General features: G+C 44.9%; 86 protein-coding genes, 2 tRNA genes, 1 rRNA gene and 1 riboswitch. Of the genes, 34 read left to right on the plus strand and 55 right to left on the minus strand.

Annotation, left to right across the window (positions count from 1 at the left end; all coding sequences use genetic code 11):
• From R7Q38_RS17485 to R7Q38_RS17520, 8 genes are all read right to left on the minus strand, one after another.
• A 16S ribosomal RNA gene (locus tag R7Q38_RS17485) occupies positions 1 to 67 on the minus strand; the annotation flags it as partial.
• A 549-nt stretch (positions 68 to 616) separates the two neighbouring features.
• Positions 617 to 1,870, minus strand: a complete 1,254-nt coding sequence (locus tag R7Q38_RS17490) for an HD-GYP domain-containing protein (protein ID WP_005381029.1) — start codon at positions 1,868 to 1,870, stop codon at positions 617 to 619.
• A 130-nt stretch (positions 1,871 to 2,000) separates the two neighbouring features.
• Entirely contained in the window at positions 2,001 to 2,999 is a 999-nt protein-coding gene (locus R7Q38_RS17495) for a LacI family DNA-binding transcriptional regulator (protein ID WP_005381031.1), read from the minus strand.
• Positions 3,000 to 3,103: 104 nt separating this feature from the next.
• Positions 3,104 to 3,859: a chitin disaccharide deacetylase gene (gene chbG, locus R7Q38_RS17500; RefSeq protein WP_238843939.1), complete on the minus strand. Its 756-nt coding sequence runs from the start codon at positions 3,857 to 3,859 to the stop codon at positions 3,104 to 3,106.
• An 18-nt stretch (positions 3,860 to 3,877) separates the two neighbouring features.
• Positions 3,878 to 5,200, minus strand: coding sequence for a 6-phospho-beta-glucosidase (locus tag R7Q38_RS17505; protein WP_054579417.1), 1,323 nt, complete (start codon positions 5,198 to 5,200; stop codon positions 3,878 to 3,880).
• Positions 5,201 to 5,212: 12 nt separating this feature from the next.
• On the minus strand, positions 5,213 to 5,524 hold the full coding sequence (locus R7Q38_RS17510; protein WP_031777269.1) for a PTS lactose/cellobiose transporter subunit IIA: 312 nt from the start codon (positions 5,522 to 5,524) through the stop codon (positions 5,213 to 5,215).
• A 51-nt stretch (positions 5,525 to 5,575) separates the two neighbouring features.
• The gene (locus R7Q38_RS17515) at positions 5,576 to 6,910 is read right to left on the minus strand and encodes a PTS sugar transporter subunit IIC (protein ID WP_005381064.1); all 1,335 of its coding nucleotides are present in this window, start codon (positions 6,908 to 6,910) and stop codon (positions 5,576 to 5,578) included.
• A gap of 87 nt (positions 6,911 to 6,997) precedes the next feature.
• Positions 6,998 to 7,303, minus strand: coding sequence for a PTS sugar transporter subunit IIB (locus R7Q38_RS17520; protein WP_025767645.1), 306 nt, complete (start codon positions 7,301 to 7,303; stop codon positions 6,998 to 7,000).
• Between the two features lie 247 nt (positions 7,304 to 7,550).
• Between R7Q38_RS17520 and R7Q38_RS17525 the strand changes: the two genes are divergently transcribed.
• Positions 7,551 to 8,834, plus strand: coding sequence for a carbohydrate-binding protein (locus tag R7Q38_RS17525; protein WP_151514326.1), 1,284 nt, complete (start codon positions 7,551 to 7,553; stop codon positions 8,832 to 8,834).
• A gap of 247 nt (positions 8,835 to 9,081) precedes the next feature.
• Here R7Q38_RS17525 and R7Q38_RS17530 read toward each other — a convergent pair.
• Positions 9,082 to 9,166, minus strand: a tRNA-Leu gene (locus R7Q38_RS17530).
• Between the two features lie 190 nt (positions 9,167 to 9,356).
• The gene (locus R7Q38_RS17535) at positions 9,357 to 10,022 is read right to left on the minus strand and encodes an SDR family NAD(P)-dependent oxidoreductase (protein WP_213886858.1); all 666 of its coding nucleotides are present in this window, start codon (positions 10,020 to 10,022) and stop codon (positions 9,357 to 9,359) included.
• Positions 10,023 to 10,249: 227 nt separating this feature from the next.
• On the opposite strand from R7Q38_RS17535, the gene R7Q38_RS17540 reads away from it, so the two are divergent.
• On the plus strand, positions 10,250 to 11,518 hold the full coding sequence (locus R7Q38_RS17540) for a DUF2254 domain-containing protein (RefSeq protein ID WP_262591872.1): 1,269 nt from the start codon (positions 10,250 to 10,252) through the stop codon (positions 11,516 to 11,518).
• Between the two features lie 184 nt (positions 11,519 to 11,702).
• Complete coding sequence (locus R7Q38_RS17545) at positions 11,703 to 12,182, plus strand: RDD family protein (RefSeq protein WP_005381070.1); 480 nt, start codon at positions 11,703 to 11,705, stop codon at positions 12,180 to 12,182.
• A gap of 87 nt (positions 12,183 to 12,269) precedes the next feature.
• Here the strand turns inward: R7Q38_RS17545 and lptG are convergent, their stop codons facing one another.
• On the minus strand, positions 12,270 to 13,340 hold the full coding sequence (lptG, locus tag R7Q38_RS17550; protein WP_005381071.1) for an LPS export ABC transporter permease LptG: 1,071 nt from the start codon (positions 13,338 to 13,340) through the stop codon (positions 12,270 to 12,272).
• A gap of 3 nt (positions 13,341 to 13,343) precedes the next feature.
• A complete protein-coding gene (gene lptF, locus R7Q38_RS17555; protein WP_005381072.1) occupies positions 13,344 to 14,444 on the minus strand; it encodes an LPS export ABC transporter permease LptF in 1,101 nt (366 codons plus the stop codon).
• 200 nt (positions 14,445 to 14,644) lie between these two features.
• Here lptF and pepA point away from each other — a divergent pair, with 200 nt between their 5' ends.
• The 5 genes from pepA to R7Q38_RS17580 all read left to right on the plus strand — a co-directional run bounded on the left by pepA (position 14,645) and on the right by R7Q38_RS17580 (position 21,301).
• Positions 14,645 to 16,153, plus strand: a complete 1,509-nt coding sequence (pepA, locus tag R7Q38_RS17560) for a leucyl aminopeptidase (RefSeq protein ID WP_005381073.1) — start codon at positions 14,645 to 14,647, stop codon at positions 16,151 to 16,153.
• Positions 16,154 to 16,268: 115 nt separating this feature from the next.
• The gene (locus tag R7Q38_RS17565) at positions 16,269 to 16,718 is read left to right on the plus strand and encodes a DNA polymerase III subunit chi (RefSeq protein ID WP_031777270.1); all 450 of its coding nucleotides are present in this window, start codon (positions 16,269 to 16,271) and stop codon (positions 16,716 to 16,718) included.
• Between the two features lie 96 nt (positions 16,719 to 16,814).
• Positions 16,815 to 19,673, plus strand: a complete 2,859-nt coding sequence (locus tag R7Q38_RS17570) for a valine--tRNA ligase (protein ID WP_318114304.1) — start codon at positions 16,815 to 16,817, stop codon at positions 19,671 to 19,673.
• A 202-nt stretch (positions 19,674 to 19,875) separates the two neighbouring features.
• The gene (locus tag R7Q38_RS17575) at positions 19,876 to 20,280 is read left to right on the plus strand and encodes a DUF2061 domain-containing protein (protein WP_005381078.1); all 405 of its coding nucleotides are present in this window, start codon (positions 19,876 to 19,878) and stop codon (positions 20,278 to 20,280) included.
• A gap of 115 nt (positions 20,281 to 20,395) precedes the next feature.
• Positions 20,396 to 21,301: a bifunctional helix-turn-helix transcriptional regulator/GNAT family N-acetyltransferase gene (locus tag R7Q38_RS17580; RefSeq protein ID WP_136976377.1), complete on the plus strand. Its 906-nt coding sequence runs from the start codon at positions 20,396 to 20,398 to the stop codon at positions 21,299 to 21,301.
• A 19-nt stretch (positions 21,302 to 21,320) separates the two neighbouring features.
• On the opposite strand, the gene R7Q38_RS17585 is transcribed toward R7Q38_RS17580, so the two are convergent.
• Positions 21,321 to 22,121 (minus strand): glycosyl hydrolase 2 galactose-binding domain-containing protein, encoded by an 801-nt coding sequence (locus R7Q38_RS17585; RefSeq protein ID WP_005381080.1) that lies wholly within the window; start codon positions 22,119 to 22,121, stop codon positions 21,321 to 21,323.
• Between the two features lie 154 nt (positions 22,122 to 22,275).
• Positions 22,276 to 22,689 carry a ribonuclease E inhibitor RraB gene (gene rraB, locus R7Q38_RS17590; protein ID WP_005381081.1) on the minus strand — a complete coding sequence of 138 codons (414 nt, stop codon included), beginning with the start codon at positions 22,687 to 22,689 and terminating at the stop codon, positions 22,276 to 22,278.
• A 583-nt stretch (positions 22,690 to 23,272) separates the two neighbouring features.
• Between rraB and arcA the strand changes: the two genes are divergently transcribed.
• From arcA to R7Q38_RS17620, 6 genes are all read left to right on the plus strand, one after another.
• Positions 23,273 to 24,493, plus strand: a complete 1,221-nt coding sequence (arcA, locus tag R7Q38_RS17595) for an arginine deiminase (RefSeq protein WP_005381082.1) — start codon at positions 23,273 to 23,275, stop codon at positions 24,491 to 24,493.
• Between the two features lie 156 nt (positions 24,494 to 24,649).
• Positions 24,650 to 25,654 (plus strand): ornithine carbamoyltransferase, encoded by a 1,005-nt coding sequence (locus tag R7Q38_RS17600; RefSeq protein ID WP_239938516.1) that lies wholly within the window; start codon positions 24,650 to 24,652, stop codon positions 25,652 to 25,654.
• Positions 25,655 to 25,753: 99 nt separating this feature from the next.
• The gene (locus tag R7Q38_RS17605; RefSeq protein ID WP_005381084.1) at positions 25,754 to 25,849 is read left to right on the plus strand and encodes a hypothetical protein; all 96 of its coding nucleotides are present in this window, start codon (positions 25,754 to 25,756) and stop codon (positions 25,847 to 25,849) included.
• A gap of 86 nt (positions 25,850 to 25,935) precedes the next feature.
• Positions 25,936 to 26,865: an aspartate carbamoyltransferase gene (gene pyrB / locus R7Q38_RS17610; RefSeq protein ID WP_005381085.1), complete on the plus strand. Its 930-nt coding sequence runs from the start codon at positions 25,936 to 25,938 to the stop codon at positions 26,863 to 26,865.
• Between the two features lie 15 nt (positions 26,866 to 26,880).
• The gene (gene pyrI / locus R7Q38_RS17615; RefSeq protein WP_005381086.1) at positions 26,881 to 27,342 is read left to right on the plus strand and encodes an aspartate carbamoyltransferase regulatory subunit; all 462 of its coding nucleotides are present in this window, start codon (positions 26,881 to 26,883) and stop codon (positions 27,340 to 27,342) included.
• A gap of 130 nt (positions 27,343 to 27,472) precedes the next feature.
• Positions 27,473 to 27,862 (plus strand): RidA family protein, encoded by a 390-nt coding sequence (locus R7Q38_RS17620; RefSeq protein ID WP_005381087.1) that lies wholly within the window; start codon positions 27,473 to 27,475, stop codon positions 27,860 to 27,862.
• 84 nt (positions 27,863 to 27,946) lie between these two features.
• On the opposite strand, the gene R7Q38_RS17625 is transcribed toward R7Q38_RS17620, so the two are convergent.
• The 8 genes from R7Q38_RS17625 to mlaF all read right to left on the minus strand — a co-directional run bounded on the left by R7Q38_RS17625 (position 27,947) and on the right by mlaF (position 33,388).
• Positions 27,947 to 28,672, minus strand: coding sequence for a 1-acylglycerol-3-phosphate O-acyltransferase (locus tag R7Q38_RS17625; protein WP_239938515.1), 726 nt, complete (start codon positions 28,670 to 28,672; stop codon positions 27,947 to 27,949).
• Between the two features lie 155 nt (positions 28,673 to 28,827).
• Positions 28,828 to 30,084, minus strand: a complete 1,257-nt coding sequence (gene murA, locus R7Q38_RS17630; protein WP_005388419.1) for a UDP-N-acetylglucosamine 1-carboxyvinyltransferase — start codon at positions 30,082 to 30,084, stop codon at positions 28,828 to 28,830.
• A 9-nt stretch (positions 30,085 to 30,093) separates the two neighbouring features.
• Positions 30,094 to 30,348, minus strand: coding sequence for a BolA family iron metabolism protein IbaG (gene ibaG / locus R7Q38_RS17635; protein ID WP_005381092.1), 255 nt, complete (start codon positions 30,346 to 30,348; stop codon positions 30,094 to 30,096).
• Positions 30,349 to 30,351: 3 nt separating this feature from the next.
• Positions 30,352 to 30,672, minus strand: a complete 321-nt coding sequence (locus R7Q38_RS17640) for a lipid asymmetry maintenance protein MlaB (RefSeq protein ID WP_005381093.1) — start codon at positions 30,670 to 30,672, stop codon at positions 30,352 to 30,354.
• On the minus strand, positions 30,672 to 31,310 hold the full coding sequence (gene mlaC, locus R7Q38_RS17645) for a phospholipid-binding protein MlaC (protein ID WP_033907408.1): 639 nt from the start codon (positions 31,308 to 31,310) through the stop codon (positions 30,672 to 30,674). The genes R7Q38_RS17640 and mlaC overlap by 1 nt, the downstream gene beginning before the upstream one ends.
• 2 nt (positions 31,311 to 31,312) lie before the next feature.
• A complete protein-coding gene (gene mlaD / locus R7Q38_RS17650; RefSeq protein ID WP_005381099.1) occupies positions 31,313 to 31,801 on the minus strand; it encodes an outer membrane lipid asymmetry maintenance protein MlaD in 489 nt (162 codons plus the stop codon).
• A 2-nt stretch (positions 31,802 to 31,803) separates the two neighbouring features.
• Positions 31,804 to 32,595 (minus strand): lipid asymmetry maintenance ABC transporter permease subunit MlaE, encoded by a 792-nt coding sequence (gene mlaE / locus R7Q38_RS17655; protein ID WP_025767616.1) that lies wholly within the window; start codon positions 32,593 to 32,595, stop codon positions 31,804 to 31,806.
• On the minus strand, positions 32,585 to 33,388 hold the full coding sequence (gene mlaF / locus R7Q38_RS17660; RefSeq protein ID WP_005388422.1) for a phospholipid ABC transporter ATP-binding protein MlaF: 804 nt from the start codon (positions 33,386 to 33,388) through the stop codon (positions 32,585 to 32,587). Before mlaF ends, mlaE begins: the two co-directional genes overlap by 11 nt.
• A 374-nt stretch (positions 33,389 to 33,762) precedes the next feature.
• On the opposite strand from mlaF, the gene R7Q38_RS17665 reads away from it, so the two are divergent.
• The 11 genes from R7Q38_RS17665 (at position 33,763) to mgtE (ending at position 42,525) form a co-directional block, all read left to right on the plus strand.
• Positions 33,763 to 34,728, plus strand: coding sequence for a calcium/sodium antiporter (locus R7Q38_RS17665; protein WP_005381102.1), 966 nt, complete (start codon positions 33,763 to 33,765; stop codon positions 34,726 to 34,728).
• Between the two features lie 29 nt (positions 34,729 to 34,757).
• The gene (gene kdsD, locus R7Q38_RS17670) at positions 34,758 to 35,729 is read left to right on the plus strand and encodes an arabinose-5-phosphate isomerase KdsD (protein WP_005381104.1); all 972 of its coding nucleotides are present in this window, start codon (positions 34,758 to 34,760) and stop codon (positions 35,727 to 35,729) included.
• 86 nt (positions 35,730 to 35,815) lie between these two features.
• A complete protein-coding gene (gene lptC / locus R7Q38_RS17675) occupies positions 35,816 to 36,379 on the plus strand; it encodes an LPS export ABC transporter periplasmic protein LptC (RefSeq protein WP_005381106.1) in 564 nt (187 codons plus the stop codon).
• Positions 36,360 to 36,854: a lipopolysaccharide transport periplasmic protein LptA gene (lptA, locus tag R7Q38_RS17680; RefSeq protein WP_005381109.1), complete on the plus strand. Its 495-nt coding sequence runs from the start codon at positions 36,360 to 36,362 to the stop codon at positions 36,852 to 36,854. The genes lptC and lptA overlap by 20 nt, the downstream gene beginning before the upstream one ends.
• A gap of 1 nt (position 36,855) precedes the next feature.
• On the plus strand, positions 36,856 to 37,581 hold the full coding sequence (gene lptB, locus R7Q38_RS17685; protein WP_005381111.1) for an LPS export ABC transporter ATP-binding protein: 726 nt from the start codon (positions 36,856 to 36,858) through the stop codon (positions 37,579 to 37,581).
• A gap of 50 nt (positions 37,582 to 37,631) precedes the next feature.
• Complete coding sequence (locus tag R7Q38_RS17690) at positions 37,632 to 39,101, plus strand: RNA polymerase factor sigma-54 (RefSeq protein WP_005381112.1); 1,470 nt, start codon at positions 37,632 to 37,634, stop codon at positions 39,099 to 39,101.
• 24 nt (positions 39,102 to 39,125) lie between these two features.
• On the plus strand, positions 39,126 to 39,413 hold the full coding sequence (gene hpf, locus R7Q38_RS17695) for a ribosome hibernation promoting factor (protein ID WP_005381114.1): 288 nt from the start codon (positions 39,126 to 39,128) through the stop codon (positions 39,411 to 39,413).
• A gap of 2 nt (positions 39,414 to 39,415) precedes the next feature.
• Positions 39,416 to 39,862 carry a PTS IIA-like nitrogen regulatory protein PtsN gene (gene ptsN / locus R7Q38_RS17700; protein WP_005381116.1) on the plus strand — a complete coding sequence of 149 codons (447 nt, stop codon included), beginning with the start codon at positions 39,416 to 39,418 and terminating at the stop codon, positions 39,860 to 39,862.
• A gap of 14 nt (positions 39,863 to 39,876) precedes the next feature.
• Positions 39,877 to 40,740: an RNase adapter RapZ gene (gene rapZ, locus R7Q38_RS17705; protein WP_005381118.1), complete on the plus strand. Its 864-nt coding sequence runs from the start codon at positions 39,877 to 39,879 to the stop codon at positions 40,738 to 40,740.
• 2 nt (positions 40,741 to 40,742) lie between these two features.
• Positions 40,743 to 41,018, plus strand: coding sequence for an HPr family phosphocarrier protein (locus R7Q38_RS17710; RefSeq protein ID WP_005381120.1), 276 nt, complete (start codon positions 40,743 to 40,745; stop codon positions 41,016 to 41,018).
• Between the two features lie 148 nt (positions 41,019 to 41,166).
• Complete coding sequence (gene mgtE, locus R7Q38_RS17715) at positions 41,167 to 42,525, plus strand: magnesium transporter (protein WP_005381121.1); 1,359 nt, start codon at positions 41,167 to 41,169, stop codon at positions 42,523 to 42,525.
• A 64-nt stretch (positions 42,526 to 42,589) separates the two neighbouring features.
• Here mgtE and pmbA read toward each other — a convergent pair whose 3' ends face one another.
• Positions 42,590 to 43,933, minus strand: a complete 1,344-nt coding sequence (gene pmbA, locus R7Q38_RS17720) for a metalloprotease PmbA (protein WP_238843935.1) — start codon at positions 43,931 to 43,933, stop codon at positions 42,590 to 42,592.
• A gap of 110 nt (positions 43,934 to 44,043) precedes the next feature.
• Here pmbA and yjgA point away from each other — a divergent pair, with 110 nt between their 5' ends.
• Positions 44,044 to 44,571 carry a ribosome biogenesis factor YjgA gene (gene yjgA, locus R7Q38_RS17725; protein WP_005381124.1) on the plus strand — a complete coding sequence of 176 codons (528 nt, stop codon included), beginning with the start codon at positions 44,044 to 44,046 and terminating at the stop codon, positions 44,569 to 44,571.
• 89 nt (positions 44,572 to 44,660) lie between these two features.
• Here yjgA and R7Q38_RS17730 read toward each other — a convergent pair whose 3' ends face one another.
• Together R7Q38_RS17730 and rluA are read right to left on the minus strand one after the other, a co-directional pair.
• A complete protein-coding gene (locus R7Q38_RS17730) occupies positions 44,661 to 45,623 on the minus strand; it encodes a D-2-hydroxyacid dehydrogenase (protein WP_151514342.1) in 963 nt (320 codons plus the stop codon).
• A 103-nt stretch (positions 45,624 to 45,726) separates the two neighbouring features.
• A complete protein-coding gene (gene rluA, locus R7Q38_RS17735; protein WP_239938514.1) occupies positions 45,727 to 46,479 on the minus strand; it encodes a bifunctional tRNA pseudouridine(32) synthase/23S rRNA pseudouridine(746) synthase RluA in 753 nt (250 codons plus the stop codon).
• Positions 46,480 to 46,821: 342 nt separating this feature from the next.
• Between rluA and R7Q38_RS17740 the strand changes: the two genes are divergently transcribed.
• A complete protein-coding gene (locus R7Q38_RS17740; protein WP_318114305.1) occupies positions 46,822 to 48,087 on the plus strand; it encodes a divalent metal cation transporter in 1,266 nt (421 codons plus the stop codon).
• Between the two features lie 108 nt (positions 48,088 to 48,195).
• Here R7Q38_RS17740 and rapA read toward each other — a convergent pair whose 3' ends face one another.
• Positions 48,196 to 51,105 carry an RNA polymerase-associated protein RapA gene (gene rapA / locus R7Q38_RS17745; protein WP_005381132.1) on the minus strand — a complete coding sequence of 970 codons (2,910 nt, stop codon included), beginning with the start codon at positions 51,103 to 51,105 and terminating at the stop codon, positions 48,196 to 48,198.
• 561 nt (positions 51,106 to 51,666) lie between these two features.
• Between rapA and R7Q38_RS17750 the strand changes: the two genes are divergently transcribed.
• Positions 51,667 to 53,043 (plus strand): PhoH family protein, encoded by a 1,377-nt coding sequence (locus R7Q38_RS17750; RefSeq protein ID WP_005381133.1) that lies wholly within the window; start codon positions 51,667 to 51,669, stop codon positions 53,041 to 53,043.
• A 66-nt stretch (positions 53,044 to 53,109) separates the two neighbouring features.
• Here the strand turns inward: R7Q38_RS17750 and tldD are convergent, their stop codons facing one another.
• From tldD to R7Q38_RS17880, 26 genes are all read right to left on the minus strand, one after another.
• Complete coding sequence (gene tldD / locus R7Q38_RS17755) at positions 53,110 to 54,555, minus strand: metalloprotease TldD (RefSeq protein ID WP_151514346.1); 1,446 nt, start codon at positions 54,553 to 54,555, stop codon at positions 53,110 to 53,112.
• An 11-nt stretch (positions 54,556 to 54,566) separates the two neighbouring features.
• Positions 54,567 to 55,388 (minus strand): carbon-nitrogen hydrolase family protein, encoded by an 822-nt coding sequence (locus R7Q38_RS17760; protein ID WP_158156919.1) that lies wholly within the window; start codon positions 55,386 to 55,388, stop codon positions 54,567 to 54,569.
• Positions 55,389 to 55,421: 33 nt separating this feature from the next.
• On the minus strand, positions 55,422 to 59,303 hold the full coding sequence (locus R7Q38_RS17765; RefSeq protein ID WP_154205006.1) for a YhdP family protein: 3,882 nt from the start codon (positions 59,301 to 59,303) through the stop codon (positions 55,422 to 55,424).
• Between the two features lie 12 nt (positions 59,304 to 59,315).
• Positions 59,316 to 60,785 carry a ribonuclease G gene (gene rng, locus R7Q38_RS17770; RefSeq protein ID WP_005381138.1) on the minus strand — a complete coding sequence of 490 codons (1,470 nt, stop codon included), beginning with the start codon at positions 60,783 to 60,785 and terminating at the stop codon, positions 59,316 to 59,318.
• An 18-nt stretch (positions 60,786 to 60,803) separates the two neighbouring features.
• Positions 60,804 to 61,373 (minus strand): Maf family protein, encoded by a 570-nt coding sequence (locus R7Q38_RS17775; RefSeq protein ID WP_005381139.1) that lies wholly within the window; start codon positions 61,371 to 61,373, stop codon positions 60,804 to 60,806.
• 4 nt (positions 61,374 to 61,377) lie between these two features.
• Positions 61,378 to 61,866: a rod shape-determining protein MreD gene (mreD, locus tag R7Q38_RS17780; RefSeq protein WP_005381141.1), complete on the minus strand. Its 489-nt coding sequence runs from the start codon at positions 61,864 to 61,866 to the stop codon at positions 61,378 to 61,380.
• Positions 61,856 to 62,752, minus strand: a complete 897-nt coding sequence (gene mreC, locus R7Q38_RS17785; RefSeq protein ID WP_005381142.1) for a rod shape-determining protein MreC — start codon at positions 62,750 to 62,752, stop codon at positions 61,856 to 61,858. Before mreC ends, mreD begins: the two co-directional genes overlap by 11 nt.
• Before the next feature lie 150 nt (positions 62,753 to 62,902).
• On the minus strand, positions 62,903 to 63,946 hold the full coding sequence (locus R7Q38_RS17790) for a rod shape-determining protein (protein WP_005381144.1): 1,044 nt from the start codon (positions 63,944 to 63,946) through the stop codon (positions 62,903 to 62,905).
• Between the two features lie 151 nt (positions 63,947 to 64,097).
• The gene (locus tag R7Q38_RS17795) at positions 64,098 to 68,240 is read right to left on the minus strand and encodes a DUF6701 domain-containing protein (protein WP_044129503.1); all 4,143 of its coding nucleotides are present in this window, start codon (positions 68,238 to 68,240) and stop codon (positions 64,098 to 64,100) included.
• 4 nt (positions 68,241 to 68,244) lie between these two features.
• A complete protein-coding gene (locus R7Q38_RS17800; RefSeq protein ID WP_025767605.1) occupies positions 68,245 to 68,679 on the minus strand; it encodes a hypothetical protein in 435 nt (144 codons plus the stop codon).
• A complete protein-coding gene (locus tag R7Q38_RS17805; RefSeq protein WP_239938511.1) occupies positions 68,669 to 69,382 on the minus strand; it encodes a PilW family protein in 714 nt (237 codons plus the stop codon). Before R7Q38_RS17805 ends, R7Q38_RS17800 begins: the two co-directional genes overlap by 11 nt.
• Entirely contained in the window at positions 69,382 to 69,963 is a 582-nt protein-coding gene (locus tag R7Q38_RS17810; protein WP_025767603.1) for a type II secretion system protein, read from the minus strand. The genes R7Q38_RS17805 and R7Q38_RS17810 overlap by 1 nt, the downstream gene beginning before the upstream one ends.
• Entirely contained in the window at positions 69,960 to 70,508 is a 549-nt protein-coding gene (locus R7Q38_RS17815; protein ID WP_239938510.1) for a type II secretion system protein, read from the minus strand. Before R7Q38_RS17815 ends, R7Q38_RS17810 begins: the two co-directional genes overlap by 4 nt.
• Positions 70,509 to 70,623: 115 nt before the next feature.
• A complete protein-coding gene (locus R7Q38_RS17820; RefSeq protein ID WP_005388453.1) occupies positions 70,624 to 70,857 on the minus strand; it encodes a type II secretion system protein in 234 nt (77 codons plus the stop codon).
• A gap of 77 nt (positions 70,858 to 70,934) precedes the next feature.
• Complete coding sequence (locus tag R7Q38_RS17825) at positions 70,935 to 71,387, minus strand: type II secretion system protein (protein ID WP_025525973.1); 453 nt, start codon at positions 71,385 to 71,387, stop codon at positions 70,935 to 70,937.
• Positions 71,388 to 71,678: 291 nt separating this feature from the next.
• A complete protein-coding gene (locus R7Q38_RS17830) occupies positions 71,679 to 72,140 on the minus strand; it encodes a hypothetical protein (protein ID WP_031781206.1) in 462 nt (153 codons plus the stop codon).
• A gap of 3 nt (positions 72,141 to 72,143) precedes the next feature.
• Positions 72,144 to 73,367 (minus strand): type II secretion system F family protein, encoded by a 1,224-nt coding sequence (locus R7Q38_RS17835; protein ID WP_005381186.1) that lies wholly within the window; start codon positions 73,365 to 73,367, stop codon positions 72,144 to 72,146.
• 8 nt (positions 73,368 to 73,375) lie between these two features.
• On the minus strand, positions 73,376 to 75,100 hold the full coding sequence (locus tag R7Q38_RS17840) for a GspE/PulE family protein (protein WP_158159799.1): 1,725 nt from the start codon (positions 75,098 to 75,100) through the stop codon (positions 73,376 to 73,378).
• Positions 75,097 to 76,191: a tetratricopeptide repeat protein gene (locus tag R7Q38_RS17845; RefSeq protein ID WP_239938509.1), complete on the minus strand. Its 1,095-nt coding sequence runs from the start codon at positions 76,189 to 76,191 to the stop codon at positions 75,097 to 75,099. Before R7Q38_RS17845 ends, R7Q38_RS17840 begins: the two co-directional genes overlap by 4 nt.
• A complete protein-coding gene (locus tag R7Q38_RS17850) occupies positions 76,188 to 77,033 on the minus strand; it encodes an ExeA family protein (protein ID WP_005381192.1) in 846 nt (281 codons plus the stop codon). Before R7Q38_RS17850 ends, R7Q38_RS17845 begins: the two co-directional genes overlap by 4 nt.
• A gap of 44 nt (positions 77,034 to 77,077) precedes the next feature.
• Positions 77,078 to 78,718, minus strand: coding sequence for a pilus (MSHA type) biogenesis protein MshL (gene mshL / locus R7Q38_RS17855; RefSeq protein WP_005388471.1), 1,641 nt, complete (start codon positions 78,716 to 78,718; stop codon positions 77,078 to 77,080).
• 20 nt (positions 78,719 to 78,738) lie between these two features.
• The gene (locus R7Q38_RS17860; RefSeq protein WP_005381196.1) at positions 78,739 to 79,071 is read right to left on the minus strand and encodes a hypothetical protein; all 333 of its coding nucleotides are present in this window, start codon (positions 79,069 to 79,071) and stop codon (positions 78,739 to 78,741) included.
• Positions 79,064 to 79,714 (minus strand): type II secretion system protein GspM, encoded by a 651-nt coding sequence (gene gspM / locus R7Q38_RS17865; protein ID WP_005381197.1) that lies wholly within the window; start codon positions 79,712 to 79,714, stop codon positions 79,064 to 79,066. The genes R7Q38_RS17860 and gspM overlap by 8 nt, the downstream gene beginning before the upstream one ends.
• Complete coding sequence (locus R7Q38_RS17870) at positions 79,711 to 81,156, minus strand: MSHA biogenesis protein MshI (protein WP_239938508.1); 1,446 nt, start codon at positions 81,154 to 81,156, stop codon at positions 79,711 to 79,713. Before R7Q38_RS17870 ends, gspM begins: the two co-directional genes overlap by 4 nt.
• Before the next feature lie 11 nt (positions 81,157 to 81,167).
• Positions 81,168 to 83,177, minus strand: coding sequence for an RNase E specificity factor CsrD (gene csrD / locus R7Q38_RS17875; protein WP_005381201.1), 2,010 nt, complete (start codon positions 83,175 to 83,177; stop codon positions 81,168 to 81,170).
• 242 nt (positions 83,178 to 83,419) lie between these two features.
• Positions 83,420 to 83,959: a single-stranded DNA-binding protein gene (locus R7Q38_RS17880; RefSeq protein WP_005387798.1), complete on the minus strand. Its 540-nt coding sequence runs from the start codon at positions 83,957 to 83,959 to the stop codon at positions 83,420 to 83,422.
• A 277-nt stretch (positions 83,960 to 84,236) separates the two neighbouring features.
• On the opposite strand from R7Q38_RS17880, the gene R7Q38_RS17885 reads away from it, so the two are divergent.
• The 4 genes from R7Q38_RS17885 (at position 84,237) to R7Q38_RS17900 (ending at position 90,734) form a co-directional block, all read left to right on the plus strand.
• Entirely contained in the window at positions 84,237 to 84,881 is a 645-nt protein-coding gene (locus R7Q38_RS17885) for a LuxR C-terminal-related transcriptional regulator (protein ID WP_005381237.1), read from the plus strand.
• A 159-nt stretch (positions 84,882 to 85,040) separates the two neighbouring features.
• Positions 85,041 to 85,913, plus strand: a complete 873-nt coding sequence (galU, locus tag R7Q38_RS17890; RefSeq protein ID WP_005381239.1) for a UTP--glucose-1-phosphate uridylyltransferase GalU — start codon at positions 85,041 to 85,043, stop codon at positions 85,911 to 85,913.
• A 149-nt stretch (positions 85,914 to 86,062) separates the two neighbouring features.
• Positions 86,063 to 88,885 (plus strand): excinuclease ABC subunit UvrA, encoded by a 2,823-nt coding sequence (gene uvrA / locus R7Q38_RS17895; RefSeq protein WP_005381241.1) that lies wholly within the window; start codon positions 86,063 to 86,065, stop codon positions 88,883 to 88,885.
• A 67-nt stretch (positions 88,886 to 88,952) separates the two neighbouring features.
• Positions 88,953 to 90,734, plus strand: coding sequence for a PglL family O-oligosaccharyltransferase (locus tag R7Q38_RS17900; protein ID WP_047103670.1), 1,782 nt, complete (start codon positions 88,953 to 88,955; stop codon positions 90,732 to 90,734).
• 59 nt (positions 90,735 to 90,793) lie between these two features.
• On the opposite strand, the gene R7Q38_RS17905 is transcribed toward R7Q38_RS17900, so the two are convergent.
• Positions 90,794 to 91,915, minus strand: a complete 1,122-nt coding sequence (locus tag R7Q38_RS17905; protein WP_318114306.1) for an alanine--glyoxylate aminotransferase family protein — start codon at positions 91,913 to 91,915, stop codon at positions 90,794 to 90,796.
• A 220-nt stretch (positions 91,916 to 92,135) separates the two neighbouring features.
• Positions 92,136 to 92,314: riboswitch (Lysine riboswitch) on the plus strand.
• A gap of 101 nt (positions 92,315 to 92,415) precedes the next feature.
• Between R7Q38_RS17905 and lysC the strand changes: the two genes are divergently transcribed.
• Positions 92,416 to 93,768, plus strand: a complete 1,353-nt coding sequence (lysC, locus tag R7Q38_RS17910) for a lysine-sensitive aspartokinase 3 (RefSeq protein WP_167415483.1) — start codon at positions 92,416 to 92,418, stop codon at positions 93,766 to 93,768.
• Positions 93,769 to 93,854: 86 nt separating this feature from the next.
• On the opposite strand, the gene metH is transcribed toward lysC, so the two are convergent.
• Positions 93,855 to 97,535, minus strand: coding sequence for a methionine synthase (metH, locus tag R7Q38_RS17915; RefSeq protein WP_318114307.1), 3,681 nt, complete (start codon positions 97,533 to 97,535; stop codon positions 93,855 to 93,857).
• A gap of 191 nt (positions 97,536 to 97,726) precedes the next feature.
• Between metH and R7Q38_RS17920 the strand changes: the two genes are divergently transcribed.
• Complete coding sequence (locus R7Q38_RS17920) at positions 97,727 to 99,058, plus strand: cation:proton antiporter (protein WP_053306797.1); 1,332 nt, start codon at positions 97,727 to 97,729, stop codon at positions 99,056 to 99,058.
• A 749-nt stretch (positions 99,059 to 99,807) separates the two neighbouring features.
• Here the strand turns inward: R7Q38_RS17920 and R7Q38_RS17925 are convergent.
• A tRNA-Asp gene (locus R7Q38_RS17925) sits at positions 99,808 to 99,884 on the minus strand.
• Between the last annotated feature and the right edge of the window lie 150 nt (positions 99,885 to 100,034).

The raw sequence follows: 100,034 nt of genomic DNA on the forward strand, positions 1-100,034 counted from the left end.
GCTCGACTTGCATGTGTTAGGCCTGCCGCCAGCGTTCAATCTGAGCCATGATCAAACTCTTCAATTTAAGATTTTGTCGGCTCAATGAATACTGAACATTACATAAAGTAATGTTTGAATTGACTGTGCTCTTATTGGTTTTCACTTTTGAAAAAGTAAAACAAAACAGCTCAAGGCTGCTTCCCAATTCGAATGGTCACTTCGTTTCATTGAAACCTAATTTGATACCGCTTTCCGTTAAGAAAGAAATATCTAATTGGATTATCATCAACGAGTGCCCACACAGATTGATAGGTCTATATTGTTAAAGAGCTTGCTTTACGAGAAGTTTTTCTCTCAAAGCGGAGGTGCATTCTAGCGATTTAGTTGTTAGTGTCAAACACTTTTTTAAACTAATTTTTTGTAGAAGCTTTTTACCTCTTCGACCCTGCTGAAGCCTTGTGACGTCTGCCGTGTCGATGGATGCGCATTATAGGGAGAAGATTTTCTTTGGCAATACTAAAAGTGCATTTTTTCTAAAAAAACATGCCAAATGGATACTTTCCATCCAACCCTAAAATTACCCAGAAATAACACTCAGGATTTATACAATTTACCCACAAAAAGCTGTGGATAACTACTCATCACTATCAAAGAAATAAGAAATACGCGAACGCGGATTTAGATACTCTTTTACTTTATCCGGTAATTTTGACGGATGAATCGCGTTAACTATCTTTATATCTTTTGAGGCAAGATCAATGATTGGCGCTTGCGTCCTTGGTACTGATGGATCGTAAACCAAGACATTCGGGAATAATAAATGCGATGCATTCACTGAGATAACCAGGCCGACCATATTATTAGAAAGCTGAACTACGGTACCCGGAGGAAACACGCCCATAAACTTAATTAGGATGTTCAGGTTCTCTTCTTTATATAGGTGTTTACAGTTCTTATATAAATGAGAGAGTGCGGTATAAGGAATCTTTTGGTCTGAGACTATTGGTGTATGACACAAGTTATCAAACGCATTGGCTACAGCAATAATTTGAGCAAACTCGTTGATCTCATCTCCTTTCAGGCCTTTAGGATAACCAGATCCATCTCTTAGCTCATGGTGCTGCGCGATCACAATTCTCGCGACTTCGGGAAAAGCCTCGATTTGACTCGCAAGATCGACGCCATATTTAGTGTGCAACTTTAAGTAGTTGGTTTCTGGCTCTGTTAGAGGTAGCTGCTTTCTTAATATTGCAGTCGGGATTTTTATTTTCCCGATATCATGGAATAGTGCGGAGAAGGAAAGCTCTTTCAACTGTGCTGCTGAGTACCCTTTAGCACGGCCAATCATCATCGAGATAACAGCCACGTTCAATGAGTGGAAATAAATATCTTCAAACTCATTTTTTCCGTTCATCAGATGTAACGTAACATTATCATCGCACATTAACTTCTCGACGATATCTTCAATAAGAAGCTTTGCTTCATCAACTGCTGCTGTCGGACGGTTACGGATTTTAGTCATGACTGAACGCATACGTGCCAGAGAGCGCTCAAACTCTTTTTCACACTGAATCACGCGTCGACGGTATGCACTTAACTTTTCTATGCGGTTCTGTTTTTCTTGCCACATTTTTTGAGTTTCATGATCTAACGACGCTTCATTTGTTACTCTGTCAGCTTGTCTTTGATCAACAGGGAGTGGAACGGCATCGCTTTGCTCTGGATTAAAGTAAACGAACTTTACGCCGAGGTGGCGAATCATCTCGACTTGCTCTTGGTCTTTAATCTTAAAGCTATTGAGTAGAAAGGGGTGATCGTTCCACTTTAGCGGAAGACGGATATGTAATCCGGGTTGAATACGATCGACCGTTAGTTTAATGGCTGCCACTTATTCACTACTGATTTATATTTCTTAAGAGAGTTAGAATACTAGTAAATTTTGTGAATAAATTCATCAGTAACTATCAAAACATCAAACCGTTATTTCTAAGCGACTCACTTAATTAGATAGAAGTAAGCTACTTTAAGGAGCGATCTGCTTTGCGTATTTTAAGCTTGGCCTCGAACACTGGCTTGTCTATTACTTCTTGATCTTTGACTAGCCCCATTAACGTTTGTACCGCTACACGGGCCATGTCACTGATAGGAAAGTGCACTGCTGATACTGTAGGGTAAAGACTTTCACAAAGATCAACACTGTCAAAGCTAGTTAATGAGATTTGCTCTGGTACAGAAATACTGTGCTCGTGTAAGTACTGCATTGCGCCAACCGTCATTTCTTCACTGCACGAAAAGACAGCCGTCACATCAGGGTGTCGTTGTAAAATTGCAGCCATTGCATCATAACCACTTTGCCGACCATAATTCCCTTCTTCACACCAGCTTTCATCAATATCTATACCAGCATCCTTCATTGCATCAATATACCCAAGCTTTCTCAATACACTGTTATGACGTTGGGATGGACCGGCAATACAAGCAATCTTTCGATGACCACCAGCTAAAAGGTGCTCAACGGCAATACGGCTTGCGTGATGATGGTTAAAGGTAACACAACGCTCCTCTATTCCTTCCACGTAGCGATCCAGGAGAACGAAAGGTGTTGGCTGTTTAGCTAATTCACGTAAGTCATCATCTGACAAATAACGACTATGAAGTACATAGCCGTCACAACGTAAATCATTAAAACGCTGAATTGCCTCTTTTTCACCTTGTGCAGAATGATGGCCTTGAGCTGTAATCAAAAACTTCTTATGAATATCCAGCTCGGTCTGAACCTGCTCCATCATCTCGCCAAAGAAGCCCCCCGTATAGTAAGTCACCAATAACCCAACCATATTACTGGATGAGGTTGCGAGTGAACGAGCAATTGCACTGGGACGATAATTCAATTGCGCCATAGCTTGCTCTACTTTTTTTCGAGTTTCCTCGCGAAATTTCCCCTCTCCATTAATAATTCGAGAAACGGTAGAGCGATTTACACCGGCGAGTTCGGCTACATCTTTAATCCTTGCCATAATGCTATTGGGTCCAACTGCAATTGTTATTAAATATTCGTTTGTATAGAACGGCTGCCAGCAATTCGTAAGGTGCTATAGGGGGCGAAGCTGGCAGCCTTTAATCATACACTGACCATTTGATTGGTAGAAACAAGCTCAGAGTAATCCGTGACAGTTATACCATGATGAGCTAACTGTTCTTTTAAAATGGGAGAGGTAAGAACTTGTAACTCTAGCTCTCGCTGAAGCGCATAACCACTCTTTAAGATAAGCGCCTGATCGGCCTCTGCCGGGTGGCACATCACCTCAACCAAGTCATAGTCAGCTTTTAAGCTCAATAGATGTGCCATTAAGCCATCCAAGCTCACTTTTTGATCATAAAACTCATCAGTAAAGATATACCTGATTGTCATCGATTCTTGACACAAGCCAGTGCCCCGCAGTGGCACTCGGTATTCATTCGCTACTTCTTTAATAACGGGCAAAATTTGAGGGTGAGTATGCGCGTGATGATGGCTATCTAAGTGGCTTAGCTCTAACCCAAGCGATAAAAAATGTTCCACCTGAGCTTTTGCTTCATCATAAACGACCTGAGTTTCGAAGTCCTGCTTACTCCAAAGTTCGTCATAGTTGATAAAGTGCGCTCGGCCGTTAGTCAAGTTACGATGCTTCGTTATAGGCACACCTGCTGTAAACCTAAGATGAACGCCAACTTTCAAGTCTGGATTATGGCGAGCTAGTTCTAAGGCATGTTGCTCAGCATCCATACCCACCATCATGGTGGTTGAATGAACCACACCTTGCTGGTGAGCTTTAACGATGCCGTTATTTACACCTCTCGTTAAACCAAAATCATCAGCATTAAAAATGACTTTCATCGGCGCCCTTCCTTAGTCTTACAACGTCGTTAGTTTAAATTGAGGTAAATACGGAGCGTTCACCGCCAGAATATCATCCAGGATTGACTTGGCGCGGCCAATGTCAGGCACCAATGGGTTATTGGTTAATGCCATAAGCGCCTTGTCATAATTACCTTCGACAGCAGCTTCTATTGTTAGCTGCTCATACGCTTTAACTTGATGGAGTAATCCTTTGATATTGTTTGACAACTCGCCAACCGCAAGAGGTTTCGCCCCCCAGCTACCAATCACGGCACTACATTCAATCACAGCATCGTCAGGTAGGCCGTTGATCGCTCCATTATTTAAAACGTTAACAACATGAATACTATTACGATTGTTATAAATTGAATCAACTAGGTTCAGTGATGCATCAGAATAATAAGCACCACCCCGCTCCTCTAACTCTTTCGGCTTATGATCGAGGGTAGGATCTTGATAGAGCTTAAATAGCGCATTTTCTGTTTCCATTACCTGCTCAGCACGAGTGCCTTTTTCATCGGCACTTTGTTTCTCTTCAGCAAGCATGGCATCAGTTTGGTAGAAGTAACGATGATAAGGACATGGTATCGCCCCCAGTGCTTTTAGAAATGCCGGATCCCACGGCTCTTCCCAGATATTCTTCATACTGAAGTTGGCACCATCACCAACTTTCTCTAATACCGTTTGAGTAATATCTTCCCCATTGAGCCATGCTTTGTGTACCCACACGAGATGGTTTAACCCAGCAAACTCAAGTTGTAGCTCTTTTGGCTCGCACTCCATCATTTCTGCAATCATCATTTCCATTGAAACGGGCACATTGCATAAACCAATACTTTTTACTTTGGTGTACTTACTGACCGCTTCGGAAACTAAACCCGCTGGGTTGGTGAAATTGAGCATCCATGCGTTTGGAGCCAACTCTTCAATGTCTTTACAGATATCAAGAATGACCGGAATGGTTCGCAGTGCTTTAGCAAAACCACCAGGGCCCGTTGTTTCTTGGCCGATGACGTCGTACTTGATTGGGATTCGCTCATCATTAGCGCGAGCAGCAAGGCCACCAACACGAAACTGCGTCATCACAAAATCCGCATCTTTTATCGCAGCACGGCGATCGAAACTGGCTTTTATCTCAATTTTTGCTCCGGCTTTATCGACCATTCGCTGAGCCAATCCTTTGATGATCTCAAGCTTCTCAGCTCCTGACTCAATGTCCACAAAATGAATCTTCCTAACGGGTAAATATTCTAAGCGCTTAATAACCCCTTCAACCAATTCCGGGGTATAGCTACTACCACCGCCAATAATTGCAAGTTTGATCGCCTCTCTAGACATTTTCATCCCCCTTTATTTGTTCGAGATTTTTTTGTTCAGTGCGACGATTTCTACAGCCATCTCTTGAGCCAAAATCGTAGTCATTAGGTGATCTTGAGCATGCACCATCACTAACGTCATCGGGACTTTCCCTTCTCCCTGATCTTCTTCAATAAGCTGAGTCTGTATTAAGTGGGCTTTATTAATGCACTCTCTTGCTTGAGAGAGCTTCTCATCAGCCGCTTCAAAATCTTGTTCTCGAGATAAACGCAATGCCTCGTAGCTTAAACTTCTGGCTTCACCAGCATTGCAAATGATCTCCATTACAACCAATTCTTGTTCCATCATTTTCTCTCCGAAAATCGGGCCGCGGTAATTGCGGCCCATTAAGCACAGTTAAGCAGTAACGCCTTCGCCTGACGGCTGCGTGTCACCTTTAGTTTCCTTCGTCGTTGGTAGTTCTTGCTCCAACATTTGCTTCTCAAACATTTTGAAGAATGGGAAGTAGATGATTAGATCAAGAATTAATAAACCAATGACGAGCAATACTGGCGCAAAGGTCCAACCGCTACCCCACGAAGCACCTATCAGTGCCGGTGTTGTCCAAGGTGTTGTAGCGACACCCATACCCACAAAGCCGACATGCACAGCAAAATACGCAATCGTAGCGTTGATGACTGGAGCGAAGACGAACGGGATAAACAAGGTCGGGTTCATCACAACTGGGCTACCGAAGATCACAGGTTCGTTGATTTGGAAAAAGCCAGGCACCGCACTCATTCGACCAATGCTCTTAAGGTGAACAGAACGGCTAAACGACATCAGCATAACAAGAGCAAGTGTTGCACCAGAGCCGCCAATAAAGATGTAAAAATCCCAGAACGGTTGAGTAAATACGTTTGGAATCGGTTCACCTGCAACAAAGGCTTCAATGTTGGCACCAATGTTGGTCAAAAAGATTGGAGAAAGCAGTCCAACAACAATTGCAGCACCATGAATACCCGCAAACCAAAGCAGCTGGCAAAGCAATAAAGCGCCAATAATGGCAGGCAATGAGTTAGACGCACTAATTAGCGGTTTAAAGATCGCCATAACAGCATCTGGAATCAGCATGTCGTACTGGGTTTGTACGAAAAGGCTAAGTGGATATAAGGTAATGAATATCGCTAAGACTGGTAGCAATACTTCAAATGATCGCGCAATCGCCGGTGGCACCTGCTCTGGCATGCGAATCGTAATATTGTGCTTTTTCATAAAACGGTAGAGCTCCACCGAGAAAAATGCACACATCACTGCGGTGAAGATCCCGGTTCCGCCCATGTGAGACATAGACAACGCGCCATCTTTAGCTGGGGCCGCAATGAGTAAAAAAGACATTAGTGACAATACAGCACTCGTGATCCCATCCATCTTGTAAGCCTTCGCTAAACTATAAGCAACGCCCAGCGAAACAAAAATGGTCATGATCCCCATCGACATGTTGTAGGGCATCATTATGGTATCAAAATGTGTAGTGGCGAAATCGAGCCAAATTCGACCAAAAGTAAAGGTTGTATCTTCGGCAAATGGGGGGAATGCAAAAATCAAAATGAAACTACCGACAATAATAAACGGCATTGCGACAATAAAACCGTCTCTCATTGCGCGAACATGGGGCTGATTCCCCACTTTAGCTGCTATAGGGGCTATATGCTTTTCGACTGCGCCTATAATTGCGTCATAAAGCTTCATAGAATCCATCCTTATTTTAGGCAAAAGAATCCCGCATCAAATATTTATATTTGATGTACAGTTATCTTTTTAATTTAAAACTATAGTTTAGTTAATTAATTCTAATGCTTGCTCTAGTACTTCTTCTCCCTTCATCATTCCATAATGCTGAGGAGAAATAGCATCAATGTTTTTACCATGCTCTTGCGCCGTTTTTCTTAGCTCTTCTAGCTGAAAGCGTACTTGAGGCCCGAGAAGACAAACATCGTACTCTTTAATTGCATCTTCAAACGCATTCACTGACATTGCATCAATTTTGCACTCAATACCTTTATTTTCAGCAGCTTGCTCCATTTTCTTAACAAGCATACTGGTGGACATCCCTGCGCTACAGCATAAAAGGATCTTTTTCATAGCCTTACTCCCGTTGTGTAAATTTCAACCTGCAAAAACTGTAGCAAAAATAACCAAGACAAAAAAGCGCAACCGGTTGCATTATTCGTGAACACAATCCCAATTTAGAAAATACCACCTATTTTTTTGTAATTATTTAGGTCTAGGATAAAAGTCATAAAATAATTTAAGACATCACATTAAGTTTCAAGTTATCAATATTTTACTACTGACAACGTCGTTATTAATTTCTTAAAAGGAATAGAGAATGAAATTTAATAAATTGGCTATTGCAACGCTTGTAAGTGCCGCACTATCACAACACTCATTTGCTCAAACCGACTCTAAAGGCACAATTTATCTAACGTTTGATGATGGACCAATCAATGCATCTATTGACGTTATTCAAGTACTTAACCAGGAAGATATCAAAGCGACGTTTTACTTTAATGCTTGGCATTTAGATGGAATTGGTGATGAGAATGAAGACCGTTCCCTAGAAGCCTTAAAGCTCGCATTAGACACTGGTCATATTGTTGCGAACCACAGTTACGATCACATGGTGCACAACTGCGTGGATGAGTTTGGACCGAACAGTGCTGCGGAGTGTAATGCGACCGGGGACCACCAGCTTAACTCGTATCAAGACCCTGTTTACGATGCCTCAATGTTTACGGAAAACTTATCTGTGTTAGCAAAGTATTTGCCGAACATTACAAGCTACCCGAACTACAAGGCAACAGAATTTGCTAGACTGCCCTACACCAACGGTTGGCGAGTGACGAAAGACTTCAAAGCAGATGGGTTATGTGCCACGTCTGATGACCTGAAACCTTGGGAACCAGGATATGTATGCGATACATCCAACCCATCCAACAGTGTAAAAGCAGCTATCGAGGTTCAAAATATCCTAGCGAATAACGGCTATCAAACTCATGGTTGGGATGTGGACTGGGCACCTGAAAATTGGGGCATTGAAATGCCAGCAAACAGCCTTACAGAAGCAGAAGCATTTCTTGGATATGTGGATTCCGCGTTAAACACTTGTGCACCAACAACGATTAACCCGATCAACTCCAAAGCTCAAGAGTTCCCATGTGGTACACCTTTACACGCCGATAAAGTTATCGTATTAACTCACGAGTTCCTATTTGAAGATGGTAAGCGTGGCATGGGTGCAACGCAAAACCTACCTAAGCTCGCTAAGTTTATACAGTTAGCAAAACAAGCGGGTTATGACTTCGACACAATGGATAACTACACACCGAACTGGCAAGTTGGTCATAACTACGACGCTGGCGATTACGTCTTACACCTAGGTACTGTATACCAGGCTGTAACAAACCATGCTGCACAACAAGATTGGGCACCGTCTCCAACCTCTAGCCTCTGGACAAATGCAGACCCAGCCACTAACTGGACTCAGAATGTTTCCTATAAACAAGGTGATGTGGTGACTTATCAAGGTTTGCGTTATCTAGTTGATGTACCGCACGTGTCCCAAGCAGACTGGACTCCGAACACTCAAAATACCTTGTTCACAGCTCTATAGGCTGTTCCTACTATCACCATGTAGTAGTTTGCGCGAGGCATACCCCTCGCGCTTTTTTGTTTTGAAGATCCAGATACAACAAAGCCCCGACTTTCATCGAGGCTCTGTCTTAAAATATGGTACCGGTGGACGGAGTTGATTGGACTGGCATTCCTGCCGCCACCGCGAAGGCAACGCTAACTTTCTTTTGATATTTACGAACACCTAAAACGACGAAAGGCCGCTATAAAAGCGACCTTTCTATGTATGGTACCGGTGGGCGGACTTGAACCGCCACGCCCGAAGGCAACGGATTTTGAATCCGTCGTGTATACCAATTTCACCACACCGGCATCTTTGGGCTATTGCCCTTTGATGGTTGGCATTATACGTAAGCTTTTGACCTGCGCAAGCAGAAATACCTTAAATAACTATCGTTTGCTGATAATTTCGCCACAAAGTGTGACAAAGCTGTACTCATAAGAAACGTACGCTCCATTTTCTACTACTCTTCCAGATGAAAATGAGTATACGAAACTCTTTTTAAGTTCTATTCACTGTAATATCAGAAACATAACCATTCCCAATGCTCGACAACGCATTATGGAGCATCTCTGCGGCATCTTCTGCTTGCATGAAGTGACTCGTGTCCATCGTATTGCCGCTTGTTTTCCAGAATTCCGTATCCATTCCACCAGGATAAACCGCGATGATTTTCATAGGTTTTCCTTTTAGCTCCAAACGAACCGACTCAATTAATCCTTTGACGGCCCATTTCACTGCACAATACGTAGACTCTTGCGCTTTAGGTTGTTGCGCGGCTGTAGACATGATCATGACCACTTTTATTGGATGATCTTTGTAACGCTTTACTAACTCTCTTAACACATGAATCGCAGAATTCAGGTTGTTATCAATCAACTTTTGAATCTCTTCCGGCTCCTGCTCTTCCAGTAAGCCAAAATAACCACTTCCCGCACTATGAATGACCATTTCAGGGGACTGTTTCACCCCATCAAAGAGCTGTTTCACATTTTGGTGCAATGAGAGGTTGCAAGCTTGATAACCAACGTTATGAGAGAGTTGTTTTGCTAGTGCGGATAGTTTTTCTGTATTTCTTCCTATTACATACGTCTCTTTGCCTTCCGCATCATAACGCTTTGCTAGTTCCGCCCCTAAGCCGCTACTTGCACCTGTAATTACAATCATGCGCTACCTCTTTTCAATCACATACTTTTAATTCATCTATCAATTAAGGTAACAGAATCGTGGTAATTCACACCTCAAGAGCACCATTCTTTGAAGCAAGCAGCTTTCTTACTTTCGTGATGCATGAAATATCAAGCAGAACGACGGGCATTTAACCTATGCTTAAGCAAGAATAACTTTCTGAATTTTCTATCGACTTTCTAGTGAGAACTGAATAGGAGCAAAGAATGACTGGGTCAAAATGGCAGTGGTTACTGAAACAGATGACACGAAAACTGTGGGTCCGGACGTCACTCTACGCATTACTAGCTGTTGCTACCGCCTTAATGTCGATTGTTTTAAACCAGTTCATTACTCTGCCCCCTGCCATCAACGTCAGCAAGGATTTGTTGAACAACATATTAAATATCCTCGCAACCTCCATGCTTGCAGTGACTACATTCTCTCTCAATATTATGGTCTCAGCGTACAGTGCCGCTAGTGCAGGGGTAACGCCGCGAGCGACAAAACTGTTGATGGAAGACAGCACAACACAAAATGCCTTAGCAACCTTTCTTGGCTCTTTTCTATTTAGTTTGGTAGGAATTATCGCGCTAGGTATTGGGGCCTATCATCAACAAGCACAAATTTATCTATTCATCGTGACTATCGCCGTAATCGTGATGATCATACTCACTCTGCTACGTTGGATTCAGCACCTTTCCGTACTAGGAAGGGTCAGTGAAACCACTTCATACGTAGAGCAAGCCTTGTTAGATGCGATAAGAAAACGGGGTAAAGAGCGCTGGCTAGGTGCCCACCCATGGAGCCACCCAGAGCATAAGCCCAGAGGAAGTAAACCTATTTTGAGCCAAGAAATTGGCTACTTACAGCATGTTGATATGCATCACCTCGATAGTATTGCTGAAGCAAACCAATGCACCATCTACCTTGAGCGACAACCGGGAAGTTTTGTGTACGTAGGTCAACCATTGGCTTGGGTTTGTGGAGAGTTGCCAGACGAAAGCGAAGTAACGGCAGCCTTCACGATTCGAACGGAGCGTTCATATGATCAGGACCCTCGCTTTGGTTTAGTCGTTATGGCGGAAATCGCCTCACGAGCACTATCTCCGGCTGTAAATGATAATGGCACCGCGATTGACGTTCTTGGGCGTTCTGTACGATCACTTTCATTATGGGGAGACCTACTCAGTGAGCCGCCTACCAAAACTCGATATCCTAGACTATTTGTGCCCGCATTGAGCTGCCAGGATTTGTTTGATGATGTCTTTTTGCCGATAGCACACGATGGTGCAGCGCAACTCCAAATACAGATTCGCCTACAAAAGGCCTTGCTAGCTCTCTCTAGTATGCACCCTAAGTTATTTTTGTCACCAGCAATCAAGCTGTCAGAAAAAGCTTTAGAGCTTTCATTAAGCCAACATTATACCGAAGATGAGAAACACCAACTCTCTCAGCTATCTAATCTGGTCACAGACCAAAAAGCCAATGGTTAAGAGAGTCGAATTCAGTTGAAACATATTGCTGCACGGCCTCGTGTATCATGACATGTGCTGATAACGTAGGGCAGAAAAGTCTCTTCGTTTATACACAATTAAAGACTCTGTGCGTTAGGTCTCTTTTCTCTTGGTGAGGGAATCTATATTCTGACGCACAATTTTTAAGGTAAGTGATGGAATAATGACAACGTCTACAACTCTTCCACCTGCTGGTCTCTTTCGTCGACTTGCAGCGTTGATTTACGACACATTGATTATTATCGCAATTGAAATGATGGCCGCTGGTATTGTTATGGCCGTTGTGTTTGCACTAAATGCAGCAGGATTGTTGAGCTATGGCGAGTACGCTGATGCCGCAGATATGCTCGGAAAGCACCCTGTATTGAGCCCTCTATTTACACTTTATCTTGCGGGTGTGTGGATATATTTCTTTGTGTTCTTCTGGACGCGAGCAGGACAAACTCTTGGGATGCGCGCTTGGAAGCTTCGAGTTCGCAATGCCAAAGACGGTGCACCAATTACGGTAACTCAAGCTCTAATTCGTATTTCGACATCTGGCTTTGGCTTGGCAAATCTGACTGTACCGATTGATCCGAAGAAACGTGGTTTCCACGACATTTGGGCCAAAACAGAGGTTGTTGTATTACCTAAGGCAAATTAACTTGTCTAGGAACACAAAAAAGGAAGGCGTAATGCCTTCCTTTTACATTTGGTTCGGTAAAACTTGGTTTATTCGATGATGCTTCAGTTATAGCTTTCTTCGTAGCAGTGCAATCGCAATAGCTAAGAACACCAAACTCGGGGCCAAAGCACCAAACACTGGGGATATGCCATACACCAAGCTTAATGGGCCAAAGAACTCACTGGATATGTAAAAAGTAAACCCGGCAACCACGCCCGACAATACCCTTGCCCCCATGGTCACGCTTCTGAGTGGCCCGAAAACAAAAGATAGCGCCATTAACATCATCACAGCAATTGAAAGCGGCTGAGTCAACTTACGCCAAAACGCCAACTCATAGCGAGATGCATCTTGTTCCGATGCTTTTAGGTAAGTCACATAATCATACAAACCGCTCAGTGACAGTTCTTCTGGCTTCACGGTCACCACGGCTAGCTTATCTGGTGCCAAAGAGGTGTGCCACTCCATCTGTTCGATGTCTTGCTTCGAAATTACGTTTTCATTTTCCATGTCCGTAATTTGTACGTAGCGCATCAGCCAGTTGTTATCTTGTTGGTAGTCGACTTCTTCGGCGAAAATAACTTTTTGTAGATTCTTATCATCATCAAAACGCCACATATTTAAAGCATAAAGCTTGTCGTCTTCGACTTTACCTATAAAGATAAAGTCGTTTGCGTCACGAGCCCACACACCTGAGCGCACAGACACAATGCTACCACCTGATATCGCAAACGCACGTAAGTCACGGGCCATCTTCTGGGCCTCAGGAGCGCCCCATTGACCTAACGCCATAACGACAATCATGAGCGGGACGGCCGTTTTTAGTACCGATAACCCGATATCCAGCTTAGAGAAACCAGCAGCTTGCATCACCACCAGCTCAGAGCTTGAAGCCAACATACCTAAGCCGATCAGGGCACCGAGTAATGCCGCCATTGGAAAGAACATTTCGATATCACGCGGCACACTGAGTAACACAAAGTACAACGCATGAGTGAGGTCGTACACACCTCGCCCTACTTTACGTAGCTGTTCTACATATTTGATGATGCCCGATAAGCCAACAAACGTCGCTAAAACCAAGGCAGTGGTAGAGATGATGGTTCTACCGATGTAAAGGTCTAAGATTTTGAACACAGCTTACGCGAGCCTCTTCTTGCGGAATTTGTCTTTTATTCGTCTAGCAGCAACGCTGTCCATCATATTCGCCATGATAGCAACAATCAGCAACATCGCATTGATTGGCCACATACCAATAGCAGCCGGGATGTCACCATCTTCTAATGCAGATTTGGTTGCACTGATCGCCAAGAAATACGCTAGGTAGATCAGAATCGCAGGCCCCATTTTGGCAAACCGTCCCTGACGCGGATTCACCGCAGACAAAGGAATAACGAGCATTGTTAAGAGTGGAATACACACAAATAACGAAATTCGCCATTGTAGCTCCGCTTGCGCCTCTGGATCTGGGTGACCTATCAAGTCAACCGTTGGGTATGCTTCCCAGTCTCGCCCTTTCTTTTTGACCTCACGTTGGCCGATAACACCTTCGTATTCATCGAATTTCGTGATCATATATTCAACGCGAGTAGGCACACCTTCATAACGCGTACCTTCTTTCATAGTGATGATCTGACGACCGTCCGAAAGCTCTTTTACCTCACCAGAAGATGAGAACATCACACTCGGTAACACCGAATCTCGAGGGCGCATCTGCGCAACAAAAACGTTGCTCAAGGTATTGTCTTTAATGTCATCGATGAACACAACCGATGAACCGTCTGGTGTACCTTGGAACTGACCTTTTTTAAGTAGGTCAACGCTGTTTTCTGACGCTACCTGCTCATAAAGCTGCTCAACGCGGTCTTGAGACCACGGCGATAGCCACAACGCATTGAAAGCCGCCACCGCTGAAGTAATCAACGCTAGGTATAAGGCCGCTTGAACCAAGAATTTATTACCAATTCCTGTCGCGTTCATTACGACAATTTCGCTCTCTGCATACAGACGACCAAATGTGATCAATATGCCGATATACAGACTTAAAGGCAGCATTAACAGACCCATTGCTGGCATGTTCAAACCAACAATCGAGAAAATCAATCCAGCAGGAATATCCCCGTCAGAAGCATCAGCAAGAACACTTATGAATTTCTGGCTTACAAACACCAAAAAAAGTACGAAAAAAATCGCAAATTGGCTCTTGAGTGTTTCGCGGATCAAATATCTAACAATAATCACGCTGAAATTACCTATACAAAACTTGTTTTTTTGGTCGAATCACTATAGTTTCCCGTTGAACCATTTATTTTTTTAAAAATTATAAACTAGATGTTAGTCGCTTAATCAGCTCTGCATGTAAGCCTGGAGCTAAAATTCAACAAGTAAGCGATCATTATCTAACATTTAGAGCAATTTGTCTTCAGGATGTAGGAGTACGCATGGAGTTCAGTGTAAAAAGTGGCAGTCCAGAGAAACAACGTAGCGCATGTATCGTTGTTGGTGTGTTTGAACCACGTCGCCTTTCTCCAGTAGCCGAACAACTTGATAAAATCAGTGACGGTTACATCAGTTCACTACTTCGCCGTGGTGATCTAGAGGGTAAACCTGGTCAGATGCTGCTACTGCATCAAGTACCAGGTGTTTTGTCAGAGCGCGTTTTACTTGTCGGTTGCGGCAAAGAGCGTGAACTTGGCGAGCGCCAGTACAAGGAAATCATTCAAAAGACGATCAGCACACTTAACGAGACAGGCTCAATGGAAGCGGTATGTTTCCTAACTGAACTGCATGTTAAGGGTCGTGATACATACTGGAAAGTGCGCCAGGCTGTAGAAGCGACTAAAGATGGTCTATACACATTTAATCAATTCAAGAGCGTGAAACCTGAGACTCGCCGCCCACTGCGCAAGCTTGTTTTCAACGTACCAACGCGTCGTGAATTGAACTTGGGTGAAAAAGCAATCACTCATGGTCTTGCTATCGCATCAGGTGTCAAAGCCTCAAAAGACCTTGGCAACATGCCGCCAAACGTAGCTAATCCAGCTTACCTTGCTTCTCAAGCTCGTCGTCTAGCGGACGATTACGAAACCGTAACCACCAAAATCATTGGTGAGCAAGAGATGGAAAAACTGGGTATGACCTCTTACCTAGCAGTAGGCCGTGGTTCTAAAAACGAATCTATGATGTCTATCATCGAGTACAAAGGTAACCCTGACTCAGATGCAAAACCGATTGTGCTCGTAGGTAAAGGTCTAACCTTCGACTCAGGCGGTATCTCTCTAAAGCCGGGCGAAGGTATGGATGAGATGAAGTACGACATGTGTGGTGCGGCATCGGTATTCGGTACAATGAAAGCGCTAGCGAAGCTAAACCTACCAATCAACGTTATTGGTGTTCTAGCGGGCTGTGAAAACATGCCTGGCAGCAACGCTTACCGTCCAGGTGACATCCTAACGACCATGTCTGGTCAAACTGTAGAAGTTCTGAACACGGATGCTGAAGGCCGTCTTGTTCTTTGTGACGCACTGACTTACGTAGAGCGTTTCGAACCAGACTGCGTGGTTGACGTTGCAACGCTAACTGGTGCTTGTGTTATCGCACTAGGCCACCATATCAGCGGCGTAATCTCTAACCACAACCCTCTTTCTCATGAGCTAGTAAACGCTTCTGAGCAAGCGAGTGACCGTGCATGGCGTCTACCAATGGCAGACGAGTACCACGAACAGTTGAAAAGCCCGTTTGCGGATATGGCAAACATTGGTGGTCGCCCTGGTGGCACAATTACTGCGGGTTGCTTCTTATCTAAGTTCGCGAAGAAGTACAACTGGGCACACGTCGATATCGCAGGTACCGCGTGGAAATCAGGCGCAGCGAAAGGCTCAACGGGCCGTCCTGTCTCAATGCTTGTCCAATTCCTTTTGAACCGCAGCGGCCAAGAGACAGAAGAGTAATTTCTGAACAAAATCGAAAAGGGCCGCAAGGCCCTTTTTTATTATCCTAATTTTCTAAAATGAAAGTGGGACTTAAGATGGTCTTAGGAAGAGACCCAAGGCAAGTGAGAGAATGATGCAAACTGCAACCTTCTACATCATTAACGAAGAGAGCCCGCAAGCAACGGTGGCTGGCTTTGAAGAATACATCGTGTTTTTGGCTCAGCACTTTGCTCGCCAAGGCGCTAAAGTGTATTTAAACTGCCAAGACAAACCACACGCCGAGCAGCTCGCTGAAGCCTTTTGGCAAGTTGATGCAGACAAGTTCATGGCACATAACCTCGTAGGCGAGGGACCGAAATACGCCACCAACATTGAAATCGGCCATGAAGGTGTAAAACCTAATTGGAACCGTCAGCTGGTAATTAATTTGGCGGAAAATGAGACAACCTTTGCGAACAAGTTTGCTCAAGTGGTAGACTTCGTGCCCTGCGAAGAAAAAGCTAAACAACTCGCAAGAGAAAGATATAAAATTTACCGTCAAGCAGGTTACCAGCTGCAAACGATCGAAATTCAATATCCTTAACGGTCAATCCTTATAGTTAAGGCGATCTTGTTAAGATCCCTCACTTATAAAGATTGACTAAGATTCAACCATCAACGTATCCATTAAAAGAGCGCTATGGAAAAGACATACAACCCAACTTCAATCGAACAAGCTCTGTATCAGACTTGGGAAGAGAAAGGCTACTTTAAGCCACACGGTGACACTACTAAAGAATCATACAGCATCATGATCCCGCCACCGAACGTCACTGGTAGCCTACACATGGGCCACGCGTTCCAAGATACGATCATGGATACGCTTATCCGTTGTGAACGTATGAAGGGTAAAAACACCCTTTGGCAAGTAGGTACTGACCACGCTGGTATCGCAACTCAGATGGTTGTTGAGCGTAAGATCGCTGCAGAAGAAGGCAAAACAAAACACGATTACGGTCGTGAAGCTTTCATCGACAAAATCTGGGAATGGAAAGGCGAATCTGGCGGCACTATCACTAAGCAGCTTCGTCGTCTTGGCGCATCTGTAGACTGGGATCGTGAACGCTTCACGATGGACGATGGTCTATCTAACGCCGTTCAAGAAGTGTTCGTACGTCTATACGAAGACGATCTAATCTACCGCGGTAAGCGTCTAGTTAACTGGGATCCAAAGCTACACACCGCGATTTCAGATCTAGAAGTAGAGAACAAAGACACTAAAGGCAACATGTGGCACTTCCGCTACCCACTAGCAGATGGCGCAAAAACAGCGGATGGCAAAGACTACATCGTTGTTGCAACGACTCGTCCAGAGACCGTGCTAGGCGATACAGGTGTTGCAGTTAACCCAGAAGATCCACGTTACAAAGATCTTATCGGTAAAGAAATCATCCTTCCTATCGTTGATCGTCGCATCCCAATCGTGGGCGATGAGCACGCAGATATGGAAAAAGGTACTGGCTGTGTGAAAATCACACCTGCGCACGACTTCAACGACTACGAAGTAGGTAAGCGCCACCAGCTACCAATGATCAACATTCTGACTTTCGACGCGAACATCCGCGACTCAGCAGAAGTATTCAACACTAACGGCGAAGCAAGCGAAGCTTACAGCACTGAACTACCAGCTAAATACCACGGTATGGAGCGTTTTGCCGCTCGTAAAGCTATCGTTGCTGAATTCGACGAGCTAGGTCTACTTGAAGAAGTGAAAGATCACGATCTACAAGTTCCTTACGGCGACCGTGGTGGCGTTGTTATCGAACCAATGCTAACTGACCAATGGTACGTACGTACTGCGCCTCTAGCGAAAACCGCAGTTGAAGCAGTAGAAAACGGCGACATCCAATTCGTTCCTAAGCAATACGAAAACATGTACTTCTCTTGGATGCGTGACGTTCAAGACTGGTGTATCTCTCGTCAGCTATGGTGGGGTCACCGCATCCCAGCTTGGTACGACAACCAAGGTAATGTTTACGTAGGTCGCACTGAAGAAGAAGTTCGCAAGAACAACAACCTAGAGTCAGTCATTGAACTTCACCAAGACGAAGACGTACTGGATACGTGGTTCTCTTCTGCACTATGGACGTTCGGTACTCAAGGTTGGCCAGAGCAAACTGACGATCTGAAAGTATTCCACCCTTCAGACGTACTAGTAACTGGTTTCGACATCATCTTCTTCTGGGTTGCGCGCATGATCATGATGACCATGCACTTCGTGAAAGACGAAAACGGCAAACCACAAGTACCATTTAAGACGGTTTACGTTACTGGTCTAATCCGTGACGAAAACGGCGACAAGATGTCCAAGTCGAAAGGTAACGTACTTGACCCAATCGACATGATCGATGGTATCGACCTAGAGTCTCTCGTAGAGAAGCGTTGTGGCAACATGATGCAGCCTCAACTAGCGAAGAAGATCGAGAAGAACACTCGTAAGACGTTTGAAAACGGTATCGAAGCATACGGTACAGACGCACTGCGTTTCACTCTTGCAGCAATGGCATCAACAGGTCGCGATATCAACTGGGATATGAAGCGTCTTGAAGGTTACCGTAACTTCTGTAACAAACTATGGAACGCAAGCCGTTACGTAATGATGAACACAGAAGAGCAAGATTGTGGCTTCAACGGTGGTGAGATTGAATACTCACTAGCAGACAAATGGATCGAGTCTCAGTTTGAACTAGCAGCGAAAGCGTTCAACAACCATATCGACAACTTCCGTCTAGATATGGCTGCGAACACACTTTACGAATTCATCTGGAACCAATTCTGTGACTGGTACCTAGAGCTAACTAAACCCGTTCTATGGAAAGGTACTGAAGCGCAACAGCGTGGTACTCGCCGTACACTAATCACGGTACTTGAGAAGACGCTACGTCTAGCTCACCCTGTGATTCCTTACATCACAGAAACTATCTGGCAAAGCATCAAGCCACTAGTTGACGGTGTTGAGGGCGAGACAATCATGCTACAAACTCTGCCTCAGTTTGACGAAGCGAACTTCCACCAAGAAGCGCTAGACGACATCGAGTGGGTGAAAGCGTTCATCACTAGCATCCGCAACCTACGTGCTGAATACGACATCAACCCTGGTAAGCCGCTTGACGTTATGCTGAAAGCAGCAAATGCAGAAGATGCCTCTCGTCTAGAAGCAAGCAAGCAAGTACTGATGTCACTAGCGAAGCTAGAAGCAGTACGCGTGCTTGAAACTGGCGAACAAACTCCTGCATGTGCGACAGCACTGGTTGGTAAGTCTGAGTTGATGATCCCAATGGCAGGTCTGATCGACAAAGATGCTGAGCTTGCTCGTCTAGATGGCGAAATCAAGAAAACTCACGGCGAAATCAAGCGTATCGAAGGCAAACTAGGTAACGAAGGCTTCGTAGCGAAAGCACCTGAAGCAGTTGTTGCTAAAGAGCGTGAGAAGCTTGAAGGCTACAAAGAAACGCTAGCTAAGCTAGAAGAGCAGAAGACAACGATCGCTGCGCTTTAAGCCTCAGTGAAAGAGAAGAATTAACACTTCTCACTTTTGGTTCAAAAGGTTGGTCATCATGGCCAACCTTTTTTGTATACATTTCACCAAAACCATCATCAATAGCTTCCCCCTATCACAACAATACTCATTACCCATTATCATTAATGAGAATTATTATCGATAATGAACTCATCGAAACAAACACGATTGAGTAATTATCATGAAAAAGACACTAACTTTCGCAGCACTGCATTTTACTATCGCATTTAGTGTCGCTTACGTACTCACAGGCGACATTCTAATTGGTAGTTTAATTGCCATGATTGAGCCTTCAGTGAACACCGTAGCCTTCTACTTTCATGAAAAGGCATGGGCAAAAGTCCCAGCACTTAAAGCTCGTCAGTGGATGACCAAATTAAAAACCGCAAGCTTTGCGACCGTGCACTTCAGCGTCGCTTTTACCGTGGTTTACTTACTAACAGGTGATGCATTTGTCGGCGGCGTAATGGCGATGCTAGAGCCGAGTTTGAACACGGTGGCTTACTACTTCCACGAGAAAGTATGGATGCGTAAATCATCAGAAAAAGCTCCAGCACCGCAGTTTTGTTTACATCACCACGCTTAAACATGGAGGCTCACTACGTCTCCTAACGAGAAAAATGACATTTACCATTGACAAGGTTGCGCACCGCAATTAATTTAATTGCGGTGCGCAACTTTATTTTTAGAGGTAAGTGATAATGAACGCTCGTCAACTTCGACACTACTCCCGTCAAGCCGTCCGATTGCTTGGTATGCTTGATAAACAATGCGGCGATGTCGCTCTCACTCCAGTGCAAGCGCACGCATTGGGTGAAATCCAATTGCAGCCATTGACCATCAATCAGCTGGCACAGCAGCTTAATGTCGACAAGTCCAACGCGAGCCGAACCGTTACTGGTTTGATTAAATTAGGTTTGGTCGAGAGCATCGAAAACCCAAAAGACAAACGTAGTCAACTCGTAGCGATTACAGAGCAAGGCCAACAGGCGTTATCACAACTGGACCAACAGCAAAACCACTTCTTTGAACAACTGCTTACCCAACTCGATGACAGCGAGCAAGAGCAACTCAAACTTGGTCTAGAGACTTACCTAAAAGGGCTAACAAAAGTGTGTCAGTCTGAGGAATACGTTCTTCGACCTCTTACTAAAGCAGACAACCCGCAAGTCGCAGATGTGATTCGTAAAGTCTCTGCAGAATACGGCTTAACCGCAGACAAAGGTTATGGTGTGGCCGATCCAACGCTTGATGATATGTATTCGGTTTACAATCAATGCGGGGCCGCCTATTGGGTCATTGAACATCGCGGAGAGATCGTTGGTGGCGGTGGCTTTGCCCCTTTAGCTGGCGAGCCAAATGTGTGTGAACTACAAAAGATGTACTTCTTACCTCAAACACGAGGGCACGGTTTAGCCAAACGCATCGTCGCATTGAGCTTACAATTGGCGAAACAATTTGGGTATCAGCAGTGCTATTTAGAGACAACTGAATGTCTGAGAGAAGCGGTAAGCTTGTATGAAAAGCTAGGCTTTGAGCATCTCGATGCCCCGCTTGGACAAACAGGGCATGATGCATGTGAAGTCGTAATGCTTAAAACACTGTAATAAAGAGCATTACTAAGAGTTAAAGCACAACATGGGTAACACAAAGCTCCTGGCTCAAGGCAACAGTGAAGTTTTGGTGCTGCCCATCCAACTCAACAGACAACTGGTAGAGATCACTTGGATCAGGATCAGTAAGATCGGCATACTTTGGCGCTTCGATCTGGAATAAAGCGCTCGCATGCTCCGCTCGGACATCAATAGGAATATGGTAAGTCATACCATTAAACTTAACCGATGCAGAGACCAGGCCCGGCGAAAAAGTTTGATAGTACAAGTCTACTTTAAACTCACAACCACCACCGTGGTGCCAAATCTGTTCGGTAGCCACGCGGTCTAAACGCACATTGCGAATGAACTGCAGATACGGTTCTTGCCATACCCCTAAGCGCTCATCACTTTTTTTATATTCATGATCGGACAGAGAGCACAGCTCAGGTTTATCTTCATCAAACAGAAGATCCTCTTCTTCCTCTAAGAACAAGATTTCAAAGCGGTTACGCCCCATTTGCATGAACGGACGAATGTCTTTCTTGTAGACATTTTGAGAACCGTCACAGTCGAACAATGCTACTCCGTTCAAACGCACTTCTGCATGGTAATCCACACCACCCAACACCATTTCTACCGCTGGGAATGCCATCATGGATTCGTCCACTTCAATGTCATGCATCAGGTGCCACTCTTGCTGACGAATTGCTTCTTCTGTCATTTCAGCTGGCAATACCTGACTCAAAGGAGCAGGGAAAGTAATGTCATCCTGTGGGATAGAAAGGTCCGTCAGTGGAGAGACTTGCCATAAACCGGCGAGTGAGAGTTGCATATACACCTTGAGCTAGATCAATTTTCACGCATTATAGGGAGAAATCCCCTATAAACTCAATGTGAATTATTTATCGCCTCCACATTCGTCAGTTTTTCAAGGTATAAAAAAACCAGCGTTAAACGCTGGTTTTTCCAAAAGTAGTGAGCTTTGATTACTCGTCGTCTTCATCTTCTTCAGGGTAAAGCGCATCTTCGCCTTCGTAGTACGTACCCCAACCGTCATAGATGATGTCGTATTTTTCTGCCAAGTGAATCAATTTTTCAACTTGCGCATCAATCGCTTCTGCGTCAAGTGCGGACTCCATAGTCGCATCACAGCAAAGCAACTTGTTACCATCTTCATCTTCAGTTTCTTCTGCTTCAAGAACTTCAAAGCCCATCTTGAATGCTTCAACTACCGCTTTTTCTAGCGTGTCAAAATCTTCTGCAAACAGGTGGTGCTCAATTTCGTATAGCGAATCTGGATCGCTGCCATCTTCTAGCAATGCTGCAATGATATCGCGAGTCTCTTCCTTTTGAATCTCAATTAATTCTTCTACTGATAGATATTCATCTTCGTGAGACATGTTTTGGCTCCAGATTAGTTACTTGATGGAAACACAATACCCGATACTGAGTATGCTGATCCGGTGAAATATGGCATGGATTGCGATGAAAAGCCACAAACAAACATCATACCACTGCGATTCTTATCGGTTATTTGAATCTAAATATTAAACCGACCACACAAAGAAACAAAAAATTAACAAAGAATGGCATTTTTTAATATTCAGAACATCCTAATTGACACTTAATGTGGTTATTTTCTCTTTCTATGCGTGTTTATGATGCTTTCTTGAATACACTCACGTGTAAAACGAAGAAGCATAACGAATAAATTCACTTTAATAATGCATAATTTAGAATAAAAATGCACGTTTTATGCACTGTGCATGTATTCTTTCTCAACGGGAAAATTAGAATAAAAACGCACGCACTCTAATTTTAGCAAAATAGCATTTATATCTAATAGCAAATTTAATAAGAACAAAAATAAAAATAAAAAACTCACAAAGTCAAAAATATCAGAATATAAACAAAGCTTGATAACTTGCATCTTTCTAGGAAGCTTGTCATAACTAATGGCTGGAAAATTTGTAAGGATACAAAATGAGCAAGCTGTACGTTGGATCAGAAGTTGGTCAACTTCGACGAGTTCTATTAAATCGCCCTGAACGCGCCCTAACCCACTTAACTCCGTCAAACTGTCATGAGTTGCTATTTGATGACGTTCTTGCTGTAGAAGCGGCAGGTGAAGAGCACGATGCATTCGCACGTACGCTGCGCGAGCAAGACGTTGAAGTGCTTCTCCTCCACGATTTACTGGTCGAAACCCTCGCCGTTCCAGAAGCAAAACAATGGCTGCTGAACACTCAGATTTCTGACTTTCGCTACGGGCCAACATTTGCGCGAGACCTACGCCAATACTTTTCAGAAATGGATGATGAACATCTTGCCTGCATCTTTTTAGGTGGCTTAGCTTACTCAGAGCTACCGATCTCCTCATCTTCTATGCTGCCAAAAATGAAGCGTCCTCTCGACTTTGTTATTGAGCCACTGCCTAATCACCTATTCACTCGTGATACCTCGTGTTGGGTTTATGGCGGCGTTTCTCTTAACCCGATGATGATGCCTGCACGTCAACGTGAAACAAACCACCTACGTGCGATTTATCGTTGGCACCCAATTTTTGCTGGCCAAGATTTTATCAAATACTTCGGTGACGATGATCTGCATTATGATAACGCGAATGTCGAAGGCGGTGATGTGTTGGTTATTGGTAAAGGTGCAGTTCTTATCGGTATGTCTGAGCGTACGACTGCGCAAGGTGTAGAGAACCTTGCAGCGAGCCTATTTAAAGCAGGCCAAGCTACCGAGGTGATTGCAATTGATCTGCCTAAACACCGCTCATGTATGCATTTAGACACTGTGATGACCCATATGGATGTAGATACTTTCTCTGTCTACCCAGAGATCATGCGCAAAGATCTCGACACATGGCGCTTAACACCAAAAGGCAACGGTGAAATGCATGTTGAAGCCTCACATAACTATCTGCACGCGATTGAGTCCGCTCTTGGCTTAGATCAGCTGAAAATCATCACCACTGGTGGCGACAGCTATGAAGCGGAACGCGAACAATGGAATGATGCCAATAACGTTCTAACTGTAAAACCGGGCGTAGTAATTGGTTACGAACGCAACGTATACACCAACGAAAAATACGATAAAGCTGGCATCAAAGTACTGACAGTACCTGGTAACGAGCTTGGTCGTGGTCGCGGTGGCGCTCGCTGTATGAGCTGTCCAATAGAACGAGACGATATATAACTTACTCGTCCCTTTACATTAGGTGAATCAAAACTAAGGTTGATGTGAATACATCAACCTTTTTTAGCTTTAATTAAAAATAACCATTCACAATAAAAGCATTTATATGTTTTAATAAATTCTATTAATCTAATCACATGTACTAAGGGACGAGCTATGGCTTTCAATTTACGTAACCGCAACTTTTTGAAGCTATTGGACTTCTCAACCAAAGAAATCCAGTTTTTGCTCGAACTGTCTGCAGAGCTGAAAAAAGCTAAATATGCAGGAACAGAGCAGAAGAAACTTCAAGGTAAAAACATCGCACTAATCTTTGAGAAATCTTCGACTCGTACCCGATGTGCGTTTGAAGTCGCTGCCTTTGACCAAGGTGCTCAAGTCTCTTACATCGGCCCTTCTGGCTCGCAGATCGGTCATAAGGAATCGATGAAAGACACAGCTCGTGTTCTTGGTCGTATGTACGACGGGATTGAATACCGAGGCTTTGGCCAATCCATTGTTGAAGAGCTTGGTACTTATGCTGGTGTTCCAGTGTGGAATGGTTTAACGGATGAGTTCCACCCAACCCAGATCCTTGCTGACTTCCTGACCATGCAAGAGCACGGCCGTGGTAAACAGCTGCATGAAATAACCTTCGCTTACCTAGGTGATGCGCGCAACAACATGGGTAACTCACTTATGGTGGGCGCAGCGAAAATGGGCATGGATATTCGCCTTGTCGCGCCAAAAGCGTTCTGGCCTGAAGAAGAGCTCGTGGCAACTTGTCAAACTATCGCGCAACAAACCGGTGCAAAAATCACGTTAACAGAAAGCGTTGAGGAAGGTGTGAAAGGTTGTGACTTCCTATACACCGACGTTTGGGTGTCTATGGGTGAGTCTGCCGAGGCATGGGATGAACGTGTAGCGTTAATGACACCTTATCAAATCAATATGGACGTGATTGAGCAAACGGGTAATCCACATGTGAAATTCATGCACTGCCTTCCAGCTTTCCACAATGATGAAACCACCGTCGGCAAAGAAGTCGCTGAAAGATACGGTATGAAAGGCCTTGAAGTAACAGAAGAGGTATTTGAATCGGAATACTCCATCGTATTCGACGAAGCTGAAAACCGTATGCATACCATCAAAGCCGTGATGGTTGCGACGCTAGGAAGCTAAACCAGTGCGCAAAAACAGCCGATAAAAACCATGATGTAATAGCTTGCGCTCACGAAAGTTAAGCGTATAATGCTCGGCAATTTGTCTGAGGATTAAGAAATGACCACGCTGATTGCTGACGTAAAAACGCGATTTGCTCTCGCTAAGCGACTACGCTTACGTGGTGTTATTTTCGTTAATTCTATTGAATTTTAAAACCTCCCCATTGGGGAGGTTTTTTTATGTCCAAAATTCCTTTCGGTTATTTGGATGTAGTCATCAATGTTATAGGGAAGAAGATCATGGCGAACTCGCTTTACCAGAAGCACATCATCTCTATTCCAGAGCTTTCACGCGAAGAACTGGAACTTATCGTAGAAACAGCAGGTAGCCTTAAAAAAGCACCTCGACCAGAACTGATTAAAAACAAAGTCGTTGCAAGTTGTTTCTTTGAACCATCAACACGTACACGTTTATCGTTTGAAACAGCGATTCAGCGCATTGGTGGTGACGTGATTGGCTTTGATAATGATGGTAATACCTCTCTGGCGAAGAAAGGCGAAACACTCGCAGATTCAGTACAAGTCATCTCTTCTTACGTCGATGCCTTTGTGATGCGTCATCCACAAGAAGGCGCCGCTCGCTTGGCATCTGAATTTTCAAATGGCGTGCCAGTGATCAACGCGGGCGACGGTGCAAACCAACACCCAACTCAAACGCTACTCGACCTATACACCATCGCGGAAACACAAGGGCGTCTAGACAACCTGAACGTCGCATTCGTAGGTGACCTAAAATATGGCCGCACAGTGCACTCACTGACTCAAGCCTTAGCAAAGTTTAACAACATCCGCTTCTTCTTTGTTGCACCAGATGCGCTGGCAATGCCAGATTACATCTGCGAAGAACTAGACGAAGCTGGCATTCAATATAGCCTACACACAGACATGGAAAGTGTGATTCCTGAACTGGATATTCTGTACATGACACGCGTACAGAAAGAACGCTTTGACGAATCGGAATACGCACATATTAAGTCGGCTTACATCCTAACGGCGGCACTACTAGAAGGCGCGCGTGAGAACTTGAAAGTACTGCACCCACTACCACGTGTGGATGAAATTACAACTGATGTTGATAAAACGCCTCATGCTTACTTCTTCCAGCAAGCTCAAAATGGCGTGTATGCTCGCCAAGCACTGCTGGCGCTTGTTCTAAACGAAACACTGTAATCGAGGGGAAAAATCATGGCTAAAGAAACTCAATTGCAGGTAGAAGCAATCAAAAATGGTACGGTCATCGACCACATCCCTGCGCAAATCGGCATCAAAGTATTAAGACTGTTCGATATGCACAATTCATCACAACGCGTAACGATTGGACTGAACTTGCCATCATCAGCACTCGGTCATAAAGATCTACTCAAAATCGAAAATGTGTTTATCAATGAAGAGCAAGCGAGCAAGCTAGCGTTGTATGCTCCTCACGCGACCGTGAATCAAATCGAGAATTATGAAGTGGTGAAAAAGCTCGCGTTAGAGCTTCCTGAGCGCATCAATGATGTATTTGAATGCCCGAATTCAAACTGTATTTCTCATAATGAACCAGTAGAAAGCAGCTTTAGCGTGTTCGAGAAGAAACAAGAAATCCGCCTAAAGTGTAAATACTGCGAGAAAGTGTTCTCACGCGAGATCGTAACCGAGCGATAAACACGCCGCACGACTAGGCTGTGATACGTTTAAAATACCCTGCAATGTCAGGGTATTTTGCTCTTTACCTACCGAGGGTTTAGAGGCAAACTGAGAATCTTTATTCCCTACAACTGATGGAAAAAATCAAATGACGAAAGTACTTCACACTGAGTCTGCACCAGCAGCAATCGGTCCTTACGTTCAAGGCGTAGATCTAGGTAACATGGTTCTTACTTCAGGCCAAATCCCAGTAAACCCAGCGACAGGTGAAGTGTCTGCTGATATCGCAGAACAAGCTCGTCAGTCTCTAGAAAACGTAAAGGCTGTAGTTGAATCTTCAGGTCTTAAAGTATCTGATATTGTAAAGCTAACGGTTTTTGTTAAAGACCTAAATGACTTTGGCACAGTGAACGAAGTTTACGGCAAGTTCTTTGATGAGCACGGCGTAGCAAACTACCCTGCACGCTCTTGTGTAGAAGTGGCTCGCCTACCAAAAGATGTTGGCATCGAGATTGAAGCAATTGCAGTTCGCAAATAATTGTACTTGCTGACAAACATAAAAAACGGGTAGCTCAGGCTACCCGTTTTTTATTGTCTTTTCGTGATGATATCGCAGTAAAACTTAAGCAGCATTAAGCTGTTTGACTTCTTCATCTAACGATTCAAGCTTCTCTTTCATCTGTTCACGACAGATATTCGCTAACTCGCGAATGCCCTCTTTACCATAGCCTTCAGTGCTGATTGGAGGTAGCATTTCAACAATCACATGACCATTGTTCCAACGGTTCAGCTTAATTTTATTCGTCGAGCTACATACGATAGGAATGATTGGCACACCTGCACCAATTGCCGCATGAAAAGCACCTGTTTTGAATGGCAGCAAACCACGCCCACGAGAACGCGTGCCTTCAGGGAACATCCACACCGAAACATCACTTTCTTTCATGCTGCTCACGACCTGATCGATAGTACCTTTTGCTTTAGAGCGATTCGCTCGGTCAATCAGAATGTTACCCGTAAGCCAGTAAAGCTGACCAAACAGTGGCATCCAAGCCAAGCTCTTTTTACCTACTGTCACAACTTTCGGAGTCACAGCCGCAGAAACAGTAAACATGTCCCAGTTGTTCTGGTGGTTAGCAATGTAAACATGTTGGCCGCGTGAATACGCATCTTCAGGGATACGCAACTCTAACTTAATCCCAAACACACGAGACATCTTGGCAAACAAACGGCCAAAAGTGAAAACGTGCTTAGGGTTTCTAGGGCTTAATAGGCAGTAACCACAACCACCAATAAACATAACAATCGCAAAGATAGCGACAGCAAATACACGTAACAGTGCAATCATTCTTGTTCTCCAGGAACCGGCTTTTGCCAGATACAGCTATTAATATATCTCTTTCCATAAAGGGAAAATATGGTCATGAGAGTGATATAAAAAAGCCGAAACTCAGGTTTCGGCTCTCTTGATATCCAAGTTACCTGCGGAGCAGTTTAACTTGCCTAGCTCACTCGCTCAATATTTGCGCCAAGTGCAGCCAGTTTATTTTCGATTTTGTCGTAACCACGGTCGATATGGTAAATACGATCAACGACGGTTTCGCCTTTAGCAATGCAACCTGCAATAACCAAACTAGCCGAAGCTCGTAGATCGGTTGCCATCACTTGCGCACCGCTGAGTGACTCAACATCACCACAGATAACCGTATTGCCTTCGATCTCAGCTTTAGCGCCCATACGCATGAGTTCTGGTACGTGCATAAAGCGGTTTTCAAAGATAGTCTCTGTGATCACGCCTCCACCTTTCGCCATCATGTTCAGTAGCGTAAATTGAGCTTGCATATCCGTCGGGAAACCAGGATGTGGCGCAGTACGTACACTTACCGCTTTTAGCTCGCGGTCGGTCATATCAACGGAGATCCAATCTTCACCCGTTTCGACAAGCGCGCCAGCTTCTTCCAACTTGGCGAGAACCGCTTCAAGCAAATGAGCATTAGTGTTGCGACATACCACTTTACCGCCAGATACTGCTGCTGCGACAAGGAATGTTCCCGTCTCAATACGGTCAGCAACCACGTTGTGTTTACAGCCGCCTAGGCGCTCAACACCTTCAATCGTAATGGTATCTGTGCCAGCGCCAGAGATTTTTGCGCCAAGCTTATTTAGGAAATCAGCGGTATCGACGATTTCAGGCTCACGCGCAGCGTTATCTAGTGTTGTTGTGCCTTCCGCTAGCGCTGCAGCACACATGATGGTGATCGTCGCGCCTACGCTGACTTTATCCATCACGATGTGCGCGCCTTTTAGACGACCATCCACTTCTGCTTTCACATAACCATCTTCTAATGTAATGGTTGCGCCAAGCTGCTCTAAACCAGAAATATGCAGATCCACAGGACGGGCACCAATGGCACAACCGCCTGGTAAAGAAACCTGACCTTGACCAAAGCGCGCCACCAAAGGACCTAAAGCCCAAATAGAAGCACGCATGGTTTTCACTAAATCATAAGGCGCGCAGTATTCTGTAATACTGCTTGGATCAACATGAACAGAGCCATTGCGGCTTACTTTCGCGCCTAAACGCTTAAGCAATTCCATGGTTGTGTCGATATCACGAAGGTGTGGTACGTTTGCCACTTCTACTGGCTCTTCCGCCAAGATAGACGCAAATAAAATCGGCAGTGCTGCGTTTTTTGCACCTGAAATGGTCACTTCACCAACTAGTGGTTTATCTGACCCAATAACTCGAAACTTTTCCATCAATAAACCTTAAAGCGACATCAATTTCTTATCACGAGCCCACTCTTCTGGTGTGAACGCTTTGATTGATAATGCGTGAATGTCGTTACGCTGGATGTATTCCATCAGAGGAGCATAAATTAGCTGCTGCTTCTTAACGCGGCTCATTCCATCGAAACAAGCATCAACAGCAACCACTTCATAGTGGCTACCTTCACCTTTCACATGCACTTCTTGAAGGTTTAGTGCTTCTTCTAATAACTGTTGTACTTTTGCGCTATCCACAATTTACCCCTGATAATTCTGTATGTGTTTGGCCACTAAAGATTCAACATTGCTCAGTTGAAACAAAGTGCGCAGTTGCGCCGGCACGAAACTGAGCATTATATGACAGTTTTGCTTTTTTGCATGCTCTAATAAGTGGATTAACATCACCATTCCTGCAGAGTCGACGCGCTCTATCTCTTTTAGCGAGCATTCCAGCTCCGATTGAGCAGGTTGCCATTGCTGTGCATAGGCCCACAATGAAGGCACTGTGTCTCTATCAAGTGCCCCTGTTAGCTTAAGAATGTTTTGATCCAATTGCCACTGAGCGGGAGTCTGGGCCATTATTTCTTCGCCTCGAAGCGGATCGGTTCTGCGGCCAATTTTTCTAAGTCTTTAGCAACAGATAGAATGCCTTCTTGACGAATTTTACTGTTCCATTCGGATTGTTTACTAGAAAGCAAACTAATGCCCTCTGCAATCATATCGAATGCTTCCCACTCACCAGACTGGTTGTCTTTACGCAGTTTAAACTCAAGTTTGATGTTTGGACGCGGAGTATCGATGATATCAACTTTAATGCTTGTAATACGCTTAGAGTCATCAATGCTAGGCTCAGGACCAAACTCAATTTTTTGGTCAGAGTATTGCGTCAACACTTGTGCATAAGACGCAATCAGGTAAGCACGAAATGCATCGATAAACTCAAGTACATCTTCACGCTTAGCACCTTTTAAGTTTGGACCAAGAAGTTTTAACCCTGCATAGCGGTAGTTGACGTAAGGCATTAGCTCTTCTTCAACGATCACTTTAAGTAAATTTGGATCTTGTTTGATTTTCGGCTGTTCGGCTTTCAATCTTTCGAACGTGACTTCAGCTACCTGCTTCATCATCTTATAAGGTTCAGTTTTATCCACCTCTGCTGCAGTTGTTCCAAAGACGCTAAACACAGCACAAACTGAAAGTAGTAATCTCGCTAACATAGTTATTCCTTACTTGAGTCGTCTGAACCACCTACGCTGTATAGTACTTGACCAATTAAGTCTTCAAGCACAAGCGCCGATTTGGTGTCTTCGATGGTATCACCATCCACCAGCATGACTTCATCATCAAAAACGAAGCCAGGTACTAAACCAATGTATTGCTCACCAATCAGGCCAGATGTCAAAATTTGTACGCTCGACGTTTCTGGGAACTGATTGTATTTGCTATTGATAGATAGTGTTACAACTGGCAATAAGTTGTCTGGGTTAAGCGAAATACTACTTACTCGACCAATCACAACGCCCCCCACTTTTACGGGAGAACGAACTTTTAAACTGCCAATATTATCGAACTCGGCTTTGAGGGTATAAGTATCACCAGAGCCAATGCTTTTTACGTCAGCAACTTGAAAAATCATCACAAGAATCGCGCAAATTCCCGCTAATACAAAGCTGCCAACCCATAATTCAGTTTTACGTGTTTGTTGCATGATTAATTCCCAAACATCAATGCGGTCAGTACAAAGTCTAATCCTAGTACTGCTAAAGAAGAATGCACAACAGTGCGCGTAGTTGCTCGGCTGATCCCTTCCGATGTTGGAATAGCATCATAACCGTTAAATAGAGCGACCCAAGTAACCGTAATTGCAAACGCAAAACATTTGATCATACTGTTACCAATGTCTTGCCCTAGCTCAACAGAGGACTGCATCGCTGACCAAAAACTGCCGTGATCAACGCCTTTCCAGTCAACACCAACAAGCTGAGCGCCCCAAATTCCCACAGCCATGAAAATCATAGCCAGTAAAGGCATTGAGATAACCCCAGCCCAAAACCGTGGTGCAATCACTCGTTTCAATGGGTCTACCGCCATCATTTCAAGGCTAGACAGTTGTTCCGTTGCTTTCATTAGACCTATCTCTGCGGTTAACGCAGAACCGGCACGACCAGCAAACAAAAGTGCAGTAACAACAGGTCCTAATTCACGGAGTAAAGAAAGCGCCACCATTTGCCCCAAACTGCCTTCTGCGCCGTAATCCACCAACACAACATAGCCTTGTAGACTCAAAACCATTCCAATGAACAGACCAGATACGACGATGATCGCCAGCGACTGAACACCAACAGAATAAAGTTGCTTAACAAGCAGAGGAAAGCTTTTGATCGGTTGTGGCTTAGAAAATAGCGCCCCAATCAGCATGAAAGTCGCACGACCAAATGCTCCGCAAATAGAAAGCGTGCGTCGACCCAGCGAGGCGACAAAGTGAATGAAGTTATCGACCATCAAATAAGTCCTTTTCGATACTTTGAGAAGGGAAACGAAACGGTACAGGACCGTCGGCATCACCTTGTAAGAACTGCTGGACACGAGGATCAGAGTTTTGAGTCAGCTCTTCTGGCGTACCATAGGCGATGATTTTTCCATCGGCCATCAGGTATACCCAGTCAGCAATACTCATGACTTCAGGTACGTCGTGAGAAACCACAATAGAGGTCAAACCTAACGCTTGGTTTAGATTGCTAATTAGCTCAACCAAAACGCCCATAGTGATTGGGTCTTGCCCCACAAACGGCTCATCGTACATGATCAGGTCAGGATCAAGTGCGATTGCACGAGCCAAAGCAGCGCGTCTTGCCATACCACCTGAAAGCTCACTCGGCATTAATTGCGCCGCGCCGCGCAGACCGACAGCTTCGAGCTTGAGTAACACCATGGTGCGAATCAAATCTTCCGATAAATCGGTATGCTCTCTCAATGGAAAGGCGACATTATCAAAAACATTCAAATCAGTGAATAAAGCCCCTGACTGGAACAACATGCTCATTTTCTTTCGAGCATGGTAGAGTTTTTTACGCGAGAGAGAGGGAATATTGTCGCCATCAAACCAGATCTCTCCTTGCTCGGGATACAACTGACCACCAATCAAACGCAGCAATGTTGTTTTACCAATACCCGATGGTCCCATAATGGCCGTCACTTTGCCCTCAGGAACATGCAGATCAATATCATCAAAGATCATGCGTTCTCCCCGTGAAAAAGTGAGGTTGTTCACGGTGACTAAATCGTTGTTCGACATATCATCTCTTCTACTGTAGGAGCGTTGCAACTCACGGAATCATCAAGCAGATACTCATCGGAGTTGAATTCTACGTTTAATAAAGTAACGTCGGTACATTTATTAGGCTGCAATCATAAGCACATTGGCGTTGAATTTAAAGCACTGTTCAATTAAATAAAGTCGACTATATCCCTGCAATTTCTCATGGTTTATGACCTAATTAGCACGAAGTGTTTAAATCCTAGACCAGAATTGCTCATTTAAATGAGTGAGATTTACATACATTTTCGTTACTAACCTTTAATTTATTCTTCGTTTATCTTCCATTTTAGGCCGCAAAAGGTCAAAATTAGCGGTTATTCATTTTACTTATTTAATACTTAGGAATTCTCATGCTCGAAGCCGTTGCGTTGCTTATAGTCGGTCTTGTTTTGCTTGTTTGGAGTGCAGATAAACTTGTTTTTGGCTCTGCAGCGATAGCCCGCAACGTCGGTATTTCCCCGCTTGTCATCGGCATGACAATCCTTGCGATGGGCTCATCCGCCCCTGAGATGATGGTATCTGCAACCGCCGCTTGGGATGGCAAAACGGATACAGCGGTGGGTAACGTATTAGGCTCAAACATAGCGAACATTGCGTTAATCCTAGGTATTACAGCGCTGATCAAGCCTTTGTCGATTAGCTCCGCCGTCATCCGCCGAGAACTGCCACTCATGATAGCCGTAACCGTACTCGCTGGTATTCTGCTTTGGAATAGCCATCTCGGTTTTTATGAGGGTGTCTTATTGTTTGTACTCTTTGGGGCATTTTTATTTGCTATGTTGCAAATCAGCCGCAAAGAGCAAAAATCAGGTGATGTTTTTCTTGATGACCAAGAGTCAGAGATCCCAGAAGGCGTCAGTAACCCTAAAGCAATCATGTGGGTGGTTATTGGCTTGATACTGCTTCCTTTGGCAGCCAGCATGCTGGTTGATAACGCGGTAATTATTGCTAAACACTTTGGTATGAGCGACCTTGTTATCGGCCTAACTATTATCGCCATTGGCACTAGCCTGCCAGAACTGGCCGCATCACTTGCGGGAGTTTTAAAGGGTGAAGACGACATGGCTGTCGGTAACATTATCGGTTCGAATGTGTTTAACATTCTGGCGGTAATGGGGATTCCTGGCATCATTAATCCATCGGTGCTCAGTGAGTACGCGATGGGACGTGACTTCTGGGTCATGTTAGGCGTTTCATTGTTACTTGTCGCGATGTGTTTGGGTAAATCACGCAGTATTAACCGTATTGAAGGTGCCATCTTGTTTGTGTGCTTCTTAGGTTACCAAGTGTACTTATTCGCAAACATGACCGCTTAATTACCACGATCAATAAGTAGAGATCTGATATGTCCAATCAATTTGATTTTCGCGCTGCTGCTAAACAAGTTCTTGATATCGAAGTTGCTGCTCTGCAAGAGCTAGATACCTACTTTGATGATCAATTTGAAAAAGCGTGTGAACTTATCCTTTCCAACAACGGCAAAGTTGTCGTTATGGGTATTGGCAAGTCAGGCCATATTGGTAACAAGATTGCCGCCACTCTGGCAAGCACTGGGACTTCTGCGTTTTTCGTTCATCCAGGCGAAGCCGCACATGGTGACTTGGGTATGATTAGCCCTGGTGACATTGTGCTGGCAATTTCTAACTCTGGTGAATCAAACGAAATTTTGTCTCTATTTCCAGTATTAAAGCGCCTGAATATTAAGATCATCAGCATGACAGGTAAGCCAGAATCAAATATGGCCAAGCTGTCTGACTTACACCTGCAAATTACGGTACCTCAAGAAGCTTGTCCGTTAGGCCTGGCGCCAACTAGCAGTACGACTGCCACATTAGTGATGGGAGATGCATTAGCCGTAGCTCTGCTTCAAGCTCGTGGTTTTTCTGCCGAAGATTTTGCCCTATCTCACCCAGGTGGTGCACTGGGGAGAAAACTGCTACTTAAGTTGTCTGATATTATGCACTTTGGAGAAGCGTTACCTAAAGTTTCTCCTGACGCATTAATTCGCGATGCCCTGCTTGAAATTTCAGAAAAGGGGTTAGGCATGACAGCCATCGTCGATGAGCACGATGCTATGCTTGGTATATTCACCGATGGTGATTTACGTCGTACCTTAGACAAGCGTATCGATATTCATACGACGGCAATTGGCGAGGTCATGACGACAAACCCAACCACAGCACACCCTGATATGCTGGCGGTTGAAGGTTTGAACTTGATGCAGAATAAAAACATTAACGCTCTGATTTTATGTAAAGACGAAAAAATTGTGGGTGCACTGAACATGCACGATTTACTAAAAGCTGGCGTGATGTAATATCAGCACAAACATTTAAATCATTTATTAGACGAATAAAGGCAATGGTCAGGGAAGTACTGAGCTAAACGATAGGCCTTCATTATATGAGTTTTACTCGCCTTATTTATTTGCTCTTGATCTTCGTTGTAGCGTGGTGCGGTTATTACCTACTAACCCCTAAAGGCAACGACGCAATTCAAGTAGCACCAGATTCTGAACTGCCCATGTTCAGTGGTTCTGGATTAGAAAACATCACCTACGGTGAAGATGGTGTCCGCAGTTACATCATTCGCTCCACTAACTTAGACCATTATGCTAAGAGTGGAGATACTATTTTTAATAACCCGACTTTGATGGTTTACCGTGAAGGTAGCGTCATTGAATGGAAGGTGACTGCCACAAGAGCAGTGTTAGATGAAGACCAAGTTTTGACTTTATATGACAAAGTCTTAATGCAAAATCTTTTGCCTGGTGCGAGTTTTGATACCATGGCAACAGACAAATTGGTCATTAATCTAACCAATCGTGATTTTAAAGCTGACCAACAAGTGATGTTGGTTGGACCACAATTTGAAACTACTGGAGGCGCAATGCAAGGCAACTTAAAACAGCATACCGCGACTCTGACAGATGAAGTTCAAGGTCGATATGAAACCGTTACACCTTAGCCTACTGGCACTGGTATTGGCGGCGCCTCAAGCGCTGGCACTCAAGTCGGATACTCAACAGCCGGTTTACATAAACTCTGACACCCAACAGGTGGATATGAAGAGTAACCAGGTTGTTTTTGAAGGCGATGTATCTCTTAAGCAAGGGAGCATCAATATCGATGCTGATAGAATCGTGGTAACTCGCGATCCTAAAACCGAAGCAATTAAACAGATTCAAGCATTTGGTAAACCTGCGAAGTTTTCTCAGCTGATGGACGATGGTAAAACACTTAGTGGTCAAGCTACGGAGCTGGATTACCGTATTTCTACAGACGAACTGACCATGAAAGGTCAAGCGCAGCTGGCGCAAGACAACAACACCATCAAAGGTTCTTCGATTCGTTACCAAATTGGTAAACAAAAGCTAGTCGCAGATAGCTCTAAGGAAGAGCGCGTTACGACCATTTTGCAACCCAATCAGATAGAGAACTAATATGGCAGTACTGAGTGCGAAAAACTTGGCGAAAAGCTACAAAAAACGCAAAGTCGTCACTGATGTTAGCTTAGAAGTTGAATCTGGTCAGATTGTTGGGCTACTCGGTCCAAACGGCGCGGGTAAAACCACCTCGTTTTACATGATTGTCGGCTTAGTACCTCGTGATGAGGGCACCATTACCATTGACGACAATGACATCAGTATTTTACCGATGCATAGCCGTTCACGCCTTGGCATTGGCTATCTTCCGCAAGAAGCGTCGATTTTCCGTAAGCTTTCAGTAGAAGATAACATCATGGCCGTACTTGAAACTCGTCAAGAAATGACGAGGGAAGAGCGCCAAGATAAACTGGAAGATTTGTTGGAAGAATTCCACATCCAGCACATCAGAACCAGTGCTGGTATGGCACTATCAGGGGGTGAGCGACGCAGGGTGGAAATCGCTCGAGCTTTAGCGGCCAACCCTCAGTTCATTTTATTGGATGAACCTTTCGCTGGTGTTGACCCAATTTCGGTTAATGACATCAAGAAAATCATTGAGCATCTGCGCGATCGTGGTCTCGGAGTGTTAATCACTGACCATAATGTACGTGAAACACTGGACGTATGTGAAAAAGCCTATATCGTGAGCCAAGGGCACCTAATTGCATCGGGAACTCCGGCAGAAGTTCTCAATAATGAACAGGTGAAACAAGTTTATCTCGGCGAACAATTCCGTCTATGATTATATTAGGAACGGTAAGATTCTGAGCATTACAAGGTAAGTAACACTGAATGAAACCTTCATTACAACTCAAGCTAGGTCAGCAGTTAGCCATGACGCCACAGTTGCAGCAAGCGATTCGCTTATTGCAATTGTCGACACTCGATCTTCAACAAGAAATCCAAGAAGCGTTGGACTCAAACCCATTATTGGAAGTTGAAGAAGGCCAAGACGAGCCTCTAGCAAACGGTGAAGATAAGTCAGCGGTCGAGGCTGCTGATAGCAACAGTGCTAGCGAACCAACAGAAATTGACGTTCCAGATAGCTCCGATGTGATAGAGAAATCAGAAATTAGCTCTGAACTTGAAATCGACACGACTTGGGATGACGTCTACAGCGCGAATACTGGTAGCACTGGCTTAGCTCTTGATGATGATATGCCCGTCTACCAAGGCGAAACCACTGAATCATTACATGATTACCTCATGTGGCAGCTTGACCTAACACCATTCAGTGAAACCGACCGCACGATTGCATTAGCGATTATTGACGCTGTTGACGACTACGGCTATTTAACTTTGTCGCCTGAAGAGATTCATGAGAGCTTCGATAATGAAGAGATAGAGTTAGACGAAGTAGAAGCTGTTCGTAAACGCATTCAACAATTCGATCCTCTTGGCGTTGCATCGCGTAACTTACAAGAATGTTTGTTACTGCAACTGACGACCTTCCCAGAAGACACGCCGTGGCTTGCTGAAGCCAAAATGATACTTGCGGATCATATTGATCACCTAGGCAACCGAGACTACAAGCTCGTCATCAAAGAGACTAAGCTGAAAGAAGCCGATCTTCGTGAAGTCTTAAAGCTTATCCAACAGTTAGATCCTCGTCCAGGTAGTCGCATCACTCCTGATGATACCGAGTACGTAATTCCAGACGTATCCGTTTTTAAAGACAATGGCAAATGGACCGTTTCTATAAACCCGGATAGCGTGCCAAAATTAAAAGTAAATCAACAATATGCTCAATTAGGCAAAGGTAATAGCGCGGATAGCCAGTACATCCGCAGCAATTTGCAAGAGGCAAAATGGTTAATTAAGAGCTTAGAGAGTAGAAACGAGACGCTACTCAAAGTTGCAAGATGTATTGTTGAACATCAACAAGATTTCTTCGAGTATGGTGAGGAAGCCATGAAGCCAATGGTGCTCAATGATGTCGCTTTGGCTGTGGACATGCATGAATCCACGATTTCTCGTGTAACAACGCAAAAATTTATGCATACACCACGTGGTATTTTTGAATTGAAGTACTTCTTCTCTAGCCATGTTAGTACTGACAACGGCGGAGAATGTTCGTCAACAGCAATTCGTGCACTCATTAAAAAACTGGTCGCAGCAGAGAATACTGCCAAACCACTGAGTGATAGCAAGATTGCTGCTCTTCTGGCTGACCAAGGGATTCAGGTCGCAAGACGTACGATAGCCAAATATCGCGAATCCTTGGGAATTGCCCCTTCAAGTCAGCGTAAACGCCTATTATAAGGCACTAACTGAAAAGGAAAGTCTATGCAAATCAATATTCAAGGCCATCACGTTGATCTTACCGATTCAATGCAAGACTATGTAAATTCTAAGTTTCAGAAGCTCGAAAGGTTCTTCGACCACATCAATCAAGTGCATGTTGTACTAAAAGTTGAAAAAATTACTCAAATCGCGGAAGCTACGCTTCACATAAATCAAGGCGAAATCCACGCATCAGCCGATGACGAAAATATGTATGCCGCGATCGATTCGCTGGTAGATAAATTGGTTCGCCAACTTAATAAGCACAAAGAAAAACTAAACAGTCATTAATCATGCAACTGAGCGAAATACTGTCATTGGACTGCACCAAAAGTGCGGTCCACTGCACGAGTAAAAAACGCGCCCTTGAAATGATCAGCCGTATCGTGGCTGATCAAACGGGCCAAGATTCTACCGAGCTGTTCGAATGCATGCTCAATAGAGAAAAAATGGGCAGTACCGGTATCGGAAACGGTATTGCGATCCCTCACGCGAGAATGCAATCAAGCGACAAGGCCATTGCTGTCTTACTGCAATGTGATGAAGCAATCGAATTTGATGCGATTGACAATCGACCTGTCGATCTTCTTTTTGCGCTCCTTGTACCAGAAGAACAGTGCAAAGAGCACCTCAAGACTCTATCCTCTATGGCAGAACGTCTGAGCGATAAGCAAGTATTAAAACTACTGCGTAATGCTCAGAGTGATGAAGAACTTTACGACATCATGATTCACCAATAAGCAGGACTAACTCCATGCGACTAATCGTTGTTAGCGGGCACTCAGGTGCCGGTAAAAGTATTGCGCTTCGTGTACTGGAAGACTTAGGTTACTACTGTGTTGATAACCTACCAGTTAACTTGCTGGACGCATTTGTTCATTCTGTTGCTGACAGCAAACAGAATGTTGCAGTCAGCATTGATATTCGCAATATTCCTAAAAAGCTAAAAGAACTGACGAGTACACTAGAACAGTTAAAAACTGAGCTTGATGTGACCGTGCTTTTCTTGGACGCCAATAAAGAAACGCTACTCAAACGCTACAGCGAAACACGCCGAATTCACCCGTTATCTTTAGGTGGCACCTCCCTCTCGCTCGATCAAGCCATCGAGCGTGAGAAACAAATTTTGACGCCACTCAAAGCGCATGCAGATCTGGTCCTAAATAGTAGTGGGCAGTCTTTGCATGAATTGAGTGAAACCGTGCGTATGCGCGTTGAAGGCAGAGATCGCAAAGGGCTCGTTATGGTATTTGAGTCTTTTGGTTTTAAATACGGCCTGCCTTCCGATGCCGATTACGTATTCGACGTTCGCTTCTTACCTAACCCACATTGGGAACCAGCACTACGCCCGCTTACAGGTCTGGATGCTCCTATCGCCGCATTTTTAGAGCAACACCAATCGGTGTTAAGTTTGAAATATCAAATTGAAAGCTTTATAGAGAATTGGTTACCTCTGCTTGAGAAAAACAACCGCAGCTACCTGACCGTTGCAATCGGTTGTACTGGTGGTAAGCACCGCTCGGTGTACTTAACTCAGCAAATCGGTGAATACTTCGCCAACAAAGGACACCAAGTACAAATTCGCCATACCTCACTAGAGAAAAACGCTAAGGAATAGCCGTGGAGTTAAGTCGTAAAGTATTGATTCAAAACCGCCTTGGCTTACATGCTCGTGCAGCAGTCAAACTGGTCGAACTGGCACAGAGCTTTGAAGCGGTCATCACCATCGACAATGAAGAAGACAAAACCGCCACAGCAGACAGCGTAATGGGCCTGTTAATGCTAGAGTCCGCTCAAGGACAATACGTCACGATCCACGCAACGGGTGGGCAAGCGGAAGAAGCACTGGATGCCGTTTGCCACTTGATCGAAGATAAATTTGATGAAGGCGAGTAGTTTACTCGCTTTTTTCTTACCTCCCATTATCTTTCTCTTCCCTGACCTAATAAATAAATTTGCTTAGTATCATAAGTTGTTATTAAAAGGCGCCTAGAATTAAGTTATTATTCAACGCATTGTAAATATCAGGAATTGGGAGGAATGAATGGCAGAGCAAATTGAATTCGACCAAGCTCACCAAGCCCTCCAAGAAGTCACAGAAGCGCTAGAAAATGGCCGCTTCGTCCATGTTCGTCGTCAATTACAGGACATGGAACCTGAGGATATCGCTCACCTTTTAGAAGCCTCCCCACGGAAGAGCCGTGAAGTTCTTTGGCAACTCACCGACCCTGAAGATTATGGTGAAATCCTTGACGAGCTGAACGAAGACGTCAAAGACAGCCTCGTATCCAAAATGGCACCAGAAGCGCTTGCAGAAGCGACAGAAGGCATGGATACCGATGACGTGGCTTACGTACTGCGTAGCTTGCCTGACAACCTGTCACGCGAAGTCCTGTCGCAAATGGACTCCTCTGACCGTCTACGGGTCGAAACCGCCCTATCCTACCCAGAAGACACCGCGGGTGGACTGATGAACACCGACGTCATCACAATTCGTGGTGACGTCGATGTGGACGTAGTTTTGCGTTATCTACGTATGAAAGGCGAGCTTCCAGAAGCTACGGATGCCCTGTATGTGATCGATGAAGAGAGTAAGCTCATCGGTGAACTGCCGATCACGACGCTTATTACCACTCAGCCAGACGTAAAAATCATTGATGTAATGGAAGACGCGGACGAGGCCATCACCGTCGATACTAGCGACTCAGATGTTGCGAGTCTGTTCGAACGCCGTAATTGGGTATCTGCACCTGTTGTTGATGAAAACTTGCATTTGGTCGGCCGTATCACCATCGATGACGTGGTTGACGTTATTCGTGAAGACGCGGAACACTCGATGATGAGTATGGCGGGTATGGACGATGACGAAGATACTTTCGCGCCTGTTGTAAAATCAGCTCGCAAACGCAGTATCTGGCTTGGCGCTAACGTATTAGCCGCCCTTGCTGCTGCTTCCGTTTCTAACATGTTTGAGGCCACATTAGATCAAATGGCGGCCATTGCGGTATTGATGACGATTGTTCCGTCCATGGGTGGTGTCGCTGGTAACCAAACCGTCGCACTAGTGATTCGTGGTCTTGCTCTTGGTCATATCGGTGACTCAAACAAACGCGAACTGTTAATGAAAGAAGCCTCGATCGGCTTACTCAACGGTATCATGTGGGCGCTGATTATTGGTGGTATTGTTGTTGCTTGGAAAGGTAACTGGATGCTCGGAGGAATCATTTCCGCCGCCATGCTGACCAACTTATTGGTCGCAGGTATTGCCGGAGTAACGATTCCAATCCTATTGAAAAAAATGAACATCGATCCCGCTTTAGCTGGTGGTATGGCATTAACAACGGTGACGGATGTGATTGGTTTATCTGTCTTCTTAGGGCTTGCCACAATACTGATTACCTAACAGAAAAAACGAAAAAGCCTGATGAACACATCAGGCTTTTTTGATTCTGAATTGCTAGAAAAGCTTATTCACCCGCCACTTTCATGCTATCCAGTAGGATAGAGCCCGTTTGGATTTGTGAGCGCGTTTCAATATCACTACCAACCGCCACAATCTTGGTGAACATGTCTTTTAGATTACCTGCGATGGTAATTTCTGATACTGGGTATTGGATTTCGCCATTCTCAACCCAGAAGCCTGCGGCACCGCGAGAGTAATCACCCGTTACCACGTTCACACCTTGTCCCATGACTTCTGTCACTAGAAGACCAGTACCGAGCTCTTTAAGCATTTGCTCGAAGTTTTGGCCTGTCGACTTCACGTACCAGTTATGAATCCCACCAGCGTGACCTGTCGGCGTCATCTTCATTTTACGTGCGGCATAACTGGTTAACAGATAAGTTGCTAGCACACCGTCGGTAATGATCTCACGGTCTTGAGTGTACACACCTTCACTATCGAATGGACTTGATGCCAAACCACGCAATACATGCGGACGTTCTGAGATATTGAACCATTCAGGAAGCACTTGTTTGCCTAGATGGTCAAGTAAGAAAGAAGATTTTCGGTACAGGTTACCACCGCTGATCGCCATAACGAGATGGCCAATCAAGCCTGTCGCAACATCAGCCGCAAACATGATTGGGTATTGACCTGTTTTTAGACGCTGCGCATCTAAGCGGTTAACCGTATTCTCTGCCGCCTTACGACCCACCGTTTCTGGGGTCCATAAGTCATCACGATGACGTGCCACGGTGTAGCTGTAATCACGTTCCATCTCGCCGTTTTGACCAACGCCAATTACACAACAGCTAGTACTATGGCGGCTAGACGCATAACTAGCTAATAAGCCATGGCTATTGCCATACACTTTCACGCCATAATGACTATCATAACTCGCGCCATCACTTTGCTTGATTGCTCTGTCATAACTTAGCGCTTCTTTCTCAGCGGCAATCGCCACATCGGCAGCATAGTCTGGATCGGGTGCGTCAGGGTGGAAAAGATCAAGCTCCGGGATCTCTTGCACCATGTATTCTTTTGCTGCAGGGCCTGCAAATGGGTCTTCAGATGTGTAATGTGCAATATCTAGCGCCGCTATAACGGTTTGCTCGATTGCCGCTTCACTTAAATCAGACGTGGAAGCACTGCCTTTGCGTTGACCTCGGTAAACGGTAATGCCCAGCGCACCATCGCTGTTGAACTCGACATTTTCTACTTCACCCATACGAGTTGAAACACTTAAACCAGTGCTTTTAGTAATTGCGACTTCGGCGGCGTCAGATTTTGCCGATGCAAGCTTTAAGGCTCTTGCGACGGCTTGCTCTAGCTCGGTACGTTGCTCAGCAACCTGCTGTTTAATATCCATTGTCTTTCACATCTTGTCTTTGATGAACAATAGGATAACAAGAATTTCGCTTTCTCCCCATGATTCTTGTTAAAATAGTCATAATATTAATCAAAACACAGGCAACTGAAATGGCACGTAAGAATCAAAAAGCGCCATGGGAACCAGAAGAAGAGATCATCTGGGTAAGTAAATCCGAGATGAAGCGAGACATGGAAGAACTGCAAAAGCTAGGTGAGGAGCTTGTCGGCCTCAAACCTTCAGTTCTAGAAAAGTTTCCATTGAGTGAAGATTTGCGAGAAGCAATTGCTGACGCGCAACGCTTTAAAAATGAAGCGCGTCGTCGCCAATTACAACGTATCGGTAAATTGATGCGTTACGAAGATCCAGAGCCAATCCAAGCCGCACTGGATAAAATTCGTAATAAGCACTCTCAATTAACGGCGGTATTCCACAAACTTGAAGCGTTGCGTGATCGCGTAGTGGAAGAAGGTGACAAAGCCATTGATGACGTAATGGAAATGTACCCAGAAGCGGATCGTCAGCGTCTACGCCAACTTGCTCGCCAAGCAGCGAAAGAGAAAAAAGCTGGGAAACCAGCAAAAGCGTACCGCGAAATCTTTCAGATCCTTAAAGGTCTAAACGAAGAAGAGTTTTAATTCGACGGCTCAAGCAATGAGCATTCGATTTAAACGCAAAAAGCAGACGTCAATGTCTGCTTTTTTTATCTTTGGTTTTACTGTCAGCGTTACACTAAGCGATTCACGCGGTCTCCGCGCTCGAAAGCGTTAATGTTCTCAATCAAGATTTCCGCTAAACGTTGGATAGATGAGTCGCTGCCCCATGCAACATGCGGTGTAAGTAACAAATTAGGTAAACTCATATTGGCAATCAGCGGATTGCTCTCATCAGCCGGTTCTTGTGTAAAAACATCAAAACCAGCCGCTGCAATTTCTTGCTGTTTTAAGGCATCCACCAGCGCGCTCTCATCCACCAAACCTCCACGCCCTGTATTAATCAAAATGGCGTTGGACTTCATTTGTTGCAACTCAGCTTGACCAATTAAATTCTGAGTACGATCGTTGAGCGGGCAATGCAAAGTCAGCGCATCGGAGCGTTTTAATACTTCCTCAAACGGCACATAACCTGGTCTACATTCTGCCGCCCCTTTACGCTCAGAAAACAACACGGTCATTCCTAACGCTTGAGCCAGATTCGCCGTCGCTTGCCCTAGTGCCCCACTACCAACAACACCTAACGTGCTACCACCAATATCCCCGATTGGGTGAGTAAAAAAACAAAACTGCTGGTTACGCTGCCACTCACCTGCGGCAATATCTTGGTGGTACCCAAATAAATTCCGTCTTAAAGCGAATAACATTGCCATCACGTGCTCGGGCACCGAACGCGTCGCGTAACCACGTACATTAGCAACCGCAATATCATGATTAGCACAGTAGTTCACATCGACGTTGTTAAAACCAGTTGCGGCAACCGCGATCATCCGTAATTTTGGTAGTTGCTCTAATACATGTTGGTCAAGCAGGACTTTATTGCTAATCACGATATCGGCATCTGCTAACCTTTCTATTACCTGCTCAGGCGCAGTTAGGTCGTACTCACGCCAGTGGTGCGGAAAGCCAGGTCGTGGGACCTCAATATGTTCTGGGATGGTCGCTCGGTCTAAAAATACGATGCTTGGCAAAGACATAACAACTCCTTGTTCACGGCTGAAAGACAGGATACATCAACCACAGTAACGAAATAGCCAAAAATAGCGAACTAGAAAGAACCGCTGTTGAGTGCAATTGGCATTAAGGGTGTGGCAACGTTTTATAATCAGGCAATGTACGCTCTGGCGAAAAATAGTTAAAGATCATCGCCTCGGCTTCAGAATAAAAGTCACAGGGTACAAAAATACTGCTCAGCTGATCCGTAGCTGGATGATAAAAACTTAGCTCCGCAGCGTGCAACTCTAAACGTTCTGAAAACTGATACGCCTCTTCGCTTGCATAAAACTCATCACCCACAATCGCATGACCAATCGCCATCAAATGCACGCGTAACTGATGCGATCGACCAGTAATGGGGAGTAACCGCACAACGGTTGTATGGGTGCCATCAGGGTGCACTTCACGCTTCACTACTTGGAATAAAGTTTGAGATGGTTTGCCGCCGTCAAAACATACTTTTTGTCGTGGACGATTTGGCCAATCACAAATTAATGGAAGATCAATATTCCCTTCTTGCGGCTCAACATGCCCCCAAACACGTGCGTAATACACCTTGTGAGTGAGGCGATATTGGAACTGCTTTTTTAATGCTCGCTCCGCGGGTTTGTTTTTCGCCAGCAACATCAACCCTGATGTCGACATATCCAAGCGATGCACAACTTGAATTTCTGGATGCAACTCTTTGAGGCGGCTCCACATGCTGTCGTAATGCTCTGCAAGGCGACCAGGGACAGACAGCAGCCCTGATGGCTTATTCACTGCCAGAATGTCGTCATCCTCAAAAACGATATCAACCCAAGGGTCGGTGGGAGGGGTATATTCAAGCATTGCCATGGGAGATCTCTACAAAATAAAAACGCCACGATTATATACCCAAATAGCACCCAGATGCAGGATTCTGAAGAAAAGTTCAACCCAATAAAACAAAGTCAATCCTTTAGCATAAAAACTAAAAATAGCACGTTGTAAATTTAGTTTGACAACAAGACGCATAACTGAATAGAGTGCTAGATGCACACAGCATGATATTCGCAAAGAATACTTAAAATAAATACACCAAAACACAGCATTTAAAAGACATTACCGTTGCGCAGTATAGGGCGTTCGCTCAGCTTGTCATGTACTGCGGTATGTATCTCTTTAGAAAGATACATAAGATAAAAAGGACAATAAGCAATGGACTCCGCCGTTATAGATAAACCCCAATCCAAACTTTCCTTATTTTTTCGTTCGCTAGGCCCCGGCATATTAATGGCATCTGCTGCGGTCGGTGGCTCTCACCTCGTGGCATCAACCAAGGCTGGTGCGATTTATGGTTGGCAATTGGCTGCACTGATTCTGCTCGTAAACCTGTTTAAATACCCTTTTTTCCGAGCGGGCATACAGTACACCATGGGGACAGGGCTGACCTTGGTTGAGGGCTACGCGAAATTAGGTCGGCCTTATCTATGGCTATTTCTATTTCTGAGCGTGGTATCGGCCGTCATCAATACCGCCGCTTTGTTGATGTTTAGCGCTAGCTTGCTGGGCTACTTCATTCCGTTTTCACTATCAATGGCATCACTCAGCATCATTGTGATTGTCACCTGCCTGATCATATTATTTGCTGGCCATTACAAAGCGCTCGATACGCTATCTAAGGTGATCATGTCGGTGTTAACCATCGCGACTTTACTCGCTGTTTCTATCGCCTTTGGTAACCCTGTTGAGCAAGTAGCCAACTTCGAGCCGCCGTCACCTTGGTCTATTGCGGCTATTGGTTTTATCGTCGTGACAATGGGGTGGATGCCTGCACCGATAGAGATCTCCTGTTTAACCTCAGCGTGGCTAAAACGCCAATCAAGCCAGCAAGAAGTAACATACCGCTCTGCTCTATTTGACTTTAATGTCGGTTATATTGGCACGGCGTTTCTTGCCATTATCTTTGTATCGCTAGGCTCTTTGATGCTTTATGGTTCTGGCGTTGCGCTTGAAAGCTCTGGCGTTGGCTTCTCCCACCAATTGGTTGGCTTATATGCGGCAACGATTGGCGAATGGTCTCGTTACTTGATCGCGGTAATTGCGTTTTTCTGTATCTTTGGCAGCACGATTACCGTTATTGATGGCTATTCGCGCGTTATTTCGGATTCTCAACGCTTACTGCGCTCGCAACCAGACACTAACCCTAAAACCACTTCAGCGATCATGCTGGTAGTCTCCTTACTTGCATTGGGTATTGTGGTTTTCTGGGCTTCTGCGTTATTGCCTATGCTGAACTTTGCGATGATCCTCGCCTTTATGACCACGCCATTCTTTGCTCTGCTAAATTACACCTTAGTGAGCAAAACTGAGTTACCTGAGCCTTTGGCTGTTGGACCTAAACTAAAGTGGTTGTCGATTGCAGGCCTGATTTACTTGTTTGGCTTCTTGGCTGTATTTATCTGGTGGAAGTGGTTGATGTAAATGAGGTAGCTATCAGTGATTAATGCATTCCGCATAAAGAAACTAAACCGTAAATAAAGAAAAAGGTCTTCAACTGAAGACCTTTTTTAATGAGCAATAAATACTTACTTAGTTGTGGCTCACCACAATCAAACGCAGCGAGTCGAGCTGAACCTGAGCTTGGTTGATGTAACCAGTGAGCTCTTTAATTTGTGCGTCGATAGCTTCAATTTCTTCGTCACGAATATTTGGGTTCACCGCTTTCAGTGCTTGCAAACGCTCAAGTTCTGCATTCAAACTGTGCTGCATATCTTGATGAGCTTGTTTGCGTACTTCTTCAACCTTCTCTTCAATAAGAACATCACCGGCTTCAATTAAGCGGTGTACATCTTTCTGTACCGACGTAACCAACTTGCTACCTAAGTGACGGTTTACAGGGCTGAGCTGGCGGTTAAAGCTTTCAAACTCCACTTGAGCAGACAAATCATTACCACGCGAGTCCATCATTAAACGGATTGGCGTTTTCGGTAAGAAGCGCGCGATACCACTGCGTTTTGGCGCTTGCGCATCTACCGCGTAAATCAACTCAAGAAGAATAGTCCCGACTGGTAACGCTTTGTTTTTCAATAGAGATACCGCAGACGTCCCCACCCCTTCACTCATAAGAAGATCGATACCACCCTGGATCATTGGGTGTTCCCAACTGATAAAGTGCATATCTTCACGAGATAACGCTGTATCACGATCAAACGTGATCGTCGCTCCTTCGTATGGCAGACCTGGGTAGCTTGGCACCATCATGTGCTCAGATGGGGTCACAATCAGGGCGTTTTCACCTTTATCGTCTTGATTCAAGCCAATCGTGTCAAAAAGAGAAAGTGCGAAGGTGACCAGATTGGTATCGCCGTCGGTTGATTCAATTTTCTCAACGATTTGTTGTGCTTTTTCCCCGCCATTTGAATGCATTTCTAATAGGCGATCACGGCCTTGCTCCAATTGGGATTTCAGCTCTTTATTCATTTTTGCTGACGCTTCAATGATCTCATCTAGCGTGCTGGTATCACCAGAGGCAAGAATTTCAATCAGATCATCGGAGTACTTATCGTAAACAGCACGGCCTGTTGGGCAGGTTTCCGCAAAAGCGTTCAGGCCTTCATCGAACCAACGTGCTAGGATCGCTTGCGATGTGCCTTTCAGGTAAGGAACATGAATGTCGATATCGCGATTTTGACCGATACGGTCCAAACGACCAATACGTTGCTCAAGCAAGTCTGGGTTGAATGGCAAGTCGAACATGACAAGTTGGTTGGCAAACTGGAAGTTACGACCTTCAGAGCCGATTTCGCTACAGATAAGAACTTGTGCTCCACCTTCTTCTTGCGCAAAGTAAGCCGCCGCTTTGTCACGTTCAAGAATCGACATACCTTCGTGGAAAACGGTGGCGCGGATACCTTCACGCTCACGCAGTGCTTGTTCCAATTGCAGTGCGGTACTCGCACGAGAAGCAATCACGAGGATTTTCTCGCTGCGCTTCTCTTTTACTTTTTCAAGCAACCAATTCACACGCGAGTCAAACTGCCACCAGCTCGCGTCATCGCCTTCAAATTCTTGGAAAATTTCTTCCGGGTAAAGGTTCTTCATCGCACGTGCTTCAGAACTCATCTTACCGCCAATCATCCCAGCAACACGCATTGATGTAGTGTATTGCGGTGGAATATCCATTGGCATCAGATGCACGTTACGCTTAGGGAAGCCTTTGATGGCCGCGCGCGTGTTACGGAACAGAACACGCCCTGTACCATGACGATCCATCAAGTTATCGATCAGCTCTTGGCGTGCCGACGCTTTAGCTTCTTCGTCCGCTTCACTTTCGATAATGCGGAAAAGTGGTTCTACGTCTTGTTCAGACAATAACTCAGTGATCTGGTTTTTTGCTTCATTAGGTAGCTTTTCACCGGAAAAGAGTGAAGTAATCGCATCTGCTACGGGCGCGTATTGCTCTTCTTCCTCAACGAATGCTTCGTAATCATAGAAGCGGTCTGGGTCCAATAAACGCAGACGAGCAAAGTGACTCTCACGACCAAGCTGCTCTGGCGTTGCAGTCAGTAGCAACACACCTGGAGTACGTTCAGCCAAGCCTTCTACCACTTGGTATTCACGGCTCGGTTTATCTTGGCTCCATTCAAGGTGATGCGCTTCATCGACAACCAGTAGGTCCCATTCACCTTCCAGTGCTTGTTCAAAACGCTTGCGGCTCTTGCGTAGGAAATCCAAAGAACACAGCACATATTGCTGAGTATCAAATGGGTTTTCTGCATCCGCAAAAGCTTCGATACAGCGCTCTTCGTCAAAGATAGAGAAATGCAGATTGAAACGACGCATCATCTCAACCAGCCATTGATGCTGCAGTGTTTCAGGCACCACAATCAAAATGCGTTCGGCACGACCAGACAGAACTTGTTGGTGGATGATCATGCCCGCTTCGATGGTTTTACCCAAACCTACCTCATCCGCCAACAAGACGCGTGGCGCGTGACGACGGCCAACTTCGTGCGCGATGTAAAGCTGATGAGGGATCAAACCTGCACGCATACCACATAGGCCACGCATTGGGCTCTTATGCTGCTCAAACTGGTTGGTTAGCGCACGGTAACGCAGAACAAAGTTGTCCATACGGTCGATTTGACCGGCGTACAACTTATCTTGAGGTTTGTTAAAACGAATTTGGTTGCTAAGGAAAATCTCACGCAGAACAACAGCGGTTTCTTGCGTGTCTTCACGAGTACCGAAATAGGTGTAAAGACCTTCATCTTCCAGTACTTCTTCTACTTTTAGAGACCAACCTTCTTGGCAATCGATGACATCCCCAACATTAAAGGTGACTCGGGTAACAGGTGCATCGTTACGTGCGTAAACTCGGTTTTCCTCTGACGCTGCAAACATCAATGTCACAGTACGAGCATCCATTGCTACAACGGTACCTAAACCTAAATCGCTTTCCGTATCGCTAATCCAGCGCTGCCCCAAAGCAAATGTCATGAATTGACTACCTCGTTATTAGTTCTTGATTCGTATTTCTTGTTGGTCTACTCATGCCCGTGGGCATGGATAATAGTTTAGATCTGATTCTGGCTTCTGCTATGCCGATAGCATTCGTCATTTCAGTATGAACTGAGTATTTTTTAAGTCAGCTCAACATGATAAATCGGACGTAGCCTATACGCAGAAAAAGGTCGCTAATCTTACTTGAAGCTGTGATTTAGGTCACGCCGAAACCGCACCAAGCAGAAACTTTTTTTCCCAAACTCTAAATGCAATCAAATTGTAAAATACTCATGCCAATTATTAAGTTGTAGAACGTAAATATTACGTATACTTCTAATGAGGGGCGTTTAAAACCATTGCATATGATTTAAGCGCGTTAGTACACGATTAGGATCAACACGGGTTTGCAGTAAGTTGTCTTGCTACTCGGTTGCACACTAGCCGACATCAGCCCGACAACCTCTATTGCAAGCAATCAGAGTTAGGTCACTTCACACCTATTTGGAAACGACCTAACAACTCGCATGCAGAGCCGTACTACGGCAAGGAGACGCTATGGGCGATACCGATCGGAAACTGTTTGTACTCGATACCAACATTCTTCTTCATGAACCCTTTGCCATCTTCTCTTTCCAAGAACACGATGTCGTTATCCCCATGACCGTGTTGGAAGAACTCGACCGAATCAAAGACAGTAAGCGCGACGTTGCAAGAGATGCGCGCGTGGCTATTCGCACCTTGGAAGATTTGTTTAAAGAAGCAACGCCAGATGAAATCTCTGAAGGCATTCCTGTTTCTAAAGACAACCCCGACCAAGGTACCATTTCCATTTTGGCGGATTTTGAACTGCAGGAAACCGTCAAAGCCTTCGCCGACAAAGCCGGTGACAACCGTATTCTCAACGCGGTGCTTTATCTGCAAAATAAACGTGCACCACGTGAAGTGGTACTGATCACGAAAGACATCAACATGCGTCTGCGAGCCAAAGGGGCTGGTGTACGCTTTGTTGAGGACTATAGAACCGACCAACTGATTGACGACATTCAATACCTAACCAAAGGCTTTCAATTGCGTGAAGGTGATTTCTGGAGCGGTATTGAGGAAGTAGAAAGCTATGCACTGGGCGGAAAAACTTACCACAAACTCAGTCGCGAACCCTTCGACCCAACCTTTATCAACCAATACGTTATTGATGAAGACAGTGACTTTGCTGGTCGCGTAGAAACCATCAATGAAGACAAGCTAACGCTTCTCGACCTGAGCCGCGAACGTCTAATGCATCGTAAGGCTTGGGACATCACACCTAAAAATATCTACCAGGGAATGGCGTTAGATGCCTTACTCGATCCAGAAATTGACTTGGTGATTCTAACGGGTGCGGCGGGTAGTGGTAAGACATTACTGGCAATGGCAGCAGCATTGGAGCAAACCATTGAAAAAAGCATGTTCGATAAAATTATCGTAACACGTAACACGCCAGATATCGGTGAATCCATCGGCTTCTTACCCGGCTCCGAAGAGGAGAAAATGATGCCGTGGTTAGCGGCGGTGACCGATACCTTGGAAGCGCTACATAAACACGATCACTGCACTGAAGGCTCATTGAAGTACATCTGCGATAAAGCCAACATTCAATTTAAATCGATCAACTTTATGCGTGGCCGTTCGATTCAAAATGCGTTTGTACTGCTTGATGAGTGTCAAAACCTCACTGCATCACAAATCAAAACCATCATCACCCGCTGTGGTGAAGGAACCAAAATCGTCTGCTCCGGTAACTTGGCGCAGATTGACTCCCATTACCTCACCCCAGTGACCTCTGGTTTGACCTACATGGTTGAACGCTTCAAGAACTTTGAAGGCAGCGCGAATATTCACCTTAACGGCGTGGTTCGTAGCCGCTTGGCGGAATTTGCTGAAGAAAACCTGTAATTGACACCGACTCACAAAGCAAAAGAGCGCTCTAATGAGCGCTCTTTTTATAACGATTCAACTGAGTTACTCAGTGCCACCCACTGTCAGTGAGTCCAGTTTCAAGGTCGGCTGACCAACACCAACTGGCACACTTTGACCTGCTTTACCACATACGCCAACGCCCTTGTCGATACTTAGGTCGTTACCGACCATAGAGACTTGCTGCATTGCTTCGATACCTGAGCCAATCAACGTCGCACCTTTAACAGGGCGCGTAATTTTACCGTTTTCAATCAAGTATGCTTCGGATGCAGAGAACACAAACTTACCCGAAGTAATGTCCACCTGGCCGCCACCAAAGTTTGGCGCATACAACCCTTTCTCGACCGTCGAGATTATTTCTTCTGGCGTATGTTCACCTGGTAGCATGTAGGTGTTGGTCATACGCGGCATTGGTAAATGTGCATAAGACTCACGACGACCGTTACCTGTTGGGTTCACATCCATTAACCGCGCGTTTAGCTTGTCTTGCATGTAACCTTTCAGCACACCATTTTCGATAAGCGTGTTGTACTGGCCGTTTACCCCTTCATCATCCACATTCAGTGAACCACGAAGGTCTTTTAACGTGCCATCATCGACGATGGTACACAGCGAAGACGTCACTTGTTGACCCATTTTGCCAGAGAAAACCGAAGATTCCTTCCGGTTAAAATCACCTTCTAGGCCATGACCTACCGCTTCGTGTAGCAACACGCCAGGCCAGCCAGAACCCAATACCACTGGCATCATGCCAGCTGGTGCTGCTTCTGCTTCAAGGTTGATTAACGCCATGCGAATCGCTTCGTCTGCGTAATGAAAAGCTTGTTTCACACCATTGCTTTCCGTTAAAAAGAAATCGTAACCGAAACGGCCGCCGCCACCAGCGCTACCGCGTTCACGTCGTTCACCTTTTTGTGCAAGCACACTAATAGACAAACGCACCAAAGGACGAATATCGCCTGCATAAGTACCGTCTGTTGCCGCAACAAGCATCTGCTCATGCACACCGCTGATGCTGATCGAGACTTCTTTAATCAATGGTTCTTTAGTGCGGATGTAAGCATCTAGAGATTTGAGCAATTCTGTTTTTTGCTGCTTTTCCCATTCAGCTAGTGGATTCACAGCGGCGTAGTACGCTTGGTTTTCGGTGCGTTTAAACGCTTGGACTTTACCATTCTGCCCTTGCTGAGCAATACCGCGCGCCGCCATTGCACTCTGCTTCAGGCCTTCAGGCTGGATTTGATCAGAGTAGGCAAAGCCGGTTTTCTCGCCAGTTACTGCACGGACACCAACACCACAATCAATGTTAAAAGAGCCATCTTTGATGATGCTGTCTTCTAGAACCAGAGACTCATGCCAGCTGGACTGAAAGTAAATGTCCGCATAATCGATCTGGCGCGTCGCAATGCTGGCAAGCGTGTCAGCAATGTCTTGTTCTGTCAGACCATTTGGGGCAAGGAGTGCCTGTTCTATTTGGTTTGTGCTCATAGTTAGCTCTTTTATTTCCGTCTCAATTCATTTTGAAAGCGACTGTGTTGAGTCAGCGGCATATTCTGCCTTACTTGTTGGCTTTGTGACAAATCTATCTCTGTCACCAATAAGCCTACTTCATCCTGAAGCTGTTTATGGATACGTCCCCAAGGGTCAACGACCATTGAGTGTCCCCATGTTTTTCGTCCACATGGATGCGTTCCAGTTTGTCCGCTTGCCAAAATCCAACATTGTGTCTCAATCGCTCTAGCTCGCAATAGTATTTCCCAGTGAGCTTGCCCCGTCACAGCGGTAAACGCAGCGGGCACCACAATGATATCCGCCCCTTCTTGACGTAATACTTTATAAAGTTCTGGGAAACGTAAATCATAACAAATGCTCAATCCAACACTGCCGATATCAGTTTCCGCAACGACTATTTGATTACCCGCCATAAACGTATCCGACTCACGATAACTACCATAACCATCGGCTACGTCGACATCAAACATGTGCAGTTTGTCATAGTGAGCAATGCATTTACCGTGCGGCGGTAATACCAGTGTTGTGGTCGTGACACCTTTTGCGGTTTGAATGGGCATGCTTCCGACAATCAGTGTTAACTGGTTCTTTTTTGCGATTTCACAGAGCCGCTGTTGAATCATGCCACTACCAAGTGGCTCTGCATGTTGATGATAAGCTTCGCGACTGGCAAATAGCACTGTATTTTCAGGAGTAAGAACAAGTTTGGCACCTTGCTTGCTCGCTAAAGCACACTGTTTTTCAATGAAGTCCAAATTCACGTTAATATCCGGACCCGAAGTCATTTGAATAATGCCAACACGTTCCATGTGTTTCCTCCCTATTCCATTATATTCGGTGAGTTATTTGGCCTGTTCACGCAGTTTTTCTGGTAGCTTATATTCACCTTTACTTCGCGAAATTTCTTTCACCGTTGGTGAATCTAGTGGGCCTTTCACTTCATAATTGACTTGAGTGAAGACCTCTACCACCGGAGATATCACCGTAGAGATGGCCAAGACATACAAAGCAGTTTGAGGCGCAACGGCAAACGCGGTCAGCATTGGTAGGCCTGATGTGATGTCTGGTGTGAATTTCACTTCCGCATCAACCATTCTGCTGTTCATATTAGCGATGCCGCGGATTTGCATTTCCCCTGCTAACGCATCCATTACGATATCATTGGTGATAAACACACCGTCTTGGATTTTGCCCGTTCCCGTGATCGAGTTGAATGCCATGCCTTTATCGAATACGTCGGTAAAGTCGAGCTGCATCTTACGGATGATAGAATCCAAGCTAAACAAGCCTAACAAGCGTGCCGCACCACTAACTTCACTGATCACGCCTTTACCAAATTCCGTTGAGACGTTTCCTTGCAAGGTTTGTGTCTTCATTGACCAAGGTGCGCCGTCCCATTCCATATTGGCATTGATCTCAAATGGTGCTTGTTGAATGCCTGATGTAATACCAAAGCGCTCCATAAGATCGGTGTTGTTATCACCTTTCATTTTCATGGTTAAGTTGGAATGACTACTCTCTTTCGTCAGGTCCCACCAACCACTCATATCAATGCGGTTTTTGCCGCTACTAAAGGTGATATTTTTCCACTCCAAGCGGTTCTCGCGACGCTGCAAATCAACATTAACTTTGCCCACTTTGTAACCTTGCAGCCAAAAATCATCGATGTTCAAAGTTAAGTTTGGCATCTCTGCGTGAAACTTGCGGTCAAAATTGGTAATCAAAGGTGCGTTTTGATCTTCACTCGCAAAGATTGAACTGCGCTCTTTGGTCATCTCTTCAAACCCTGGGATGTACAGATGCAAGTGCTCTAGAGAGACCGATAGATCATAGGGTTTCAGATAGTTAGCTTTCCCTTTAACCTCTTGACTGTCCACCTCGAGTTGCCAACTCAAATTTTTCTTGCTTGCTGAAAAATCCACATCATGAAACTCAATCCCACCGAGCTGTAAGTTTGGCGTTTCAACTTCAATGCGTGTCGGCAATGGAATGGTCGGCGTTTTCATGCTTGCCAAAACAGACGATGAAGGCTTGCTCTCAGAGACCTGCGCAAGCTCCGCCCATTGGTCTAAATTCAGTTCTTCGACACGCACCGAAGCATCGTGCCCGACAATAGGACTAATCCGGAAGCCACCTTTGCCAACCATTAAATGAGTCGCAGTCAGAACCGGGACATCGCCAGCGATATCTATCTCAGTTTGATACTTCACATTTGGGATCTGTAGTCGTGCTGAAATACTCTCTTGGTTGCCGGATGCTTGCAGTTTCGCTTGCCCAGACTCACCAATTTTTTTCGCTAAAGGATAAGGATATTGACTAGCCAGACGATTTAGCTGCGCCAGCACTTCAAGCTGATAAGTGAAACCAACATCATTGAGTTGCAAGTCAATATCCATTTGCCACGGCGCATGGCCAGAAACAAGGTTTAACCAACGCTCACCGACATAGGGTTTGAGCGGCTCGACATCCCAATCTCCTAGTGTATTAATTGTCACGTTGTAGCCTTGCTCCGCACTCTCTCCATGGAAATCAAGAGAGATAGGCTGTTGTAATAATTCGGCCGACAAACCCGATGTGGTAACCACATCATTGTCGAAGGTGATACGTCCTGTGGCGTTTTCAAGCGTCATTGGCGGCGCTTCAATATCAACACGATTTTCTGTTAAATCGGCATAACCCCAAGCGCGAGACTCTTTTTCAAAATCAAACGGTATGTTGAGTTGAAACTCAGAGTAAACGGGCCCACTCACTTGCAGCGCTGTCAATGCGGCACCGACTGAATCCACTAATGGCGTCGCCATCATGTAGTCACGGACTTCATTACCCGGCGCGCTTGCTTTCGCTTCAATCTCGATGTGTCCACCTTCTGCCAACTCAGGGATTCGCCCAGTGATACGCTTGGCATGAACGCCATTTAGTGTGGCTGATTTTGAATCCAAATACATGGCATCATTTTCAAACAGCAAGTCTAGCTGCAAATCCGTGATGGTTGGCCATGCCGTATCAAAGCTAAATTTCGCGTCTTTTAATCCAACCCAAGCTTGGAACATGCCATTATGTTCTTTGTAAGGAAAATCACCTAACTCGCCATACCACAACAATTTCGCTGTGTTCACTTTACCGCCCTGAATCGCGGTCGAAAGATAGTCGGTCAAGTCTTGTCCAAGTGCCAGAGTCGGTAGATAGCGCCATGTCTCACCCGCGTTGTAGAGATCCGCTTCGGCATAGAACGATAAAAATGGGCTTTGTTCTTTTGGAAAATCAAGACGGAATGCCCCCAGGACTTGAAGATCAGGCGTTGCTGCCGTCACTTTGTCCGACCACAAGCGCCAGCCGCTCTCATCTTGCTGCCAGATAATATCGACTTCACCTTGTTTGATATTCAGCGGAGCTTGGAATACATCGCCGTACGGAAATACATCATCAATGACGGTGACTTTTGCTTTAGCTTGATTCACATCCCCCGATACGCTGCCCTGTACGTGATGAAACCCGGGTAGGAGCTCCCATTGTGTCATCGCGAGTTCATCCAGTTCAGCCGAGTAGCGTAAGGTGTCTAAACCGCCGTTCATTGACAATCGGACATCTTCGACCCGACCTTTCGGTGCTAGTTTGTTAATAAGGTCACTGGTCGACTCTGACTCTGGAGCCAACTTGATGAGCGGAATGAGTGCTTCGATGTCGATTTGAGAGAGATTGAGCATCCAGCCGTTTGGTTGCCAATCAAACGCGACGTCTAGCTCTGGCCAAGGGGTGTTGTCGGTTCTGATCTGAAGTGAGTGGCCATTTACTTTCCAGCCTTGTCTATCTGGTCGAAGATTGAAAATTCCAGACTCAATAAACAGCTCATGATGTCCATCTTCATTCCACACCAACTCGGAAGGCAGTAATTCAACATAAGCATCATGCGGTTGGCTATGTTTGAGCGTTAGCCAAGTATTTAAGCTGACTTTACCCGACTCTGCTCCTGACTCTTCTTGCATGTAAGTGGTCAGCCAAGGTGTGACCGAGACATCTTGAGCACTCACGTAAAACTCACCAGATACATCGCGCAACGAGCCATGATCTTTAAAGTTAGCGCTTACTAACAATGAGTTCAGGCGAACATCGGCAATGCTAACCGTGCCCTCGGCTACGTGACGCTTCCCTTGATTACTCCAACGAAGCTGCTCAATATCTAAACGGCGAGTTTCACCTGACACAGACTTATACCAAATCCGTGAATCGCTAATAGTGAAGTCTTCGAACTGACGTAAAAGAAGTGAGTCGAGTTGGTCAATGAGTTTCACTTCGCTCTTATCCACTTCAGGCTTCGGATCTTGACGATGAGAAGTCGGCAGAATGTCTACCGTGTGAATGTCTAAAGCGAGGTTATGAATGGTAAGGTCTGCAACTACAGGTTTAAGTTGAAAAAGAGATTGAATAAGGTCGAACTCAATTTGGACTTCTTCAACAGCGAAGCGTGCATCTTGCACGTTTGGTAGATTTGCCTCTAAACCCAGTAACGCGATTGAGGGATGATTATTGCGCCACGTCCCTGCGACATTGGCAATAGAAACGTCAAAACCTGTGCCTTGCTTGACCCAGGTTTTGATCTCATCTTGGAAATGGTTAAGTTGCGGCAATGTGACGCGCAGCGTGGTCACTAATATGGCTAATAACACCAATACAGTAACTAAACTCCACGCACAAAAACGCCCAAAACGGTTAACACCAGAATTCACAAATGTTCCAAATTACATCATTACGACGTCAAACTGTTCCTGAATGTACAGGGGTTCAGCCTGAACTCGCACTTGCTTGCCAATAAATACTTCGAGCTCAGCCAACGCATGAGACTCATCGCCCAATAGCGCTTCAGCAACAAACGGCGATGCGTACACGACAAAATTATCGGCGTCGTAAGCACGGTTCACACGAGTAATCTCGCGTAATATCTCAAAGCATACGGTTTCGACCGTTTTCACGCTGCCACGGCCTTCACAAGTAGGACAGCCAGAACACAAGATATGTTCAATACTTTCTCGCGTGCGCTTACGCGTCATTTCAACTAAGCCAAGCTGGGTAAAGCCGTTGATGTTGGTTTTTACTCGGTCTTTCGCCAGCGCCGTTTCCAGTGAGGTAAGTACTCGCTGACGATGCTCTTCGGATGCCATATCGATAAAATCAATAATGATGATACCGCCGAGGTTACGTAAACGTAGCTGACGCGCAATAGCTTGCGTTGCCTCTATATTGGTATTGAAGATAGTCTCTTCGAGATTACGACGACCAACAAATGCACCCGTGTTGATATCGATGGTGGTCATGGCTTCGGTTTGATCGATGATCAAATAGCCGCCCGATTTTAGCTCGACCTTGCGCTCTAAAGAACGCTGAATTTCGTTTTCGGTGTCGTACATGTCAAAGATTGGCTTGTCACCTTCGTAAAGCTCAAGCTTATCTGTTAACTCCGGTACATACTCAGAAGTGAATTCTTTCAGGTTTTCATATTCAAGGCGGGAGTCGACCATGATCTTATCGAGCTCTGTGCCAACAAAGTCACGCAGAATGCGTTGAGCTAAGCCGAGTTCACCGTAAAGTGTTGAACGCGTTTTGTATTTTGAGCGACGCTCCATGACTTTTAGCCACAAACGCTTTAGAAATGCCGCATCTTGAGAGAGCTCTTTTTCATCAGCGCCTTCTGCCGCGGTACGAATGATAAAACCACCGTGCTCATCGCAGTAATGGTTCACCACCTTTTTCAAACGCTCGCGCTCTTTTTCACTTTCAATACGCTGCGAAACACCGACATGGCTGGCCCCCGGCATAAAAACAAGATAACGCGAAGGTAAGGTGATATCCGTCGTTAAACGCGCACCTTTTGTGCCGAGCGGGTCTTTGACCACTTGCACAACAATGTCTTGTCCCTGGCGTACCAGCTCAGAGATATCACGGACTTGAAACTGCTGTTTTTCGTTTTCTGCCACACATTCGGTATGAGGAACAATATCTGACGCATGTAAAAACGCCGCTTTATCTAAACCAATGTCGACGAAAGCCGCCTGCATGCCTGGTAACACTCGGCTTACTTTGCCTTTGTATATATTGCCCACAATACCGCGACGCGATTCGCGCTCGATATGTATTTCTTGTAGTACTCCACCTTCAATCATGGCCACACGAGTTTCACTCGGGGTCACGTTAAGCAGCAATTCTGCACTCATGTGCACACCTCAAAACAATTATAAAAATTCTTGAATTAGCTGATCGGTTTCGAACAAAGGTAAGCCTACTACAGCGTGATAACTGCCTTCGATTCGGGTGACAAATCGCCCTCCGAGTCCCTGAATACCATAACTTCCAGCTTTATCGCATGGCTCTCCTGACTGCCAATATTGTTCGATTTCTTCGTGAGTCAGTGGTTTGAACCACACGTCAGTGGTAACGACCACTGAATGTTGTTGTTCCGATGATACAACGCTCACCGCAGTCATCACTTGATGACGACGACCCGATAAGTCAGTAAGCATACGCTTTGAATCTTCAAAACTTTTTGGTTTTTCTAGCACACGGTCATCGCATACTACGACCGTATCAGAGCCCAATACAACGGAATCAGGCTTAGCCAACGCTAAGCCTGCCTGAGCTTTTTCCAAAGAAAGACGCAACACGTAATCTCGTGCTTGCTCATGAGCCTGTTTGGCTTCCTCAATATCAGGCAATACGATCTCAAAATCATAACCCAGTTGAGCAAGCAGCTCTTTTCTTCTCGGAGAACCCGATGCGAGAACGAGAGATAAGCTTTTCTTCACCGCTTTACCTTACGTGCCATGCACGACGAACTCGTCGCATTAATAAAAACATCCATGGCCAAAGTATACAGTTTATTGCCGCCGTCCACAGAGATAATGGATTAAATACTACGTCCTGGTTCAAATATTCCCCACAGAATATCAAAACTTCCAATAACGCAGTAAAAAAGGCAATTAAAATCGACTGTTGCCACAAAGCCATGTTGCGAATCAACAGGAAATTCAGCGCCACGAGGTAGATAACGATCGACATCATCATGCCACGAATTCCAAGCGTTGAGCCGATCAAGATATCCCATAATAAGCCCAACACTAGCGCAGTTCCGACGTTCACTCGGTGCGGTAGTGCCAACACCCAATAACACGTAACAAGGAACAACCATGAAGGGCGTAACACATCTAACACACCTGGCCATGGAATGGTTTGCAGTACCAGCGCAACGAAGAAACTGACGCCAATCACCATTCGGCTACTCAATACATTATTGGCCATCGGTTACCTCTTGTTCTTGCTCTAACCCTTCATCTACATTGGACCGCAGTACTTTGTGTTGACGGTCTTCATTCGGCCAAATCAGCAGTAGGTAGCGTAAGCGATCAAACTCCACAACCGGCTCAGCCTTGATTGAAGCGAACTCTTGACGCGTATCGTGATCCACATTGGTAACCGTCGCGACTGGGTATCCCTCAGGGTAAATGCCACCTAAACCGGATGTCACCAATAAATCACCAACCTGAATATCTGTGCTGGTTGGAATGTGCTCCAGTTGGATTTCATCCATTTCACCATTGCCCGATGCGATCACTCGGATATCATTGCGGATCACCTGGACAGGAATTGCATTTTTCGCGTCCGTTAGCAGCAGAACACGTGCGTTGTGCGCTGCGACAAACGTGACCTGACCAACGATGCCTTTCTCATTGATAACAGGCTGACCAACGTAAACACCATCAATACGGCCTTTATCGATCACCACTTGATGACGATAAGGTGAAGTATCAACCGCCATTACTTCTGTCACGACTTTCTTTTCATCACGGACAAATGAAGATCCTAACAACTTACGTAAGCGTTGGTTTTCTTCTTTATATTGGTCGAGCAAGATAAGCTCGCTTTTCAGGCGTAGCACTTCTCGCTTTAAGCTGCGATTGCCTTCAACCAATGCCTGATGAGAATTAAAACGTTCAAATACTCCATCGAACATACTACGAGGTAAATTCGCTGCGTACTGAATCGGTGCAACCATACTGTTTAGTAGGTATCGAACGTTGGAAAACGTATCTAGACGACTATCGGCCAGCATTAAGCTCGCCGACACGATGACAGCAAAAAACAGACGTAATTGCAGAGACGGACCTCTGCCGAAAATCGGTTTCATCTTGTTTTTGACCTGATTGCTTCCATGATTATTGAGCCTTACTTGGCAACCTAAAAATACTTAACTAAATACTTTTAGGTATGGAGCATGTTTGAATTACAGAGAGAGCAGAAATGAAGGTGAAGCCCGACATGAGCTTCACCTAAACCTTTATTCTTCAGAGAACAGATCGCCACCGTGCATGTCGATCATTTCTAGAGCTTTACCGCCACCACGAGCCACACACGTTAGTGGATCTTCCGCGATAACCACAGGAATACCAGTTTCTTCCATTAGCAGACGGTCTAGGTCTTTAAGTAGTGCACCACCACCGGTTAGTACCATACCGTTTTCAGAAATGTCTGAAGCAAGCTCTGGTGGGCACTGTTCTAGTGCAACCATGACTGCTGATACGATGCCAGATAGCGGCTCTTGAAGCGCTTCTAGGATCTCGTTTGAGTTCAAGCTAAAGCTTCGTGGCACACCCTCTGCAAGGTTACGACCGCGAACTTCAATCTCTTGAACTTCATCACCTGGGTAAGCAGAACCGATTTCGTGTTTGATCTTTTCAGCCGTTGCTTCACCAATCAAGCTGCCGTAGTTACGACGTACGTAGTTGATCACAGCTTCATCAAAGCGGTCACCACCGATACGTACAGACGATGAGTAAACCACACCGTTTAGAGAGATAACGGCAACTTCAGTTGTACCACCACCGATATCGACCACCATTGAACCTGTCGGCTCAGATACGCGTAAACCAGCACCAATTGCCGCCGCCATTGGCTCGTCGATTAGGTAAACTTCACGGGCACCAGCACCAAGTGCTGATTCACGAATTGCGCGACGCTCAACTTGGGTAGAACCACAAGGAACACAAACAAGAACACGTGGGCTTGGCTTTAGGATGCTGTTATCGTGCACTTGCTTGATAAAGTGCTGAAGCATTTTTTCGGTTACGTAGAAGTCAGCGATTACGCCGTCTTTCATTGGGCGGATAGCGGAAATGTTGCCAGGTGTACGACCAAGCATCTGTTTTGCTGCGTGACCGACTGCAGCAACGCTTTTTGCAGAACCTACACGATCTTGACGAATAGCAACTACAGAAGGTTCATCAAGGACAATTCCTTGCCCTTTTACGTAAATTAGAGTGTTGGCTGTACCTAAATCGATAGATAGATCGTTAGAAAACATGCCACGAAGTTTCTTAAACATACTCTTCGCTCATCCTGCAAAAATATAGAAGACAAAAATTGCTCTAAATGTACCAATGCCTCGCTGTCACAGCAAGGTATTGGTACACAAACATGAGCAGAAAGCCTCAATTTCTTGCAGTTTCCTAACTTAAGGGCAAAAACCTAAGTTGTTACTGTCCGGTTAACCCTGGCTCACCACGGTAAATCACACGGTCATTACCACGGTGAATACCGAAGGTGACGACGGAGGATGGGTTTTCTTCGGAGCCATCATTGTCCCAGTCGTATTTGAGCCAAGGGAGGTTGTTACCACTAGGGTCGAGATTAAGCCAAACTTCAGCTTGTTGACGTCCACAGTCTGCGCGCTCTTGCTTAGCAATAAGTTCACGCATGGCACCATCGTTAACCGTCGTTCTGACGCCTTCAAGTAAAATGTCGCAGTCGGAGCCATCATCAGGCCAAACTGGCTCCTGGCTTTTTAGAGTTGGGGACACTGTTGTCCCGTTATCCTTACTGTTTAAAACGAATCGGGTATCTCTCCAATACTCCACTCTAAGGGGGATATTAACAGATTTACCCTGATTCACTCCCACATCATCCAGAGCTATGCGACCAAACCTGACATCAGGTTGCGATAGTAGCTGTTGCGAAACCATTCTATCTTCAGTGCTATTTTGCCCTTCTTTTAAGAACATCGTAGGATCAACATAGCCAGATACTTTAGTTCCATTATTATTAAGTGAAAGCGAAATAGACGTTTCGATGGAACTATCCTTGTCTGCCGGTAGTTTTGAATTAAATGGACCATCGGGACTCGGCAAAGATAAATCTTTACGCCAATAAACTGAGTTATCCCAAGTTTTGCTCCACACAGCTCCCGACCAGTTATCACTAGTCAAATCGGAATCCAAAATGCTAAGTCTATCTGAGTAACCACCAGCCAAATACAAATCTGCTTTTAAAGAATTGGCAAAACCACCATAATTTTGAGTTGTGTAACCGTTAGCGTTATATGCTGTGACTTCAAACTTAACCGATTCAAAATTCTGTCCCATATATACAGATTGATTCTGATTATCAGGGTAGGTCCACTCTGTCCCGGTGACTTTAAAGTAATCCGGATAGAAGCGCCCAATGGTTGACTTACCATCGGCTATTTTAAATGCATTACTACCAAGATATAGAGATGTGCCAATATCATCGCCATTTTCATCTTTAGCAACTGGTGCCTCAGCAATAAGCTCGAAAACACCGACTTCTGAAACCGATTGATCAAACGTCACACTGCCACGAGACCATTTACTTGATTCTGGTAGCTTCTCATTTAGAAGTTTGGCTAATGAACCATTAGACGGGTACTTCACTTTATTACTAACCGTAATAGTCTTCTCTTGATAGTTCTCAGCAACCGTATCATCATCTTGCAATGCCGAGATGGTTAACTCAAAAACTTCACCAGCAGCAACAAACCCCGAAGAGCAGCCATTTTTACTGTTGGTGCACTCTCCGCTCTTATCACCACTCTTTGCAGTAACTTTCAGTTTTGAAGGAAAACTAACGAAGCTGCCGAATCCATCCGAGTCATCAACACCTTCAACACTGGCTTTAAGTTTGACCTTTCCAGCTTCAGAGTATCTCAACTTAAAGAATGCCTTGCCTTCATCATCAAAATAAACATTAGGCAGGTATTTATTAGCTCTGGTTAGCTCGACATTTGAACTCCATTCCACAGCCTGATCTTTCACTTTTTTCTTGTAAGAAATCACGACAGGTTGAGAGCTATCGATCGGTGCCACTTCATAATCAATCGACATATTAACACCGCGAGATTCACCGCCGTCTTCAGTTCGAGTTGAACAAAACGATAGGTAGTCCTCCCCCGTAGTTTCGCGACTAGCAACTACATCATTAACATTCACCGCAAGCACATTTGAAGCGAAGGTTACATTACAGTTGTTAGCAGATAGTGGCCCGCCATTAATTCGACATCGTGCCCCTTCAAAGCCAAACTGTGGTACGGAACTTTGATCGATACCCAAAGTAATATCGCCAGCTCTTGAACCTTGCAGCTCAAGCTGAGTTTCATTCTCAAACTGTACATTTGTACCACCAACCCAGTTGGCAACATTATTGCCAGTAGATGGAAGTAAAGTGACAGAGAGAGGCGTTAAGCTGCCATCATCGTATGCATCTCTAGGATATTGCTCAGAACAACTTTCATTCATACAAGCTCTAAGTGTCACATCAGAAGCCTGACACGTACTGCCTGAGCCTGAGTAGTCAAACTCGAAATGATGAATACCATCTGTTAATCGCGAGTACTTGTCCGCACAGACTCGGAAGTTATCAATATCATGCGTATTGGTAAGCATACCTGTGGATGCCGTTACCGACAGACGGAAGTTATCTGGAATATAGTTAAAACCACCTTTTTTCAAAACGTTAAACTCTTCGATAACAGGATCCCATCCGCCATTTTTTCCGACTTTTCGAAATACAGCCAGCGTTATCGTATCGGTGTTACGCGAATTTAAAACTACTTTATAACGATGCAGTTTCTCTTTACCTTTTCGATTATCCAACGAGCTGCTGTATTTTTTGCCAGTGATATACGGATAACCTTTCAACCACTTACCATTCGCATCTTGGACGCCCTGTCCACGCACCCCAACATTATCAGCAACACTATTTGAAACGATTTTCTCGCTCCCTTCACGAATGTAGTTACCAAACTCATCAATACCAATACCTAGCCAACCACCAGCAAAGCCTTCTACATCTTTGGAGACTTCAGGGTAGTGATTCTTTAGAAGCTTCATCCCGTAACCAAGCGGACCACCAAATGCCCCGGTTTGAGGAGGGACACTCGCATCAGAAATCACCAGCGCAACACCGTCAGCACCATTCCCACCATATGCATTGTGATCAAACTCAATCTCTAAATAGTTCTGATCTGACGGAAAAATATAGTTATATGCAGAGGCTGTTGCCTGCTCTGGTTTATTTGAGTTTAAGATGAAACGTCCATCAGAGATATGGGGCTCGTCACTGGTACCAAAGCCCATCACCGACCAGTTTGACAATGAACCTGAATTGAAGTTTTCTTCTGGTAATAGTGAACATTGCTGTGTTGGAGGAATAACAGGAACTAATTCAGGACAAAGTGAGGCTACAGCCTCTATTGGGCACTCTCCGGTCTGGGGGGGCTGACAGTTGGGATCATCTACACCACAATAAATGTCACTATCATTGTACTCGTAAGAATGTGATTTTGAGTTAACAGAACCACAGACGGTCGAGCTTTTTACTGTGGCTTTCCCGTGGGACTGAATCGCTTCACTAAGAGTATAAACACCTCGATTTTGATCGAGTTTAGAGTTAGTCAACGATACTTCGCTACCTGTTGATTCTACCCGGCCACAAACCAATGAGTTTTTAATATCGACTTTATGTAGAGCGAGAATATTTCCGTGTACTTGGTTATGGCTCTCTAGGATCACCTCGTGACCTTCACTAGTTACATCCCCAGTAACTTTCGTTTGTTTTAAAGTAACTTTGCTTCGTGCCCAAACATCACCTTGAATTTCATTTTCATTTGATTCTGTCTTTACTTCACCGCCTTGACTTGTAACTTTCCCCTCGACAACCGTCTTCTTCAACGTTATATCACCATGCGCTATAACATCACCATGAATCCTGTTACCATTGCTCTCCGTTTTAATTTGTCCACCCGTACTCGTAACATTGCCATTCACTGTTACTTTCGAGAGAGTTACGTCTTTAGCCCCCTCAACACTGCCATTAATGACATTCCTTTTACCTTTTATCTCAATACCATCAGAGTAACTGGTAACATTGCCTTGTACTTCTGCATCTTCAAGAAGCACCTTTCCGTGGGATACGTAGATTAAACCGTGAACCTTAATATCGTTCTTGAGTTCAACTGCACCGAAAGACTCCACACGCCCAAAAATTTCAATGTCATTTTTACCTTTGAAATCGCTGTTCTTGGATAGGATATTGATCGAATGTTCACTGCTTCCTAAAGTATTTTTTCCTTTAAGTTCAACACCACCATAAACATGAATGTTGATATCACGGTAAGCGTTGACTGACTGGCCTACATTCATTGTAAGACCATTGGGACAAATATAGTTGCCAAAATCATAATAATACCCACCACAGAAGCTCCCTCTGGCTTTCATTTTCCCCTGACTAATCGACCAATATGGAGTCATATCATTTGGAACAGCAGAAAAACTTTCAGAAGAAAACAAACTGACGAATAAAGCAGTAATTATTATTCTTTTCATTATCCTAATCCCTAACCCAAACTTCTTGCTGACGCTGTACCTGTATAACCCCAGAACCACACGTTGCCGTGGCCTGCACCTTAAAAAGAGATTCAGCGTCAGGGGTACCCTCATTGAAAGTACCTATATTTGTACATGCCATCGCATTAACCTTGCATCCACTTCCCACAGCTACCGGCGGAACGGCACCGCTAACCTCCCCACTGCATACGGTCTCGATATCTGTTGTACTTGTATCTAACGGATACATCTTGGTCAGTGCCCACTCATTGGCGGACTGAGCAACAAACCAAGCTTTTGTTCCCAAAAACTCTCTTGTTAATCCGCTTTGATTCGACCATGTAACTTTCATTAAAGAGGAAGCCAAATATCCCATTACAATAATGACGAATAACACGATGATTAGTACATTTCCGCTGGAGTTTCTTTTACGGGACATTGAGCACCTGCACATCTTGTTGATACACACTACGTTCACCATCCTGCTCAAACTCTAGATTAATATGAACTAAACCACCTCGTTGCAGAGTAGACTCTAGATAACGCATACCACTTACGGACGAATCGACACTATCCGCAACCGTAATACCATTTCGCGTAACTCGCTTGGTATCAAAACAGTAGCGAACCTCCGACTTCTCTTGATAAATATAAAGACGGCTAGAAACAGAGGATCCCGTAATCGTACTTGCCCCCCCACTAACAACAAAAACCTTACCTGTTTTAGCTAAACCACCAATGGCTATATTTCGCGAAGAAGTTGATTGTAAATCTTCATATCGGCTCGGATTTATCACCATCCTGCGATTCGCAGGAATAGGATTAAGCGTTGAGTCATTACCTAGCAAAAACTCTAAGTCATTATTCTTAAACGTGTAAAAACCAGAATATTCAATCGGCACAAACTCTAGACAATTAGTTGTTCCTTTTGGCACATGAAAACTATTAGGTACAGCATGGCGGATTTCACGCGTCATCTTTTCTAAAACAAACTGAGCCTGTGTTTGTATTCGTTGGCGATCGATAGTATCAGCGTAGCCTTTCATTCCTAACTGGACATACCCAGCTATCCCCAACATGATGAAGCTGCCGACCACAATCGTAACTATCATTTCCATTAAGGTGAAACCACGATCTTTCATCAGTAGTTCCCCTTAATAGCTGTTAAAGTAAGGGGCTGCGTGTTCCCCGCAAAAATCCTTAATGTTACTTTTTTGTATTCGGTTATTTCATCGGGAGCTTTATCCGTCAGATCATCATAGGCAACGCTAATTTCTAATCTAAAGTTTTTGTACTGCTCAGTACTGTCCGCACCAAGTACATCACTAATATTCCCTCTAGGGATACCATCACACTGAGAAGCCGTTGTAGATGTGCTCCAACACCCGATATAGTCATCGACATCATTGAAATCACTAGGCGTTGTTTCCAAGGAACCGTCTAGTTTTTTATCCGCACCTAATTTATTTACGTCAGTGCAGCTCACTCCATTCTCACCACACCGAACGGTGCCACCATCAAAGTCGCTGTTTTCATCGAAGCCTCGCGCCAATATCTGAGACATGAAACCTTGGCCTAATGCGGCCGCGCGGGTTTGATAATGAGGGATGGCGGAATCTCGAATTTGAGGGACAAGAAAAGAAGTAAACGCCACCATCGCAATGCCCATTAAAACAATCGCGATGATCATTTCTATCAAAGTCATGCCACTAGATTTCTTCATGAGCATGTACCTTTTGAAACATAACCTTGAGTATTAATTTCAACTTGGCAGCGACTTCGACCATGCTTATCTTCAATCAGGATTGAAACCCCACCACTCGCTGAGTTTATTGGATTACCCAATAAATCAAACTCGATTGGATTAGTTACAGCGTTGGTCAGTGAAAACTTTGCGGATTTATCAACAACCATGTCACTACGAGAGTCTTTTACCTTGCTAGCCAGGCCGCATGCAGCACTAGATCCTATGCAAGAGCTTGTAATCGACAAACAAAAATTAGTGTAGCTAGAGTCCTCTCCAGCTTTGTAGCTACTAGGTAGGCACCTTTCAGGATAAGACTTGTTTGGGATGCTGATATTCGACTGCATACGATTCACCTGCACTTGGCGAATCACAGAAATCACGCGTTCTTGTAATGCATATGCAGAGAAATTGCCAGATCCCATAAAACGGCTGGCTGCAAAAAGTGAAAGGATAGAGAGGAGAACAATCACGAGGATTAACTCCATTAACGTGAACCCTAATGCAGAGCTGCGAATTTTCATAACCCAACCTTAGGCTTAGAACAAGCGAGATAAGTATACGATGAAATTATGAGAATAATGATAGATTTATAATTTTTCGATTCGAAGTGTGAACAGATGAACAAATAACCAATGTCTAGTTATTTTGCCCCTTTGAACGACCAATCTCTTCTTCAATTCGATCGTAAGTTTCTTTATTGCTCAATGTTTCAGAAACGTGCTCAGCGGTTTGCTTAGTTTGCTCCCACTTAGCCTCGTAAGTTTCTGGTTCAAAGCTGATAAATCTTGGTAATACCACATAACCGATCACACCTAAGATAATCAGCACAACCACAAATTCGATTGCACTAAGACCCGATGATTTACGCATATGAACTATTCCGAGATTAATCAAAATAAGGAGATAAAGGCCAGACTAGCTGGCCTTTATTTTTCTTTAATCAAAGATTAAAACTTAGCGCCACAGTCATCAATCACTGTAACAACTGGAGCTTCAGAACTTGTAGCAGCTGTATAGCCCACACACTTCTTATTGTAGCCTTTGTAACCAAATAGAACTTGAGCACCACTTGTTGCAGTATTCCAATCATTTTCTAAACCATCAACTACGAGGTACAGATCAGCCTTATCTGCCTTAGGGTAACCGTATACGATGTTTAGATCATCATCTGTTTTAATTGTTAGTGTTGCTGCAGAAGCCGCTTCTTTCCCTTCGATTGCCGCTTTACCATATGTAATACCTGCAGCACCAGTGATAGCGCCTTTTAAACCTTCAAGTGCAGAGTTACGAGCATCATCTTGTAGGTTAAGGAAACGTGGTGCCGCAGTGACCGCTAGAATACCTAGGATTACAATAACCACTACTAGTTCGATAAGGGTGAAACCACCTTGTCTTTTCATTGTTTACTCTCTCTATGTAAGCATGCAGTGTGACTGCAAGGTTTCGTTTAGGTCACGCGACCATTTTGGATATTGTCAAAACGGTTTGGAGCAGCAACGTTCACTAAAACTGACCGTGAAGTGGATACTGTATCTACCGCTTGAGCAGAATGACGAATCGCCATTATTCAGTTCATGCTGCAATGAGAAAAACACATTATTGTTTACCCACGATTACAGCCTGTTACTTATGGTAATGATTGCATTATACCGACTTTCATTACCAATTATAGTGATTAGGTGTCAAAAAATTCACTCCGCCGACATTTCTACGTCTATTTTCAGTTGATTAGCTGTTGAGATAACTACAATCGACTGACCATTTTCATAAGTGTAGTGACAGACATAACGATCAGTTTTGATGGCTCCACTGATATCTATTAACTTGTTGGTCATTATTTTACGTTGGGGGTAATGCACCGCTAGCCAATAACCACAATCTAATACACCTTGCTGAGTAAAGGGAGACACTAACCCGTCCTCAGTCATAGTAAGGTTAAAACCATCCATCAGCATATGTTCTGGCTCGCCTTGTACTAGCCAAGCTTGACGATAACGCTGAACACTGTCTTGCATCCAAACTCTCGCTAACTTCGCTCCAGTTACTTGTGCTTGCTCGGTAACAGGACGTAATTTGACCGCCAAACCCACCGCCATAATCGTAGCAATAACCCCAAACACAATAAGCGTTGCTCGGCTTTGATTTTCAACCACCTATTAGCCGCCTTTGATGATGTCGAGCATTCCCCACATTGGTAAGAAGATACCCAATGCCAGCACCATGACCATGCCTGCGACAATCACCAAAAGTAATGGTTCTATTCTTGCGGTCAGCGTTTTTAGATCGTAATCGACTTCTCGATCGTAAAAGTCCGACACCTCCAGCAGCAACTCATCAATACGACCAGTTTCTTCACCTACTGCAATCATCTGAATCACCAATGGGGTGAATATTTTACTGTTGATGGCCGTCACTGAAATGGTGCTACCCGCTTCAATTGCGGACTTCATCTCAAGAATTCGGTTTTCTAAAAAACGGTTCCCTAAGGCTTCCCCGGCCAAAGCCAAAGACTGGTTAAGTGGCACACCTGATTTCAGCATCAACGAAAAGGTTCTGGCAAAACGAGAAAGCTGCGCACGATTAACGATATCGCCTACAATTGGCAGCCGAAGCCGAAACTTATCGAACTTCTCCCGACCATCAGCCGTCGCCACCCACGCTCTGAATACAGTAAACGCGCCAATCATTGCCACAACCAGCAACACCCAATAATTAACAAAGAAATTAGAAGTCGCGATCAAAATACGCGTCGGCAATGGTAGCTCAACCCCAAAGCGCGTGAACATCGATGCAAACTCAGGGATCACCAAGATATTCAATACAAACATGGCGATGGTGATAAAGATAATGACAAACGTCGGATAACGCATCGCCGCTTTAATGCGTTTGCGAGTCTCAAGTTCCTGTTCGTAGTAATTCGCCAGTTGCAATAGCGCTTGGTCAAGCCGACCCGTATTCTCACCGACGTTGATCATAGAAACGAACAGTGGGCTGAATACTTTGCTGTGTTGCTGCATCGCAGAAGACAAACCTCGGCCATTACTCAGTTCAGAAACGACATCTTCTAGCGCCTCTTTGAGCTGTTTGTTTTCGCAATTTTGCAACAAACCACGCATAGAGCGCAGCAAAGGTACGCCAGCTTTAGTCAAACTAAACAACTGGCGAGAGAAAAGAATAATTACTTCCAACGGAATAGCAGGCACAAACAGCTTAGATAAGCTCACTTGGCTTTTTGCCGACTCTTTCTCTAAACGTACATTGAGCGGGATGACCCCTTTGTTCATCAATGCTTCCGCCGCAGCTTCTGAGTTCACTGCTTCGATTTTGCCGTTAGTGGATGAGCCGTCTAGCGTGCGGCCTTGATAACGAAAAGTTGGCATTCACTTACCTATATGAAAATGGGATCAGTCTTACCAGAAGCATCACCCTCACCTAGGGTCATCACTTCGTCCAAACTGACGGTGCCTTGTAGCGCCAGTTCCATTGCAGAAGCAAGCAGTGGCTTATAGTTTTCTGAGCGGCGCGCGGCTTGCGCAAAGCCAACCGCATCATTGGCGCGCAATTTATCCATCATCTCTTGCTCAAGTTCGAGCATTTCAAACACACCGATTCGGCCTCGATAACCAGTCAAGTTACAGTTTTGGCAACCTGCGCCTTTATAAAAAATGGTGCTAACTTGATTTGGGAAACGCCCAGCTAACCACTGCTGGCGAGACTCATCTAAGTGGTCTTCTGTTTTACAATCTGGGCAAACTCGGCGCACAAGACGCTGCGCCACCACGGCTCTGACTGCACTAGCAACCAAGTAACCCGGCGCACCCATATCGATCATACGTAACGCACTGTCGACAGCATCGTTGGTGTGAAGAGTGCTCAATACTAAGTGACCCGTTAGTGCAGCTCGCAGACCAATTTCTACCGTCTCTTGATCACGCATCTCACCAACAAGAATGATGTCTGGGTCTTGACGTAAAAAGGTTCTCAGAACACGCGAGAAAGTTAGATCGATCTTACTGTTAACCTGTACCTGAGTGATGCGAGGCAGACGATATTCAACCGGGTCCTCTGCTGTAATGATCTTTTTCCCAGGTTCGTTGAGCTCACTCAATGCGCCGTAAAGCGTGGTGGTTTTACCGGAACCTGTCGGCCCGGTAACCAAAATCATGCCATGCGGACGCGCCAACTGTCGACGTAAGCGAGCAAGCAAGTCTGGCGGCAAGCCCGACTCTTCTAACGGACGCAAACCAGCGGACTGGTTAAGCAGACGCATTACTACAGATTCTCCGTACTGCGTTGGTAACGTCGACATACGAATATCAATTGATTGGCCACGAACTTTGATATTGAATCGGCCATCTTGTGGCAAGCGCTTTTCAGAAATATCTAGGTGTGCCATCAACTTCAGTCGAAGAACCAAAGCCGATGCAATGTTCACTTCATTTAAGAGCGTTTCATGCAATACGCCATCAATACGCTGGCGCAAACGCAATACTTGATCGTCTGGCTCAATATGAATATCCGAAGCTCCAACCTGTACCGCATCTTCAAACATGGAATTAACCAGCTTTACAACGGTAACCTCTTCACTGTCGGCCTCATCAATACCGTAATCAAAGCTTTGTACATCTTTATGCTCTTCATGCAGCTGTTCAGCAAAGGAGGCGATCTCTTTAGTACGGCGGTAATAACGGTCAAAGCTTGAAATAAGCTGACGCTCTGAAGCAACAATGAACTCAAGGTTGTATTGACCTAACAAGTTCATCAATGATTCTTGAGTGAACAAGTCCGCAGGGTCGCTCATAGCAACGCGCAGGGTGTCCCCATTTCGAGCAACGACCATCGCACGTAAGCGACGTGCGTGTACCTCAGGTAGAATCTGCACGGCTTCGGCATCCACAGGCGCACGACCAAGATCGATCAGTGGCAAACCAAGCTGCTGAGACAAGAAGTCCAACATTTGCTTTTCGGTAATAAAGCCAAGGTCAATTAACGCATCCCCTAGCTTCTGCCCGGTACTGCGTTGTGCGTTTAGTGCTTGCTGGATTTGTTCTTCAGAGACGATACCTTCCTCAACCAGAAGATCGCCCAAGCGTTTTCTCAACTGAATTTTCATTGTGCGCTCTCCAACTCTTTCAAGATGCTCAAACGGTCACGGATAAATGCTTGCGATTGATTCGAAATGCCAACTTTACCCAGAGCTTGGTTGTAAGAGTGAATCGCGGCAGTAAAAGCCAGGGCGCGCTCTTGTTGAATAGCCAAACCTAACCACCAGCGCGCGTTTTCCGGCTCACGCTGAGTTAGGAGTTGATAGCTCTCAAGCGCAATGTCATTTTGCTTGTGTTTTTGTGCCAATGCCGCACGCATCGCCAAGTAATCTCGACTTGGTACTGGAGGCAAATGAACAAGCGGGCTCAGCGCCGCTTCAGGTTGATTAGCTTTCACTAACAACTTAGACAAGGCCAAGCGGAGTACTTGGTTGTTCGTATCTAGGTTGATGCCTTCTTGAATAATCTCATATGCTTTACGCGTGTCACCTTTACCAAAGTACAACGCTGATAACTTTTGACGCGTGTCTGCATTCATTGGCTCATAACGCAACGCCTCGGCATAAGCCGATAACGCTGTTTGCATATCGTTAGCATCGAGTGCCTTTTCCGCTCGACTAACAGCCTTAAGGGAAAGCTGACGATGTGTAAGCTCAACCTGCTCAATACGCATTGAACTGTTTTCTGCTGTCGTGTGGGTTACGTGATCGTATTGTTCCTCGCTCGGCATCGTTGCTAACTGCGCGAGTAAAACTGAATCATCAGAGGCGATATTTATCTCAGATTTTGGCGTGAACCTATCAGTCTCTTGCATGTGAGGCTGTTGCGCGACCGGCTGTGTGGCTGGTTTAGTGTAAACCACTTGAGTTGTATCGGGCGTCATTTTACTCGTTGGCGAGTGAGTGCGCTCCGATGAAACAATTGGTGAGACATTCACAGACGACAATGGCATAGCGTCGGTTTGAAATTGTGATAGCTCGCCTGAAGGGACAGGACCGCGAGAGACCGCCCAGCTACCAACCGCAAGGCTTAACGAAAAACCGGCGACAAGCCAAAGCCAAGGTTTACTGCGTGAGACACTTGGAATCTCCGCACGAGTAAGCTCTGACGGCGATGTTTTTTCAGCAAGTTCTGATAATGCTTTATTGATGGCACTCAAGGTTGACTCCATCCCCAAAATACGGGTGTTTTAAACTTAGGTTTACGGGCATCAAACGTATCGTGCATAGCGGCGTAAACGTGATGATTTTTCAATAGTGTGCAACGATCATTAAATGCAGCAAGCAACGACTTGTGACTAATTTGGTTTATCAAGCGCGGAATCCCCATGGATGAACGCCAAATCGCTTTTTTCTGTTCAATAGAAAAAATGTGCGCCCCATTGCCTGCTTTATCTAAACGATTATTGATGTAAGCCACGCCTTCATCGATAGAGAGAGGACGTAACTGGCAACTAAACGTAATGCGTTGACGAAATTGCCTTAGCTCATGGTTAGCCAATCTTTCATCCAACTCAGGTTGTCCGAATAACACCAATTGAATGAGCTTATCTTGTTCCGTTTCTAAGTTGCCAAATAGACGTAATGTTTCTAAAGCTTGTGGGGAAAGAGCTTGCGCTTCATCAACGATCAAGACGGTTTTCTTTCCCAAGGCATGTACTTGAATCAAGTGCTCTTGAATGAGGGAAACGATGCGCAGCGGATCATCGTTCTCGATACCTAACTCTCTGGCGACAGCAAACTGCAACTGTTCCCCATTCAACACTGGATTGGGTAAGTAAATAAGCTCAACTTCAGATTCAATCTGCTCGATCAGCTTACGGCATACCATGGTTTTTCCAGTGCCGACTTCTCCCGTCACCTTAATCACCCCTTCTCCCATTTGCACGGCAGCTAGGATGGTTTGGATCGCCTCATAGTGAGGGACTAACCCCAAGAACATTTCTGTATTTGGGGTTAACGAAAAAGGCTGAACTCGGAACCCAAAGTGTGACAAGTACATACTCGAATCACAAACCTATTGAAAAACAGAACCTTTCCCAGCGCTTATTGCGCATCTGGGAACCACTCTTGCAGCAGATCACGAGAGCGCTCTAGCTCTTTCTGCCAAGAGTTCACGCCAACTACGGTCGGTTTTAGCAAGATGACCAATTCTGTTTTCTCAGTTACGTTATTCACGTTGCGGAACAAATGCCCCAGTGCTGGTACATCGCCCAAAAATGGGACTTTAGAAACAAGCTCACGATTTTGCTGTTTCATCAACCCGCCGATAACCACAACATCGCCATCTTTAGCACGAATAACCGAGTCTGATTCACGAATAGAGCTTTTCGCTAATGGCAGTTGGATGTTTTGGAAATCTCCGCCCAAGTTCAATTGCTTCACCTCTTCCGTGACTTCAATAACTGCGGGGTGAACATGCAAGAACACATTGCCTTTGTTATCAATTTGCGGAGTCACATCGAGGGAAATACCCGAGAAGAATGGCGTCAGTTCCACTTCAGGAACTGCATTTGAGTTTTCACCGTTGCCTGCATTGCTCGATAGCTCGGTAACAAAGTACTCATCGGTACCCACTTTGATGACAGATTTTTGGTTGTTGGCAGCGGTAATACGAGGGCTCGAAAGGACGTTCAAGTCACCTTGCGTAGACATGAAGCTCAACACTGCATTGAAGTTACCATCCGAAATAGTCACGTTAGTTTGACCGCCCAATAGCGTGCCAATCGCATCCAATGGTGGTAATGTCGACGCAGGGCGGTTGACAACGATACTACCCGAGTTACCAATTGACGCCGATAAGTTTGACCAGTTGATGCCTTGTTGGTAGCCATCATTCAACGTCACTTCTAGGATTTTAGCTTCAAGAATGACCTGGCGCTGCATGCGCTCCTGCGATACACCTAAGAACTCGCGTACTTCGCGAATATCATCTGGAAATGCTCGAACCGTAATAACTCCCGCTTGTGGCGTTACAACCACACTTTGCCCTTTGCCTGAACCAATTAGATTCGCAACAGCTTGCTGCAGCATAGGCCAGAAGTCACTTTCAGTGATGGTTTCAATGCGTGTACCACCCGTAGATGTGGTCGAGCTATCGTTGTTGTTTCCATTGTTAGAGTCTGACGAGTCAGAACTGTCTGAGCTACCACCAGAATTAGACGTACCAGCCGAGGTTACAGAGCCCGTAACAATGCTGGTTAATGAGCGACCAGAACGCTTGAACTGCAGGTAATCGACTGGAATGGTCACCGTACGCATACCTGCTGGGTAGATTTGAATAACTTTGCCAGACTTCACCACGTCATAGCCATACATATTCTGTACGACATTCAGAACTTCATCCAATGTCACATCTGACAAGTTGACGGTGATATTACCTTGTACCGATGGGTGAATCGCCACGCTGTACTCAGTGCCTTTCACTAATGAGGCGAAAAAGCTTCTTGCATCGACCGCATTCGCCTGAATACGAAAACGCTTCGAGGTGCCTTGCTCTGATGCAACGTTCGAGTCTAAATTTGGCATCAAGTCTGCCTCAACAGAAGAAGGGATTTCTTCCAATGTGCGGCTGTTCGCTTGATTGATCGATTCATTGAGCGCTTCTTTAACTTCCACTGGATTCCGATGACCCATTGAACATCCCATTAAAGAAGCAATCGTTATTCCTACAACTAATTTGCGCATATCTGATCGGGCTCTGGTTATTATTGTTTTACGTTTAAATCAAAAAGCTCTAGGTCCCACTGACGGTTACCACGCTTTAAAGTTACAAATTCACTATTAATGCTCGCGACGCGATAACCCTTAAATAGCTCGCCTTTTTCGACAAGTTTGTTATCCATAATCGCGATACAATCAGTACTTGGCTTACACACAATACTGTTGAGCTTAGGCAGTCGATACCGTTTAACTTTTGGTTTCGCTGACGTTTCAACCGCTGGCTTTTCCCAACCAAGTGGGGCCGTTGGGTCTTGGTTTGCCCAAGCGGTTCCTGCCGCTGCCATAACAAGCAATGAGATGATGAGTTTGTTAACCACCAATAAACTCCTCTCTAGATCCTAGTGTGTAAACTTCTAACACAAGCTTCGCTTTCGGGTACTCTTCGACTTTATAACTAAAGCTGCGCCAGTAATAACTCGCAGGAAGGCTCTCCAATTTATTCAGATAATTAGCAATAGAAAAATAGTCACCAGTCAGTTCCATACGAACAGGATGCACGTAGTAACCAGAGTATTGCGATGCTTCTTTATCTTCCGTTATTGGCTCAGATGGCAAGGTTTGCAGAGACAAAAGGTGAATGCCACTTTGCTGCTCCAACACATTTTCAAGCAGCTCAGCCATTTGCGAAGGTGTAATAAGATGCTCGATGATCTCCGCTAATTGCATCGAAAGATGCTGACTCTCAGCTAACAGATTAGATATCGCGCGATCAATCTCAGCATTTGGATCTTTCTTAAGTTGCGCCTGAATACGTAGCGTATCGATTTCAATCTTTTGATTGGCTTGCTTTAAATTACTTAGTTGCCTCTCATTACTGATGATCTCGTTAAGCTTTGGCTCCAATACCAGCGTAAAGAGCAACATGATCACGACAACTAAACCGCACAATGCGGTGAGCACTTTTTCACGCGTACTCATTTCGCCAAAGCGCCCTTCTAATGAGAGCCAGAATTCGTTCATTTCTCTTTATCCTCGCGCGTTTTTAGTTCAAACGTCACAATATCCTTATCATTTCGACCTATTTTGACGTCGTCAAACGTTCGACCAACCAAGCTAATTTCGTTTTTAAATTGGCTAACCCAATTTGGCACTGAGCTCGGTTGTTTCGCTAGCCCCTTCAGGTCTAAGGCATGGGTATTGATTCGAATTTCGGACAAAGAAATTTCTTGGTTTCCTAGCTTCGCTAATGATTGCATCACGCCAGAGTAACCCGTGCGTTGCGAGTCATCGTATTTCCCGACAGCTTTAAGCGAGTCTCGCTTCGCCTTGACTTCACGCTCTAAGCGGGCTTTAGCTGCCAGCTTATTATTGTCAGGTTGATGTTTACGTAGCTTGACTTGATAACGTTCAAGCTCTGACTTCATGATATCGCCTTTACTTTTTACAATAGCAATCTCATCTTCCAAACCGCTGCTCTGCCAAGTGACATAACCGTAAGAAAATAGAATTGCAGCCGCCGCAACGCCCCAAGATAACGCGATATTTTTTAGCGTCAGGAGCTCTTTTTTCGGTTTTAAGTAATCGGGATATAAGTTGACGCGTCGAGTATTTGAAGTAGCCGCAGTGTCAGCCAAAACATGTCCTGATAGCTCATGTTCTGGTGGTAATAACGGTGAAACCTTAGTACTTAAACGGTAATTCAGAGCCTGAACAAGCTCGCTCTCATCCTCTTCATCGCAGCACACTTTCAATTGATGTAATTGCACGTGGCGTAACTGAGATGAAAGATAATCAATCGAACGTTGCAGTTCTAACGACAGACTGTCCATCTGTAAATCGCTAGACGGAACCCCCGTTAACGGTGGCATCACACTGCGAATAGAGCGGTGGAACGCAATAGTATTTTCAACAAAAGCGCTTATACGGAAATGACCACGCACACTGCGTTGTAATAATAGGAAGTTTCCTAGTTCACCCGCAGTCTCTCCCCAAATATCGTCTTCAGGAAGAATGGCTTCTAATGGTAACTGGGCTCGGCTGGCCAGTAACACAATCTTATCCAATATTTTTCGCGATAAGACGTATGCTTGCACTTTGGTTGAATTCGGTAACTCGACCGCATCGGCAATAATGTCGATGGCACGCTCAGAGATCAGTTCTTTCAACAAAAACGGTAATGCAGCTGGCCATTCTTGACGCGGCATGACCGGTTTGTCGATTTGGTACATCTGGTAATAGTTATGAGAAAGAATAACCGTTAATGAATCATACGCACTCGCTGCAACGCTCAATGCTTGCTCAACGGCTTTTTCCCAATTGGACTCAGAAATATCAAATTGGTATGGACGACTACTTTTGATTGAAGATGATAAATAAACGGCGTCTGGCTGAATAACCAAAAAGCAGGAGCGACCACCACTAGATGATCGCTTAAGCTTGTCGAATAGTGCTTTGAAATCCATGATTATTATCTTTATTTTTTCCGCCAGCGATTTCGTCTTCCCAATTTAACTTGGGATTCTGATTGAGAATTCGGCAACGCTTGGGGACGAGGAAGAAACTGCTGCTCCGCAGAAAAGTAACGCCCTTGCCCACCATAAACCCCGAGCTCAATTAATGTGTTGAGCTCGTTCTGATTCTCAATTCCCACTGCTATAATTTTAGTTTTACTGTTTGCCGCCGCACCTAGCATACTGCGGACAAATAGCTGGTTTTCATGTCGTTGGTCGATTTTTGCTACTAAACTGCGATGAAGTTTAAGGTAACGAATATCCACTTCTTTTAAATAGTGAGTGCTGACGATGGTACGCCCAGCCTGCCCAACCATTAAGTGGCACCCCAAACCGGCCAGCATTTTAGCGACTGGTCGCATAAAGTCTAAGTGTCTTACAAATTGTGCTTCAACAAACTCAAAACTGAGACACTTTCTCTGCTCACGTGACAACTGTAAGAGTTCATCACGAAACCATTTAAAGTACTCTCGGTTAGAAAATGGCGTTACATTCAAATTGAGCGCATACGATCTTGAGTTATCAAAATTATCCTTAAACTCTCTTAAGAATTTATTAATAACCGACTTATCCATTTGCGCTTCATAACCAACCTGTCTGATCGCAGAAATGAACCGAGACGCTTTAACAATCCCATTCTCAGGATCGCGAATCCGACATGTTAACTCTTCATATAATGATTTTTTATGCGTCGCGTCACTTATTGGGTGCACAGATTGTGCGTAGAGTATCACACTTTCAGGTGTAAGTGCTGTGTCAAATAACGTTCTCCACCTCACACTTCCGCGAGCTTCTTCATCGTGGTTCCATTTTTTGAAGCGACTCCAATTATTGTTATTTTGTAGTTGCGCACTACGCAAAGCAGTCTCGGCTTCATCAATGATTTGGCTGTGTCGCTCACCTTCTTTATAAGTGGTGATGCCAATATGGCACCAGTTGTCTGGATCAAGTGGCTCTGGCGGCATTAACTTTTCTAACTGGCGAATGCATTGCGAGGCAAGGTTAGCCACATCTTTCGCACTTTGGTGCGGTAGAAAAAGCGCAAAATCAGCATCGTAATAACGGGAAAATACAACATCTGGGTATCGTTGAACTAAATTGGACAATAAACTCCCAACTTCAACAATAAACTCATCCGTAATTTGCTTATCTTGCTCTTCTTCAACCAGTTTCCAGTCTTGAATACGCACTAGCAACACGGCGCCGCGAGCCCCACTTTCTAGTAACGCCGATTCCAACTTGCTATCAAATAACACTCGGTTAGCGGTACCGGTTAGCTTATCAAGGAAGGTTTGAGTTCGAATAAAGGTATCAAATCGGCTTCGCTCTTGACGCGCATCTTGTAACTCTTCGATTAATACATCGAGCGCTTCACTGGCGGTGTAAGGCCATTCTTTTTTGTCACCTTTGGCATACTGCTCCACCCTACCAGCCAGGATCATTCTGCCTCGCTCTTCGAGCATTTCAGAGCCTTCTAATTGCTCTTTAAGCCATGCCACGCCGCGCATTAAGCAGAAGATGATCAATATAACGGCAAGCGTGATCGACCAAAGCGCCTGCATTGAGTAGCTGTAACCTAAGTAAGGGGGAATTGCTTTAAAGTGAATCGTGTAATCTTGATTGTGAGTCAACTGGTACTCAGCCTCAAACAAGACTGACGCTTCCATTTGATGAGAAGTATCTTTGAAGCGATAAACAACGGCGTTGTTGGTCGACAACGTCATTTCGACAATATTGGAAGCCTGCAGCATTTTCGGCATCCAGCGCTGCATAGAATAAGCGGCGTCAGGATCTTCCATCTCCTTGTCGACCACCTCTACGATCCCTTCTAAATAATGGGTGAGATATTCCTGCCCAAGACGTTTAAAAGAGAGGGTGCCACCGACAAACAAGATAAACATGGCGCAGATAACGATCATGGTGACAAAGGCCACCAGCCGTGTGCTTAACTTAAGAGTTGGGGTATACCTCATGAATACCAAATTCCTTTTTTATTCATCATATACCTTATTGAAATATTTATACTTGATAAGAGTTCATCAAACAATCGGATTAGTCTGATAGTGAGAGGCTGGAGCATAAAGAAAATCACACTCATTGATAAGTTTTATTGTTACGCCTAACCTTGCCAAGAGAAGCCTGTGAAATCATTAGATTGCGACAATAAAAAAGGCCGCGATATTCGCGGCCTTTTCGATTCAAGCATAAGCAGAATTTAGAACGGGATATCGTCGTCAAAATCCATTGGTGGCTCATTGTACTGCTGCTGTGGTTGCTGCGGAGCCTGTTGTTGTGGTTGCTGTTGCTGAGGCGCATTGTACTGCTGCTGAGCTGGCTGTTGAGGCTGACCCCATCCACCTTGTTGCTGCTGTTGACCGCCCATTGGTGCGCCGCCACCTTGAGCACGACCGCCAAGCATTTGCATAACACCATTGAAGCCTTGAACAACTACCTCAGTTGAGTAGCGATCTTGGCCACTTTGATCTTGCCATTTGCGAGTTTGCAGTTGCCCTTCAATGTAAACTTGAGAGCCTTTACGCAAGTACTCACCTGCTACTTCCGCAAGTTTGCCGAACAACACAACACGGTGCCATTCCGTTTTTTCGCGCTGTTCGCCAGTCGCTTTATCACGCCATGAATCAGAAGTCGCAATAGTAATGTTTGCTACTGCACCGCCATTCGGCATGTAACGAATTTCAGGGTCGTTACCTAGATTCCCCACCAAAATAACTTTGTTAATTCCACGGCTGGCCATGATGTGCTCCGTTTCACTCTGGATATATAAAATTTTAGCGCATTAGAATAGCACGCTTTAATGTTTTGATTAAAGTCTAATACCATTGTGATCTATTGAGTCATCCTCTAGAACCCAAATCGTATTTCAACTTACGTGTGTAGCATTTTTGATTCGCATTGCAGACATCGTTTCGTGAAGCTTTGAATTCGAACGCATTTATTCAGTAAAGCGATGGTTATGGCCTCTCTTTAATGCCAGTTTATGGCTTCTATTGAACCCAGGGAGATTGGAACACGTGAGAAAGTCGGCTTACGCAAGAAAGCTATTTCTGATCAGTATGGAAGATAATGCGCAAAAAAAAGTGGCGGCACTCGAAAAGTACGTTGATATGAGCATCCCGGTGATTTCAACCGCAGCACTCATGGAAGCCAAGCCACAACACCGTAATAAAATTCTACTGATCGACTTCAGTGAACATAAATCACTTGTTCAATCGATCAAAAACTTGCCTCTTGTATGGAAAAACTTTGAAACCGTTGTCTTCAACGTGCCTAAAAGACTAACCACAGATGAACTTCTTTCATTTGGTCAATTAAAAGGTGTGTTTTATTCTGAAGATACGCTAGAGCAAATTGGAGAAGGGTTAAAAGGCATTGTTAACGGTCAAAACTGGCTGCCGCGTAATGTAACCAGTCAACTTTTACACTATTACCGCAATGTCATTAATACTCATACTGCACCAGCTACGGTAGACCTAACCATTCGTGAGCTACAAGTACTGCGTTGCCTACAAGCTGGCGCCTCGAACAGTCAGATGGCCGAGGAGTTATTCGTCAGTGAATTCACCATCAAATCGCACTTGTATCAGATATTCAAAAAGCTATCCGTAAAGAACCGAGTACAGGCAATCGCCTGGGCAGACCAAAACTTAATGTCATGATGCAATGTGAGCGGCTCTGATAACTGAAATGACGAGTCGCTCATCTTTTTTCCGCACCGAGTCTCACATTTTTTCCTACTTTATTCATGATTCATTGATACCTCTCGTGTTAAAGTTATGCGCAGATTCTTGATAAAAACGAGATAGGATATTCCCCCAATGATAAAAAAATGTCTGTTCCCTGCTGCAGGCTATGGCACTCGCTTCCTACCGGCAACGAAATCTATGCCAAAAGAGATGATGCCAGTCGTGAACAAACCGCTTATTGAATACGGTGTCGAAGAAGCAATCCAAGCTGGTATGAACGGCATGTGTATTGTGACAGGTCGTGGCAAGCACTCGATCATGGACCACTTTGATAAGAACTACGAACTGGAACATCAGATTAGCGGTACCAACAAAGAAGAGCTGTTGGTAGATATCCGTGAAATCATTGAATCTGCAAACTTCACTTATATACGTCAACGCGAAATGAAAGGCTTGGGCCACGCGATTCTAACTGGACGAGAATTGGTAGGCGATGAGCCATTTGCTGTTGTTCTTGCAGATGACCTTTGTGTGAACGAGCAAGAGGGCGTACTGGCTCAGATGGTGGCACTATTTAAGCAGTTCCGCTGTTCTATCGTTGCAGTGCAAGAAGTACCAGCCGAAGAAACGCACAAATACGGCGTTATCTCTGGTGAAATGATCAAAGACGACATCTACCGCGTAGACGACATGGTAGAAAAACCAGAGAAAGGCACGGCGCCTAGCAACCTTGCTATCATTGGCCGCTACATCCTGACTCCCGATATTTTTGAACTGATCGAAAACACTGAACCAGGTAAAGGTGGTGAAATTCAAATCACTGACGCGCTGCTAAAACAAGCAAAAGCGGGCTGTGTATTGGCTTACAAATTCAAGGGCAAACGCTTTGACTGTGGTAGCGTTGAAGGTTACATCGAAGCAACTAACTATTGTTTTGAAAACCTGTATCTAAAAGATGAAAAAACCTCTGAGCTAGGTAAGCACGCAACACAAAAAGCAGTATAAAGCATCGTCTTAGTACGAAATTACTGTATCGAAAGCCCAGCACAACGCTGGGCTTTTTACTTTACTGTTTTTTTATCCAGTAATTTTCTTTGCACATTTCTCACACTATGTAATACTTGCCCCACTTGGTTATACATAGAGCAAAAACGATGGATAAAATAGAAGTTCGCGGTGCCCGAACCCATAACCTTAAAGACATTAATCTTACAATCCCTCGCGATAAACTGATTGTCATTACTGGACTAAGTGGCTCCGGTAAATCCTCTCTCGCTTTCGATACATTGTATGCAGAAGGCCAACGACGCTACGTAGAGTCTCTCTCTGCCTACGCTCGTCAGTTTTTGTCTCTGATGGAAAAACCCGATGTCGACCACATTGAAGGGTTATCACCTGCGATTTCTATTGAACAGAAATCTACTTCTCATAACCCGCGTTCAACCGTCGGTACAATTACCGAAGTCTACGACTACTTACGTCTATTGTATGCTCGTGTGGGCGAACCCCGCTGTCCAACGCATCATGCCCCTCTTGCCGCGCAAACCATCAGCCAAATGGTGGACAAAGTCCTAGAGATGCCGGAAGGCAGCAAAATGATGCTATTGGCGCCTATTGTCAAAGAACGTAAAGGTGAGCATGTTAAAACGCTTGAGAACTTAGCGGCTCAAGGCTTTATTCGTGCGCGTATTGATGGAGAAACTTGCGATCTTTCCGATCCTCCAACCCTTGAACTACATAAAAAGCACACCATTGAAGTTGTGGTAGACCGCTTTAAAGTTCGTCCAGACTTACAACAGCGCTTGGCCGAATCTTTCGAGACAACACTCGAATTATCAGGCGGAATTGCGGTTGTCGCGCCAATGGATGGCGACGGTGAAGAGATTATTTTCTCCGCCAACTTCGCTTGTCCACAATGTGGTTACAGCATGCAAGAGTTAGAGCCGCGACTTTTCTCATTCAACAACCCTGCTGGTGCATGTGGCACTTGTGATGGTTTGGGTGTGCAGCAATACTTCGATCCAAGTCGAGTCATTCAAGATGATTCATTAAGCTTGGCACAAGGTGCGATTCGCGGTTGGGATCAAAAGAACTACTACTACTTCCAAATGCTCACCTCATTGGCCGATCATTATGGTTTTGACCTCCATGCCCCTTTTAATTCTCTGCCAAAGAAAACACAAGATGTCATTCTAAAGGGCTCAGGTCGTACTGAGATTGAGTTTAAATACATCAACGATCGTGGCGATATTCGCGTTAAACGCCATCCATTCGAAGGTATTCTGAATACCCTAGAACGTCGCTATCGTGATACAGAATCCAACTCTGTCCGTGAAGAGCTTGCAAAATACATCTCCACTAAATCTTGTTCAAGCTGTGGCGGTACTCGTCTACGCCTTGAAGCACGTAACGTGTTTATTGCTGATACGACACTACCTGAGATTGTTGAACTCAGCATTGCTGATGCATTGGAATTCTTCCATTCCTTGAAACTGGAAGGTCAACGAGCCCAAATCGCTGAAAAAGTGATGAAGGAAATCAACGACCGCCTGCAATTCTTAGTTAACGTCGGTTTGAACTACCTAAACTTATCACGCAGTGCAGAAACCTTATCAGGCGGTGAAGCTCAACGTATTCGTTTAGCAAGCCAAATTGGGGCGGGTCTTGTTGGTGTGATGTATGTTCTGGACGAACCGTCGATTGGTCTCCACCAGCGTGATAATGAACGCTTATTAAAAACGCTCACCCATTTGCGCGATTTAGGTAATACCGTACTTGTGGTAGAACACGATGAAGATGCGATTCGCTGTGCAGATCATGTCATAGATATTGGTCCTGGTGCTGGAGTACATGGTGGTAATGTTGTTGCGGAAGGCACCATGGAAGAGATAGTCGCGAATCCGAATTCTCTGACAGGTCAGTACTTAAGTGGTGTTAAAGAAATCGCAGTACCGAAAGATCGCACGCCGCGAGATCCGAAAAAAACGGTTGAGCTATTAGGCGCTACAGGTAATAACCTTAAAAACGTTAACCTTTCAATTCCTGTTGGGTTATTCAGCTGTATTACAGGGGTATCTGGCTCAGGTAAATCAACACTGATTAATGATACTTTCTTTAAAATTGCGCATACCCAACTTAACGGAGCGACAACGGCTCAGCCTTCACCTTATAAATCGATTAAAGGTCTAGAGCACTTCGATAAAGTCATCGATATCGATCAAAGCCCAATTGGCCGTACACCTCGCTCTAACCCTGCAACCTATACGGGGATCTTTACACCAATCCGTGAACTGTTTGCAGGCACACAGGAGTCGCGTTCTCGCGGTTACAAGCCGGGCCGTTTTAGTTTTAACGTACGCGGTGGTCGTTGTGAGGCCTGTCAGGGTGACGGTGTTATCAAAGTAGAAATGCATTTCCTACCAGATGTTTATGTGCCATGTGATGTGTGTAAAGGTAAACGCTACAACCGTGAAACGCTCGAAGTACGTTACAAAGGTAAAACTATTGATGAAGTACTAGAAATGACGGTCGAAGATGCACGCACCTTCTTCGATCCAGTTCCTGCCATCGCTCGCAAACTACAAACACTGATGGATGTGGGTTTGTCGTACATACGATTGGGTCAAGCGGCAACAACACTCTCCGGTGGTGAAGCACAGCGTGTGAAACTGGCGCGAGAGCTATCCAAACGTGATACAGGAAAAACCTTGTACATTTTGGATGAACCAACAACCGGCTTGCACTTCCATGATATCCAGCAGTTGCTCACTGTACTGCACAGACTTCGCGACCACGGAAATACTGTCGTGGTGATCGAGCATAACCTGGACGTCATTAAGACTGCGGACTGGATTATCGATCTTGGTCCTGAAGGGGGTCAGGGTGGCGGCGAGATAATTGCTCAAGGCACTCCGGAAGATGTGTCGCAAATCGAGGGTTCGCACACAGCTCACTTCCTCAAGCCTATGTTGAAGTAGAAAAAACAGGTAAAGTATCGAGACCAGCAAGTGCTGGTCTTTTTTCATTCAAAACAACGCAATAACTATGGCTACTATACATGTAAGTGGAACAAAGCTTTCTCCCGAAAAAGTACAGGTTCCCCTCAATCGCAAGTTTCTCATTGCCTTGGCAACACTATTTGTGTTGGCAATGCACTTTTTCATGCCCAACCCCGGCGGTTCGGGGCTTTCGCTTTCGTTCAATGCGACAACTTGGATTGCTTTTAGCTTTGCATTAGGCATTGGGTGTTACCAACTCGCGAATAATCGAGTGCTACGTTACTCAAAACTAACCATCGGCTTGTTCATTAGTGCTCTTATCATGACAGTGCCCATTCTGTACCCAAATGCGAATAGCAGCTTGGCAGCCAATAAGCTCATAGGCCTGTGGTGTGGTGTCCTGTTCTTTATTGTTTTACAACAATTTCATTTCAGTAATAAACATCGCCAACGCCTATTATGGTTCATTGTCCTTGCGGTTGTTATCGAAGCCATTTTTGGTCTGACACAATATCTGTATCTCAAACCAGGCAATCCGTTTGGTTACGACACGGTGGCCAATCGTCCTTATGGTATTTTCCAACAGCCCAATGTAATGGCCAGCTTTCTTGCGACAGGGTTGGTGATTGCAAGTTATTTACTTGCACGTCAGCCCTACAAATACGATCGTAAGTTAAGCGATGTTTACCTTCTCTATGCCGTCCCAGTTTTAACTTTACCACTAATTGTGGCGTTGGCTTCACGCACTGGTTGGTTAGCCTCGGTCATCGCCGTGTTGTTGGTCATTCCATACATGTACCGCTTTGCAACCAAAGGGCGCTTTATCCGCTGGGTTGTGTCACTTGTAAGTGGGCTCTTACTCTCAGTCGTTGTCATGCATCTTGCCTTTCCTGATGGAGGTGGGTTAGCCGCAGAAAAAGTAAATATGGAGTCTCCTCGAGCGTATACTTTTCCGCAAACATTAGACATGGTGATTGAAAAGCCTTTTACTGGTTATGGATATGGCAAGTTTGAATCTGAGTACATGCTGTATACGGCTCGTCAACATGCCCTTAATGAGAATTACCCAGCAGGTTTGCCTGCCATGGATCATCCGCATAACGAGCTGCTTTACTGGGGAGTAGAAGGTGGCTTACTGCCAATACTCGGCATCTTCTTAGCGATGGCACTGGTACTGTATCGAATCTATCAAGCCAAACGCGGAACTCGTCTTGCGTTGCTGGCCTTGTTTATACCTATTGTATTGCACTCACAACTGGAATACCCTTTCTACCACTCTCTCGTGCATTGGTTGATCTTCGTTATCCTGCTGTACTGGGTCGATCAGCGCGTCTCTCGTTATCGACAAGTCGGCTTTAGTAATGTGACCAAAAGCTTGCTGCGTGTTTTTAGTTTGGTACTTCCCGTTGCGTTTACGTTTTACATGGTAAGCGCATTACATACGAACTATGTATTGACGAAGTTTGAGACCACTAGACCAACTAACCCTGATATTCTGAATCAAGTCAGTAACCCTGTGGTTTGGAAAGACAGGTTTGATTGGGATGTCTATAGCACGTTTTTAAACCTTGGGCTGTACCAACAAGACGCAACCTTGATTCAGCCTTATATCGATTGGTCGCTAAAAATCATCAAAGATAAGCCTCGCCCTGCATTTTATAATAATTTGATTTTGGCCTACCAAGGCTTAGATGACTCAAGTAAAGCGGAGCAAATTAGAGCTGAAGCGCAGTTTTTGTTCCCGAAGATTGATTTCAGTGACGTCAATTACCAACCACCTTCTCAAGCAATCTCTGCCTCACCAGCCCCCACTTCAGGAGCTGAGTAATAAATACCAAAAAGCGAAGGGATGACCTTCGCTTTTCTTTATCTCATTGCTGTATGATTTTATTCAGTGAGTGACTCTTCTAACGCTTTTAAGCACAGCGCAACGTTTTCAGATCGAGCGCCGTAACCCATTAAGCCAATACGCCACGCTTTACCAGCTAATGCCCCAAGGCCTGCACCAATTTCTAGGTTATAGGTTTCTAGCAAGTGAGCACGAACTTTTGCTTCATCAATTCCTTCAGGCACGTAAATCGCATTTAATTGTGGCAACCGATGGGCTTCGTCCACAACAAATTCAAAGCCTAACTTTTGTAAGCCATTTTTGAGTTTTTCATGCATCAGTTGGTGACGAGCCCAAGCGTTTTCTAATCCTTCATTTTTCAGTATCAATAAAGCTTCATGAAGCGCATACAAGCTATTAACTGGCGCCGTATGATGGTAACTACGCTTACCTTCTCCACTCCAATACCCCAAAACTAAACTCTGATCGAGGAACCAACTCTGTACTGGTGCTGTTCTTGCTTGAATCTTTTCAATCGCGGCAGGAGAAAACGTCACTGGTGAGAGCCCAGGTACACATGACAAACATTTTTGACTACCAGAGTAAACCGCATCCAGTTGCCATTCATCCACTTTTAACGGCACACCACCAAGCGATGTCACCGCATCAACAATAGATAATGCATTATGCTGTTTCGCCAGCTTACCCAATGCTTGAGCATCACTGACTGCACCAGTTGAGGTTTCCGCATGCACAAAAGCAAGAACTTTTGTATCTGGGTGCTGTTCGAATGCTTGCTCGACTTTATCAATGGAAACAGGCGTCCCCCATTCATCATCGACGATAACAACTTCACCACCAGCACGGACGACATTTTCGCGCATGCGTTCACCAAATACACCATTACGGCAGACGATCACTTTATCGCCTTTCTCGATCAAGTTTACAAAGCAGGTTTCCATCCCTGCACTACCAGGCGCTGAAACCGCAATAGTGAACTCATTGTCAGTTTGAAAGGCATACTTCAATAGCTGCTTGAGCTCATCCATCATACCGATAAACAGAGGATCAAGGTGACCTACAGTAGGACGGCTTAGTGCTTGTAACACTTGAGGATAAATATCAGAAGGACCAGGTCCCATTAAAATACGGTGAGGTGGAATAAAGCTTTGGATCGACATGTCAGCTCCTTGATTATCTTTTATCCTGAGCATTCTAAAAGTTCTATTCAATAAGATGGCTCAGGTGCAGGGTTCTTCACCCTAATAGATTTTTCCTCTATCAGCAATTAGCCGTAAGTATGGAGGTCAAACCAGTGTCACAAAATCGTTAATAAAAAACACCATAAAGGTTGAAATATTGATTGACATTAAGGCCTCAAAACCGTTCAATGTTTGAGCTTTATGTAGAAGAGGAGCGCTACCCAGGTAGATGATTTGTGGAACCGCAATTCCAACACCAATCATTGAGGGGGAGTAGTGCCGAGGTAAGTCAAAGTTGCAGGATTTGACTTGTCGGTTGAATTGGGCTGAATCCCATCAACTGTCATCAGCGCAGTCTGATGAAGGGCTTCTGAGGGTAAATTTTTCAAATAGCATTCTAAATACCTCTCTTTTTGCTCTGTTCCTTTTCTCACTAAACATTGGATGTACAATTTTTTAGGAAGTCGTGGGAGAACGCAGTGAGCGCATTTAACGTAGCTAAATTCGGTGGAACCAGTGTTGCCAACTTTGAGGCAATGAGTCGTTGCGCCACCATTATCGAAAACAATCCAAATACTCGCCTGGTCGTGAGCAGCGCTTGCTCTGGCGTCACCAACCTATTGGTAGAACTCGCCAACGGTGTTCAGGATCAAACGCACCGTACTGAGCTGCTGCAAAATCTGGCCAACATTCATGACGCCATTTTAACTCATCTCGAAGACAGCACGAAAACTGCTGCCGAGGTGTATGGCATATTAGATACCGTAACCAGCCTGGCCGAGGCTGCATCTATCCAAGCTAGTGCGAAGTTAACCGATCATTTAGTCGCATGTGGCGAACTCATGTCGACGCATATTCTAACTCAGTTAATGTGTGAGCGAGGCATTCAGGCTGTGCGCTTTGATATCCGCGATGTGCTGCGTACTGATGACAACTTTGGTCGCGCGGAGCCAAACATTGAAGCAATTTCGACGCTTGCGCAAGATAAACTCGTACCACTTTGCCAACAATCCGTTGTTGTTACTCAAGGCTTCATAGGATCTGACGAAGCCGGTAATACAACAACACTAGGTCGAGGAGGCAGCGATTACAGCGCCGCCTTAATTGCTGAGAGCGTCAAAGCGGCAGGGTTAGAAATCTGGACTGATGTTCCGGGCATCTACACAACAGACCCGCGAATTGCGCCAAAAGCCTCACCAATTCCTGAGATCAGCTTTAGTGAAGCTTCAGAAATGGCTAACTTTGGCGCTAAAATCCTTCACCCTTCTACGCTAGTACCTGCATTGCGCCACGACATTCCGGTATTTGTGGGGTCATCGAAAGAGCCTGAAAAAGGGGGAACTTGGATTCGCCACCAAGTCGAAAGCTCACCGTTATTCCGTGCGCTAGCTTTGCGTTGTAACCAAACCATGGTAACGCTACGCAGCGCCAATATGTTCCACGCATACGGTTTCTTAGCAAAGGTCTTTGAGATCCTTGCAAAGCATAAGATCTCTGTCGATTTGATCACGACATCTGAAATCAGTGTATCGTTAACACTTGATCAAACTGATACATCTGGCGGAGCACCACAGCTGCCGCAAGCTGCACGAGAAGAGTTAGAAGAGTTATGTAAGGTAGAAGTTGAACATGACCTATGCCTCGTTGCTCTCATTGGTAACAACATGAGTGAGAGTAAAGGCTACGCGAAACAGGTTTTTGGCACGCTAGAAGATTTTAACCTACGCATGATTTGTTATGGCGCTAGCCCTCACAACTTATGCTTCTTGCTCCATGAATCGGTATCGAAGCAAGCCATACAAAAACTCCACACTGAGTTGTTTGAGAAGTAAGTTCAACTCAATAAAACAAAGGGCTGCGTATCTGCAGCCCTTTGTCGTTTCATTAGTTGTTACATTTGGACGAGGTAAACATCAATTTAACCGTTAATGTTTGGCCCTAACCATTTTTCAGCCTCGATCCTATCCCACCCCTTACGATCGGCGTAACTCTCTAGCTGATCTTCTTGGATCTGTGCGATCGCAAAGTAACGTGAGTCAGGATGAGAGAAATACCAACCAGAGACTGACGCGCCCGGATACATTGCATAGCTGGAGGTTAGAGTCATGCCAATATTCTCTTCCACATTAAGTAGCTCCCAAAGCGGTCCTTTTTCAGTATGCTCAGGGCACGCTGGATAACCTGGTGCAGGGCGAATACCTTGGTATTTTTCACGAATGAGATCATCGTTAGATAAATCTTCATCCGCAGCATAACCCCAAATTTCTTTACGGACACGCTCATGCAAATACTCAGCAAACGCTTCGGCTAGGCGATCCGCCACCGCTTGAATCATAATTGCGTTGTAATCATCTCCCTGTGCTTTGTATTCATCAGCAAGCTCTCGTTCACCAATACCACCAGTGACAGCAAATGCCCCTATCCAATCATGCTTACCCGACTCTTTAGGTGCGATGTAGTCGGATAAACAATAGTTGAATCCTTTTGGTTTCTCGGTCTGTTGTCGCAAGTTACGTAATACTTTCACAACGTCGGTACGAGTTTCATCAGCATAAACTTCAATGTCGTCCCCCACGCTCGCAGCAGGGAATAAGCCACACATTCCACGCGCTTTTAACAGGCCTTCTCGCTCAACTCGATCAAGTATCTCGTTGGCATCTTCGAATAAACGTTTTGCTTCTTCACCAACTTCTTCATGTTGGAAAATTGTTGGATACTTACCCACAAGTGACCAAGTCATAAAGAATGGTGTCCAATCGATGTATTGACGTAATATAGCCACATCAAAATCATCGAAGATATGAATGCCAGGCTTAACAGGCACTGGAGGAGTATAAGCTTCCCAATCGATCGCAACTTTATTCGCTCGAGCCGCTTCTAATGTCACTGGTTTGGTTCTCGGTTTCTTTCGATTATGTTGATCACGTACTCGTTCGTAATCAGCTTCAAGTTTTTCAACAAATTCAGGGCGACGTTCATCTGACAGAAGAGAAGTACATACGCCCACTGCACGTGAGGCGTTGTTCACGTAAACCACTGGATGCTTGTAATTTTGCTCAATCTTAACTGCTGTATGGGCTTTTGACGTTGTTGCGCCACCGATGAGAAGAGGTAAGTTAAAGTCGAGACGCTCCATCTCTTTTGCAACATGCACCATTTCGTCTAATGAAGGCGTGATCAACCCTGATAAACCAATAATATCGACGTTTTCTTCTTGCGCTACTTTTAAGATCTTTTCGCAAGGAACCATGACACCAAGATCGATAATTTCGTAGTTATTGCACTGCAATACAACGCCAACGATATTTTTCCCGATATCATGTACATCACCTTTGACCGTCGCTAGCAAAATCTTACCGTTTGTTTGTCCCACCTGCTTTTCTGCATTGATGTAGGGCTCGAGATGCGCGACTGCTTGCTTCATCACTCGGGCAGATTTTACGACCTGAGGAAGGAACATTTTACCTTCACCAAACAAGTCTCCGACGACGTTCATCCCATCCATTAGTGGGCCTTCAATCACCTCTAATGGCTTTGAAGCTTTGACACGAGCCTCTTCGGTATCATCAACGATGAACTCAGTTATTCCTTTCACTAACGCGTGCTCTAAGCGCTTTTCAACAGGCCAAGTTCTCCACTCAAGTGCAGAGGCATCCTCCTCTTTACCTACCCCTTTGCCTGCATATTCCGCCGCGATATCTAACAATCTCTCAGTGGCGTCATCACGACGGTTAAGAACGACATCTTCCACAGCCTCACGCAATTTTTCAGGCACGTTATCGTAGATTTCTAACTGACCCGCATTCACAATCCCCATATCCATACCATTTTTAAAACAGTGATAGAGGAACACCGCGTGAATCGCTTCACGTACATAGTTATTGCCACGGAAAGAGAATGAGACGTTAGAAACACCACCCGATATCATCGCATGTGGTAAATCACGTTTGATATCGCCAACGGCTTCAATGAAATCCACCGCGTAGTTATTATGCTCCTCGATCCCCGTAGCAATGGCAAAAATGTTTGGGTCAAAAATGATGTCTTCTGGTGGAAAGCCCACTTCATCAACAAGAATTCGGTAAGCGTTGGTACAAATTTCTACTTTGCGCTCACGTGTATCTGCTTGCCCAATCTCATCAAACGCCATCACAATCACAGCCGCACCGTAACGGCGGATCAACTTAGCTTGTTCAACAAATTTCTCTTTGCCTTCCTTGAGTGAGATCGAATTAACAATGCCTTTGCCTTGGATGCACTTAAGACCGGCTTCAATAACCTCCCACTTGGAAGAGTCAACCATGATTGGTACTTTTGAGATTTCAGGTTCTGACGCACAAAGGTTTAAAAAGCGAACCATACAAGCTTGTGCATCCAACATGCCTTCATCCATGTTGATATCGATAATTTGAGCGCCATTTTCAACTTGTTGACGAGCCACATCGAGCGCTTCATCGTACAGCTCTTCTTTAATTAAGCGCTTAAAACGCGCAGAACCGGTTACATTCGTACGCTCACCGACATTGATAAATAAAGAGTCTTTATCAATAGCGAGTGGCTCCAGGCCAGACAAGCGACAAGCAACGGGAAGTTCAGGTAATTGACGAGGGGCGATATTTTCAACCGCGAGTGCCATTTGGCGAATGTGCTCAGGAGTTGTACCACAACACCCACCAATCAAGTTTAAAAAGCCACTTTGAGCCCACTCTTTAACATGCTTAGCCATATCTTCTGGCGACAAATCGTATTCGCCGAATGCATTCGGAAGCCCAGCATTTGGGTGAGCGGAAACAAAAGATTCTGATATACGAGAGAGCTCTTCAACATAAGGACGCAGCTCATCTGGACCAAGTGCACAGTTCAAACCAAACGAAATCGGTTTAACATGACGTAATGAGTTGTAAAACGCTTCTGTGGTTTGACCGGATAATGTCCGACCGGAAGCATCAGTAATAGTCCCCGAGATCATCACAGGTAACTCAATACCCATCTCTTCAAACACACTTTCAACAGCAAATGAACAAGCCTTAGCGTTAAGCGTATCGAAGATGGTCTCGATAAGAATAAGGTCAGAACCACCTTTAATTAGAGCACGAGTCGATTCAGAGTAAGCCTCAACTAACTCGTCGAAAGAAACATTTCGATATCCGGGGTCATTTACATCAGGAGAAATAGAACAAGTTCGGTTCGTCGGCCCTAAAACCCCTGCGACATAACGCGGCTTATCGGGTGTTTTTGCGGTCCATTCATCTGCAACTTCACGTGCAAGATTGGCTGCTGCAAAGTTAATTTCTTCACTCAGGCTTTCCATCTCGTAGTCAGCCATCGCAATGGTTGTTGCGTTAAACGTGTTGGTTTCGAGAATATCTGCACCCGCTTCTAAATATGCAGCGTGAATTTCCTTGATAAGTTGAGGCTGACTTAGAACCAACAGGTCGTTGTTACCTTTTAGATCACAATGCCAATCCGCAAAGCGCGTTCCTCGATAGTCTTGCTCTTCAAGTTTGTATCCCTGAATCATGGTCCCCATACCACCATCAATCAAAAGAATACGTTGCTTCAATTGAGCTTCAATCTGTTGTCTTACGTTACTTCCCACAGTACAGCCTCATTCCTTTAGTTATCTTTCCATCCTATCACACAAACTTCAGGAGTCTAGACGTCTAAACGTAGAATTAATGATTATTTTATCTCCTTTTTAACTTGCAAAATAATCACGAAAAAATGTTTGCTATTTAAGCAGCATCAGCCGAGAATTCCATTCATAAAATGTTACAAATAGAGAGCTCTATGTCGGTCTATCATACTTTATGTTTTCTATCCGCAGCTGCGATGCTAATTGCTTTTGTAAACAGCAAGATAGGAAAGATGCAAACCACCATTGCGATTACCGCAGGTTCAATGGTGCTTTCACTTCTAATCTTAATTGCGGGTCAAAACAACTGGTTCCATCTCACCGAAATTGCGACGGAGACGGTCACAAGGATTAACTTCGAAGATTTCTTGCTCAAAGGCATTCTTGGCTTCTTACTATTTGCTGGTGGACTAGGCATCAAACTCCCGAACCTTAAAGATCAAAAGTGGGAGATCACTGTTTTAGCCCTTGGAGCCACACTGTTTTCCACGTTCTTTATTGGATTTGCGCTGTATGGGTTTTGTCAGTTAATTGGCATCCAATTTGATTTGGTCTACTGCTTACTATTTGGTGCTCTAATATCGCCAACTGACCCAATCGCTGTATTGGCTATTGTTAAAAAACTCGATGCTCCCAAACGTATCTCCACTCAGATTGAAGGAGAATCGCTCTTCAATGATGGCTTCGGTTTGGTTATCTTCGTCACTCTATTTACGATTGCATTTGGCACTGAGGCACCAACTGTAGGTAGTGTCACCTTACTCTTCATCCAAGAAGCTATCGGTGGTATCACATATGGTTTCGTCCTCGGTTTGCTATTCCACTACTTGATCAGTGCCACCGATGATCACTCAATGGAATTGTTACTTACCATTGGTGTCCCAACAGCAGGTTACGCATTTGCTGAATACATCCATGTATCAGGCCCACTCGCGATGGTTGTATCCGGTATTATGATTGGCAACTGGACACGCTTTATTGGCTTTTCAAAAGAGAGTGAAGATCACCTTGACCATTTTTGGGAGCTTGTTGATGAGTTCTTGAATGGCGTGTTATTCCTACTGATCGGCATGTCGATGCTGCTATTTGAATTCCACAAAGAAGACTGGATTATGATGGCTATTTCAGTCCCTCTTGTACTAGCAGCTCGCTATTTAAGCGTATTTCTCTCGTACATTGGCTTTAAGCGTTACAGAAAATATAACCCGTGGTCAGTACGTATTTTGACGTGGGGCGGCTTACGCGGGGGCCTTGCATTGGCAATGGCACTTTCCATTCCATCTGGTATTTGGGTGATTCAAGATAAGTTAATCGATGTAAAAGAGATTATTCTTGTAATGACCTACTCCGTCGTTGTTTTCTCTATCCTCATTCAAGGCTCAACAATCACCCCAATGATTGAAAAAGCAAAAGCAGAAGAGAAGAAGATGGAAGAGAACAACCAAGCAATAACCACTCCGGAACATACGGAGCCAGTGGACTCTTAAAGACACGTAACTTAATAAATAAAAAGCAGCTACCTAGCTGCTTTTTTCATAACTAATTTTCAGACTCCCCTTCAAGGACGAATGCTCCTTATTCTTTGATATACCTTCAAATATACGAAGAATCGCTACGCTGCATTTTCATAGATACTAACTATTGCCGATAGATAGTATTCATAGACGTGCCTTTTAATTTACCCATTTATCACTTCTCTTCTCTTGGCAATATAGGCTCCTCGCAAATATCAAAGCTAAACTTCCACAATACTTAGCAATGAGCGAGTTTGTATTTTTATGAGAAAGAGACATTTAGGGTGATTGCGTTCAGAACCCAAACAGGTTAGCAATCTCACCAAGATAAAACTGAGCTAGCATTCAGGTAGATCAAAGCCTTAACAGAAATTTAGTCCCCCTCTCTCTTGATCTCAGTGAGACTAAACTTGTATTCAAAGTCGTCCTGTTTTCAAAATTGGAACAAGTGACACCTCAAACAATTAAACTCTGTCACATAACTAGATTTTCTAATATCGAATAAAAGGAGCTTTGGTGAATGAAGAGGCTCAAAACTAGCGCTCGAGACTGCAGAAACCACACAAAACTGCGTTCCACTTCACTCATAACAGGGCTTAGAAAGCATAGCCAGAGGGAAGCCTGCCTCTCGATGCAAGGTTTCAATATGAAAGTGGATTTAAGGTAAGTCGGGGAACCAAAACGAAAAAAGCCTCAGTCTTTTGACTGAGGCTTAATATAAGTGGCGGAGTGGACGGGACTCGAACCCGCGACCCCCGGCGTGACAGGCCGGTATTCTAACCAACTGAACTACCACTCCGCAGTGGTATCACTCGCTTTAATAAGCAAGTGTCCGCTTTTGTCTTCACTTTTCGAAAAAGTGAAAATAAAACTAAAGCCTGGCGATGTCCTACTCTCACATGGGGAAGCCCCACACTACCATCGGCGCTATTTCGTTTCACTTCTGAGT

Origin of the sequence: Vibrio sp. Vb0598, from assembly GCF_033338935.1 — a bacterium.
Lineage (GTDB): Bacteria > Pseudomonadota > Gammaproteobacteria > Enterobacterales > Vibrionaceae > Vibrio > Vibrio alginolyticus.

Bases quoted from the DNA above. Each gene is read 5' to 3' on its own strand.
- R7Q38_RS17905 (WP_318114306.1), bottom strand. From the start codon at position 91,915: ATGTCGATCCAAAGCTTTATTCCACCTCACCGTATTTTAATGGGACCT.
- R7Q38_RS17505 (WP_054579417.1), bottom strand. From the start codon at position 5,200: ATGTCTAGAGAGGCGATCAAACTTGCAATTATTGGCGGTGGTAGTAGC.
- rng (WP_005381138.1), bottom strand. From the start codon at position 60,785: ATGAGTGCAGAATTGCTGCTTAACGTGACCCCGAGTGAAACTCGTGTG.
- R7Q38_RS17740 (WP_318114305.1), top strand. From the start codon at position 46,822: ATGGACTCCGCCGTTATAGATAAACCCCAATCCAAACTTTCCTTATTT.
- rapZ (WP_005381118.1), top strand. From the start codon at position 39,877: ATGCGACTAATCGTTGTTAGCGGGCACTCAGGTGCCGGTAAAAGTATT.
- R7Q38_RS17540 (WP_262591872.1), top strand. From the start codon at position 10,250: ATGACTGGGTCAAAATGGCAGTGGTTACTGAAACAGATGACACGAAAA.
- mreC (WP_005381142.1), bottom strand. From the start codon at position 62,752: ATGAAACCGATTTTCGGCAGAGGTCCGTCTCTGCAATTACGTCTGTTT.
- galU (WP_005381239.1), top strand. From the start codon at position 85,041: ATGATAAAAAAATGTCTGTTCCCTGCTGCAGGCTATGGCACTCGCTTC.
- R7Q38_RS17515 (WP_005381064.1), bottom strand. From the start codon at position 6,910: ATGAAGCTTTATGACGCAATTATAGGCGCAGTCGAAAAGCATATAGCC.
- R7Q38_RS17835 (WP_005381186.1), bottom strand. From the start codon at position 73,367: ATGCCAACTTTTCGTTATCAAGGCCGCACGCTAGACGGCTCATCCACT.
- R7Q38_RS17870 (WP_239938508.1), bottom strand. From the start codon at position 81,156: ATGGATTTCAAAGCACTATTCGACAAGCTTAAGCGATCATCTAGTGGT.
- R7Q38_RS17880 (WP_005387798.1), bottom strand. From the start codon at position 83,959: ATGGCCAGCCGTGGAATTAACAAAGTTATTTTGGTGGGGAATCTAGGT.
- R7Q38_RS17810 (WP_025767603.1), bottom strand. From the start codon at position 69,963: ATGAAGAAATCTAGTGGCATGACTTTGATAGAAATGATCATCGCGATT.
- lptB (WP_005381111.1), top strand. From the start codon at position 36,856: ATGGCAGTACTGAGTGCGAAAAACTTGGCGAAAAGCTACAAAAAACGC.
- mgtE (WP_005381121.1), top strand. From the start codon at position 41,167: ATGGCAGAGCAAATTGAATTCGACCAAGCTCACCAAGCCCTCCAAGAA.
- R7Q38_RS17665 (WP_005381102.1), top strand. From the start codon at position 33,763: ATGCTCGAAGCCGTTGCGTTGCTTATAGTCGGTCTTGTTTTGCTTGTT.
- R7Q38_RS17825 (WP_025525973.1), bottom strand. From the start codon at position 71,387: ATGAAAAGACAAGGTGGTTTCACCCTTATCGAACTAGTAGTGGTTATT.
- mlaD (WP_005381099.1), bottom strand. From the start codon at position 31,801: ATGCAACAAACACGTAAAACTGAATTATGGGTTGGCAGCTTTGTATTA.
- R7Q38_RS17805 (WP_239938511.1), bottom strand. From the start codon at position 69,382: ATGAAAGATCGTGGTTTCACCTTAATGGAAATGATAGTTACGATTGTG.
- R7Q38_RS17570 (WP_318114304.1), top strand. From the start codon at position 16,815: ATGGAAAAGACATACAACCCAACTTCAATCGAACAAGCTCTGTATCAG.
- R7Q38_RS17525 (WP_151514326.1), top strand. From the start codon at position 7,551: ATGAAATTTAATAAATTGGCTATTGCAACGCTTGTAAGTGCCGCACTA.
- rraB (WP_005381081.1), bottom strand. From the start codon at position 22,689: ATGTCTCACGAAGATGAATATCTATCAGTAGAAGAATTAATTGAGATT.
- R7Q38_RS17620 (WP_005381087.1), top strand. From the start codon at position 27,473: ATGACGAAAGTACTTCACACTGAGTCTGCACCAGCAGCAATCGGTCCT.
- R7Q38_RS17580 (WP_136976377.1), top strand. From the start codon at position 20,396: ATGAACGCTCGTCAACTTCGACACTACTCCCGTCAAGCCGTCCGATTG.
- R7Q38_RS17545 (WP_005381070.1), top strand. From the start codon at position 11,703: ATGACAACGTCTACAACTCTTCCACCTGCTGGTCTCTTTCGTCGACTT.
- tldD (WP_151514346.1), bottom strand. From the start codon at position 54,555: ATGAGCACAAACCAAATAGAACAGGCACTCCTTGCCCCAAATGGTCTG.
- R7Q38_RS17600 (WP_239938516.1), top strand. From the start codon at position 24,650: ATGGCTTTCAATTTACGTAACCGCAACTTTTTGAAGCTATTGGACTTC.
- kdsD (WP_005381104.1), top strand. From the start codon at position 34,758: ATGTCCAATCAATTTGATTTTCGCGCTGCTGCTAAACAAGTTCTTGAT.
- gspM (WP_005381197.1), bottom strand. From the start codon at position 79,714: ATGAACGAATTCTGGCTCTCATTAGAAGGGCGCTTTGGCGAAATGAGT.
- R7Q38_RS17920 (WP_053306797.1), top strand. From the start codon at position 97,727: ATGTCGGTCTATCATACTTTATGTTTTCTATCCGCAGCTGCGATGCTA.
- R7Q38_RS17850 (WP_005381192.1), bottom strand. From the start codon at position 77,033: ATGTACTTGTCACACTTTGGGTTCCGAGTTCAGCCTTTTTCGTTAACC.
- R7Q38_RS17790 (WP_005381144.1), bottom strand. From the start codon at position 63,946: ATGTTTAAGAAACTTCGTGGCATGTTTTCTAACGATCTATCTATCGAT.
- R7Q38_RS17640 (WP_005381093.1), bottom strand. From the start codon at position 30,672: ATGGCCCAGACTCCCGCTCAGTGGCAATTGGATCAAAACATTCTTAAG.
- R7Q38_RS17575 (WP_005381078.1), top strand. From the start codon at position 19,876: ATGAAAAAGACACTAACTTTCGCAGCACTGCATTTTACTATCGCATTT.
- R7Q38_RS17900 (WP_047103670.1), top strand. From the start codon at position 88,953: ATGGCTACTATACATGTAAGTGGAACAAAGCTTTCTCCCGAAAAAGTA.
- R7Q38_RS17510 (WP_031777269.1), bottom strand. From the start codon at position 5,524: ATGGAACAAGAATTGGTTGTAATGGAGATCATTTGCAATGCTGGTGAA.
- hpf (WP_005381114.1), top strand. From the start codon at position 39,126: ATGCAAATCAATATTCAAGGCCATCACGTTGATCTTACCGATTCAATG.
- pepA (WP_005381073.1), top strand. From the start codon at position 14,645: ATGGAGTTCAGTGTAAAAAGTGGCAGTCCAGAGAAACAACGTAGCGCA.
- R7Q38_RS17690 (WP_005381112.1), top strand. From the start codon at position 37,632: ATGAAACCTTCATTACAACTCAAGCTAGGTCAGCAGTTAGCCATGACG.
- lptA (WP_005381109.1), top strand. From the start codon at position 36,360: ATGAAACCGTTACACCTTAGCCTACTGGCACTGGTATTGGCGGCGCCT.
- mlaE (WP_025767616.1), bottom strand. From the start codon at position 32,595: ATGGTCGATAACTTCATTCACTTTGTCGCCTCGCTGGGTCGACGCACG.
- R7Q38_RS17815 (WP_239938510.1), bottom strand. From the start codon at position 70,508: ATGAAAATTCGCAGCTCTGCATTAGGGTTCACGTTAATGGAGTTAATC.
- R7Q38_RS17820 (WP_005388453.1), bottom strand. From the start codon at position 70,857: ATGCGTAAATCATCGGGTCTTAGTGCAATCGAATTTGTGGTTGTGCTG.
- murA (WP_005388419.1), bottom strand. From the start codon at position 30,084: ATGGAAAAGTTTCGAGTTATTGGGTCAGATAAACCACTAGTTGGTGAA.
- R7Q38_RS17760 (WP_158156919.1), bottom strand. From the start codon at position 55,388: ATGGAACGTGTTGGCATTATTCAAATGACTTCGGGTCCGGATATTAAC.
- R7Q38_RS17800 (WP_025767605.1), bottom strand. From the start codon at position 68,679: ATGTCCCGTAAAAGAAACTCCAGCGGAAATGTACTAATCATCGTGTTA.
- R7Q38_RS17520 (WP_025767645.1), bottom strand. From the start codon at position 7,303: ATGAAAAAGATCCTTTTATGCTGTAGCGCAGGGATGTCCACCAGTATG.
- arcA (WP_005381082.1), top strand. From the start codon at position 23,273: ATGAGCAAGCTGTACGTTGGATCAGAAGTTGGTCAACTTCGACGAGTT.
- mlaC (WP_033907408.1), bottom strand. From the start codon at position 31,310: ATGTTAGCGAGATTACTACTTTCAGTTTGTGCTGTGTTTAGCGTCTTT.
- R7Q38_RS17730 (WP_151514342.1), bottom strand. From the start codon at position 45,623: ATGTCTTTGCCAAGCATCGTATTTTTAGACCGAGCGACCATCCCAGAA.
- lptC (WP_005381106.1), top strand. From the start codon at position 35,816: ATGAGTTTTACTCGCCTTATTTATTTGCTCTTGATCTTCGTTGTAGCG.
- R7Q38_RS17605 (WP_005381084.1), top strand. From the start codon at position 25,754: ATGACCACGCTGATTGCTGACGTAAAAACGCGATTTGCTCTCGCTAAG.
- R7Q38_RS17585 (WP_005381080.1), bottom strand. From the start codon at position 22,121: ATGCAACTCTCACTCGCCGGTTTATGGCAAGTCTCTCCACTGACGGAC.
- rluA (WP_239938514.1), bottom strand. From the start codon at position 46,479: ATGGCAATGCTTGAATATACCCCTCCCACCGACCCTTGGGTTGATATC.
- pyrB (WP_005381085.1), top strand. From the start codon at position 25,936: ATGGCGAACTCGCTTTACCAGAAGCACATCATCTCTATTCCAGAGCTT.
- rapA (WP_005381132.1), bottom strand. From the start codon at position 51,105: ATGACATTTGCTTTGGGGCAGCGCTGGATTAGCGATACGGAAAGCGAT.
- pyrI (WP_005381086.1), top strand. From the start codon at position 26,881: ATGGCTAAAGAAACTCAATTGCAGGTAGAAGCAATCAAAAATGGTACG.
- R7Q38_RS17795 (WP_044129503.1), bottom strand. From the start codon at position 68,240: ATGAAAAGAATAATAATTACTGCTTTATTCGTCAGTTTGTTTTCTTCT.
- uvrA (WP_005381241.1), top strand. From the start codon at position 86,063: ATGGATAAAATAGAAGTTCGCGGTGCCCGAACCCATAACCTTAAAGAC.
- chbG (WP_238843939.1), bottom strand. From the start codon at position 3,859: ATGAAAGTCATTTTTAATGCTGATGATTTTGGTTTAACGAGAGGTGTA.
- csrD (WP_005381201.1), bottom strand. From the start codon at position 83,177: ATGAGGTATACCCCAACTCTTAAGTTAAGCACACGGCTGGTGGCCTTT.
- ptsN (WP_005381116.1), top strand. From the start codon at position 39,416: ATGCAACTGAGCGAAATACTGTCATTGGACTGCACCAAAAGTGCGGTC.
- R7Q38_RS17750 (WP_005381133.1), top strand. From the start codon at position 51,667: ATGGGCGATACCGATCGGAAACTGTTTGTACTCGATACCAACATTCTT.
- pmbA (WP_238843935.1), bottom strand. From the start codon at position 43,933: ATGGATATTAAACAGCAGGTTGCTGAGCAACGTACCGAGCTAGAGCAA.
- R7Q38_RS17565 (WP_031777270.1), top strand. From the start codon at position 16,269: ATGCAAACTGCAACCTTCTACATCATTAACGAAGAGAGCCCGCAAGCA.
- R7Q38_RS17495 (WP_005381031.1), bottom strand. From the start codon at position 2,999: ATGGCAAGGATTAAAGATGTAGCCGAACTCGCCGGTGTAAATCGCTCT.
- mlaF (WP_005388422.1), bottom strand. From the start codon at position 33,388: ATGTCGAACAACGATTTAGTCACCGTGAACAACCTCACTTTTTCACGG.
- yjgA (WP_005381124.1), top strand. From the start codon at position 44,044: ATGGCACGTAAGAATCAAAAAGCGCCATGGGAACCAGAAGAAGAGATC.
- R7Q38_RS17840 (WP_158159799.1), bottom strand. From the start codon at position 75,100: ATGAAAATTCAGTTGAGAAAACGCTTGGGCGATCTTCTGGTTGAGGAA.
- R7Q38_RS17625 (WP_239938515.1), bottom strand. From the start codon at position 28,672: ATGATTGCACTGTTACGTGTATTTGCTGTCGCTATCTTTGCGATTGTT.
- R7Q38_RS17535 (WP_213886858.1), bottom strand. From the start codon at position 10,022: ATGATTGTAATTACAGGTGCAAGTAGCGGCTTAGGGGCGGAACTAGCA.
- mshL (WP_005388471.1), bottom strand. From the start codon at position 78,718: ATGCGCAAATTAGTTGTAGGAATAACGATTGCTTCTTTAATGGGATGT.
- mreD (WP_005381141.1), bottom strand. From the start codon at position 61,866: ATGGCCAATAATGTATTGAGTAGCCGAATGGTGATTGGCGTCAGTTTC.